Annotated in this window: 109 protein-coding genes, 1 tRNA gene, 1 pseudogene and 1 riboswitch (1 of these 112 cut by a window edge); of the genes and pseudogenes, 53 read left to right on the top strand and 58 right to left on the bottom strand. The window is 59.7% G+C overall.

Annotated features, from left to right (window positions below; genetic code table 11):
- Nucleotides 1-17 precede the first annotated feature (17 nt).
- The 3 genes from ACIOMO_RS17645 to dapA are packed head-to-tail and all read right to left on the bottom strand — an operon-like array spanning nucleotide 18 to nucleotide 2797.
- Nucleotides 18-779, bottom strand: a complete 762-nt coding sequence (locus ACIOMO_RS17645; protein ID WP_401242449.1) for an MBL fold metallo-hydrolase — start codon at nucleotides 777-779, stop codon at nucleotides 18-20.
- A 6-nt stretch (nucleotides 780-785) separates the two neighbouring features.
- A complete protein-coding gene (gene bamC, locus ACIOMO_RS17650) occupies nucleotides 786-1901 on the bottom strand; it encodes an outer membrane protein assembly factor BamC (RefSeq protein ID WP_053118076.1) in 1116 nt (371 codons plus the stop codon).
- A gap of 17 nt (nucleotides 1902-1918) precedes the next feature.
- Nucleotides 1919-2797, bottom strand: coding sequence for a 4-hydroxy-tetrahydrodipicolinate synthase (dapA, locus tag ACIOMO_RS17655; RefSeq protein WP_007911392.1), 879 nt, complete (start codon nucleotides 2795-2797; stop codon nucleotides 1919-1921).
- Nucleotides 2798-3125: 328 nt separating this feature from the next.
- Here dapA and ACIOMO_RS17660 point away from each other — a divergent pair, with 328 nt between their 5' ends.
- Together ACIOMO_RS17660 and ACIOMO_RS17665 are read left to right on the top strand one after the other, a co-directional pair.
- Complete coding sequence (locus tag ACIOMO_RS17660) at nucleotides 3126-3686, top strand: glycine cleavage system protein R (protein WP_053118073.1); 561 nt, start codon at nucleotides 3126-3128, stop codon at nucleotides 3684-3686.
- Nucleotides 3687-3696: 10 nt separating this feature from the next.
- Nucleotides 3697-4170 carry a peroxiredoxin gene (locus ACIOMO_RS17665; RefSeq protein WP_159814175.1) on the top strand — a complete coding sequence of 158 codons (474 nt, stop codon included), beginning with the start codon at nucleotides 3697-3699 and terminating at the stop codon, nucleotides 4168-4170.
- Nucleotides 4171-4278: 108 nt separating this feature from the next.
- Here ACIOMO_RS17665 and ACIOMO_RS17670 read toward each other — a convergent pair whose 3' ends face one another.
- Together ACIOMO_RS17670 and ACIOMO_RS17675 are read right to left on the bottom strand one after the other, a co-directional pair.
- On the bottom strand, nucleotides 4279-5349 hold the full coding sequence (locus ACIOMO_RS17670) for an AI-2E family transporter (protein ID WP_401242454.1): 1071 nt from the start codon (nucleotides 5347-5349) through the stop codon (nucleotides 4279-4281).
- A gap of 33 nt (nucleotides 5350-5382) precedes the next feature.
- Entirely contained in the window at nucleotides 5383-5622 is a 240-nt protein-coding gene (locus ACIOMO_RS17675) for a sulfurtransferase TusA family protein (RefSeq protein WP_134178123.1), read from the bottom strand.
- Between the two features lie 98 nt (nucleotides 5623-5720).
- On the opposite strand from ACIOMO_RS17675, the gene ACIOMO_RS17680 reads away from it, so the two are divergent.
- Nucleotides 5721-7154, top strand: coding sequence for a M48 family metalloprotease (locus ACIOMO_RS17680; protein WP_053118065.1), 1434 nt, complete (start codon nucleotides 5721-5723; stop codon nucleotides 7152-7154).
- A gap of 81 nt (nucleotides 7155-7235) precedes the next feature.
- Here ACIOMO_RS17680 and ACIOMO_RS17685 read toward each other — a convergent pair whose 3' ends face one another.
- The 4 genes from ACIOMO_RS17685 to rpoE form a co-directional block, all read right to left on the bottom strand.
- Nucleotides 7236-8669: a DegQ family serine endoprotease gene (locus ACIOMO_RS17685; RefSeq protein ID WP_212545212.1), complete on the bottom strand. Its 1434-nt coding sequence runs from the start codon at nucleotides 8667-8669 to the stop codon at nucleotides 7236-7238.
- Between the two features lie 209 nt (nucleotides 8670-8878).
- Nucleotides 8879-9841: a MucB/RseB C-terminal domain-containing protein gene (locus ACIOMO_RS17690; RefSeq protein WP_053118061.1), complete on the bottom strand. Its 963-nt coding sequence runs from the start codon at nucleotides 9839-9841 to the stop codon at nucleotides 8879-8881.
- Between the two features lie 8 nt (nucleotides 9842-9849).
- Nucleotides 9850-10437, bottom strand: coding sequence for a sigma-E factor negative regulatory protein (locus ACIOMO_RS17695; RefSeq protein ID WP_053118059.1), 588 nt, complete (start codon nucleotides 10435-10437; stop codon nucleotides 9850-9852).
- Between the two features lie 30 nt (nucleotides 10438-10467).
- Complete coding sequence (gene rpoE / locus ACIOMO_RS17700; RefSeq protein ID WP_003172477.1) at nucleotides 10468-11049, bottom strand: RNA polymerase sigma factor RpoE; 582 nt, start codon at nucleotides 11047-11049, stop codon at nucleotides 10468-10470.
- A gap of 558 nt (nucleotides 11050-11607) precedes the next feature.
- Here rpoE and nadB point away from each other — a divergent pair.
- Nucleotides 11608-13224 carry an L-aspartate oxidase gene (nadB, locus tag ACIOMO_RS17705; protein WP_053118057.1) on the top strand — a complete coding sequence of 539 codons (1617 nt, stop codon included), beginning with the start codon at nucleotides 11608-11610 and terminating at the stop codon, nucleotides 13222-13224.
- On the opposite strand, the gene ACIOMO_RS17710 is transcribed toward nadB, so the two are convergent.
- Both ACIOMO_RS17710 and ACIOMO_RS17715 read right to left on the bottom strand, forming a co-directional pair.
- Nucleotides 13193-13645, bottom strand: coding sequence for a protein YgfX (locus ACIOMO_RS17710; protein WP_401242461.1), 453 nt, complete (start codon nucleotides 13643-13645; stop codon nucleotides 13193-13195). The two genes, nadB and ACIOMO_RS17710, sit on opposite strands and share 32 nt — an antisense overlap.
- The gene (locus tag ACIOMO_RS17715) at nucleotides 13629-13883 is read right to left on the bottom strand and encodes a succinate dehydrogenase assembly factor 2 (protein ID WP_053118052.1); all 255 of its coding nucleotides are present in this window, start codon (nucleotides 13881-13883) and stop codon (nucleotides 13629-13631) included. Before ACIOMO_RS17715 ends, ACIOMO_RS17710 begins: the two co-directional genes overlap by 17 nt.
- 150 nt (nucleotides 13884-14033) lie before the next feature.
- Between ACIOMO_RS17715 and ACIOMO_RS17720 the strand changes: the two genes are divergently transcribed.
- On the top strand, nucleotides 14034-14975 hold the full coding sequence (locus ACIOMO_RS17720) for a YgfZ/GcvT domain-containing protein (RefSeq protein WP_401242464.1): 942 nt from the start codon (nucleotides 14034-14036) through the stop codon (nucleotides 14973-14975).
- Nucleotides 14976-15009: 34 nt separating this feature from the next.
- A complete protein-coding gene (locus ACIOMO_RS17725; RefSeq protein ID WP_053118049.1) occupies nucleotides 15010-15831 on the top strand; it encodes an HDOD domain-containing protein in 822 nt (273 codons plus the stop codon).
- Between the two features lie 106 nt (nucleotides 15832-15937).
- Here ACIOMO_RS17725 and ACIOMO_RS17730 read toward each other — a convergent pair whose 3' ends face one another.
- On the bottom strand, nucleotides 15938-17323 hold the full coding sequence (locus tag ACIOMO_RS17730; protein WP_282355984.1) for a sensor histidine kinase: 1386 nt from the start codon (nucleotides 17321-17323) through the stop codon (nucleotides 15938-15940).
- Complete coding sequence (locus tag ACIOMO_RS17735; RefSeq protein ID WP_053118046.1) at nucleotides 17316-17987, bottom strand: response regulator; 672 nt, start codon at nucleotides 17985-17987, stop codon at nucleotides 17316-17318. The genes ACIOMO_RS17730 and ACIOMO_RS17735 overlap by 8 nt, the downstream gene beginning before the upstream one ends.
- A 236-nt stretch (nucleotides 17988-18223) precedes the next feature.
- Between ACIOMO_RS17735 and ACIOMO_RS17740 the strand changes: the two genes are divergently transcribed.
- The 5 genes from ACIOMO_RS17740 to ACIOMO_RS17760 all read left to right on the top strand — a co-directional run bounded on the left by ACIOMO_RS17740 (nucleotide 18224) and on the right by ACIOMO_RS17760 (nucleotide 23656).
- Complete coding sequence (locus ACIOMO_RS17740) at nucleotides 18224-19516, top strand: OprD family porin (RefSeq protein ID WP_400750421.1); 1293 nt, start codon at nucleotides 18224-18226, stop codon at nucleotides 19514-19516.
- Between the two features lie 104 nt (nucleotides 19517-19620).
- Nucleotides 19621-20598, top strand: a complete 978-nt coding sequence (locus ACIOMO_RS17745) for a tripartite tricarboxylate transporter substrate binding protein (RefSeq protein ID WP_053118042.1) — start codon at nucleotides 19621-19623, stop codon at nucleotides 20596-20598.
- A 56-nt stretch (nucleotides 20599-20654) separates the two neighbouring features.
- Complete coding sequence (locus tag ACIOMO_RS17750; RefSeq protein ID WP_053118040.1) at nucleotides 20655-21113, top strand: tripartite tricarboxylate transporter TctB family protein; 459 nt, start codon at nucleotides 20655-20657, stop codon at nucleotides 21111-21113.
- Between the two features lies 1 nt (nucleotide 21114).
- Nucleotides 21115-22629, top strand: coding sequence for a tripartite tricarboxylate transporter permease (locus tag ACIOMO_RS17755; protein WP_053118038.1), 1515 nt, complete (start codon nucleotides 21115-21117; stop codon nucleotides 22627-22629).
- Nucleotides 22622-23656, top strand: a complete 1035-nt coding sequence (locus tag ACIOMO_RS17760; protein ID WP_401242471.1) for an AbrB family transcriptional regulator — start codon at nucleotides 22622-22624, stop codon at nucleotides 23654-23656. Before ACIOMO_RS17755 ends, ACIOMO_RS17760 begins: the two co-directional genes overlap by 8 nt.
- 145 nt (nucleotides 23657-23801) lie before the next feature.
- On the opposite strand, the gene ung is transcribed toward ACIOMO_RS17760, so the two are convergent.
- A complete protein-coding gene (ung, locus tag ACIOMO_RS17765) occupies nucleotides 23802-24497 on the bottom strand; it encodes a uracil-DNA glycosylase (RefSeq protein WP_401242474.1) in 696 nt (231 codons plus the stop codon).
- Between the two features lie 132 nt (nucleotides 24498-24629).
- On the opposite strand from ung, the gene ACIOMO_RS17770 reads away from it, so the two are divergent.
- A complete protein-coding gene (locus ACIOMO_RS17770) occupies nucleotides 24630-25742 on the top strand; it encodes an enoyl-CoA hydratase/isomerase family protein (protein WP_212545219.1) in 1113 nt (370 codons plus the stop codon).
- Nucleotides 25743-25796: 54 nt separating this feature from the next.
- Here ACIOMO_RS17770 and ACIOMO_RS17775 read toward each other — a convergent pair whose 3' ends face one another.
- Nucleotides 25797-26204 carry a hypothetical protein gene (locus ACIOMO_RS17775; protein ID WP_400646637.1) on the bottom strand — a complete coding sequence of 136 codons (408 nt, stop codon included), beginning with the start codon at nucleotides 26202-26204 and terminating at the stop codon, nucleotides 25797-25799.
- A gap of 180 nt (nucleotides 26205-26384) precedes the next feature.
- Nucleotides 26385-26657, bottom strand: a complete 273-nt coding sequence (locus ACIOMO_RS17780; RefSeq protein WP_053118030.1) for a hypothetical protein — start codon at nucleotides 26655-26657, stop codon at nucleotides 26385-26387.
- Nucleotides 26658-26942: 285 nt separating this feature from the next.
- A riboswitch (guanidine-I (ykkC/yxkD leader) is annotated at nucleotides 26943-27043 on the top strand.
- Between the two features lie 63 nt (nucleotides 27044-27106).
- Between ACIOMO_RS17780 and ACIOMO_RS17785 the strand changes: the two genes are divergently transcribed.
- The 17 genes and pseudogenes from ACIOMO_RS17785 (at nucleotide 27107) to ACIOMO_RS17865 (ending at nucleotide 43577) form a co-directional block, all read left to right on the top strand.
- Nucleotides 27107-28174, top strand: a complete 1068-nt coding sequence (locus tag ACIOMO_RS17785; RefSeq protein WP_401242478.1) for a putative urea ABC transporter substrate-binding protein — start codon at nucleotides 27107-27109, stop codon at nucleotides 28172-28174.
- A gap of 18 nt (nucleotides 28175-28192) precedes the next feature.
- Nucleotides 28193-29008, top strand: a complete 816-nt coding sequence (locus ACIOMO_RS17790; RefSeq protein WP_401242481.1) for an ABC transporter permease — start codon at nucleotides 28193-28195, stop codon at nucleotides 29006-29008.
- Nucleotides 29005-29793 (top strand): ABC transporter ATP-binding protein, encoded by a 789-nt coding sequence (locus ACIOMO_RS17795; protein ID WP_212545223.1) that lies wholly within the window; start codon nucleotides 29005-29007, stop codon nucleotides 29791-29793. Before ACIOMO_RS17790 ends, ACIOMO_RS17795 begins: the two co-directional genes overlap by 4 nt.
- 25 nt (nucleotides 29794-29818) lie before the next feature.
- A complete protein-coding gene (locus tag ACIOMO_RS17800) occupies nucleotides 29819-30544 on the top strand; it encodes an urea amidolyase associated protein UAAP1 (RefSeq protein WP_401242617.1) in 726 nt (241 codons plus the stop codon).
- Nucleotides 30545-30555: 11 nt separating this feature from the next.
- Nucleotides 30556-31197, top strand: a complete 642-nt coding sequence (locus ACIOMO_RS17805; RefSeq protein WP_053118023.1) for an urea amidolyase associated protein UAAP2 — start codon at nucleotides 30556-30558, stop codon at nucleotides 31195-31197.
- Nucleotides 31198-31450: 253 nt separating this feature from the next.
- Nucleotides 31451-35086 (top strand): urea carboxylase, encoded by a 3636-nt coding sequence (uca, locus tag ACIOMO_RS17810; RefSeq protein WP_401242484.1) that lies wholly within the window; start codon nucleotides 31451-31453, stop codon nucleotides 35084-35086.
- 24 nt (nucleotides 35087-35110) lie between these two features.
- Nucleotides 35111-36883, top strand: a complete 1773-nt coding sequence (gene atzF / locus ACIOMO_RS17815; RefSeq protein ID WP_401242488.1) for an allophanate hydrolase — start codon at nucleotides 35111-35113, stop codon at nucleotides 36881-36883.
- A gap of 214 nt (nucleotides 36884-37097) precedes the next feature.
- Nucleotides 37098-38585 (top strand): sensor domain-containing diguanylate cyclase, encoded by a 1488-nt coding sequence (locus ACIOMO_RS17820; protein WP_212545225.1) that lies wholly within the window; start codon nucleotides 37098-37100, stop codon nucleotides 38583-38585.
- Complete coding sequence (locus tag ACIOMO_RS17825) at nucleotides 38578-38808, top strand: cysteine-rich CWC family protein (protein ID WP_053118015.1); 231 nt, start codon at nucleotides 38578-38580, stop codon at nucleotides 38806-38808. Before ACIOMO_RS17820 ends, ACIOMO_RS17825 begins: the two co-directional genes overlap by 8 nt.
- A gap of 33 nt (nucleotides 38809-38841) precedes the next feature.
- Nucleotides 38842-39534: a pseudouridine synthase gene (locus ACIOMO_RS17830; RefSeq protein ID WP_400646660.1), complete on the top strand. Its 693-nt coding sequence runs from the start codon at nucleotides 38842-38844 to the stop codon at nucleotides 39532-39534.
- A gap of 318 nt (nucleotides 39535-39852) precedes the next feature.
- Nucleotides 39853-40737 carry an alpha/beta fold hydrolase gene (locus ACIOMO_RS17835; RefSeq protein ID WP_401242492.1) on the top strand — a complete coding sequence of 295 codons (885 nt, stop codon included), beginning with the start codon at nucleotides 39853-39855 and terminating at the stop codon, nucleotides 40735-40737.
- Between the two features lie 156 nt (nucleotides 40738-40893).
- Nucleotides 40894-40967 (top strand) — tRNA-Gly (locus tag ACIOMO_RS17840).
- A 287-nt stretch (nucleotides 40968-41254) separates the two neighbouring features.
- The gene (locus ACIOMO_RS17845; RefSeq protein WP_401242495.1) at nucleotides 41255-41557 is read left to right on the top strand and encodes a type II toxin-antitoxin system HigB family toxin; all 303 of its coding nucleotides are present in this window, start codon (nucleotides 41255-41257) and stop codon (nucleotides 41555-41557) included.
- The gene (locus ACIOMO_RS17850; RefSeq protein ID WP_212545229.1) at nucleotides 41557-41913 is read left to right on the top strand and encodes a type II toxin-antitoxin system HigA family antitoxin; all 357 of its coding nucleotides are present in this window, start codon (nucleotides 41557-41559) and stop codon (nucleotides 41911-41913) included. The genes ACIOMO_RS17845 and ACIOMO_RS17850 overlap by 1 nt, the downstream gene beginning before the upstream one ends.
- Nucleotides 41914-42150: 237 nt before the next feature.
- Nucleotides 42151-42331: pseudogene (locus tag ACIOMO_RS17855) on the top strand (type II toxin-antitoxin system HicA family toxin).
- Nucleotides 42332-42367: 36 nt separating this feature from the next.
- Nucleotides 42368-42775: a type II toxin-antitoxin system HicB family antitoxin gene (locus ACIOMO_RS17860; RefSeq protein WP_053118006.1), complete on the top strand. Its 408-nt coding sequence runs from the start codon at nucleotides 42368-42370 to the stop codon at nucleotides 42773-42775.
- 73 nt (nucleotides 42776-42848) lie between these two features.
- Entirely contained in the window at nucleotides 42849-43577 is a 729-nt protein-coding gene (locus ACIOMO_RS17865) for a bifunctional 2-polyprenyl-6-hydroxyphenol methylase/3-demethylubiquinol 3-O-methyltransferase UbiG (protein WP_053118004.1), read from the top strand.
- A gap of 222 nt (nucleotides 43578-43799) precedes the next feature.
- Here ACIOMO_RS17865 and tam read toward each other — a convergent pair whose 3' ends face one another.
- Both tam and ACIOMO_RS17875 read right to left on the bottom strand, forming a co-directional pair.
- Nucleotides 43800-44570 carry a trans-aconitate 2-methyltransferase gene (gene tam / locus ACIOMO_RS17870; RefSeq protein WP_401242500.1) on the bottom strand — a complete coding sequence of 257 codons (771 nt, stop codon included), beginning with the start codon at nucleotides 44568-44570 and terminating at the stop codon, nucleotides 43800-43802.
- 135 nt (nucleotides 44571-44705) lie between these two features.
- Nucleotides 44706-45791: a type I restriction endonuclease gene (locus ACIOMO_RS17875; protein WP_401242503.1), complete on the bottom strand. Its 1086-nt coding sequence runs from the start codon at nucleotides 45789-45791 to the stop codon at nucleotides 44706-44708.
- Nucleotides 45792-46004: 213 nt separating this feature from the next.
- Here ACIOMO_RS17875 and ACIOMO_RS17880 point away from each other — a divergent pair, with 213 nt between their 5' ends.
- Nucleotides 46005-46415 (top strand): low affinity iron permease family protein, encoded by a 411-nt coding sequence (locus ACIOMO_RS17880; RefSeq protein WP_053118000.1) that lies wholly within the window; start codon nucleotides 46005-46007, stop codon nucleotides 46413-46415.
- 180 nt (nucleotides 46416-46595) lie between these two features.
- Here the strand turns inward: ACIOMO_RS17880 and ACIOMO_RS17885 are convergent, their stop codons facing one another.
- From ACIOMO_RS17885 to ACIOMO_RS17905, 5 genes are all read right to left on the bottom strand, one after another.
- Nucleotides 46596-47099, bottom strand: coding sequence for a DUF4142 domain-containing protein (locus tag ACIOMO_RS17885; protein WP_401242506.1), 504 nt, complete (start codon nucleotides 47097-47099; stop codon nucleotides 46596-46598).
- A 74-nt stretch (nucleotides 47100-47173) separates the two neighbouring features.
- Nucleotides 47174-47332, bottom strand: coding sequence for a KGG domain-containing protein (locus tag ACIOMO_RS17890; RefSeq protein WP_082341401.1), 159 nt, complete (start codon nucleotides 47330-47332; stop codon nucleotides 47174-47176).
- A gap of 168 nt (nucleotides 47333-47500) precedes the next feature.
- Nucleotides 47501-48139: a LysE family translocator gene (locus tag ACIOMO_RS17895; protein ID WP_053117996.1), complete on the bottom strand. Its 639-nt coding sequence runs from the start codon at nucleotides 48137-48139 to the stop codon at nucleotides 47501-47503.
- 60 nt (nucleotides 48140-48199) lie between these two features.
- Nucleotides 48200-48616 carry a fosfomycin resistance glutathione transferase gene (gene fos, locus ACIOMO_RS17900; RefSeq protein WP_401242510.1) on the bottom strand — a complete coding sequence of 139 codons (417 nt, stop codon included), beginning with the start codon at nucleotides 48614-48616 and terminating at the stop codon, nucleotides 48200-48202.
- Nucleotides 48617-48690: 74 nt separating this feature from the next.
- Nucleotides 48691-49602 (bottom strand): LysR substrate-binding domain-containing protein, encoded by a 912-nt coding sequence (locus ACIOMO_RS17905; RefSeq protein ID WP_401242513.1) that lies wholly within the window; start codon nucleotides 49600-49602, stop codon nucleotides 48691-48693.
- Between the two features lie 77 nt (nucleotides 49603-49679).
- On the opposite strand from ACIOMO_RS17905, the gene ACIOMO_RS17910 reads away from it, so the two are divergent.
- Nucleotides 49680-50165 (top strand): DMT family transporter, encoded by a 486-nt coding sequence (locus ACIOMO_RS17910; protein WP_401242516.1) that lies wholly within the window; start codon nucleotides 49680-49682, stop codon nucleotides 50163-50165.
- 89 nt (nucleotides 50166-50254) lie between these two features.
- On the opposite strand, the gene ACIOMO_RS17915 is transcribed toward ACIOMO_RS17910, so the two are convergent.
- From ACIOMO_RS17915 to ACIOMO_RS17930, 4 genes are all read right to left on the bottom strand, one after another.
- A complete protein-coding gene (locus ACIOMO_RS17915) occupies nucleotides 50255-51586 on the bottom strand; it encodes an MFS transporter (RefSeq protein ID WP_401242519.1) in 1332 nt (443 codons plus the stop codon).
- Nucleotides 51587-51754: 168 nt separating this feature from the next.
- Entirely contained in the window at nucleotides 51755-52681 is a 927-nt protein-coding gene (locus tag ACIOMO_RS17920) for a hydroxymethylglutaryl-CoA lyase (protein ID WP_401242522.1), read from the bottom strand.
- The gene (locus ACIOMO_RS17925; protein ID WP_401242525.1) at nucleotides 52678-53871 is read right to left on the bottom strand and encodes a CaiB/BaiF CoA transferase family protein; all 1194 of its coding nucleotides are present in this window, start codon (nucleotides 53869-53871) and stop codon (nucleotides 52678-52680) included. Before ACIOMO_RS17925 ends, ACIOMO_RS17920 begins: the two co-directional genes overlap by 4 nt.
- Before the next feature lie 229 nt (nucleotides 53872-54100).
- Nucleotides 54101-55003, bottom strand: a complete 903-nt coding sequence (locus tag ACIOMO_RS17930; protein ID WP_053117982.1) for a LysR family transcriptional regulator — start codon at nucleotides 55001-55003, stop codon at nucleotides 54101-54103.
- Between the two features lie 223 nt (nucleotides 55004-55226).
- On the opposite strand from ACIOMO_RS17930, the gene ACIOMO_RS17935 reads away from it, so the two are divergent.
- Both ACIOMO_RS17935 and ACIOMO_RS17940 read left to right on the top strand, forming a co-directional pair.
- The gene (locus tag ACIOMO_RS17935) at nucleotides 55227-56471 is read left to right on the top strand and encodes an aminotransferase class I/II-fold pyridoxal phosphate-dependent enzyme (RefSeq protein ID WP_401242620.1); all 1245 of its coding nucleotides are present in this window, start codon (nucleotides 55227-55229) and stop codon (nucleotides 56469-56471) included.
- Nucleotides 56472-56486: 15 nt separating this feature from the next.
- Nucleotides 56487-57653, top strand: coding sequence for an MFS transporter (locus tag ACIOMO_RS17940; protein WP_401242528.1), 1167 nt, complete (start codon nucleotides 56487-56489; stop codon nucleotides 57651-57653).
- Here the strand turns inward: ACIOMO_RS17940 and yiaY are convergent.
- Nucleotides 57650-58798, bottom strand: a complete 1149-nt coding sequence (yiaY, locus tag ACIOMO_RS17945) for an L-threonine dehydrogenase (RefSeq protein ID WP_401242531.1) — start codon at nucleotides 58796-58798, stop codon at nucleotides 57650-57652. The two genes, ACIOMO_RS17940 and yiaY, sit on opposite strands and share 4 nt — an antisense overlap.
- A 156-nt stretch (nucleotides 58799-58954) precedes the next feature.
- On the opposite strand from yiaY, the gene ACIOMO_RS17950 reads away from it, so the two are divergent.
- Complete coding sequence (locus tag ACIOMO_RS17950) at nucleotides 58955-59974, top strand: DUF4917 family protein (protein ID WP_401242534.1); 1020 nt, start codon at nucleotides 58955-58957, stop codon at nucleotides 59972-59974.
- A 111-nt stretch (nucleotides 59975-60085) separates the two neighbouring features.
- Here ACIOMO_RS17950 and ACIOMO_RS17955 read toward each other — a convergent pair whose 3' ends face one another.
- Nucleotides 60086-60628, bottom strand: a complete 543-nt coding sequence (locus tag ACIOMO_RS17955; protein ID WP_008076856.1) for a helix-turn-helix domain-containing protein — start codon at nucleotides 60626-60628, stop codon at nucleotides 60086-60088.
- Between the two features lie 106 nt (nucleotides 60629-60734).
- On the opposite strand from ACIOMO_RS17955, the gene ACIOMO_RS17960 reads away from it, so the two are divergent.
- Nucleotides 60735-61517 (top strand): aldolase, encoded by a 783-nt coding sequence (locus tag ACIOMO_RS17960; protein WP_401242537.1) that lies wholly within the window; start codon nucleotides 60735-60737, stop codon nucleotides 61515-61517.
- Between the two features lie 23 nt (nucleotides 61518-61540).
- Entirely contained in the window at nucleotides 61541-62422 is an 882-nt protein-coding gene (locus ACIOMO_RS17965) for a dihydrodipicolinate synthase family protein (protein WP_401242540.1), read from the top strand.
- A gap of 296 nt (nucleotides 62423-62718) precedes the next feature.
- Here the strand turns inward: ACIOMO_RS17965 and ACIOMO_RS17970 are convergent, their stop codons facing one another.
- The 3 genes from ACIOMO_RS17970 to ACIOMO_RS17980 all read right to left on the bottom strand — a co-directional run bounded on the left by ACIOMO_RS17970 (nucleotide 62719) and on the right by ACIOMO_RS17980 (nucleotide 64136).
- Nucleotides 62719-63063, bottom strand: a complete 345-nt coding sequence (locus ACIOMO_RS17970) for a YegP family protein (protein WP_159815797.1) — start codon at nucleotides 63061-63063, stop codon at nucleotides 62719-62721.
- A 172-nt stretch (nucleotides 63064-63235) separates the two neighbouring features.
- On the bottom strand, nucleotides 63236-63541 hold the full coding sequence (locus tag ACIOMO_RS17975; protein ID WP_053117936.1) for a ribbon-helix-helix domain-containing protein: 306 nt from the start codon (nucleotides 63539-63541) through the stop codon (nucleotides 63236-63238).
- A gap of 13 nt (nucleotides 63542-63554) precedes the next feature.
- A complete protein-coding gene (locus ACIOMO_RS17980) occupies nucleotides 63555-64136 on the bottom strand; it encodes a DJ-1/PfpI family protein (protein WP_401242544.1) in 582 nt (193 codons plus the stop codon).
- 337 nt (nucleotides 64137-64473) lie between these two features.
- Between ACIOMO_RS17980 and ACIOMO_RS17985 the strand changes: the two genes are divergently transcribed.
- Nucleotides 64474-65364, top strand: coding sequence for a DMT family transporter (locus tag ACIOMO_RS17985; RefSeq protein ID WP_401242546.1), 891 nt, complete (start codon nucleotides 64474-64476; stop codon nucleotides 65362-65364).
- 131 nt (nucleotides 65365-65495) lie between these two features.
- Here ACIOMO_RS17985 and ACIOMO_RS17990 read toward each other — a convergent pair whose 3' ends face one another.
- The 4 genes from ACIOMO_RS17990 to ACIOMO_RS18005 form a co-directional block, all read right to left on the bottom strand.
- Complete coding sequence (locus ACIOMO_RS17990) at nucleotides 65496-66713, bottom strand: class I SAM-dependent methyltransferase (protein ID WP_401242549.1); 1218 nt, start codon at nucleotides 66711-66713, stop codon at nucleotides 65496-65498.
- Between the two features lie 168 nt (nucleotides 66714-66881).
- Nucleotides 66882-67499 (bottom strand): TPM domain-containing protein, encoded by a 618-nt coding sequence (locus tag ACIOMO_RS17995; protein ID WP_053117928.1) that lies wholly within the window; start codon nucleotides 67497-67499, stop codon nucleotides 66882-66884.
- Between the two features lie 33 nt (nucleotides 67500-67532).
- Nucleotides 67533-68285, bottom strand: coding sequence for a TPM domain-containing protein (locus ACIOMO_RS18000; protein WP_400646715.1), 753 nt, complete (start codon nucleotides 68283-68285; stop codon nucleotides 67533-67535).
- A 115-nt stretch (nucleotides 68286-68400) separates the two neighbouring features.
- The gene (locus ACIOMO_RS18005; RefSeq protein WP_053117924.1) at nucleotides 68401-69009 is read right to left on the bottom strand and encodes a LemA family protein; all 609 of its coding nucleotides are present in this window, start codon (nucleotides 69007-69009) and stop codon (nucleotides 68401-68403) included.
- 262 nt (nucleotides 69010-69271) lie between these two features.
- Here ACIOMO_RS18005 and bglX point away from each other — a divergent pair, with 262 nt between their 5' ends.
- Entirely contained in the window at nucleotides 69272-71563 is a 2292-nt protein-coding gene (bglX, locus tag ACIOMO_RS18010; RefSeq protein WP_401242554.1) for a beta-glucosidase BglX, read from the top strand.
- A gap of 171 nt (nucleotides 71564-71734) precedes the next feature.
- On the opposite strand, the gene ACIOMO_RS18015 is transcribed toward bglX, so the two are convergent.
- From ACIOMO_RS18015 to ACIOMO_RS18055, 9 genes are all read right to left on the bottom strand, one after another.
- Nucleotides 71735-72892 (bottom strand): phosphatidylserine/phosphatidylglycerophosphate/cardiolipin synthase family protein, encoded by a 1158-nt coding sequence (locus ACIOMO_RS18015; RefSeq protein ID WP_053117920.1) that lies wholly within the window; start codon nucleotides 72890-72892, stop codon nucleotides 71735-71737.
- A 1-nt stretch (nucleotide 72893) separates the two neighbouring features.
- Nucleotides 72894-73484 carry a YceI family protein gene (locus ACIOMO_RS18020; protein ID WP_212545252.1) on the bottom strand — a complete coding sequence of 197 codons (591 nt, stop codon included), beginning with the start codon at nucleotides 73482-73484 and terminating at the stop codon, nucleotides 72894-72896.
- A 156-nt stretch (nucleotides 73485-73640) separates the two neighbouring features.
- Nucleotides 73641-74411, bottom strand: a complete 771-nt coding sequence (locus ACIOMO_RS18025) for an IclR family transcriptional regulator (protein WP_401242557.1) — start codon at nucleotides 74409-74411, stop codon at nucleotides 73641-73643.
- Nucleotides 74412-74470: 59 nt separating this feature from the next.
- Nucleotides 74471-75928 (bottom strand): amidase, encoded by a 1458-nt coding sequence (locus ACIOMO_RS18030; protein WP_401242560.1) that lies wholly within the window; start codon nucleotides 75926-75928, stop codon nucleotides 74471-74473.
- Complete coding sequence (locus ACIOMO_RS18035) at nucleotides 75925-77235, bottom strand: citrate-proton symporter (RefSeq protein WP_053117911.1); 1311 nt, start codon at nucleotides 77233-77235, stop codon at nucleotides 75925-75927. Before ACIOMO_RS18035 ends, ACIOMO_RS18030 begins: the two co-directional genes overlap by 4 nt.
- A gap of 78 nt (nucleotides 77236-77313) precedes the next feature.
- Nucleotides 77314-78489, bottom strand: a complete 1176-nt coding sequence (locus tag ACIOMO_RS18040) for a M20 aminoacylase family protein (RefSeq protein ID WP_053117909.1) — start codon at nucleotides 78487-78489, stop codon at nucleotides 77314-77316.
- Nucleotides 78490-78762: 273 nt separating this feature from the next.
- Nucleotides 78763-79059 (bottom strand): amidase, encoded by a 297-nt coding sequence (locus ACIOMO_RS18045; protein ID WP_401242564.1) that lies wholly within the window; start codon nucleotides 79057-79059, stop codon nucleotides 78763-78765.
- A complete protein-coding gene (locus ACIOMO_RS18050; protein WP_401242566.1) occupies nucleotides 79056-80129 on the bottom strand; it encodes a serine hydrolase domain-containing protein in 1074 nt (357 codons plus the stop codon). Before ACIOMO_RS18050 ends, ACIOMO_RS18045 begins: the two co-directional genes overlap by 4 nt.
- 168 nt (nucleotides 80130-80297) lie before the next feature.
- Entirely contained in the window at nucleotides 80298-81176 is an 879-nt protein-coding gene (locus ACIOMO_RS18055; RefSeq protein WP_401242569.1) for an acyl-CoA dehydrogenase, read from the bottom strand.
- 153 nt (nucleotides 81177-81329) lie between these two features.
- On the opposite strand from ACIOMO_RS18055, the gene olsB reads away from it, so the two are divergent.
- Complete coding sequence (gene olsB / locus ACIOMO_RS18060) at nucleotides 81330-82085, top strand: L-ornithine N(alpha)-acyltransferase (protein ID WP_401242572.1); 756 nt, start codon at nucleotides 81330-81332, stop codon at nucleotides 82083-82085.
- On the top strand, nucleotides 82085-82879 hold the full coding sequence (locus tag ACIOMO_RS18065) for a lysophospholipid acyltransferase family protein (RefSeq protein ID WP_401242575.1): 795 nt from the start codon (nucleotides 82085-82087) through the stop codon (nucleotides 82877-82879). The genes olsB and ACIOMO_RS18065 overlap by 1 nt, the downstream gene beginning before the upstream one ends.
- A gap of 223 nt (nucleotides 82880-83102) precedes the next feature.
- Here ACIOMO_RS18065 and ACIOMO_RS18070 read toward each other — a convergent pair whose 3' ends face one another.
- Nucleotides 83103-83687 carry an ACP phosphodiesterase gene (locus tag ACIOMO_RS18070; protein WP_401242578.1) on the bottom strand — a complete coding sequence of 195 codons (585 nt, stop codon included), beginning with the start codon at nucleotides 83685-83687 and terminating at the stop codon, nucleotides 83103-83105.
- A gap of 169 nt (nucleotides 83688-83856) precedes the next feature.
- On the opposite strand from ACIOMO_RS18070, the gene ACIOMO_RS18075 reads away from it, so the two are divergent.
- The 4 genes from ACIOMO_RS18075 to ACIOMO_RS18090 all read left to right on the top strand — a co-directional run bounded on the left by ACIOMO_RS18075 (nucleotide 83857) and on the right by ACIOMO_RS18090 (nucleotide 87270).
- Nucleotides 83857-84159 carry a helix-turn-helix transcriptional regulator gene (locus ACIOMO_RS18075; protein WP_016771327.1) on the top strand — a complete coding sequence of 101 codons (303 nt, stop codon included), beginning with the start codon at nucleotides 83857-83859 and terminating at the stop codon, nucleotides 84157-84159.
- A 34-nt stretch (nucleotides 84160-84193) separates the two neighbouring features.
- Nucleotides 84194-85360 carry an MFS transporter gene (locus ACIOMO_RS18080; protein ID WP_400646739.1) on the top strand — a complete coding sequence of 389 codons (1167 nt, stop codon included), beginning with the start codon at nucleotides 84194-84196 and terminating at the stop codon, nucleotides 85358-85360.
- 30 nt (nucleotides 85361-85390) lie between these two features.
- Nucleotides 85391-86440: an alkene reductase gene (locus ACIOMO_RS18085; protein ID WP_401242582.1), complete on the top strand. Its 1050-nt coding sequence runs from the start codon at nucleotides 85391-85393 to the stop codon at nucleotides 86438-86440.
- Nucleotides 86441-86601: 161 nt separating this feature from the next.
- Nucleotides 86602-87270 carry a hypothetical protein gene (locus tag ACIOMO_RS18090; RefSeq protein WP_401242585.1) on the top strand — a complete coding sequence of 223 codons (669 nt, stop codon included), beginning with the start codon at nucleotides 86602-86604 and terminating at the stop codon, nucleotides 87268-87270.
- A gap of 254 nt (nucleotides 87271-87524) precedes the next feature.
- Here the strand turns inward: ACIOMO_RS18090 and emhR are convergent, their stop codons facing one another.
- Nucleotides 87525-88157 (bottom strand): efflux system transcriptional repressor EmhR, encoded by a 633-nt coding sequence (gene emhR, locus ACIOMO_RS18095; protein WP_401242588.1) that lies wholly within the window; start codon nucleotides 88155-88157, stop codon nucleotides 87525-87527.
- A gap of 266 nt (nucleotides 88158-88423) precedes the next feature.
- Here emhR and ACIOMO_RS18100 point away from each other — a divergent pair, with 266 nt between their 5' ends.
- From ACIOMO_RS18100 to ACIOMO_RS18130, 7 genes are all read left to right on the top strand, one after another.
- A complete protein-coding gene (locus tag ACIOMO_RS18100; protein WP_053117889.1) occupies nucleotides 88424-89581 on the top strand; it encodes an efflux RND transporter periplasmic adaptor subunit in 1158 nt (385 codons plus the stop codon).
- Between the two features lie 3 nt (nucleotides 89582-89584).
- On the top strand, nucleotides 89585-92737 hold the full coding sequence (gene emhB, locus ACIOMO_RS18105) for an efflux RND transporter permease subunit (RefSeq protein ID WP_212545262.1): 3153 nt from the start codon (nucleotides 89585-89587) through the stop codon (nucleotides 92735-92737).
- The gene (gene emhC, locus ACIOMO_RS18110; RefSeq protein WP_053117884.1) at nucleotides 92734-94194 is read left to right on the top strand and encodes an efflux RND transporter outer membrane subunit EmhC; all 1461 of its coding nucleotides are present in this window, start codon (nucleotides 92734-92736) and stop codon (nucleotides 94192-94194) included. The genes emhB and emhC overlap by 4 nt, the downstream gene beginning before the upstream one ends.
- A 373-nt stretch (nucleotides 94195-94567) precedes the next feature.
- A complete protein-coding gene (locus ACIOMO_RS18115; RefSeq protein ID WP_401242592.1) occupies nucleotides 94568-95827 on the top strand; it encodes an OprD family porin in 1260 nt (419 codons plus the stop codon).
- A gap of 188 nt (nucleotides 95828-96015) precedes the next feature.
- Nucleotides 96016-97206: an FAD/NAD(P)-binding oxidoreductase gene (locus ACIOMO_RS18120; protein ID WP_401242595.1), complete on the top strand. Its 1191-nt coding sequence runs from the start codon at nucleotides 96016-96018 to the stop codon at nucleotides 97204-97206.
- Between the two features lie 26 nt (nucleotides 97207-97232).
- Nucleotides 97233-97589, top strand: a complete 357-nt coding sequence (locus ACIOMO_RS18125) for a DUF1641 domain-containing protein (RefSeq protein ID WP_053117877.1) — start codon at nucleotides 97233-97235, stop codon at nucleotides 97587-97589.
- Between the two features lie 21 nt (nucleotides 97590-97610).
- Nucleotides 97611-98429 carry a methyltransferase domain-containing protein gene (locus ACIOMO_RS18130; RefSeq protein WP_401242598.1) on the top strand — a complete coding sequence of 273 codons (819 nt, stop codon included), beginning with the start codon at nucleotides 97611-97613 and terminating at the stop codon, nucleotides 98427-98429.
- Nucleotides 98430-98524: 95 nt separating this feature from the next.
- On the opposite strand, the gene pcaC is transcribed toward ACIOMO_RS18130, so the two are convergent.
- From pcaC to pcaR, 11 genes are all read right to left on the bottom strand, one after another.
- Nucleotides 98525-98917 (bottom strand): 4-carboxymuconolactone decarboxylase, encoded by a 393-nt coding sequence (pcaC, locus tag ACIOMO_RS18135; RefSeq protein ID WP_011332825.1) that lies wholly within the window; start codon nucleotides 98915-98917, stop codon nucleotides 98525-98527.
- Between the two features lie 13 nt (nucleotides 98918-98930).
- On the bottom strand, nucleotides 98931-99719 hold the full coding sequence (pcaD, locus tag ACIOMO_RS18140) for a 3-oxoadipate enol-lactonase (RefSeq protein ID WP_401242601.1): 789 nt from the start codon (nucleotides 99717-99719) through the stop codon (nucleotides 98931-98933).
- Between the two features lie 12 nt (nucleotides 99720-99731).
- Nucleotides 99732-101096 carry a 3-carboxy-cis,cis-muconate cycloisomerase gene (locus ACIOMO_RS18145; protein ID WP_401242604.1) on the bottom strand — a complete coding sequence of 455 codons (1365 nt, stop codon included), beginning with the start codon at nucleotides 101094-101096 and terminating at the stop codon, nucleotides 99732-99734.
- 45 nt (nucleotides 101097-101141) lie between these two features.
- Nucleotides 101142-102437, bottom strand: coding sequence for an MFS family transporter (locus ACIOMO_RS18150; RefSeq protein ID WP_053117871.1), 1296 nt, complete (start codon nucleotides 102435-102437; stop codon nucleotides 101142-101144).
- 266 nt (nucleotides 102438-102703) lie between these two features.
- The gene (pcaG, locus tag ACIOMO_RS18155; RefSeq protein ID WP_008080091.1) at nucleotides 102704-103270 is read right to left on the bottom strand and encodes a protocatechuate 3,4-dioxygenase subunit alpha; all 567 of its coding nucleotides are present in this window, start codon (nucleotides 103268-103270) and stop codon (nucleotides 102704-102706) included.
- Nucleotide 103271: 1 nt separating this feature from the next.
- Nucleotides 103272-103976, bottom strand: a complete 705-nt coding sequence (gene pcaH, locus ACIOMO_RS18160) for a protocatechuate 3,4-dioxygenase subunit beta (RefSeq protein WP_053117867.1) — start codon at nucleotides 103974-103976, stop codon at nucleotides 103272-103274.
- A gap of 36 nt (nucleotides 103977-104012) precedes the next feature.
- Nucleotides 104013-105218, bottom strand: coding sequence for a 3-oxoadipyl-CoA thiolase (gene pcaF, locus ACIOMO_RS18165; RefSeq protein WP_401242608.1), 1206 nt, complete (start codon nucleotides 105216-105218; stop codon nucleotides 104013-104015).
- A complete protein-coding gene (locus ACIOMO_RS18170) occupies nucleotides 105215-105973 on the bottom strand; it encodes a CoA-transferase subunit beta (protein WP_401242611.1) in 759 nt (252 codons plus the stop codon). The genes pcaF and ACIOMO_RS18170 overlap by 4 nt, the downstream gene beginning before the upstream one ends.
- Nucleotides 105967-106851 (bottom strand): CoA transferase subunit A, encoded by an 885-nt coding sequence (locus ACIOMO_RS18175; RefSeq protein WP_401242613.1) that lies wholly within the window; start codon nucleotides 106849-106851, stop codon nucleotides 105967-105969. The genes ACIOMO_RS18170 and ACIOMO_RS18175 overlap by 7 nt, the downstream gene beginning before the upstream one ends.
- A gap of 273 nt (nucleotides 106852-107124) precedes the next feature.
- Nucleotides 107125-108471 carry an MFS transporter gene (locus ACIOMO_RS18180; protein ID WP_053117860.1) on the bottom strand — a complete coding sequence of 449 codons (1347 nt, stop codon included), beginning with the start codon at nucleotides 108469-108471 and terminating at the stop codon, nucleotides 107125-107127.
- 293 nt (nucleotides 108472-108764) lie between these two features.
- Entirely contained in the window at nucleotides 108765-109607 is an 843-nt protein-coding gene (gene pcaR / locus ACIOMO_RS18185) for a pca regulon transcriptional regulator PcaR (protein WP_007917109.1), read from the bottom strand.
- Between the two features lie 646 nt (nucleotides 109608-110253).
- Here pcaR and ACIOMO_RS18190 point away from each other — a divergent pair.
- Nucleotides 110254-110454, top strand: coding sequence for a hypothetical protein (locus tag ACIOMO_RS18190; protein WP_053117858.1), 201 nt, complete (start codon nucleotides 110254-110256; stop codon nucleotides 110452-110454).
- A 373-nt stretch (nucleotides 110455-110827) separates the two neighbouring features.
- Nucleotides 110828-111580, top strand: partial view of an inorganic phosphate transporter gene (locus tag ACIOMO_RS18195; protein ID WP_212550611.1) — the 5' portion only. Its footprint extends 723 nt past the window's final position; 753 of the gene's 1476 nt are visible here — the first part of the coding sequence; its start codon is at nucleotides 110828-110830; the stop codon falls past the right edge of the window.

Raw genomic sequence — 111580 nt, forward strand, 5'->3', positions numbered from 1 at the left:
CTTGCTAAGTAGGTGGGCTAGGCGATGTTGCGCCAGTCGATCCATGAATCTAGATCGGCCAGTTGCAGCCAGTCCGGGTCGCACCCGAGGGTGTCGACAAAACATTGCCGGGCCAGCTGCGGCATGTTGTTCTTGCTGCTCAGATGAGCCAGGACAAGGTGTTGCAAGCCCTGCCAGCCCAACTCGGACACCAGGAAAGCCGCCTGATGGTTGTTCAAATGTCCCAGCTCGCCGCCCACCCGCTGCTTGAGAAAGTACGGGTAGTGCCCACGGGCCAGCATGTCACGACAATGGTTGGACTCGATCATCAACGCATCGAGATCCCGATAACCGTCCAGCACCCGCTCGCAGTAAGAACCCAGATCGGTCAGCAGGCCGAAGCGCCGCTGCTCTTGATCACTGAAGACATACTGGGTCGGTTCCTGCGCATCGTGGGCCACGGCAATGACCCCGATGTTCAGTGCGCCGATCTGCAGTTGCTCGCCGCCGGCCAGCAAGCCTGCGGGTTCAATCGGTTTGCGCATCCCGCGCAGTGTGCCGCGACTGAGGTAGACCGGCAGATTGTAGCGCCGAGACAGTAAACCCACGCCATGCACGTGGTCGGCATGTTCGTGGGTTACGAGTATCGCGCTCAGTTGCGCCGGGTTCACACCCAGGCGCAACAGGCGTTTTTCGGTTTCCCGCAGGGAAAAACCACAATCCACCAGCACATACGTATCAGCACTGGCGATCAGCGTGCCGTTCCCTTGGCTACCGCTGCCGAGAACGGCAAAACGCATGGTTGATCAGCCCAGGTTGTCCTGAATCACGCTCAGCACTTTACGCGCCACTTCAGCCGGCGCGACGGTGTTGATGTTTTTCTCGACGGTGACCTGAATGTTCTCGCCAACCTTGCTCAGGCGAACCTGATAACGCTCGGCACGGGATTCAACTTCTTCCTTGGTCGGCGCACTGCCGAACAGGCTGCTGAAGAAACCAGGCTTGTCGTCTTTCTTCTCGGCTTTTTCGGCCAGGTTGATGTAGTACAGACCGAGGCTGCGGTTGATGTCTTCAACGCGCCATTCGCCTTGTTCCAGTGCACGGCCAACGCTCGACCAGGCACGATCCAGATCAGTACCGACGTTCAACACCGGGTTGCCGCTGCCGTCTTCGCTGAGGCTGACGCGGCTCGGCGTATCGAAATCACGCGACGCCAGCATCGACACCGAACCGCCCTTCTCGGAGATTCGGCTCATGCTCGCGAGCATGTCGTCGACCAGCGCGGCGTCCAGGCCAGTGTTGACCGAGCGGTTGGTGAAATCGACATCGGCGGTGCTGCCGGCAGGACGCTCGGCGCTGACCACGTAGATTTCACTGGTGTTGCGCTGCACGCCTGGCTCGATGCGCACACGGACGCGGGTTTCGCTGTCGGTAGCGACGCCGGCCGCGCTCAGGCGCTTGGCCATCGACGCGGACAGCTCATCGGAATGCTGCCAGGTGGTGGTGAATTCGCCGGTTTGCGGACGCTGTTCATCCAGACGGAAACCGTTGTCCTGGAAGAATTGCACCGCCACTGGCCAGACTTCGGCCGGTGGATGCTGGGCCATGACCCAACGCGAATCGCCGCTCTTCTGCAGCGAGTAGTCGGTGGCATCGGCGATGGCCGACAGTGGCTGAGGACGTGGAACCACGTATTCGCCCTTGGCGGTGTCATCAGCGACGTTGCGCGGGATCGGCAGCAGCGGATCCAGACGCTTGGAGGTGCTGACATCCGGTGGCAGTTGCATCGGTGCAGTCTGTTGCGCTTCCAGGTAATCGCTACCACGGTCACGGAAATAACCTTCCGGGCCCCAGACCCATCCGCAGCCACTGGTGCTGGAGATAATCAAGGCAAGTGCGGAAAGTCCGGCCATTCGCTTCATGCGTTGTACTTCCTCAATTAAACCAGGACGCTGCACTGGCGCAGGGCCGAGCGCAGCGTTTCATGACAAGGTGTGCTCAGCCAGGTCAGCGGCAAGCGGATGCCTTCGTGCATCAGGCCCATTTCAACCAAAGCCCACTTCACCGGAATCGGGTTGGCTTCGATGAACAGGTCTTTGTGCAGCGGCATCAGTTTTTCGTTGATTGCCCGTGCGGTGTCGGCGTCGCCTTTCAGCGCGGCCTCACACAAATCGGCCATTTCGCGCGGCGCGACGTTGGCGGTCACGGAGATGTTGCCTTTGCCGCCCAGCAGGATCAGTTCAACGGCGGTTGGATCATCGCCGGACAGCACGATGAAATCTTTGCTCACACCATCGATGATCGCTTTGGCGCGTTTCAGATCGCCGGTGGCTTCCTTGATACCGATGATGTTCGGCACGGTGGACAGGCGAATCACGGTCTCGGCCTGCATGTCGCACGACGTGCGGCCCGGAACGTTGTAGAGAATCTGTGGAATGTCGACCGATTCAGCGATGTGCTTGAAGTGCTGGTACAAGCCTTCCTGAGTCGGCTTGTTGTAGTACGGAACGACCAGCAGGCAGGCATCGGCGCCGGCTTCTTTGGCGTTGCGGGTCAGCTCGACGGCTTCGCGGGTCGAGTTGGCGCCAGTGCCGGCGATGACCGGGATGCGCCCGGCAACCTGTTTGACCACGGCTTTGATGACGGCGATGTGTTCTTCTACATCAAGGGTTGCCGACTCGCCGGTAGTACCGACCGCGACAATGGCATGGGTGCCGTTCTTGAGATGGAAGTCCACGAGTTTGCTGAGGCTGTCCCAGTCAAGACGCCCTTGTGCATCCATGGGAGTGACCAGTGCCACCATACTGCCCGCAATCATGAAACCGCTCCTGCCGGAAAAAGAGAGCGGTAATGGTACTGGCGCCAAGATGCTTGCACAAGCGAAGTACTGCGCTGCCGCCATTCCCCTTGGCCGCGCTTTTCGCTACCCTTCAGACTTTGATCGGTACCGATCAGCTTGTACGCCGGGTTTCAGCCTCCCTTTTCGGCCTCCCAGACCCCGTTCCTGCGTCGCATCGACGCGCTCCCGCTATAGTGGAGCGAGCCGCGAGCGCTTGCCGGGTCTATTGCATGGACAGCCAGAACAGGCGCGCCCCGGCCACCAGCGTCCGTCACCTACCGACCGCTCATCGCTTTAGGAATGCTGCATGTCCACCCCCACAGTTCGCGAACAATTCCTTGTCATCAGTGCCCTCGGCGCCAACCCCATGGAGCTGACTAACGTCCTGTGCCGCGCCAGCCATGAAAATCGCTGCGCCGTGGTCACCTCCCGCCTGACTCGCCACGGCGAGTGCAGCGCGTTGATCCTCGAGATCACCGGCAGTTGGGACGCCCTCGCCCGCCTCGAAGGCAGTCTGCCGAGCCTGGCGAAGAAACACGCTTTCACCGCCAACGTGGTGCGCAGCGCGCCGCTGGAAAATCGTCCACAAGCCCTGCCGTACGTGGCTTATGTGAGTTCGGCGTATCGCCCGGACATCATCAATGAGCTGTGCCAGTTCTTCATGGATCACAACGTCGAGCTGGAAAACCTGACCTGCGACACGTATCAGGCGCCACAGACCGGCGGCACCATGCTCAACGCCACGTTCACCGTGACCCTGCCGGCAGGCACCCAGATCAGTTGGCTGCGCGACCAGTTCCTCGATTTCTCCGACGCGATGAACCTCGACGCACTGATCGAGCCTTGGCGCCCACAGAACCCAATGTAAGGAAGCTTTCATGGCCGTTGTCATCGACCAACCGGTTGCCGATTTCGAAGCACCTGCCACCAGCGGGCAGACCGTCAAGTTGTCTGCCCTCAAGGGCAAGCAAGTGGTGATCTACTTCTATCCGAAGGACAGCACCCCGGGCTGCACCACTCAAGGTCAGGGCTTTCGTGATCAACATGAAGCGTTCAAGGCTGCCAACACCGAAGTCTTCGGCATTTCGCGCGACAGCCTGAAGTCCCACGAGAACTTCAAGGGCAAGCAGGAATTTCCCTTCGAGTTGATCAGCGACAAGGACGAGGCGGTTTGCCAGTTGTTCGACGTGATCAAGTTGAAGAAGCTGTACGGCAAGGAATACCTGGGCGTTGATCGCAGCACCTTCCTGATTGATAAGGACGGTGTGCTGCGTCAGGAATGGCGCGGTGTGAAAGTGCCGGGGCATGTGGATGCTGTTCTGGCTGCTGCTCAGGAACTGAACAAGGCCTAAGATCAAAAGATCGCAGCCTGCGGCAGCTCCTACAGGAGTCGTGCCATCGCGAAATATGCGATCGGGAATCGAATCTGTAGGAGCTGCCGAAGGCTGCGATCTTTTGCTTTAAAGCAGCGGCGCCACCACCGGTTCCTTGCGCGGCCAGGCATCCAACACTGCCTTGAACAGCGTCGCCAGCGGAATCGCAAAAAACACCCCCCAGAATCCCCACAACCCGCCAAACAACAGCACCGCGCAAATAATCGCCACCGGGTGCAAGTTGACCGCCTCGGAAAACAGCAACGGCACCAGCACGTTGCCATCCAGTGTCTGAATGATCCCGTACACCGCCATCAAATAGATGAACTGATCGCTCCAGCCCCACTGGAACAACGCAATCAACAGCACCGGCACGGTGACCACCACCGCACCCACATACGGCACCACTACCGAAATCCCGACCAGCAACGCCAACAGCGCCGCGTAATTGAGCCCGAGCGCGACGAAAGCGATGTAGGTCACGCCACCACAGATCACGATCTCGATGACTTTGCCGCGAATGTAATTGGCGATCTGTCGGTTCATCTCCTGCGCGACCCGCGTAATCAACGCGCGCTCACGCGGCAGATAACCGCGCACCCACTGCCCGATCATCGCTCGGTCTTTAAGGAAGAAGAACACCAGAATCGGCACCAACACCAGATAGATCATGATGTTCACCAGCAGCGGCAGACTCGACAACGAGAACGTCAGCGCCCATTGCCCGAACTTGCCGATCTCGCCGCGCGCCGCTTCGATGGCTTGCAGCACTTGCTCGTCGGAGACCAGATGCGGATAGCGCTCCGGCAGCAACAGCAGCAGCGACTGCCATTTGGCGAGCATGCCCGGCAGTTCATTGAACAGCGTGATCAACTGATGCCAGAGCAGCGGCATGACCACGACAATAAACAGCATCAACACGCCCATAAACAGCGCAAACACCAAACCCACGGCCACGCCACCCGGCACGCGCAGGCGTTCGAGCGTGACCACCAGGCCCTGCATCAGATACGCCAGTACCATCCCCGCCAGCACCGGCGCGAGCATGCCGCCGAGGGTGAGCACGGCGGTGAAGGCAAGAATCAGCAACACTGCCAGCACCACGGCTTCTTCGTCGGAGAAGTAGCGCTGAATCCAGTCGCGTAACACTTTGAACATCAATAATCCTTAGGTTGTTTTACGCTGTCGGCTTCAGGCTTTTTTCAACCAGTAACGGTAAACGCCCGCGTCGTCTTCTTCGAGCAGCAGCGTATGACCGGCCAATTTGGCAAAGGTGCGGAAGTCGCGTTGCGAGCCGGCGTCGGTGGCGATCACCTTGAGCACCGCGCCGCTTTGCAGTTTATTCAATTCCATTTTCGCCTTGAGCAACGGCAACGGACAATTCAGGCCACTGGCGTCCAGTTCCACGTCATGGGCTACAGCGTCAGTCATTGCGTCACTCCGATCGAGATAGTCGAGCTGCCTAGAATATCTGGTCGCAGGCCCGGTGTCCGGCTACAGTAAGGTCTTTGTCTTCTAAGGCTTTGTGCATGACTTTTCTGCGCCCTACCCTGCTGACGCTCGCTTGCCTGCTCGCCTCACCAGGCTTTGCCGACGATCTGCCGTCACTCGGCGACGCCAGTTCTGCCATCGTCTCACCGCAACAGGAATACCAACTCGGCCGGGCCTGGCTGGCGATGTTGCGCAGCCAGGTCTCGCAGCTCAACGATCCGCAACTCAAGGACTACGTCGAGTCCAGCGTGTACAAACTGGTCGAGACCAGCCAGGTCACTGACCGACGCCTCGAATTCATTCTGATCAACAGCCCGCAGCTCAACGCCTTCGCGGCGCCGGGTGGCGTGGTCGGGGTCAACGGTGGTTTGTTCCTCAATGCCCAGACCGAGGGCGAATACGCTTCGGTACTGGCGCACGAATTGGCTCACTTGTCGCAACGCCACTTCGCTCGCGGCGTCGAAGCCTCGCAGCGCATGCAAGTGCCGATGATGGCCGCGCTGCTGGCCGGTATCGTCATTGCAGCGGCGGGCGGCGGTGATGCCGGAATCGCGGCCATCGCCGGCACCCAGGCAGCGGCGATTCAATCGCAACGCACGTTCTCGCGGCAGAACGAACAGGAAGCCGACCGCATCGGCATCCTCAATCTGGAAAAGGCCGGTTACGACCCACGCTCGATGCCGACCATGTTCGAACGCTTGATGCGTCAGTACCGTTTCGATGCAAAACCACCAGAATTTCTGCTGACTCACCCGGTGACAGAATCGCGTATCGCCGACACCCGCAACCGCGCCGAACAGGCGAAACCGGGCGGCATCGAAGACACCATGCGCTATCAACTGATTCGTGCACGCGTGCAGTTGATCTACGAAGAAACCCCGGGCCTTGGCGCCAAGCGTTTCCGCGCGCAGCTGGATGAGAACCCGAAAAACGATGTGGCGCGCTACGGTCTGGCCATCGCGCAGATCAAGGGTGGCCAACTCAATGAAGCGCGCGAGAACCTGAAACAACTGCTGGCCAAATCGCCGAACGAGATCATCTACAACCTCGCGCAGGTCGATCTGGACATCACCAACAATCGTCTGCCTGACGCACAGTCGCGTGTCGACCGCATGCTCACGCAGTATCCGGGCAACTATCCGCTGAATCAGGTGCGTGTCGATTTGCTGTTGAAGCAGAATCGCTCTGCCGATGCCGAGAAAGCACTGGAAGGTCTGTTGAAATCGCGGCCGAACGATCCGGACGTCTGGTACCAAGTTGCCGAGACCCGTGGTTTGTCGGGCAACATCATCGGTTTGCATCAGGCTCGCGCCGAATACTTCGCGCTGGTTGGCGATTACCGTCAGGCGATCCAGCAACTCGACTTTGCCAAGCGCAAGGCCGGCAACAACTTCCCGTTGTCGTCACGCATCGATGCCCGTCAGCGCGAGCTGATGGAGCAGGAACGCATGATCAAGGACATGATGGGCTGAGTTTTATCCAGCAACACAAAATCTTCTGACACAAAAAAACCGCCTCTTTCGAGGCGGTTTCTTTTTCACCTTGCCGCTGGTTTATTCAGCCAGTTTGAAGGTGATGAAGCTCGCACGACCCTGACGCAGAACGCGCATCGACACCGAGCGATTCTTCGGCAGCGCTTTGGCGATTTCGCCGAACTCCTTGGTGGAGCCGATGGCCTGGTTGTTCAGGTGCGTGATGACGTCACCCGGTTGCAGACCGATCAGGGCAGCTGGGCCGTCCTGCACTTCCTTGATCACCACACCACCTTTGAGGTCGTAGGTTTTCTTCTGCTCGGCGGTCAGCTCGCCCACGGCAACACCGAGACGGTTGCTGGTGGTTTCAGCGCCAGACTTCGGCAGTGCATCCAGTTCTTTGTCTTCGTCCGGGATGGCGCCAACAGTCAGTTCGACGTTCTTGCGCTTGCCTTCACGAATCACTTCCAGATTGGCTTTGGCGCCAGCCTTCAGTGCGCCAACCAGGTGCGGCAGGTCAGCGGACATAACGATCGGCTGACCGTTCATGCTCAGAATCACGTCGCCGACTTGCAGGCCGCCCTTGGCTGCCGGGCCGTCATCCTGAATCTGTGCAACCAGCGCACCGGCCGGTTTCTCCAGACCGAACGACTCGGCCAGATCCTTGTTCACTTCCTGGATGACCACACCCAACCAGCCACGGCTGACCTTGCCGCCGCTTTTCAGCTGATTGGAAACATCCATCGCCACATCGATCGGGATGGCGAACGACACGCCCATGAAGCCACCGGAACGGGTGTAGATCTGCGAGTTGATGCCGACCACTTCACCGTTCAGGTTGAACAGCGGGCCACCGGAGTTGCCCGGGTTGATCGGCACGTCGGTCTGGATAAATGGCACGTAGTTTTCGTTCGGCAGACTGCGGCCGACGGCGCTGACGATGCCTTGGGTCACGGTGTGGTCAAAGCCGAATGGCGAACCGATCGCGACAACCCACTGGCCGGCTTTCAGATCCTGGGATTTGCCGAGTTTGAGTACTGGCAGGTCTTTGCCTTCGATTTTCAGCAGGGCCACGTCGGAACGCGGGTCGGTGCCGATCAGCTTGGCTTTCATTTCGCTGCGATCAGCCAGACGCACGAGAATTTCGTCTGCATCAGCGATCACATGGTTGTTGGTCAGGATGTAGCCATCCGGGGAAATGATGAAGCCTGAACCCAGCGACTGCGCTTCACGCTGACGACCGCCACCGCCCGGCGAGCGCTGCTGAGGCGGCATGCCGCGCTCGAAGAACTCGCGCAGCATCGGCGGCAAGCCTTCCAGATCCGGCATCTGTTGGTTCACTTTGCGATCCGGCAGTTTCTGCGTGGTACTGATGTTCACCACGGCCGGCGACGCTTGTTCGACCAGTTGCGTGAAGTCCGGCAGGTCGGCTGCTTGTGCAGCAGGCACCGCCTGACCGAGCAATAGCACGGTGGCAAAAATGGACAGATAAGATTTCAAGCTAGGTATCGACATACAGCTCCCGTTACGACGAGCAGGTTTAAGCGATATGGAACAAGAATCACCGGCAACCACAGGCTGGCGCTTTTATTCCAGGAACAACTACAAGGCCAGAGCCGTGAGGCTCTGACCTATAAAAAATTTTCGGGTTATTTGCAAATGAAAATGCTCAGCAAACATTTCATCTCCGTCTCGACGAAGAAGTGGTAGTGACTGGAATCAGCTCACTGCTTGCTGGTGGCGGCACTGTCGTTTCGCATCGACAAGGCGATCCGTTCGGCGGTGCCGATTGGAATCTCGCCAACCACGGTCACCATCATTTCGCCTTCGGGTGTGGTCAGGCGACGGGAAACGGCAACGGTCGGGCCCAGTTGAGTCCGGGTGTCGGTGACGGTCGCGCCGTTCAACGGTTCAAGGAACACCGAAAAACGTGCCAGGCCATCGTCATACATCAGGCTGTTGACCTGTGTTTTGGTTTGCGGATCTTTGTGCGAGGTGCTGCTGGTCAGTTCGAAACCGGGCGGCAACCAGTCCGAACGCCAGACCTGGGCGGTCTTGACGGCGGAGGCCTTGTCGCTGTCCAGCGTCACAGCCTTGCAACCGGCATCGGCTTGCAAGTCTTTGTCGGACGGGACTTCGTCGGTATCGAGACTGGTGAACTGGAAACGTTCGAGCAACTGACCCTTGTCATTCAACAGCAATGACTTGAGCGGCAGGCCCGTCTGCTTATCCAGATGCAATTCAAAACCGTAACGGTGCTGGTCACGAGGCGTCAGTGAAACAATCACTGCATCGCGACCGGCCACGCGCGACTTGCCGATGACAGCAAGGTCATACCAGTTTTTCAGCTTTTTAGGATCCAGGGCACGAGCGGTCGAGTTGGGAGAATCCCCCAGCCCCGCGATTAGGGTGCCGCTGACGCATTGAGTGTGTCCATCAATGCGCACGACCTCCTGAGCCGAGCCGTCGAGCTGAAGCAAACGCTCGCGGACTTGACCGTTCTGGACGCGATGCCAGATGTTATGGGTAGAAAAACTACCGTTACGCTCGTAAACAAAAGTACCGTGAAAGCTTTGCTGCTGCTCGGCCTGGCCCAGACGGGTCAACCAGTCCTGGGCCTCATCGGCATGGGCTGGAACAATGAACCAGCCACTGAGCAGAAGCGAAAGTAGAGGTATGGCGCGCATGATCCTCCTTAACGGTTTTCCAGGCTTGCGGCACGTGCGTATGGCAGCGCGCTTTCAGTACCTTTCAATGCAGCCTGCTGAGCGTGCTGACGCAGGTAACCTGGCAGACGCTGATCGTGCCAGCCTGGCTGACCTTGCAGTACGCCGTTGGCCATAGGGCCAGTGGCTTCCGAGCTCTCGCTGTAGCCTGCCAGAACAGCCGGGCCTTTCACCTGAGGGGTGGCCAGGGTTGTCTGGTTGCTTTGCTGAGCCAGTTCCACACCAGCGATTTCGTCCTGGTTGTACAGGCGAACACCGGCCAGAACGGCAACAGTTACCGAGGCTGCAACAGCCAGACGGCCAAGGTTGCGCCATGGGCTGCGGGATACTTTGGCCGGAGCCGTTTCGTCTTCCAGCGCAGCAGACACTGCCGCAGCGATGTCCAGACGTGGCAGCAGCAGATCCTTGTGCATGGCTGCCCGAGCGATCTGGTAACGAGCCCAGGTCTCACGGGTTTCGACGTCATCAAGTGCATTAATCACTCGACGCAATTCCAGTTCGTCCGCTTCGTTATCCATCACTGCGGACAGCGATTCCTGCAGGGCTTCACGACTCATGGCGTTCCTCTCTTGGCTATCGCCGCTGTCTCAGTTTTCCTGCAACAACGGCTGCAGGGCTTTATCGATGGCCTCCCGAGCGCGGAAAATCCGGGAGCGCACGGTACCCACCGGACACTGCATGACGCTCGCAATGTCCTCGTAACTCAGACCATCGAATTCACGTAAAGTTAACGCCGTACGCAAATCCTCTGGCAGTTGCTGGATGGTTCGATGGACGGTGCCTTCGATCTCATCCCGCAGCAACGCACGTTCTGGTGATTCGAGATCCTTGAGGCCGTGATCGCCGTCGTAGAACTCCGCATCCTCTGAACTTACATCGCTATCCGGCGGCCGACGGCCGCGAGAAACCAGGTAGTTCTTTGCCGTGTTAATGGCAATACGGTACAGCCACGTATAAAACGCACTGTCGCCGCGAAAGTTTCCAAGTGCTCGATACGCCTTGATAAAGGCTTCCTGAGCCACGTCCTGGGCTTCATGGGTGTCGTGCACAAAACGCACGATCAACCCGAGAATCTTGTGCTGATATTTCAGCACCAACAGATCGAAAGCTCGCTTGTCGCCGCGTTGAACGCGCTCGACCAGCTGCTGATCCTCTTCCTGGGTTAGCATGAACACTCCTCGATAAGCCCGAAGGAGACTTGCATAACTAAACGACCAGACTTGCAAACATAGACTCGGGCTTTTCGCAAAAGTTCTCCCCCTCCAGGCAAGTTTCCTGCGGGCTCTGATTTGGCACGCACGAAAAACGCAGCACGGGATGAACCGGCTGCGCGAATAATCTTGTTATCGGTTTCGCCGGGCAGGAATCCAACCGCAGATTCCGCACTGAAGCCGACACGTCCCTTGTTTCTGGCACCGACTATTGATCTTGGGCCTTTGGCAAAAGTTCCAATTATTTATAGCCGTACCCACCCGACATTGGGCAACCCTGGGCGGAAAAAGGCTGTTTCAGCGCCGATACAGTCGTCTTTTCCCAAAACCGGCGAAAAAAACTTCCGACGAAGCACCCGGTTTTTCCCGTCACAGTAGTTTCACAATGCCATATAGGCCCGGCTATTGTGCCGCCCCACCCCTCTATATACTAGTGGGCTGTGTGGCTGACTTGACTCGCCGATCCAGGCGAATCGCGCCACCCCCGACCCGGGTCGCTTTGAGCGGAATCCTGTAATGAGCCAACAATTCCAACATGATGTTCTGGTCATTGGCAGCGGCGCTGCCGGTTTGAGTCTCGCGCTGACCCTGCCGGGTCATTTGCGCATTGCCGTATTGAGCAAAGGCGATCTAGCCAACGGTTCGACCTTCTGGGCCCAGGGTGGCGTTGCCGCCGTGCTGGACGATACCGATACTGTCGAATCCCACGTCGACGACACCCTGAATGCTGGCGGTGGTCTGTGCCACGAAGACGCCGTGCGTTTCACCGTCGAACACAGCCGTGAAGCCATTCAGTGGCTGATTGACCAAGGTGTGCCATTCACCCGCGACGAACAGTCCGGCACTGAAGACGGTGGATTTGAATTTCACCTGACCCGCGAAGGCGGCCACAGCCATCGACGCATCATTCATGCCGCCGATGCCACCGGCGCCGCCATCTTCAAAACCTTACTGGCCCAAGCCAAAGAGCGTTCGAACATCGAACTGCTCGAACAGCGCGTTGCCGTTGATCTGATTACCGAACGCCGCTTGGGCATGGAAGGCGATCGTTGCCTCGGCGCCTATGTGCTGAACCGCAAGACTGGCGAAGTCGACACCTACGGCGCACGATTCGTGATCCTCGCGTCGGGCGGCGCCGCCAAGGTCTACCTCTATACCAGCAACCCCGATGGCGCTTGCGGCGACGGCATCGCCATGGCCTGGCGTTCGGGCTGCCGCGTGGCGAATCTGGAATTCAACCAGTTTCACCCAACCTGCCTGTATCACCCGCAAGCGAAAAGCTTCCTTATTACCGAAGCCCTGCGTGGCGAAGGCGCCCATCTGAAGCTGCCCAACGGCGAACGCTTCATGTATCGCTTCGACAAGCGCGCCGAACTGGCCCCGCGCGACATCGTCGCCCGCGCCATCGACCATGAAATGAAGCGTCTGGGCGTCGACTGCGTTTATCTCGACATCAGCCACAAACCCGAAGAATTCATCAAAAGCCACTTCCCGACTGTTTATGAGCGCTGCCTCGGTTTCGGCATCGACATCACTAAACAGCCCATCCCGGTCGTCCCCGCCGCGCATTACACCTGTGGCGGCGTGATGGTCGATCAGCAAGGCCGCACCGATGTGCCGGGTTTGTATGCGATCGGCGAAACCAGTTTCACCGGCCTGCACGGCGCCAACCGCATGGCCAGCAACTCGCTGCTGGAGTGCTTCGTCTATGCCCGTTCGGCGGCGGCGGACATTCTTGCGCAACTCGACGATATCGATGCGCCAAGCGCCCTGCCCGTCTGGGACGCCAGCCAGGTCACCGACTCCGACGAAGACGTGATCATTGCGCACAACTGGGATGAGCTGCGCCGGTTCATGTGGGACTACGTCGGCATCGTGCGCACCAACAAGCGCTTGCAACGGGCGCAGCACCGCGTGCGTTTGCTGCTGGACGAGATCGACGAGTTCTACAGCAACTATAAAGTCAGCCGCGACCTGATCGAGCTGCGCAATCTGGCGCAAGTGGCGGAATTGATGATCAGCTCAGCCATGGAGCGCAAGGAAAGTCGCGGTCTGCATTACACCCTCGACTACCCGAACCTGCTGCCCGAAGCACTCGACACTATTCTGATACCGCCCACCTACGCCGGCTGAACTTGAGCCGCACTCGCAGGCGTCGATGCATATCGGCGACCTGCGAATCTCGCGGCACACAGATCGATCTGACCCGCCACTCGCCGCGTAAACGAAAGCGCAGCACCACGATCAATGGCAGCGCCAGACTGTCCGGGCGCAGTTGCACCGCTTGCCAGCCATCCGCACGATTCCACAATTGCCAGCCATCGGCATCACGGCGCAATCCGCAGAATGCTGTTGGATGGCTGAGCAAAATCTGCCGTGGCACCACCCAAACACCATGCAGCAGACAAGCAGAAGCCCCGAGCAGACTTGCCCAGAGTGGAATAGATAGAAGAAACAAAGCACCCAGTGCGAACGCCTGGGCCAACAGATACGCCGCCAGCAACTGCCGTGAGGCATGCCAGCGGCATTCGAACGTATTACTTGGGCTGGACACGATCCAGGATCATGCGAACCATGCGCTGCAGTTCCGGATCTTCAGACTCGCTGCGCTCCATGAACCAGCCGAACATGTCCTGATCCTCGCACGTCAGCAGACGCACATACAGATCGCGATCCACCTGATTCAACGTCGCGTAGACCTCCTTCACGAACGGCACCAGCAACACGTCAAGCTCAAGCATGCCGCGACGGCTGTGCCAAAAGAGGCGATTCAGTTCAACTTGTTCGACCATGGGGCCCTCCTCAAATTTGGCGGCAAGTATACAGCCCCCAAGCGGGTCGCACAGTCGGCTTTGGTCGGGCACCACCGATCCTTTATCAACTACCCATTTCAACAACGCACCCTTATGATGTGCCCCAGACTTTTTACCCTGCGAAGACCCATGGCCGATTCTGCTTTTTTCTGCACCCTGTCTCATGAAGGCGTTCTCGCGGTTCGCGGCGCGGATGCCGGAAAATTCCTGCAAGGCCAGCTGACCTGCAACCTCAATTACCTCAGTGACACCAAGGCCAGCCTTGGCGCGCGCTGCACGCAGAAAGGCCGGATGCAGTCGAGTTTCCGCATTCTGCTCGAAGGTGACGGCGTGGTGCTGGCGATGGCCAGTGAGTTGCTCGAGCCGCAATTGGCCGATCTGAAAAAATACGCGGTGTTCTCCAAATCGAAACTGAACGACGAAAGCGCCGCCTGGGTGCGTTTTGGTCTGGCGCACGCTGACGCTACCCTGAGCAGCCTTGGTCTGGACTTGCCGGCAGAAACCGACAGTGTCGTGCGCAACGAAGGGTTGATTGCGATTCGCGTCTCGCCGGATCGCGCCGAACTGTGGGTACCGGCCGATCAAGCCGATGCGATCAAATCCAGACTGTCCGCCGCACTGCCAGAAGCCGCGTTGAATCAATGGCTGCTGGGCCAGATCCGTGCCGGTATCGGTCAGGTCATGCCGAGCACGCGCGAGCTGTTCATTCCGCAGATGCTCAATCTGCAAGCCGTCGGTGGCGTAAGCTTCAAGAAAGGCTGCTACACCGGCCAGGAAATCGTCGCGCGCATGCAGTACCTCGGCAAACTCAAACGTCGCCTGTATCGCTTGAGCCTAGACGCGAGCGAACTGCCAGAGCCTGGCACACAGCTGTTCGCGCCGAGCCACAACAGCTCCATCGGTGAAGTGGTGCTGGCCGCCAACGCCGAGCAAAACATTGAACTCCTGGCGGTGCTGCAGGCCGAAGCTGCCGAAGCGGGCGATCTGCATCTGGGCAGCCTTGAAGGGCCTGCATTGCAAGTGCTCGATTTGCCCTACGAACTGGATCGCGACCGCGAAATCCAGCGTTGATCGCAGCCTGGTTGCAACACCCTAGAGAGTCCAAATGAGCGAACTGGCGGAAAAGGTCCAACGGGATTTGGTTGAGGCCATCGATAACGATGACCTGGTTCTGCCAACGTTGCCGGAAGTGGCCCTGCAAATTCGCAAGGCTGCCGAAGATCCGGAAATCAGTGTCAGCGACCTGAGCAAAGTCATCGGTCGCGACACCGCGCTGTCGGCGCGCCTGATCAAAGTGGTCAACAGCCCGCTACTGCGCGCCGCGCAGGAAGTCACCGACCTGCACACCGCGATCACGCGGCTGGGCATCAACTACAGCAGCAACCTGGCGATCGGTCTGGTGATGGAGCAGATTTTCCACGCCCGCTCCGAGGTGGTCGAACAGAAAATGCGTGAAGTCTGGCGTAGCAGTCTGGAGATCGCCGGGGTCAGCTACGCGCTGTGCCGCCGTTACACCCAGCTCAAGCCGGATCAAGCGGCGCTGGGCGGGCTGGTGCATCAGATTGGTGTGCTGCCAATTCTGACTTACGCCGAAGATCACTACGAGTTGCTGTCGGATCCGGTCAGCCTCAACCATGTGATCGACCGCATTCATCCGTTGCTCGGTGACAAATTGCTGCGGGTCTGGGAGTTTCCGGAACGGCTGGTGGAATTGCCGGGGCGTTATCAGGATTTCAAACGCGATTCGACGCAGATTGATTATGTCGATCTGGTGCAGGTGGCGAATCTGCATTGCCGTAAAAGCACCGATCATCCGTTTGCGCGGATTGATCTGACGACTGTGCCGGCGTTCAGGAAGTTGGGGATAGATCCGGAGAACAGAGCGCTGTGCGTGGATCTGGAAGAATCGCGGTCGATGTTTTACTGATCTGAAACCTTGGTGAAGCCATCGCGAGCAGGCTCACTCCTACAGGAGACCGCATTCCAATGTAGGAGTGAGCCTGCTCGCGAAGAGGCCATCAAAGGCGTCGCAATCACCCGGCAACAAAACTGACCCGCACCTTCAACCCCGCCTCCTCGCCATCATGCAGACTGATCTGCGCCAGATGCGCCCGGCAAATCTCGCCGACAATCGCCAGTCCCAACCCTGACCCGGCCACCTGCTGATTACGCCGGTAAAACCGTTCAAACACCCGATCACGCTCTTCCAGCGGAATCCCCGGTCCGTCGTCTTCAACCTCAAGCACTGCCGGCGCTGTCACGCGCAGAATCACATTGCCGCCCGGCGGTGTGTGCGCCAAGGCGTTATCCACCAGATTGCTCAGCAACTCGTTGAGCAACGTCGGCTCACCGCGCAACCACACCGGCTCGTCCGCTTCCAATGCCAACGCAACACCGCGTTTGTGCGCCAGCGGCGCCATGGCCATGCCCAACTCTCGCGCCAACTGGCTAAGGTCGAGTAACTGCGCGCCACCCTCGGCAATCGCCCGCGCGCCGTTTTCAACACGTGCCAGCGACAGCAACTGGTTGGCCAAATGAGTCAGGCGATCGGTGCTTTGCGCTGAAGATTCCAACGTCGTGCGCCACGTCTCGGGTTCGTTCGAGCGCAGCCCCAACTCAAGTCGCGCCTTTAATGCGGCCAACGGTGTGCGCAACTCATGCGCGGCATCGGCAATGAACTGCGCCTGACGCTCGAACTGCACGCGCAACCGCTCGGTGAAATGGTTGAGCCCGCGCACCAAAGGCCACAACTCATGCTGCACTTCCACCAGCGGCAATGGCCGCAAATCATCGGGCTGACGCTCTTCCACCGCCGTGCGCAAACGCTCCAGCGGGCGCAACGCCGCACTGACGGCGAACCAGACGAGCAGCAACGCGCCAATCGCCAACATGCCCAGACGCAGCAACGTATCGGCGGCAAGACTGCGCGCCATGCTCACGCGCGCCTCGTCGGTTTCGGCGACACGGATTTCCGCCATGCCGTTCATGTTCGGTTCGGTAACGGCTTTCAGCAGGCTGACCACGCGAACGTTTTGGCCCTTGTAAGTGGCGTTGTAAAAACGTGCCAGCGCCGGATAACTATCAGTTCGAGGCGTGCCCGGTGGCGGGCCGGGCAGATTTTCGTAACCGGAAATCAGCTTCTGATGGATGTCGTTGACCTGGTAATAGATACGCCCGGCGCTGTCGTAGGCGAAGGTATCGAGGGCCACGTAAGGCACATCGGCACTGAGGCTGCCATCGCGTTGCGACAACCCTGCGGCGATGGTGCGCGCCGAGGCCAGCAGCGTGCGGTCGTAGGCAGTGTCGGCGGCTTCGCGACCATTCCAGTACGCGCTCAATCCGCTGGCGAGCATCAAAACCACCAGCAACAGAGCGAGGTTCCACAGCAACCGCCAGCGCAGGCTGCTGGGCTTATGCATCACGGCTTTCCAGCAGGTAACCGAGGCCGCGGAAGGTGACGATCGCTACGGGTTGACCATCCAGTTTTTTGCGCAAGCGATGCACGTAGATTTCGATGGCGTCGGGGCTGGCTTCTTCGTCGAGACCGAACACCTGCGCGGCCAGTTGCTCCTTGCTCATCACGCGGCCCGGTCGGGCGATCAGCGCTTCCAGTACGGCTTGCTCGCGGGAGGTCAGCGTCAGCAATTCTTCGCCGAGGCTGAAGCGTCGTGTGTCGAGATCATAGGCCAGCACACCGCAGCGCTGCTGGCGTTCGCCGCCGAGCACACTGCGGCGCAACAAGGCTTTGACCCGCGCCTCCAGCTCTGTCAGTTCGAACGGTTTGGCGAGGTAATCGTCAGCGCCGAGATTGAGGCCGTGCACGCGATCTTTCACATCACTGCGCGCGGTCAGCATCAGCACCGGCAGGTTTTTGCCGCGTGCGCGCAACCGCGCCAGCACTTCAAAACCGTCCATGCGCGGCAGGCCGACATCGAGGATCGCCACGGCGTACTCCTCGCTGCTCAAGGCCAGATCAGCGGCCACGCCATCGTGCAACACGTCCACGGTCAGACCGGTGCTCTTGAGCGCCTGGGCAACACTTTCGGCCAGTTGCAGATGGTCTTCGACGAGCAGGACACGCATGGATTTTTACCTCGTTCAGGGATGGCCGACGCCACTCTTTGCCGCGGAGTTTACAGCCGCAACCGCCGCTGTGAAGCCCGAAAACCGTGAAAGTCAGCTGAAAGGTTAGTGAAAGGTTAGCCGGTTAGAGTCGGCCCACGGACAGTCCCGACTGCCGTCGCTGCTGCCACACAGCGATACGAAAAACGCCACGAAGCGTTTTCGACCAATAAGAACAATAAACGGAGTACACCCGCATGCCGTCCATGCAGCCTCAGGCGTCCACGCCTGTTCGCCCTTCCCGTTTCAGCCACACCGCCCTCGCCAGTGCCGCCGCCCTTGCCGGTTTTTCGCCGCTGAGTTTTGCCGACTTCATTGAAGACAGCAGCGCCACCTTCGAAACCCGCAACATGTATTTCAACCGCGACTTCCGCGATGGCACCAGCGCCCAGCAATCCAAGCGTGACGAATGGGCCCAGGGTTTCATGCTCAATCTGCAATCGGGATACACCGATGGCACCGTCGGTTTTGGTGTCGATGCGCTGGGCATGCTCGGCGTCAAACTCGATTCCAGCCCGGATCGCACCGGCACCGGCCTGCTGCCGACCCACGATGACGGACGCGCGGCGGACGAATACTCCAAGCTCGGCCTGACCGGCAAAGTGAAAATCTCCGCCACCGAACTGAAAATCGGCAGCCTGATTCCTGAGCTGCCGATTCTCAAACCGAACGACGGACGCATCCTGCCGCAGACGTTTGAAGGCGGTTTGCTGACCTCCAAAGAGATCAAAAACCTGACCTTCACCGGTGGCCGACTGGAGAAAGCCAAGGATCGCGACAGCACCGATTTCGAGGACATTGCCCTCAACAACAAGAACAGCCGTTTCGCCGGTACCGCTGCCGGCAAGCACTTCGACTTTGGCGGCGTCGATTACAAGTTCACCGACAAGATCACCGGCAGTTACCACTTCGCGCAACTCGACGAAGTCTACAACCAGCACTTCTTCGGCCTGGTCGCCTCGCGGCCGATGGGCCCGGGCACGTTCGCCACTGATCTGCGTTTCGCCGTCAGTGATGATCAGGGCGCGGCCCGTGGTGGCGAGATCGACAACCGCTCGCTCAACGGTCTGGTCAGCTATGCACTGAGCGGCCACAAGTTCAGCGCCGGTTATCAACACATGTCCGGCGATAGCGCGTTCCCGTATGTCGATGGCAGCGATCCATACCTGGTCAACTTCGTGCAGATCAACGACTTCGCCGGCGCGGAAGAACGCTCCTGGCAGGCACGTTACGACTTCGACTTCGCCAAACTCGGCATCCCCGGCCTGACCTTCATGAGCCGCTACTTGAGCGGTGACAACATCAAGCTCAAGACCGGCGAGGAAGGCAAAGAGTGGGAGCGCAACACCGAGATCAAATATGTAGTACAAAGCGGCGCTTTGAAGGATGTCGCCGTGCGTTTGAGGAATGCCACTTACCGTTCCAATTACTCGGCTCGCGATGCAGACGAAGTGCGTTTGTTGGTGAGCTATAGCGTTGCTCTTTGGTAATTGATTGAAATGCCTTGGCGCTGTGATCGGAAGATCAAAAGATCGCAGCCTTCGGCAGCTCCTACACAAAAAGCCCTTACAACAAGAAATCTGTGGAGAGACCAATGAATTTTTCACTGCGTAAAGTTGCTTTGGCGGCCGGCATGATGCTAGTGGCCGGGCAGTTGATGGCCGAACCGAAACGTCCGGAGTGTATCGCTCCGGCCTCGCCCGGCGGTGGTTTTGACCTGACCTGCAAACTGGTGCAGAGCGCACTGGTCAACCAGAAACTGCTGAGCAAACCGATGCGCGTGACCTACATGCCTGGTGGCGTCGGCGCGGTGGCGTACAACGCGGTGGTCGCTCAGCGTCCGGCCGATGCCGGCACGCTGGTGGCGTGGTCGAGCGGTTCGTTGCTGAACCTGGCCCAAGGCAAGTTCGGTCGTTTCGATGAAACCAACGTGCGTTGGCTGGCAGCCGTCGGCACCAGCTACGGCGCCATCGCAGTGAAAAACGATTCTCCCTACAAGACCCTCGACGATCTCGTTCAAGCGCTGAAGAAAGATCCAGGCTCGGTGGTGATCGGTTCCGGCGGCACCGTCGGCAGCCAGGACTGGATGCAAACCGCGCTGATCGCCAAGGCAGCCGGGATCAACCCGCGTGAGTTGCGTTACGTCGCCCTCGAAGGTGGTGGCGAAATCGCTACCGCCCTGCTCGGCGGCCACATCCAGGTCGGCAGTACCGACATCTCCGACTCCATGCCGCACATCCAGAGCGGCGACATGCGTTTGCTCGCAGTGTTCTCTGACAAACGCCTCGACGAGCCGGAAATGAAAGACATCCCGACCGCTCGCGAGCAAGGCTACGACATCGTCTGGCCGGTGGTGCGCGGGTTCTACCTGGGGCCAAAAGTCAGCGACGAAGACTACGCCTGGTGGAAAGACTCGTTCGACAAACTGCTGGCCTCCGACGAGTTCGCCAAGCTGCGCGATCAGCGTGAACTGTTCCCGTTCGCCATGACCGGCCCGGAGCTGGACACCTACGTGAAGAAGCAAGTTGCCGACTACAAAGTGCTGGCCAAAGAGTTCGGCCTGATCCAGTGATCGCCTCTGTCTAGCGGCTGCGTTCCCGATTGCGGGGACGCGGCACAGGAGCTCCCATGCTTATTCAACGCATTTTCGCCTCGGTGCTGTTGCTGGTCTGTGTCGGCCTGGCACTGATGGCATGGCCGTACCAAGCGGCTTTTTCCTACGAACCGGTCGGCCCGCGCGCCTTCCCGCTGCTGATGCTCGGCCTGATGGGCGCGGCACTGTTGTACATGGTGTTTCGCCCGGCACCGATCAAACACAGCGAGGACGAGCCGCCACTGGATCGCGAAACCCTGACCAAGATTGCTATCTGCGTCGCCCTGCTGCTGGTGTTCGCCGGTCTGTTCGAACCGCTGGGTTTCATCCTCAGCAGCATCCTCATCGGCATTCCGATGGCGCGCCTGTATGGCGGTCGCTGGATGCCGAGCATCGTAGTCACCACGCTGATGGCCATCGGTCTGTACCTGCTGTTCGACCGTGTGATGGACGTTCCGCTGCCCCTTGGCCTGCTCGACGTGCTGGAGAACTGATATGGATACCCTCGGTTATTTGGGCCAAGGCTTCGGCGTTGCGCTGAGCCCGTACAACCTGGTCACGGCCCTGACCGGCACGCTGATCGGCACCGTCGTTGGCTTGCTCCCGGGCCTCGGCCCGATCAACGGCGTGGCACTGCTGATCCCGATTGCCTTTGCTCTTGGTTTGCCGCCGGAATCGGCGCTGATTCTGTTGGCAGCGGTGTATCTGGGTTGCGAATACGGCGGCCGGATCAGCTCTATTTTGCTGAATATTCCGGGCGAAGCATCGACCGTGATGACCACCCTCGACGGTTACCCGATGGCCCGCAAAGGTCTGGCCGGTGTAGCGCTGTCGTTGTCGGCGTGGAGTTCGTTCATCGGTGCATTTATCGCCACTTGCGGCATGGTGCTGTTCGCCCCGCTGCTGGCGAAATGGGCGATAGCCTTCGGCCCGGCGGAATACTTCGTGTTGATGGTGTTTGCGATTGTCTGTCTCGGCGGCATGGCCGGTGATCGACCGTTGAAAACCTTCATTGCGGCGTTGATCGGACTGTTCCTGTCGAGCGTTGGCATCGACGCCAACAGCGGCGTTTACCGCTTTACCGGCGACAACATTCACCTGACTGACGGCATTCAATTCGTCGTGCTGGTGCTGGGCCTGTTCTCGGTCAGTGAAATTCTGTTGCTGCTGGAGAAAACCCATCGCGGCCAGGAAGCAGTGAAGGCGACCGGGCGCATGATGTTCAACTTCAAGGAAGCGTCTTCGGTGTTCGTGGTGAACATTCGCTGCGGCCTGCTTGGTTTCATCATGGGCGTGTTGCCGGGTGCTGGCGCGACGCTGGCCAGCGCCGTGGCGTACATGACCGAAAAACGCATCGCCGGTGCCAGCGGCAAATTCGGTCAGGGTGATGCCCGTGGCCTCGCTGCTCCGGAAACCGCTATCGGTGCGTCGGCTTGTGGTGCTTTGGTGCCGATGCTGACGTTGGGTGTGCCAGGTTCGGGCACCACGGCGGTGATGATCGGCGCCCTGTCGCTGTACAACATCACCCCGGGCCCGCTGCTGTTCCAGCAACAACCGGACATCGTCTGGGGCCTGATCGCCTCGTTGTTCATTGCCAACATCATGCTAGTGATCCTCAACATCCCGATGATCCGCATCTTCACCCGCATCCTTGCCGTGCCGAACTGGGCTCTGGTGCCGGTGATCGCGATCATCACCGGGATCGGCGTTTATGCGGTACACGCCACTACGTTCGACCTGTTCCTGATGGTCGGCATCGGCATCTTCGGTTACATCCTGCGCAAGCTCGACTTCCCGTTGTCGCCGGTACTGCTGGGCTTCATCCTCGGCGGTCTGATGGAGCAGAACCTGCGTCGTGCGTTGTCGATCTCTAATGGCGCACTGGAGATCCTCTGGTCTAGCCCGATCACCTTCGGTGTCTGGGTGCTGACCGCGCTGATGCTGGCCTTCCCGCTGATCCGCATCTGGCGCAAACGTTCGGTCGCGCGTCGCGCCATTGCCGATGTTTGATCGCGCCTCACTGAAATCCTGGTGGGGAACCCCGCTGGTCGGTCTGCTCGGCGGTTACCTCGCCAGCCAGATCGGCTGGCCACTGCCGTGGATGGTCGGCTCGTTGCTGGCGATCATCCTCGTGCGCTGCCTGACCCCGTGGCAACTCACCGAGATTCCTGGCGGCCGCAAGTGTGGTCAGTGGATCGTCGGGATTGGCATCGGGCTGCACTTCACCCCGGTGGTGATGGAGCAGGTGCTCAGTCATTTCGGCTTGATCTTCTTCGGTGCGCTGGTCACCAGTGTGTCGGCGGTGGTCGGCGTGTGGTTGATGCGCCGCACCGGTGAGGATCGCGCCACGGCGTTTTTCTCGAGCATGCCCGGCGGCTCCGGCGAGATGGTCAACCTCGGTGCGCGCAATGGCGCGATGCTTAGCCATGTGGCGGCGGGGCAAAGTTTGCGGGTGTTGGTGGTGGTGCTGTGCGTGCCGGCGGCGTTCAAGTATTTGCTCGGCGACGGCAACCCGATTTCTCACGCTGGCAGCGTCGATTGGCGCTGGCTGGCGATTCTGTTTCCGGCGGGCGGTTTGCTCGCTTGGCTTTGGCAGCGATTGCGCCAACCCAATCCGTGGCTGTTCGGGCCGTTGCTGGTGAGTGCGACGGTGAGCATTGGCTGGGATCTGCACATTGGTTTGCCGGATGGTGGCAGCCAGATTGGCCAGTGGTTGATTGGCAGCGGCTTGGGTTGTCACTTCAACCGGCAGTTCTTTCGGCGTGCGCCTTCATTCATGGGGCGGACGTTGATTGGCACGGCACTGACCATGTTGATCGCCACACTGGCGGCGTTAGGGTTGAGTGCGCTGACGCATCTGGATCTGCGTTCGCTGACGCTGGGCATGATGCCTGGCGGGATTGCCGAGATGAGTCTGACGGCGGAGACGCTGCAATTGTCAGTGCCGCTGGTGACGGCGATGCAGGTGATGCGGTTGTTGTTTGTGCTGTTTCTGGCGGAGCCGTTGTTCAAGTACTGGAATCGCAATCCCGAATAAAACCGAGTTGCCCTTTTCGCGAGCAGGCTCGCTCCCACATGATCGTTCCCACGCTCTGCGTGGGAATGCAGCCCGGGACGCTCCGCGTCCCAAGCGGACGCAGAGCGTCCATTGAGGCATTCCCACGCAGAGCGTGGGAACGAGATTACGCGACAGGCGGCAAGCGCCACTCGATCGGCGTCTCGCCATTCTGTTCAAGAAACTTGTTAGTCCGGCTAAAGTGCCCACACCCCAAAAACCCGCGATAAGCCGACAACGGCGACGGATGCACTGACGTCAGCACCAGGTGCTTGGTCGCGTCGATCAGCTTCTGCTTGCTCTGCGCATGCGCGCCCCAGAGCATGAACACCAGATGCGGTTGGCGCTCGCTGACCAGTTCAATGATCCGGTCAGTGAAAAACTGCCAACCCTTGTCCTTGTGCGCATTGGCGTTGGCGCGTTCGACGGTCATGGTGGTGTTGATCATCAACACGCCCTGATCGGCCCAGCTCTGCAAGTAGCCATGAGTGGGAATGTCGATGTTGAGGTCGCGTTTCAACTCTTTATAAATGTTGACCAGCGACGGCGGCGCCGGCACGCCCGGTTGCACCGAGAAGCACAGGCCATGGGCCTGACCCGGGCCGTGATACGGATCCTGGCCGAGGATCACCACCTTCACTTTATCCAGCGGCGTCGAGTTCAAGGCATTGAAAATCATCGGCCCCGGCGGGTAGATTTCCTTGCCGGCCGCCCGCTCCTGCTGCAGAAAATTGCGCAACTCTGTCATGTAGGGCTGGTCGAACTCAGCACGCAGTGCCTCCTTCCAGCTCGGTTCGAGTTTGATACGGTCGTCAGCAGTCATGGTCATACCCGGCAAAAACAATGGGGCGAACCCTAGGAAAGCCGACCACGCTTGTCAATTGATCTGACGCAGATCCGGCACTTTCCCCCACAACGATCATACTGATCGTTCAAATTCCCGATCGAGGTCACGATGAATCTGCACTTCGAAGAACTCACCGGCACCGACGGCGCCCGCATCGGTATCGCCAGCCTGGATGCTGAAAAGTCGCTGAACGCGCTGTCCCTGCCGATGATCAACGCCCTGAGCGACAAACTCGACGCCTGGGCCAAGGATCCACAAATCGTCTGCGTATTGCTGCGCGGCAACGGCGCCAAAGCCTTCTGCGCCGGCGGTGAAGTGCGCAGCCTGGTTGAAGCCTGCCGTGCCCACCCCGGAGAAGTGCCGCCGCTGGCCGCGCAGTTTTTCAGCGCGGAATATCGATTGGATTACAACCTGCATACTTATCCGAAACCGCTGATCTGCTGGGGCCACGGTTATGTGCTGGGCGGCGGTATGGGCCTGTTGCAAGGCGCGAGCACGCGGATCGTCACGCCGAGCAGCCGCTTGGCGATGCCGGAAATCACCATTGGTCTGTATCCGGATGTCGGCGCCAGTTGGTTTCTTGCGCGGCTGCCGGGCAAGCTCGGTTTGTTCCTCGGCCTGACCGGCGCGCACATGAATGGGCGCGATGCGATCGATCTGGATCTGGCCGACCGCTTCCTGCTCGACGAACAGCAACCGGAACTGATCGAAGGCCTGCTCCAGCTCAACTGGCAGGAACAGATCGATCGGCAGCTCAACAGTCTGCTCAAAGCGCTACAACAGGAAGCCGTGGCGCAAATGCCCGAAGCGCAGTGGCTGCCGCGTCGTCAGCAGATCGACGAATTGCTCGACGTCAGCGACGTGGCCTGCGCCTGGAAAGCCATCAGCCTGCAACGCGACAGCAGCGATCCGTTGATCGCCCGGGCCGCGAAGACCATGAGCGAAGGCTCGCCGCTGACCGCGCATCTGGTCTGGGAACAGATCATTCGTGCGCGGCACCTGTCGCTGGCCGAGGTTTTCCAGATGGAATACACCCTGAGCCTCAATTGCTGCCGGCATCCGGAGTTCAGCGAAGGCGTGCGCGCGCGGTTGATCGACAAGGATCAGAAACCGCACTGGCACTGGCCGGACATCAACAACGTGCCGGACGCGGTGGTTGAGGCGCACTTTCACAAGGTTTGGGAAGGTCGGCACCCGTTGGCGGATTTGACGCAGTATTAAAATTCGCGCACAAAAAAAGCGGCGCTTCATGCGCCGCTTTCTGTTTGCGGATGATTACCAGCGGTTGCCACGTCCGTTGTGATCGCCGCGACCGCTGTGTCGGTCGTAGTTGCCACGACCACGGCGATCATTGTCCCAACCGCCGCGACGGTGGCCGTCCCAGTTGCCGCGGTCATTGCCGTGCCAGCGACGGCTTTCGTAGTAGCGTGGGGCCGGTTGATAGTGGCGCGGCGCCGATTGGTAATAACGCGGTTGCTGGTAGTAGCGCGGTGCCGGTTGATAGTAACGCGGCTGGGCGTAATAGCGGCTGCCGCCGTTGTAATAAGTGCCGCCTGTGTTGTAGTAGGCCGGTGCCGGTGACGTGTAAACCTCGGAGCTGTAATACGAGTCCGCGTAGGAGTAAGGGGCGCAACCGGTAACCGAAAACATCAACGCAGCAAGCAGAAGAATTCGTCTATACATGGCGGCCTCCTGGACCGCGGGTTGGCCGTACCAGCGACGCTGGCAGGCGACAGCCATTTAATCGGTGACTGTCGAAAAATCAGACAGCGTTTTCCGAATCTGGTGCGACCCTGCAACAAGTTGAAACAAGTGATTTATGAAAGCTTGTTCATCCGCCAGACGCGGTCATTCAGCCGCTGATTAATGGTGGCCACCGTGATATCCGCCGCCGTGATAACCGCGTCCGTAACCGCCACGATAACCGTAGCCATACCCGCCGTAGTAATAACGCGGGCCGCCGTAAAAGTAGCGCGGGCCGTAATAACCACCGTAGTAATAGGGCGAGTAGTAACCGGGATAGTAGGAAGGTGCGTAATACACATCGGCGGGTGGCCCGTAGTAATAACAACCGGACAGCCCCAGACCGAGCACTGCGCACAGCAGCACCCGACGCAACGTTTTGTGAGTGAGCATGGCGGCCTCCTGAAAGACCTGCGAGCGCAGTCGGCGCAGGCCGGCTGACACCTGTTTTGACTGGCATTCGCAAACCAAGTGCCAGCCGCAAGATGACATCGGATCAGCGGCATTCACGCTGCATCGCGGTGCATCGGCGCACCAACACAAAGCGCCGCCCCGTCCTTGCCTCAAACCTCGTTCATCCCATAGCCCCGTGCCAGAGCGCTCTCCGTGACTTGGCACGCCTCTCGCTTTAGCAAACCCGTGCAGGAGTCATATCACAGGTTCGCGGCACCACAATTTGCAATGGCTGACTAGGGTTCCGGCTCGCAATCGCGAGTGGCTGGTCCGAGAGTTGGCGACCTCCAGTTGAGGTTACACGGCGGGACAAAAGCCCGGGAGACAAGCCACCGTTCGCGGTGCCGCGTTGCCTTCCTGTCCGCCCTTGATCAACTGGAGAATCCGCCATGACCCGATTACGTTTGCCCGCCCTGCTCGCCGCCGCGTTCGCTGCGCTCATCAGCAGCCAAGCCCCCGCCGCTCAGAAAGATCACTTCAGCGTCTGCTGGACGATTTATGCCGGCTGGATGCCATGGGAATACGCCGGCAGCCAGGGCATCGTCGATAAATGGGCGAAGAAATACGGGATCAAGATCGACGTCGTGCAGCTCAACGATTACGTCGAATCGATCAATCAATACACCGCTGGCCAGTTCGACGGCTGCACCATGACCAACATGGATGCGCTGACCATTCCGGCTGCCGGCGGCGTCGACAGCACGGCGCTGATTGTCAGCGACTTCTCCAACGGCAACGACGGCATCGTCCTCAAGGGCGACGGCAAAAAGGTCACCGACCTCAAGGGCATGGACGTCAATCTGGTCGAACTGTCGGTCTCGCACTACCTGCTGGCCCGCGCGCTGGATTCGGTTGACCTCACCGAGAAAGACCTGAAAGTGGTCAACACCTCCGACGCCGACATCTCCGCCGCATTCAACACCGAACAGGTCAACGCAGTGACGACCTGGAACCCGATGCTCTCGGACATCAAGGCCAAACCGGGCGTGACCGAAGTGTTCAATTCCAGCCAGATTCCCGGCGAGATCATGGACATGATGGTGGTCAACAGCGCCACCCTCAAAGACAACCCGGCACTGGGCAAAGCCCTGACCGGCGCGTGGTTCGAAGTGGTCGATCTGATGAACGCCAAGAACGCCGCGAGCAAGGCTGCGCTGGAGCACATGGCCAAAGCTTCGGGCACCGACCTCGCTGGATTCCAGGCGCAACTCGACACCACCAAACTGTTCGCCACGCCAAGCGAAGCGCTGAACTTCGCCACCAGCCAACAGCTGCCGGAAACCATGCGCAAAGTCGCCGAATTCTCCTTCCAGCACGGCTTGCTCGGTGAAGGCGCAAAAGACACCAGCGCGGTCGGCATGGCCTTCGCCAACGGCGTGACCAGCGGCGACACCGGCAACCTCAAGCTGCGTTTCGATCCGACTTACGTGCAGATGGCTGCCGACGCCAAGCTGTAAGCCACGGAGGATTTGGCCATGCGCCTGATCAATCGCCACCCGGATCGCCCCAGTCGCCTGTTGTTGGTGATCCTGCCGTTCGCTCTGCTGCTGTTCGCCTATTTCATGGGCTCGGCCGAGCGCCTGGCGGACAACCCTAACGACAAACTGCTGCCCAGCGCCGTGCAGATGACCGATGCGGTCAAACGTCTGGCCTTCAATGCCGACAGCCGCACCGGTGACTACCTGTTGTGGCAGGACACCGCGTCGAGTCTGCGGCGCTTGGCCATTGGGCTCGGCATCGCTGCACTCGCCGGGCTGTGCCTGGGCATCGCCGCCGGCACACTGCCGCTGTTCGGCGCGCCGTTGTCGCCATTATTGACGGTGTTGTCGATGGTGCCGCCGCTGGCGATCCTGCCGATTCTGTTCATCGTTTTCGGTCTGGGCGAGTTGTCGAAAATCATGCTGATCGTGATCGGCATCACCCCGGCGCTTGCTCGTGATCTGGAGCAGCGTGCCCGAGAAATCCCGGTCGAACTGCTGATCAAGGCGCAGACCCTCGGCGCCTCGACCTGGACGCTGATGCTGCGCGTGGTGCTGCCGCAACTGTTGCCGCGCTTGCTGATCTCGTTGCGGCTGATGCTCGGCTCGGCGTGGTTGTTCCTGATTGCCGCTGAAGCGATCGCCTCCACTGACGGCCTCGGCTACCGGATTTTTCTGGTGCGGCGTTATCTGGCGATGGACGTGATTCTGCCGTACGTGATGTGGATCACCCTCCTCGCCTGGTTGATGGATTGGGGCCTGAAATACCTGACGCGGCGGGCGTTCCCTTGGTATGAGGGGGCGGCCAAATGAGCTTCATCACCGTGAAAAATGTCTGGCAGCAATACGCCGATCAAGTGGTGCTCGAAGGCTTGAACCTGAATGTCAACGAAGGTGAATTTTGCACCTTGGTCGGCGCCTCCGGTTGCGGCAAATCGACCTTCCTGCGTCTGTTGCTCGGCCAGGAAACGGCGAGTCGCGGCGAGATTCTGCTCGACGGTCAAGCGCTGGCCAGTGAGCCGGATGCCAGCCGAGGCGTGGTGTTTCAGCGCTACTCGGTGTTCCCGCATTTGAACGTGCTCGACAACGTCGCCCTCGGCCTTGAACTGCCGCGTGCGCCGTTGCTGGGGCGGTTGTTCGGCAGCGGCAAACGTGACGCGCGCGAACAGGCTGCGGCGCTGCTGCACAAAGTCGGCCTCGGTCATGCGCTGGACAAGTACCCGGCGCAGTTGTCCGGCGGTATGCAGCAGCGGCTGGCGATTGCTCAGGCGCTGATCATGAAACCGCGCGTGCTGCTGCTCGACGAGCCGTTCGGCGCGCTCGATCCGGGCATCCGTAAAGACATGCACGCCTTGCTGCTGGAGCTGTGGCGCGAGACCAGACTGACCGTGTTCATGGTCACTCATGATCTGTCCGAAGGCTTCAGCCTCGGCACCCGTCTGCTGGTGTTCGACAAGGTGCGCCTCGACCCGCATGCCCCCGGCGCCTATGGCGCACGCATCACCTACGACATCCCTTTGAACAGCGACCGCCGCGCCCAACGCGCCGCCGTCGACGCCCTGCCGTTGCCACTGGCAGGCGCCCTTCGCACCGCTTGAGAGGACTGCTCTGATGAATAAGCCGATGACTGATTCGACTCAACTGTTTCCACCCTTCGCCGAAGAAATGCTCCCCGGTGGCGGCCACCGCTCCTTCGTGTTGAAGCGCGGCCAATTGCTGCGCCTGACCGACCTGCGCGGCGGCGCCAACGTCAGCCTGACCCTGCTCAACGCCAAAGAAAAAACCGAGAGGCTGAACCTGCCCGACAGCCTCAAATGCCAACACACCGCCAAGCTCACCAGCGGTCACTGCCTGTACTCGGACATGGGCCGCGTGCTGGCCGCAATCACTGCCGACACGTGCGGCTGGAGCGACAGCCTCGGCGGTGTGCTCTGCGCCGAAGAGGTCGCAGAAAAGTACGGTCAGGGCCGCTATCAGGAATTGCGCAACGGCTTCTTTCGCAACGGCACCGACAACCTGTTGGTGGAACTCGGCAAGTGGAGTTTGGGCCTGTCCGACCTGTTGATGACCCTCAATTTGTTCAGCCGCGTCAACGTCGATGAGGCCGGGCGTTTCCACTTCGTCGAGGGCAATTCCAAGGCCGGCGACTACATCGAACTGTACGCGCCGATGGACACGCTGGTGGTGCTCACCGCGCTGCAGCACCCGATGGATCCGGCGCCGGAATATGCACCAAAACCGCTGAAGCTGAGCTGCATGAACGCCGACGCCAGCGTCGCCGAACACTGCCGTACCTCGCGCCCGGAAAATGAGCGCGGCTTTGTCAACACCGACCGTTTGTTCGCCTGAGGATCGCTGCCATGTCAGTTGCTATCGCCACTTCGCAAAAACAACCCGACGCTGCGGTGTACCGCGCCACGATCCCGGCCGGTGAGCCGTGGCTGATGGAGGTCAAGGCCGGGCAGACCCTGCGCATCCTTGATCTGGAAGGTAATCAAGCGGTCGATACGTTGTTCTACAGCGTCGCCAATCCCAAGGAACGCTATGACGTGCAACGCACTTTGCGCCGGCAGAACAGCGTCTACCTGAGCACCGGCAGCGTGCTCTATTCCAACCTCGGCCACGCGATGCTGACCATCGTCGCCGACACCTGCGGACGCCACGACACCCTCGGCGGTGCGTGCGCGCAAGAGAGCAACACCGTGCGTTACGCCCTGGAAAAACGCTACATGCACAGCTGCCGCGACAACTACCTGCGCGCCTGTGTGCATGACGGACGCTTGGGCAAAAGCGACATCGGGCCGAACATCAATTTCTTCATGAATGTGCCGGTCACGGCGGACGGCGGGCTGACGTTTGAAGACGGAATTTCGGCGCCGGGCAAGTATGTGGATTTGCGCGCGGAGATGGACGTGATCGTGCTGATTTCCAATTGTCCGCAGTTGAATAATCCGTGCAATGCCTACAACCCGACACCTGCGGAGCTGCTGGTATGGAACTGACTATCCGCCGTTTACGCCGCGTGCTTTTCGCCCTGTGCCAGGCACGTTCCGGGCAGTGCATCAAATAACCGCTCCCCTGTAGGAGCTGCCGCAGGCTGCGATCTCTTGATTTTGCTTTTTGAAAATTCAAGATCAAAAGATCGCAGCCTGCGGCAGCTCCTACAGGTGCAGCGTGGATTTAAGTCATCCGGGACGGCCCGGATGTCTGTCGAAAAACGGCGGGACGGCCCGCTTCCCCTTCAGGGGTTATGCCATGTTCGAAAAAATCCTCATCGCCAACCGTGGCGCCATCGCCTGCCGCATCCTGCGCACCCTCGCCTCATTGCAGGTCAAAGGCGTGGCCGTGTACTCCGAAGCCGACGCCGCCAGCCTGCACATCCTGCAAGCCGATGAAGCGCACAGTCTCGGTGAAGGCGCCGCTGCCGGCACCTATCTGGCCGTCGACAAGATCCTCGCCATCGCCAAGCACAGCGGTGCCACGGCGATCCATCCCGGCTACGGATTTCTGTCCGAGAACGCCGCGTTCGCCGAAGCGTGCGAGGCGCAGAACATCGCCTTCATTGGCCCGACACCGGAGCAACTGCGCGTATTCGGCCTCAAGCACACCGCTCGCGCCTTGGCCAAACAACACGGCGTGCCGATGCTCGAAGGTACCGAACTGCTCGACAGCCTCGACGCCGCGCTGATCGCTGGCGAACAAGTCGGCTACCCGGTGATGCTGAAAAGCACCGCTGGCGGTGGCGGCATCGGCATGCGCGTGTGCCGCAGCGCCAGCGAATTGAGCGAATCGTTTGAGGCAGTCAAACGCCTCGGTCAGAACAACTTCAGCGACGCCGGCGTGTTCATCGAGAAGTACATCCAGCGCGCCCGCCATTTGGAGGTGCAGGTGTTCGGCGATGGTCGCGGTGAAGTCATCGCCCTCGGCGTGCGCGACTGCTCGGTGCAACGGCGCAATCAGAAAGTCCTCGAAGAAACCCCGGCACCAAACCTGCCCGACGGCATGGCCGAAGAGCTGTGCGCGGCGGCGATCAAACTGGCGAAAGCCGTTAACTACCGCAGCGCCGGCACCGTGGAATTCGTCTTCGACAGCGAGGCGCAGCGCTTCTATTTCCTCGAAGTGAACACGCGCTTGCAGGTCGAGCACGGTGTCACCGAACAGGTCTGGGGCGTGGATCTGGTGCGCTGGATGGTGGAGCTGGCCGCCGGTGATCTGCCGCCGCTGAGCGAGTTGTCTCGTCAGTTGAAACCCGAAGGCCATGCGATTCAGGCGCGGCTGTATGCGGAAGATCCGGGGCGTGATTTTCAGCCGAGCCCGGGCCTGCTGGCGGCGGTGCAGTTTCCGCCGGCCAACGGTATTCAACTGCGCATCGACACGTGGGTTGAGGCGGGTTGCGAGATCCCGCCGTATTTCGATCCGATGATCGCCAAGGTCATTACCTGGGCGCCCACCCGCGAGCAGGCACGGGCCGAATTGCATCAAGCGCTGGGCGACAGTCTGTTGTACGGCGTGGAAACCAACCGTGATTATCTGCGGCAGATTCTCCTCGACACGCCGTTCGCCAGCGGTGAGCCGTGGACGCGTTGTCTGGAAGGTCTGGACTATCGCGCCAACACTTTTGAAGTGCTCAGCGCAGGCACGCAAACCAGCGTGCAGGACTATCCCGGCCGCCTCGGTTACTGGGCGGTCGGTGTGCCGCCGTCGGGGCCGATGGACAGCCGCGCGCTGCGTCTGGGCAATCGCTTGCTCGGCAATGCTGAAGGCGCGGCGGCGCTGGAAATCACCATGAGCGGGCCGCTGCTGCGCTTCAATTGTGCAGCGGTGATCGCGGTGACCGGTGCGCCGATCGCGCTGACGCTTGAGGGTGACAGCGTGCCGATGAACACCGCCCTGCTGATCCCGGCGGGTGCGACGTTGCATCTGGGTAGCATCAGCGGTGCCGGGGCGCGCAGCTATCTGTGCCTGCGCGGTGGCTTGCAGGTGCCGGATTATCTGGGCAGCAAAAGCACTTTCACGTTGGGTCAGTTTGGTGGCCACGGTGGTCGCGCGTTGCGCGCGGGTGATGTGTTGCATGTGCCTGCTTTGAGTGATCGCAGCAGCGGTCAACAACTGGCTGAAGAACACGTCACCGCGTTACCTGCGGTGCGGCAGATTCGGGTGATTTACGGCCCGCACGCTGCGCCGGAATATTTCACCGAAAATTACATCGGCACGTTCTTTGAAACCCAATGGGAAGTACATTTCAACTCGAGCCGCACCGGTGTTCGGCTGATTGGGCCGAAGCCGGAATGGGTACGGGCGGACGGAGGTGAAGCCGGGTTGCATCCTTCGAATATTCACGACAATCCGTACGCCATTGGCGCGGTGGATTTCACCGGGGACATGCCGGTGATCCTCGGCCCGGATGGCCCGAGCCTTGGCGGATTTGTCTGCCCGGTGACGGTGATCGAGGCGGATCTGTGGCAACTGGGGCAGCTCAAGGCGGGCGATAAAATCCAGTTCATCCCGATCGACCTCAAAACCGCCCGCAACCTCGCCCTGAAATGGGATTCCCACTGTGGGAGCGAGCCTGCTCGCGAAGAGGCCAGATCAGACACCGCATCAACTTCATCGCGAGCAGGCTCACTCCTACAGGGGCTTTTGTCGCCAGTGGTGTTGTCGTTGGGTCAGGGGGATGTGCGGCTTGTTGCGCGTGCCTCTGGGGATACGCATCTATTGCTGGAAATCGGCGAGCCGGAGCTCAATCTCGTCCTGCGCTTCCGCGCCCACGCCCTCATGCAGGCGCTGGAACACAAAGCCCTGCACGGCGTGATCGACCTCACCCCCGGCATTCGCTCGCTGCAAATCCATTACCAGCCGGAGCAACTGCCGCTCGCCGATCTGCTCGGCATCATCGCCGGCGAATGGGACGCGGTGTGCGCCGCCAACGACCTGCAAGTGCCGTCGCGCATCGTCCATCTGCCGCTGTCCTGGGACGATCCGGCTTGCCAACTGGCGATCGAGAAATACATGACCACCGTGCGCAAGGACGCGCCGTGGTGCCCGAGCAATCTGGAGTTCATCCGCCGCATCAACGACCTGCCGAACCTCGACGAAGTGCAGCGCACCGTATTCGATGCGAGCTACCTGGTGATGGGCCTCGGCGATGTCTACCTCGGCGCGCCGGTGGCCACACCGCTCGATCCGCGCCACCGTTTGGTGACCACCAAATACAACCCGGCGCGCACCTGGACGGCCGAGAATTCGGTGGGCATCGGCGGCGCTTATATGTGCGTGTACGGCATGGAAGGCCCCGGCGGTTATCAGTTTGTCGGGCGTACCCTGCAGATGTGGAATCGCTACCGCGAAGTGGCGGCGTTTGACGGTAAACCGTGGCTGCTGCGCTTCTTCGATCAGATCCGTTTCTACCCGGTCAGCGCTGAAGAACTGCTGCGCATCCGCCGCGATTTTCCGCTGGGCCGCTTCGATCTGAACATCGAACACAGCCAACTCAACCTCGCCGATTATCAAGCGTTTCTCAGTCGCGAGGCCGAGGGCATCAGCGCCTTTCGCGCTCAGCAACAGGGTGCCTTCAATGCCGAACGCGAACGCTGGATCGCCAGTGGTCAGGCGCATTTCGACAGTGAAGAAGCGGTGGTCGAATCCAGCGAGGACGCGCTGCTGGCGGAGGGTGAACACAGCGTCGACAGCCACATCGCCGGCAATCTCTGGCAGGTGCAGGTCGAGGCTGGCAGCCGTGTTGCGGCCGGCGATGTGCTGGTGATTCTCGAGTCGATGAAGATGGAGATTCCGCTGCTCGCGCCGATGGCCGGGGTCGTGCGCGAGATCCGTGTGCAACCCGGTTCGGCGGTGCGTGCGGGACAACGGGTCGTGGTGCTGGAACTCGACTGAAGCCAATTGAATAAGGATCAACCCATGAATCTGCAACTCGATGTTCTGCGCCAGGCCTACCGCAATGGCGACACCACACCGCGTCAACTGCTGCCGACACTGCGCGACAAAGCAGCCGCGCTGAACCCGGATTATCACCTGTTCATCCACCTGCTCAGCGTCGCCGAACTGGAGCCCTATCTGGCGGCCCTCGATGGTCGTGATCTCGACAGTCTGCCGCTGTACGGCGTGCCGTTTGCGATCAAGGACAACATCGATCTGGCCGGCATTCCGACCACCGCCGCGTGCCCGGATTTTGTTTATGTGCCGGAGCGCTCGGCGACCATCGTCGAGCAACTGATCGCGTTGGGCGCGATTCCGCTGGGCAAGACCAACCTCGATCAATTTGCCACGGGGCTCAATGGCAGCCGCTCGCCTTATGGCGCCTGCCCGAACAGCGTATTGCCGGAATATCCATCGGGCGGTTCCAGCGCCGGTTCGTCGCTGGCGGTGGCCTTGGGCGTGGCGAGTTTTGCCTTGGGCACCGACACCGCAGGCTCCGGTCGGGTGCCGGCGGCGTTGAATAATCTGCTCGGATTGAAGGCCAGCAAAGGGCTGATTTCCACCGCCGGTGTGGTGCCCGCGTGCCGTACGCTGGATTGCGTCACCACGTTTACCGCAACGGCGCGCGAGGCCAGCCAGTTGCTGGCGCTGACGGCGAAAATCGATCCGCGCGATGAGTACAGTCGCCGCAATCCGTCGTGGAATGATGGCTCGGCGTTTGGTGCGCCACGGCCGTTTCGTTTCGGCGTGCCGCGTGCGCAGGATCTGCAGTTTTTCGGCTGTGTCGAAGGGCCGCTGTTGTTCGGCGATGCCATCGACCGACTCAAGGCCTTGGGTGGCGAAGCGGTTGAACTGGATCTGACGCCATTTCTTGAAGCCGCGCGTTTGCTTTACGAAGGGCCGTGGGTCGCCGAGCGTTACAGCGTTGCCGGCGAATTGATGGAACAGAATCCGCAAGCCGTTTTGCCGGTGATCCGCGCCGTGCTGGCCAAAGCCCCGGCGGTGAGCGGCGTGCAGACTTTCCGCGCGCAGTACCGGCTGCAAGCGTTGAAAGCGCTGTGCGATCAAGCGCTCGAAGGTCTCGACTGTGTACTGACGCCGACCATCGGCCGCCCGGTGACACTCGCCGAACTGCACGCCGAACCGGTGCTGCGCAATTCGGAACTGGGTTACTACACCAACTTCATGAACCTGCTCGACTACGCCGCCGTCGCCGTGCCGAGCGGATTTATGGCTAACGGGATGCCGTGGGGCGTGACGCTGTTTGGGCGGGTGTTTACCGATCAATATCTGTTGAGTGTGGCGGATGCGATGCAGCGTCAGCAGGACACTGCATTGCCGACGCCCGCGAACGTAGCGCGCAATGATCGTGCGCGAATAGTGGTGTGTGGCGCGCATCTGCAAGGGTTGGCGTTGAACTGGCAACTGACGCAGCGCGGTGGGCGGTTGCTGGAAACGACGCTGAGCTCGCCGGATTATCAACTGCATGCCTTGGCCGGCAGCCCGCCATTGCGTCCGGGGATGGTGCGGGTGAAAGACGGCGGCGTGGCGATTGCGGTGGAGGTGTGGGAGTTGCCGAGCAGCGAGTTGGGTTCGTTTCTGATGGGGATTCCGGCGCCGTTGGGATTGGGCAAGGTGCAATTGGCGGATGGGCGCTGGGAGAGTGGGTTTATCTGTGAGCCGTATGGTCTTGAAGGCGCCAAAGACATCAGCCACCTCGGCGGCTGGCAGGCCTACCTGAAAACCCTGGCCTGACCGCCATCTGTAGGAGTGAGCCTGCTCGCGATAGCGGTATGACATTCACCGAAGATGTGACTGATCTACCGCTATCGCGAGCAGGCTCACTCCTACAAGGACAGCGTAGCAACAGGGAAATACAGGAACGACCATTCGCGCCGCACATGGAGCAGTTATTTCCCCGCAGTCCCACTAGAATGCATGCCATCGGGCCACTGCCAACGGAACTGCCATGCCGCATCGATCTGCGCTGTACTCCCAACGCTCGCTGGTACTCACGCTGATCGCCCTGCTCGGCGCCGGTTTCCTTGCCACGTCCCTGCTGAGCTACTACGCCTCGCGCGCCTCGATCCGCGACAACATCGTCAACACCGAGCTGCCGCTGACCTCCGACACGGTCTACTCGGAAATCCAGAAAGACCTCGTCCGACCGATCCTGATTTCCTCGATGATGTCCCGCGACACCTTCATGCGCGACTGGGTGGTCAACGGCGAACAAAACCCCGAGCAAATGACCCGCTACCTCAACGAGGTCATGACCCATTACGGCGCCTACACCGCGTTTTTCGTCTCCAATAGCACCCTCACCTACTACCACGCCAAAGGCGTGCTCAAGCAGATCAAAGTCGAAGAACCGCGCGACGCCTGGTACTTCCGCGTGCGCGACATGAAGGATCCGTACGAGATCAACGTCGACCCCGATCTGGCCAACAAGGACAACCTGACCTTCTTCATCAACTACAAAGTCTACGACTACCACGAGCGTTTCATCGGCGCGGCCGGCGTCGGTTTGACCGTCGACGCAGTGATCAAGTTGATCGACAAATACCAGCAGCGCTATCAACGCAGCGTGTACTTTGTCGACACCTTCGGCCGACTGGTGTTGACCGGCGCCGAGGGCGGCCCGGAAGGCGCGCACATCGGCCAGAGTCTTGGCGAAATCGAGAGCATGAAAAGTCTGGTCAGTCAGTTGCCGAAACCGCACAGCGGCAGCTATGAGTATTCCGCTGAAGGCCAGGGACATTTTCTCAACGTGCGCTTCATTCCCGAGCTGAACTGGTACCTGTTCGTCGATAAACGCGAAGACGGTGCGTTGAGCGAAATCCGTCAGTCGCTCTATCTCAATCTGTTGATCTGCTTGCTGGTGACGCTGAGCGTGTTGGCGTTGCTCAATCGCGTGATCAAACGCTATCAGCGCAAGATCCAGGCGCAGGCAACCCTCGACAGCCTCACCGAACTGCCTAACCGTCGCGGCTTCGACCTGCTCGCCGCGCAAGCCCTGCACGAAGCACAACGCGAGACCAAACCGCTGACGGCGTTGCTGATCGACCTCGATCACTTCAAAGCGCTGAACGACACCTACGGGCACATGGCCGGTGACCAGGTGTTGATTGGCTTCGCCCGCGATCTGCAAAGTTGCCTGCGCCACGCCGACATCGTCTGCCGTTGGGGCGGTGAGGAATTTATCGTGCTGCTGAAGGACACCGACGGCGACACCGGTCAGAACATCGCCGAGAAAATTCGCCAGCATGTCGAACAACAGGAATATGCCTACAACGGTCACACCTTGAATCTGACGGTGAGCATCGGCGCCACCACCCTGCAACGCGATGACACCTTGCACAGTCTGCTGTCGCGGGCCGATCATGCGATGTACCGGGCCAAACAAACCGGCCGCAACCGCACCTGCGTGGAAATGCCTCACTCGACTTATGCCTGATTCCGACGTTAAACCCGACCATTGCCCGGCCTGCGGCGCCCGCAACGACTGCAGCCTGGCCGACCCGCGCACTGCCGACCGCGAATGCTGGTGCTATGGCGTCAGCATCGACCCGGCCGTGCTCGAAGCGCTGCCGCCAGCACTGCGCAACCAATCCTGCCTGTGCCCGCGTTGCGCGCAGGTCGAGGCGCAACTGCAAGCGGCCAAGCGGCCGATCCCGTAAGATGCGCGCCCCTTCATTGATCGAACACTGAACATGCGCGTCGACCGTTTCCTCAGCAATCTACCGCGCTTCAACCGTCAGCAGGTGCGCCTGTTGCTGGTGGAAAAGCGCGTGCGGATTGACGGAAAAGTCGTCAGCGATCCGCACAGCGAGGTGCTGGAGTTCAGTCGCGTAGAGGTTGATGACGAAGTGCTGCAAGTCGGCAAACCGGCGCGCTATTTCATGCTGCACAAACCGCCCGGCTGCGTCAGCGCCACCCGCGATCCGCAGCATCCGACTGTGCTCGACCTGATCGATGAACCGGACAAGGACGACCTGCATATCGCCGGGCGTCTGGACTTCAACACCACCGGGCTGATGCTGATCACCAACGACGGCGCGTGGTCGCGGCGCTTGACCCAGCCACAGACCAAACTGCCGAAGGTCTATTACGTCGAGACCGAGCAGGAGATTGGCGCGGAATATGCGATCACCTTTGCCGAGGGGATTTACTTCGCGTTCGAGGATCTGACCACGCAGCCGGCGCAACTGGAGCTGCTCGGCCCACGCTCGGCGCGGCTGAGCATCGTCGAGGGGCGTTACCATCAGGTGAAGCGCATGTTTGGTTTCTTCAACAACAAAGTCCTGCGCTTGCACCGTGAATCCATGGGGCTGTTGCAGCTTGATGACGCGCTAAAACCGGGCGAGTACCGCGCTTTGCGCACCGAAGAGATTCATTTGTTCTAAGCCCGCGACCGCTCAGCAGAAGTTGTCGAACAATTTACCAACGGCACTTGCGCGATCCTGCCTCCCCTGCTTGAATCAGGACGTCGGCCGAAATGTGACCGACGAGTCACAACATACCTCTAAGAAACTTTTTGTCGGTCGTCAGCCCCAAGGGCTGCGCCTCAGCCGACAAACTGCCCGCCAATAACAATACCCGTCGACCTGCCTTATCGGATCGACATGGGCCAAGCAAATTCCAGGCGTATGCCTACCTGTCACAAAGCTCGTGCAATCTCACCATTGCGCGCATACCCGCTTGCTTGCCAGGAGTCTTATGACATGAGGCCAGAAATCGCTGTGCTGGATATACAGGGTCAGTATCGGGTTTACACGGAGTTCTATCGCGCAGACGCCGCAGAAAAGACCATCATTCTGGTCAACGGCTCGATGGCCACGACTGCGTCGTTTGCACAAACCGTGAAGAACCTGCACCCGCAATTCAACGTGGTCTGCTACGACCAACCCTACGCGGGTCGGTCAAAAGCCCACAACCGCCACGAGAAACATCTGACAAAGGAAGTCGAAGGGCAAATCCTGCTGGAGCTGATTGACCACTTTGGCGCCGAGCACGTGCTGTCGTTTTCCTGGGGCGGTGCTGCGACTCTGGTCGCCCTCGCCCACCAGCCTCGGCGTATCGAACGGGCGGTGATCAGCTCGTTCTCGCCGGTGATCAACGCGCACATGCTCGACTACCTTGAACGTGGCGTCGACTACCTCGGCCAGCGCGACGGCGACAGCGTCGGCCATCTGGTCAACGACACCATCGGCAAACATTTGCCTTCGCTGTTCAAGCGCTTCAACTACCGCCATGTCAGCAGCCTGGCCGAGCACGAATACGGACAGATGCATTTCCACATCAGCGACGTGCTGCACAGCGACCGCCAGTGCTACTTGAACGCGGCGAAAAAGATCAACGTGCCAGTGCTGTTTTTAAACGGCGAATGGGACGAATACACCGCCGCCGACGATGCGCGCCTGTTCGGCAACCACGTCGCGCAGAGCACCTTCACCACCCTGCAAGCCACCGGGCATTTTCTCGATATGGAGCACAAAGCGGCGTGCCGCGATAGCCAGAACGCCTTGCTCGGCTTTCTGAAACCGGCGCAGCAAACCAGCCGAACGCGTTACTCGTTTGTTCAGGATCAACATGCATTGGCTATTTGAAAAAGTGTCGTCGCGCACGAGCCTGCAGGGTTGAGCTTTTGATTTGCGACCCGCAGCGCTCGTCCGCGATTGACCGTTTTCAACGATTCAAAGGCTTATTTTGCAAAAGAAACTTCAAATCCGTGGCCGAGTCTGGTACAAAGTCAGCCGCTCTGAGCGGGTATAGTTTAATGGTAGAACAGTAGCTTCCCAAGCTTCCGACGAGGGTTCGATTCCCTCTACCCGCTCCAATCAGATTTTGTCTCACGTCGTGATTTTTTGACGGGGGATGCAGGAATACAGAAAACCGGCCTATAGGGCCGGTTTTTTTGTGTCCGGGGTTTGTAGAGTTCGATATTCCGTAGGTTTTCTCTCCTCGCCTCGTCTTGTCACTCCTTGCAAAACAAACCTCGGTTTTCTAGTTCAGATGCCTTCTAACCTGAAGCTGGGGCTGCAACCTCGCCCTGTTCCTTTGACATCAGTGATTGCATCACTGGACATTGACGACTAACATCTCCCAAAACGGGAGGAGGCATGGATGCGGATAATGGCAAGATCAACTTTGCGGCAATTCTGGGAAAGCCATCCTGCTTTCGCTGACTCCGAGACACCGCTTGTTGAATGGTATCGCCACATGGAAAAGGCCGAATACCGTACGCCACAGGAGGTTAAAGCCGAGTTGAGAACCGCAAGCGTCCTTAAAGGCGCGAGAGTGGTGTTCAATGTCGGCGGTAACAAGTATCGAGTGATTTTGGCGATCGACTATCAACGGCAGCTCGGCTTCATCCGCTTCGTTGGCAGCCATGCCCAATATGACCAGATCAACGCGGAGACCGTGTAATGAACATCAAACCCATTCGGAGTCCGGAAGACCTCGCCGCCGCGTTTGTACGCATGGAGCAGCTGTGGGGCGCCGAACTCAATTCGCCTGAGGGCGACGAGCTGGAAATTCTCGCATTGCTGATCGAGAAGTACGAAGACCAGCATTTTCCAATGCCACCTTCCGACCCGATTGAAGCGATTAAATTTCGCATGGAACAGCAGGGGTTGACGCCACGTGATCTGGAACCGTTCATTGGCACCAGTGGACGCGTATCCGAGGTATTGAATCGAAAGCGCAAACTGAGCCTGTCGATGATCAAGCGCTTGCATGAAGGCTTGCGAATCCCCTACGAGAGCTTGCTTGCAGGGGCTTGAATGCTTCTGTCTGCAAGATAAACCGGTTTTAAAGGCCGGTTTTTTTGTGTTTGGGGTTTGGTAAAAAACTCGAGCGCAAATCCTTGAAACACACCCTCCTTACCCTCCCCTGAGCCTTACCTAGACTGCACTAAGCCGATGCGCCCATCAAAGGACGATGACCGCACAGGGATTAGCATGTTGATCACGATAATCCAGTAGGTATAGTAACCACCAAGCACACCACAAGGAGGTGTTGTGAATAGCCGTTTTTTAATCGGCCAACTCGTCGCAGACGGTTGGTATCTGGTGCGGATCAGAGGCAGTCACCATCACTTCAAGCATCCGAGCAAACCCGGATTGGTCACTGTGCCGCATCCGAAGAAGGATCTTGCTCAATAAAACGGCCATCCGTATTTTGCAGCAGGCGCTGCTTTGACTCACTCAGTCAGTTGCGCCATGGAGGACAACACACATGCTTTATCCGATTGCGATTTCAATAGGTGATGACGAACACGCCTGGGGCGTGGAAGTGCCGGACATTCCTGGCTGTTTTTCCGCAGGTGATGACCTCGACGATGCTGTCGCCATGGCTCGCGAAGCGATCGAAGGCCATTTCGAGATTCTGGCCGAGGACGGTGCGCCTATCCCGTCCGCCAGCAAACTGGGCGTGAATGTGGCCAATCCGAAATACGCCGGTTGCGCGTGGGCGGTGGTGGACATCGACGTGGTCAAATATTTGGGCAAAGCCCAGAAGCTCAACATCACCCTGCCGGGGCACCTGCTTAATCGTATTGATGAGTATGTGTTGCACCATCCGGAAGAAAAGAGCCGCTCGGGGTTTCTCGCGTCGGCGGCTTTGAAGGTGTTGCAGCAGGGTTGAATTCGTCTTTGTCTTAACGGGTATTGGAACTGAGCCATTCACTGCGACGACATTTTGAAAGAGTACTCATCCCATGACGCAAAACATCTACGACGATCCCGAGTTTTTCCAGGGCTACAGCCAGATGAACCGCTCCATCGGCGGGCTTGATGCCGCGCCGGAATGGCCGGCACTCAGAGCGTTGCTGCCGGCCATGCATGGTTTGAATGTGGTCGATCTGGGTTGTGGTTATGGCTGGTTCAGCCGTTGGGCCAGTGAGAGCGGCGCCGCCAATGTGCTGGGTCTGGATGTTTCGGAGAAGATGCTGGAGCGCGCGCGGCAGACAACGGTGGCGACGAATATCCGTTATGAACGTGCCGATCTTGAGCAGCTCGACCTGCCGGTTTGCAGTGTTGATCTGGCGTACAGTTCACTGGCGCTGCACTACATCAAGAACTTGTCGGGGCTGTTTGCTCATCTGTATGCGGCGTTGAAACCGGGCGCGCACTTTGTGTTTTCCATCGAGCATCCGATTTTTATGGCCCCGCGTAATCCGGGGTGGCTGGTTGATAGCGAGGGCAACAAGCGTTGGCCGCTGGACAGTTATCAGATGGAAGGTGAGCGGGTGACCCATTGGTTGGCCGAGGGCGTGATCAAGCAGCATCGTACGATCGGGACGCTGCTCAATTCGTTGATTGAGGCGGGGTTCACTATTCGTCATGTCAATGAATGGGGGCCGAGTGATGCCGAGGTGGCGGCGCAACCGGCGCTGGCGGAAGAGCGGGAGCGGCCGATGATGATGCTGGTCGCGGTGCAGCGTTGAATGGATTCAACCTTGGAATAGCCCCTCACCCTAGCCCTCTCCCAGAGGGAGAAGGAACTGACCGAAGAACCGTCCGAAGCTACGCCGACCTGCGATATCGAGCCGAACTCAGGATCTGAAAAGCCCCAAAATCAGCCCCCTTTCCCTTGGGAGAGGGCTGGGGTGAGGGGCTCGCCGGACGTAACGCCGCCGCTCTCCAGTCGAACAACGCATTCGTTCGTTTCAGCGAGTCGCGACGATAAACAACCGCGGAAACGGCAACAGCACCGACCCATCCGCCAACGCCGGATAAGCCTTCGCGACTTCCCTCAGGTATTGCTCCAGATATTCCGCCCGCTCCGCTTCAGTCAGCGGACTCAAAAACGGAATCAACCCGCTACCCTTGAACCACTCAACCACCCCTGCCGCGCCACCCGACAATTGATGGTGATACGTCGTGCGCCAGACATCGACCCGCGCACAATGCGGCCGCAGCATCGAGAAATAAACGCTGGCACTCGCCATGTCCGTCCGCTGCCCCGCCGCGCCGGCGAGCTTCGCGGCCCATGGGCCATTCGCGGCGACTTCACGCATCAAGCGGTGAGACGGTTCGTTGAGGTTATCCGGCATCTGAATCGCCAGACTGCCGCCCGCCGACAACTTGTTGGCCAACGCGGGCAACAACGCTGCGTGATCCGGCACCCACTGCAGCACGGCATTGGCGAAGATCACATCAAACGGCCCGGTGTCCGCCCATCGATCAATCTCTGCCACTTCGAACTGCAACTGCGGTAAACGCTTGCGTGCCGCGTCGATCATGTCCGGCGAGCTGTCCAGCCCGCAGACCTGCGCCTCAGGAAAACGCTGCAGCAGAAGCTCCGTCGAATTGCCCGGGCCACAACCGATATCAACTACCGATCGCGCTTCTGCCGTGGGAATCGCCGCCAGCAGATCGCGGGCCGGGCGGGTGCGTTCATCTTCGAAAGCGACGTATTGCTTGGCGGACCAACTCATTGCGTTCTCCTGTCGGGGACATTTGGGCGGTCCGCTCAAGATACAGGCACCCAACCGCCCTATGCCAGATCGACGCTTTAGAAGCGGTGTCTTTTCCCCGATCAAAAAAACCGGCCTCGATGGCCGGTTTTTTCGTTAGTCGTAGTAACCGACCGTTTTCTTCAAGTGATCCGAATATTCATAAATGTCGTCGACCGAGGTGATCGGATGACGAGTCTCATTTTTCTCTTCATCAAAGATGCCGATGTACTTTTGGGAACGATTGAAATGCAATCGACAAATCGGTTTGCGATTGTTGTCATCTAGAAGGATGCCAAAGTAACTCTGTGTATCACGCTGAACAATGCGTTTGGCATCGACCACCGACCTGACCAACGCTCGAACTATGTGATACCCCTCAAGTTCCTCCAAGGTCGTCAGCACCTTGTCATCTGACTCATCTCGAGGGTCTATAGGATCAGTGCCAGCAGCTGTCGACGGCAATGACGCCAGCGTTGGCTGAATAGCCCCACTCATTGCGGACTTGAGCCGATCATTTATCTGGTCATTTAGAAATTGCACAACGGCCTTTCTTGTCAGTTCATGAAACTGCTCACGCACCTTCTGCGTGATTACACCGTCGTAAACGCGAGAAGCAAAAACCTTTACGAAATCATCATCCGGTTTACTGACCTGTGCCGCGATGACTTTCTTGATTTGACTAACATATTTCAGTTCCCCTGCGGCGTTGATGATGGAGTCAACATCAAATGCGGACTTGGTCAGCTTGATAAGCTCAGGCACGGAGTACTCATCAATGTCGAGGAGATCCAGCTCTAGAAATGGCTTTTCATCCATTTTGTTTGGCGCGTCCAGGTCGGTGAAAAACTTGTAGACCTGGCCATTCGTCAAGATGGAGATCCGCGCACTGGTGACATGAAAGTAACGAAACAGCTGTGAAGCATGATTGATGTGCAGAGGCTCGCCGATCTTTTTACATTCAATGAGAATCTGTACTTCGCCGCCCTTCATGATGGCGTAATCAATTTTCTCGCCCTTCTTCGTACCAACATCGCAGACAAATTCGGGCATCACCTCAGTCGGGTCAAAAACGTCATAACCCAAAACCGTACTGATAAACGGCATGACGAAGGCATTTTTTGTAGCCTCCTCCGTTTGTATCGCGGCGCTCTGCAACCGTACCTTGGCGGCGAGGCTGGCTAACTTTTCGAAGAATTCCATGAGCTACCTCTTGCGTGATTTCTATCCGTGTAATGCCCTACTGGCAATTTGATCGCCACTTGATACTAGACACAAACCTGCACAATGAAAGTTTCACCCACAGGTAGTCCAAACACTGCTGAGCTTTTATCGAGAGCAACAGGGGTCAGTAGAATTTTCACAACGCCGTCAGTGTCTGAATTTCATGCACTCCCCCCAATAAGGAATACGGCTATGAAATTCGCGAAGATTTCCCAGAAGCTTGCTCTGTGGGCCGGTAGCCCGAAGACGTTTATGGGGGCGTTGATCCTGATTGGGCTGTGGGGGTTGAGCGGGCCGATCTTTAATTACAACGATACGTGGCAACTGATCATCAACACCTCGACCACGATCATCACGTTTCTGATGGTATTTCTGATCCAGAACACGCAGAACCGTGACACCGACATTCTGCATTTGAAGATTGATGAGTTGCTGCTGGTGACCAAGGAAGCGCAGAACGCGATGCTCGGGCTGGAAGCGCTGGATTTGAAGCAACTGGAGGCGTTGCGCAGGCATTACCGCTCGTTGGGCGAGGGCGAGGTGTTTAACCTTGAAGGGCTGGGTGGGAAGAGCAAGTCGAAGCAGGATTTGAATGAGTGCTAGGTTTATCGGGCGAATAAAAACACTTGTGGCGAGGGGATTTATCCCCGTTGGGCTGCGAAGCAGCCCCATTTCTTGCTGCCGAATTCAACCTGACACACTGCATTGAATGGTTTAACGACTGCTGCGCAGCCGAGCGGGGATAAATCCCCTCGCCACAGGGGATCTGTGTTGTCTGTGAGATTAGCGGCTGGCCTGTAAGGCTCTCGCCATTTCCAGGTGATTCTGCAGTTTCGGCAGGGTCTCGTCGGCGAAGGCTTTGATCTCCGGCACATCAGTGGTCTGCGCTTCCTGCTCGATTTGCTGAATGGCCTCTTCGGTGGCTTTGACCTGACTCGCGGCATAGGCCTGATCAAACGTCGCGCCGTCCTTCACCTCTGGAATCAGCTCTTTGGCCTTGTCGGCGATTTCTTCGCGCGGCGCGATCGGCAGGTCGAGCTTCTTGGCAATTTTCGCCAGGTGCTGATTGGCCGTGGTGCGGTCATTAATGACGACGATGGTGTAATCCTTGACCTCTTTGGATTCGGTTTTCCCGTGGGCCAAGCGGCTGGCTTCGATATCAGCCATGCCTTTGGCCGACGCATCGTTGATGAAATCGGCAGGCGACTGGGCATAAGCACTGGTGGCGCACAGGCTAAACAGCGAAACAACACTCAAATTGCGTAAACGGGTGGCCATCCGGCTCATGGTCGCGCCCTCCTTTTCTCAAAATTCAAGCGGGAGCTTACGCCCCCGCCTCTCAATCAAAACGACTTCACTGACTACTTCGATTTCTGACCGGGCTTGCGGCCCATTTCTGTTTTCGCAGGGTCTTTGTCGACAGTCGTTGTAGTGGTTTTCCCACCTTTGCGACCGGCTTCAGACGCCTTCGTTCGATCGTTAGCGAAGTTTCCCGAGTTCGAGTTTCTTGAATTAGGCATGATTCTCTACCTCTTGGTAATGATCGTGGCGAGCAGGTGCCCGCCTAGATTGAGAATTTTCTGGCCAGCAAAGGTTTAGAAAAGTTGTCGTTGCACTGACGAACGGTGAAGCGCAATCAGCTAATGCAGCGCCCGATGATTGCCGCGCTGCGCGATGTACAGTCACCTTCAAGCCTTGTTCGGCATCAGCCCCGGCAACGCATGCACCAACGCGTTGATGGCGAAACCGATGAACATCACCCCGCACAACCGGGTGATCAGCAACTCGTGGCGCTGATACAGCGTGCGCACCCGCTGCGCGCCGACAACACCGATGAGAATAGCGTAGGCGAGCAGCCCGCCAAGGAAGCTCAGGGCGATCAGCGCCGGCAGCATCGACCAGTTGAGCAGCTCGGCACGGCTCGACAGCAGCGCAGTAAACGTCGCCACCGCCACCGGGTACGCCTTGGGATTGGTCAGCCCGAACAGAATGCCGTGCCAGAATGGATTGCGCGCCGCGCCCTGCGGTTCGTCCGCATTGCGTCGCTGCGCCCGCACCGCGCGCCAGCCGAGCCAGAACAAGTACAGACCGCTGAGCACGCCGAGCACGTCGAATGCCGTGCTGCCGATTTCCCGAGCGCCAACAATCGCGATCAGCGCCGTGCTGCACCAGACCACATCGCCGAGCAGATGCCCGCAGAGAAACCCCGCCCCGGCCCGTCGCCCATGGGCCGCGCCAATACCGAACACCGCCAGCACACCCGGCCCCGGCGTGATGCCGTAAATGAAACCCGAGGCCAGAACGGCCATTAGCAACGATAGAGTCATGGAAAACCTGCAAGCGCCAGAACACGTGGCGGCCAGTCTATATCAGCCGATTGCGCCTGATCACTGCCCGTCGTAAAAACGCATGCCGGCGTACGGTTTCTGCCGACACGCTGCGAGTCGCGAGGCCAGATCGCCGACGTGAGCTTCGAGCTTGTGGCCATCCGGATCGAGAAAATAGAACGACGCACCTTCGCTGCGGTTATCGCGCCATTCCCGCACGTTTGCTGCTTTTAGCGTTTGTACGAATAGCGCAAAATCCGCAGCGTTGAGGCTGAAGGCGTAATGGGTGTAGTCGGCGCCCGGCTCGCTAGTGCGTAATGGATCGAACGAGAGGCACAGCCACAGTCCCGGAAGCGAAAGATAGGCACCGGCGTCCCACGTCGCCTCGACGCGCAACTGCAATACGTCACGATAAAACGCCAGACTGCGGTTCAGATCGCTGACGGCGAGGGTCAGGTGGTTGAGGCCGGTGAGCATCGGTTCAGTAACCTCTGAGGTATTCGGAAGTAAGGTTCAGACTTCACTGCCACGTCCCGTTCCTTGATGACTGTTCAGCCGCGCACTATCCCCTCCTCAATCTTCCGATTCAACCAATTCAACGCTTGATCCCCACCCCGTCGCTTGTGCCAGGCCAGCACAAACGTAAACGGCGGAATATCAAACGGTGGCGGCACAACAATCAAATCCCCATGCACCAAATCGCGCACGCTGCGCGATGACACGGTGAGAATCAAATCCGTGCCACTGATCAACTGCGGCGCGACGTTCCAGTGCGGCAGGCTGATCGCGACGCGACGGCGTTCGCGCAGGGAGGTCAGGGCTCGCTCGATTTCCGGTGTGCCGCTGCCGCGCATTTCCAGCAAGACATGCGGGCGCGACAGGTAGGTGGGCAGATCGAGCACGCCGTTGGCCGGCAAGGTCTGGCGGTCGAGCAGGCAGACGTAGCGTTCTTCGAACAGCAGCGTGCTGCGCAATTCATGGGGCATTTCCGGGAAGACGCCGGCGGCGAGGTCGATATCGCCATTGAGCACGCCTTCGAGCATGCCTTCGCGGCTGGCGTGGCTGATTTGCAGGTCGATGCCCGGCGCTTCGCGGCGCAGGATCCGGATCAGATCGGGGAGGATGATCGCCGCGCCGTAGTCCGACATCGCCACGCGAAAGGTACGTCGGGCGCTGGCGGGATCGAAGGTGTTTGGTGCCAGCAGCGATTGCACTTGAGCGAGGGCTTCAGCGAGCGGCGCGACCAGTTCCAGCGCTCGTGCGGTGGGCGCCAGGGTTGCGCCGGCGCGCACCAGCAGCGGGTCGCCGAGCAAATCGCGCAGACGCGCCAGCGCATGACTGACCGCCGGTTGGCTGAGGTGCAGGCGCTCGGCGGCGCGGGTGACGTGCTGCTCGCTGAGCAAGGCGTCGAGAATCACCAGCAGGTTGAGGTCGATGCGGCGCAGATCATTCATTTGATGCATGTTCTGGATGACGAAACGGAATTTAAATCTGCGCGACGAATACTCTAGAGTCCAGCAAAACCTGTTGGAGAATGATCATGAGTACGTTGCAGTGGGCCGGTCTGTTGGCGTTGGCCGCGTTTGCCGGGGCGGTGGTGCCGTTTCAGAGCGCGATCAACAGCAACCTGGCGCGCGGATTGGGCCATCCATTGTGGGCGACGTTGACGTCGTTGCTGGTGAGTGTGCTGGTGTTGTTGCCAGTGATTTTGGCGTTGCGGTTGCCGCTGCCGTCGCTGGCGTTTATCAGCAAGGCGCCGATGTGGATGTGGGCAGGTGGTGCGTTTGGGGTTTGTTTTGTGGCGCTGGCGGTGGTGTTGCTGCCTAAGCTCGGGGCTTCGGGGTTTGTGGCGTTGGCGCTGGCGGGTCAGGTGCTGGCGTCGATGCTGCTGGATCACTTTGGCTTGTTTGGGTTGGTGGAGAAACAGCTGACATTGCCTCGGCTGTTTGGCGCGGTGTTGTTGATTGCGGGGGTGGTGTTGATTCAGTTTGGCAATTCGCCGGGAAGAGTCTTGGCACCGCAATAAAGATCAAAAGATCGCAGCCTTCGGCAGCTCCTACAGGATTGGATTCGCACTCTGTAGGAGCTGCCGAAGGCTGCGATCATTTCAGCGGTTCAGTACTTATCGAGCGTGCGCAATTTCTGCGGCAACCCCCACAGCAACAACGCCGCTGCGATCAACGCCGCCACGCCAATGACATACAGCGCTGGCGTGGTGCTGCCGGTGAGATCCTTGATCCGCCCGACCATCACCGGGCTGACGATCCCGCCGAACTGCCCCAGCGTATTGATCACCGCGATCCCGCCCGCCGCACCTGCGCCGGCACCGGCCAGCAACTTCGGTGGCAGCGTCCAGAAGCTTGGAATAGCGGCGATGATGCCGGCGCCGAGCAAGCCGAGGGCGACGATCAGGAACGTGGTGTGATCAGCAAAAATCCCCGCACTGAAGAATCCGATCGCGCCAACCACCACCAACCCCGCGACAAACTTGCGGCGCTCGCCGGTTGCGTCCGACAACCGCCCGATCACGATCATGGTGATCGCACCGCAGATGTACGGAATGGCGGTCAGTAGACCGATCATCACCGGGCTCTCGGTACCGGCGCTGCGAATCAGTTGTGGCGCCCAGAAATTCAGTCCGTAAGACGCGACCTGAATCAGAAAGTAGATCAGCCCCAAGGTCAGAAAACCCGGAATCCGTAGCGCCGCCAGCAACGAACCGCCGCTCTTGTGCGGTTCGTGATGGGCGATGCGGCTGGACAGCAATTTTTTCTCGTCAGCGGTCAGCCAGTGAGCGTCCTCGATGCGATCCTTGAGCAGCGTCAGCACTAGAAACCCTAGGCCGATGCACGGCAGACCACCGAGCAGAAACAGCCAATGCCAGCCGCGCATTTGCAGAACGCCGTCGAGGTGTTCCAGCACCAGCCCGGAGAACGGTGCGCCGACCAGACCGGCAAACGCCGAGGCCAGAAACAGCATCGAAGTGATGCGTCCACGGAAGTGCTGCGGGAACCACAGCGTCAGGTAATACAACACGCCCGGGGCGAAGCCGGCTTCCATCGCGCCGATCAAAAAGCGCAGCGCATAGAACTGCCATTCACTGGTGACGAAGACCATCAGCGCCGTCGCCACGCCCCACGACATCATGATCCGCGCGATCCAGCGTCGGGCGCCGACCTTGTAGAGCATCATGTTGCTCGGCACTTCGAACAGCACGTAACCGACCACAAACAGCCCGGCGCCGAGGCCGTAAGCGGTGTCGCTCAGGCTCAGGTCGGCTTGCAGTTGGAACTTGGCGAAGCTGATGTTGATGCGGTCGAAAAAGGCGAACAGGTAGCAGACCATGATCAACGGCATCAGGCGCCAGGCGACTTTGCTGACCAGGGCTTTTTCGGCGTCGTGATCGACAGACGAGCTCGCGCCCGCCTCCATTACATTGAGGCTCATAGCTTTTCTCCAGGCGGACTGCCGGTGGGCGTCCGATTGTTTTTGTTGTCTGGTTATGACGCTGTTCCTGTAGGAGCCGAGCTTGCTCGCGAAGGCGTCAGGGCAGTCGCATCACTGCTGAATGACACACCGCGTTCGCGAGCAAGCTTTGCTCCTACAGAGGGGGATTCAGGTGGGGATCGGGTGCAGGTCGCAATTGCGTCCGGCCTTGGCCAGTTGGCCGGGGACTTCGTGTCCGAGGAGATCCGGCAATCCGCGCGAGAGCTTCAACAGCAGCGGCAAGTCGATGCCGGTATGAATGCCGATCTCATCGCACAAATTCACCAAGTCTTCAGTGCAAATATTGCCCGACGCCCCCGGTGCAAACGGACAGCCACCAAGACCGCCCAGCGCTGCATCGAAACGTCGGGCGCCAGCCTCGTAAGCCGCCAGCACATTGCACAACCCCAAACCTCGGGTGTTGTGGAAATGCAGGGTGAGATCCGCCGTCGAAACCCGCTGCAAAACCCGCCGTACCAAGCGATCCACCTGACGCGGATTGGCCATACCGGTGGTGTCGGCGAGGGTGATGCCTTGAATGCCCAGTTCCTGATAAGCGTCGACAATCTGCAACACACGATCCTCGTCAATCTTGCCTTCGAACGGACAACCGAACGTCGTCGCGATACTGCCGTTGAGCCGCACACCCGAACCATCGGCAAAAGCAACAATGTCGGCAAACGCCGCCAGCGAATCCTCGCAGCGCATGCGCATGTTGGCGAGGTTGTGCGTCTGACTGGCGGACATCACCAGATTCAGCTCATCTGCGCCCGCCTCCAATGCGCGCTGCGCGCCTTTGAGGTTGGGGATCAGCGCGACGTAAATCACCTGCGGTTGACGCTGAATGCCCTTGAATACCTGCTCGCCATCACGCAGCGCCGGAATGGCTTTCGGCGACACAAACGAGCCGGCTTCGATGCGGCTGAAACCCGCCAGCGACAGTTGATCGATGAGCGCGATTTTGTCGACGGTTTCCACCCACGTCGGCTCGATCTGCAAGCCGTCGCGAGGCGAGACTTCCTGGACGATCAAGGTTTGCGAATAGTCGGAAATCATTGCACTACTCCCTGGCTTTTCAGGCGTTCGATGTCGAGTTCAGTCAGGCCGAGACCGGCGAGAATACCGGCGGTGTGCTGGCCGAGGGTCGGCCCAGACCAGTTCACGCCGCCGGGGGTTTCCGAGAGTTTCGGCACGATACCGGGCATCTTCACGGTTGCGCCGCCGGGCAGTTCGGCGTCGAGCAGCATGCCGCGCGCCTGATAGTGCGGATCGGCGACGATGTCGGCCACCGAATAGATGCGCCCGGCCGGGACTTCGGCAGCTTCGAGGGCGGCGAGCACGTCGTTGATCGGCAGGCTGCTCGTCCAGTGAGTGATCGCGGCGTCGAGCATGCCACTCTTGGCCGCACGGCCGTCGTTGTGGGCGAATTCTTCGGCGTCAGCCAGATCATCGCGACCGATGGTTTGCATCAACCGCTTGTAGATCGGATCGCTGTTGCCGGCGATCACCACGTAAGCGCCGTCAGCCGTAAGGTACGTGTTGGACGGTGCAATGCCCGGCAACGCGCCGCCGCTGCGTTCGCGAACGTGGCCGAGCATGTCGTATTCCGGCACCAGACTTTCCATGACGTTGAACACGCTTTCGGCCAGCGACACATCGACGATCTGGCCACCGCCCTGCCCGGTTTTGACCCGCAGCAGCGACATCAACGCGCCGATCACCGCATGCAAGGATGCCAGCGAATCGCCGAGGCTGACGCCCACTCGCGCCGGCGGCGAACCGGGGGTGCCGGTGGTGTAGCGGATGCCGCCCATCGCCTCGCCGATCGCACCGAAACCGGGGCGATCGCGGTAGGGGCCGGTCTGGCCATAACCGGAGATGCGCACGAGGGTGAGGTTGGGATTGAGCGCGTGGAGCACGTCCCAGCCGAGGCCGAGTTTTTCCAGCGCGCCGGGGCGCAGGTTTTCGATGATCACGTCGGCGTCGGTCGCCAGTTGCTTGACCAGTTCGATGCCTTCCGGGGATTTGAGATTGAGCGCCAGCGACTGCTTGTTGCGCGATTGCAGGTACCACCACAGCGACGTGCCTTCGTGCAGCTTGCGCCATTTGCGCAGCGGGTCGCCCTGACCCATGGCTTCGATCTTGATCACCTCGGCGCCGAACTCGGCAAGCATGCGCGCGGCAAACGGCGCGGCGATCAGGGTGCCGATTTCGATCACTTTGATCGCACTCAGGGGGGCAGTCATCGCGGGGTACCTCTTGTTCTTGGAATATGCCGGCAAGACTAGAGGCGTGATGGTGGAGGAATCCAACCTTCGTTCGGCAAAGGGTGTTCGCGAAATGCGAACGCACCGCCCCTGTAGGAGCTGCCGAAGGCTGCGATCTTTTGATCTGTTGTTTCAAGGGCAAGATCAAAAGATCGCAGCCTTCGGCAGCTCCTACAGGGGCATTTCAGCCAGGCAGATGATGGGTATATCAGCCACGCAAATGCTCAAACAACAACCGGCTCACCGGCGACAACCCCGCCTCATCGCGCACCACCACAATCAACGCGCGATCCGACCAGTCATCGGTCAACGGCACCGCGTGCAGCCCCAGCGCCTGACCAAACAACTCATACGCCCGCTGCGGCAAAATCCCGATGCCCATGTTGGCCTGCACCATCCGGCACACCGCATCAAACCCCGGCACATGAATGCGAATGCGCAGCACCTTGCCCGCCTGCCGCGCCGCCGCGTGGGTGCGCATGTTGATCGAACTGGCCGCGTGCAACCCGACGTAATCACTGTCCAGCGTTTCGGCAAAAGCCACCGATTCACGCGCGGCCAACGGATGCTCCGGCAACATCACCACCACCAGTTTGTCCTCGCGGTACAGCACGCTGTGCAGGCCCTTGATGTCGCTGTCGTTGGAACAAATACCGAGATCCGCGACGCCATCGAGCACACCCTGAATCACCCCGGCACTGGGCCGTTCTTCAAGGTCAGTCTTGACCTGCGCATGCCGCGCGGAAAAGTCGCGCAAGTCTTCCGGCAGAAACTGAATGATCGCCGACAGGTTCGCCAGCATCCGCACATAGCCGCGCACACCGTGGCTGTGCTCGCCCAGTTCCAGGCCCATCTTCTCGACGTTAAACAACATCTGCCGCGCATGGTGCAGCAGCGTTTCCCCCGCCGGCGTCAGCGTCATGCCCTTGGCCTGGCGCACGAACAGGCTGATGCCCAGCGCCTCTTCCAATTCCATCAAGCGCTTGCTCGCCGCCGACACCGCAATGGCTTCGCGCGCGGCGGCGCGGGTCAGCGTGCCCTCTTCATGCACGGCGACAAACAGTTGCAGGGTGATCAGGTCGAGGCGGCGAATCAGGCTTTTTTGCAGCATGGAAGTCTCGCTGGCGGGGACATTCGAGTCGGCAGGATAGCCCGGTTTTCGTTGAAGTCAGACATGTGATTAATCCGCCGACGTTCGTGGCTTCGCCCTACAAACAAAACTCTGTTGCCTCTCAGGATTCGCGGAATCGGCCTATTTTTGTCCGACTTTTCGCTCTGTAAAGTCTGGCAACACACACAAATTGCAACACCCCATGGATCGCTACGCTCAAGGAATGTCGCCTGTGAATCTTCCGTTGCACACCCCGAATCTGTATTCCAATTTCCGCAAGATCATTGCCCTCGCCGACTACGATTGGGACATCGCCGAACAGGGCAAAGTCGCCGGTCTCAATGTCGAAGTTAAGAGCCCTAATCACTTGCTCGATCAGTACGGGCGTGAATTCCATCACTTCTGCACGACCTCTTATCTGGGGCTCGATCATCACCCCGCCCTGCTCGAAGGCGCCATCGCCGCCCTGCGTGAAACCGGCAGCTTGCGCGTCGCCAATTCGAAGAACCGCTGCAAACTGGCGATTCTCGAGCAGTACGAAAACGAGCTGTCACAACTCTTTGACACGGTGTGCCTGAGCACCTTGTCGTGCAGCGCCGCCAGCGCCGGAATCCTGCCCTTGCTGGCCAGCGGCATCTTCACCGAAGGTCAGCCGCCGGTGATGGTATTCGACCGCCACGCGCACTACTCGATGAATCATTTGAAAGCCGCGTGCGCCGATGAAACCCGCGTGGTCACCGCGCCGCACAACGACATGGATTTTCTCGAACGCACCTGCCAGCAACACGGTCGCGTGGCGTATGTCGCTGACGGCGCGTACAGCATGGGCGGCGTCGCCAACATGGAAGGTCTGTTGTATCTGAAGGATCGCTACGGGCTATTTCTGTATCTGGATGATTCCCACGCGTTGTCGGCGGTCGGTCAGCACGGCGCCGGGCTTGTGCGGCCACGGGTGGCGGCGCTGGAAGAGGATTGCCTGATCGTCGCGTCGCTGGCCAAGTCGTTTGGCGCCAGCGGCGGTTTGGTGATGCTGGGCAATGAGCGGCAGAAAACATTGATCCAGCGTTACGGCGGGCCGAGCAACTGGTCGCAGAGTCTCAACTGCGCGGCGATCGGTGCCGGCAGAGCGTCGATCCGCCTGCATCGCAGCGCCGAATTCGCCGCGCTGCAAAGCAATCTTCAGGCTAATATCCGCCTCTTCGACAGCCTGATCAGCACCGATCAATGCCACAGCAACATGGCCATCCGCTTGATCAAATGCGGGCAGGCGGCGGTGGCCAATCGAGTGGCCAGCGAACTGGCCGAACAGGGGTTTTTCACCAGTGCGGTGTTTTTTCCGGTGGTCGCACAAGGCAAGGCAGCCATCCGCATTACGCTGCGCGCGGACATGCCGCCAGCGCTGATTCGGCGCTTCTGTGAACTGATCACCGAGCTGTTACGCACCCACCGCTGTGATCTCGACGACTGAAAACAGGGACGAATCATGAACGCCAGCGTCACTCTCCTGATCACCTGTAGCACGGTTTTTCTCGCCCAGTTGGGCATGAGTATTTATTTGCCGGCGCTGCCGGAAATCGCCCGCTATCTGGCGGCGGATCCTGCGCAGGTGTCGTGGGGCTTGTCGCTGTACCTGATCGGCATGGCGCTGCCGATGTTGTTCTGGGGCAGTCTGGCCCAGCGCATCGGCCGCAAACCGGTGTTGCTGGCGGCGCTGGCGATTTACGGCCTGGCCAATCTGGCCTTGCCGCTGGGTTCGACGCTTGAGTGGTTTTTGCTGCTGCGACTGCTGCAAGGCGTCGGCGCCAGCGGTATTTCGGTGATGGCGCGGGTGCTGATCCGCGACAGCTTTCGCGGCGATCTGCTGGCCAAGGCGTTGTCGTGGATTTCGATCTCGTTCGTAGTGGCGCTGGGCATCGGCCAATACTTGGGCTCGATCATCGAGGTGACGCTGGGCTGGCAGGCGATTTTCTACCTGCTCGGCGTGGTCTGCCTGGTGATGGCGCTGATCGTCTCGCGGGTGGCTTTCCCTGCTGTCACTGACGAACCAGTCAGCGCTTCGCCATGGTCGGCTTATCGGCAGATTCTGTTGCATCGGGCATTTCTTTTGCCGGCGCTGGCCGGTGGTTTGGGCTACGGCGTGATCATCGCCTTCAACACCGCAGCGCCTCTGATTTTGCAGGGGCCGTTCGGGTGGTCGACAGTGGATTACGGCTTGCTCGGCTGGCCGATCAGCGCGGCGTATTTTCTGGGTGCGCTGGCGGTCAATCACTTCGTGTTGCGCACCGGTCAGACGTGGTTGATGACCGTTGGCGTCGGTCTGGTATTGGCCGGTAGCGGCGTGATGTTGCTGGGCAGTCTGGCGGCCAGTTCCATCGCGTTGCTGTTTTGGCTGCCGTATTGCGTGGCGGTGTTCGGGCAGTCGTTGAACTACCCGATCAGCCTGTCACGCGCCAACGATGGCGCGCCGATTGCCGGTGCTTATGCGATGGCACTGAGCGGTTTTATCCATCAATTGATGGCGGCGATCATCGGCGCGATGGCCAGTCTGATCGCCAGTCCACAGGCTTGGCCGTTGTCGCTGCTGTGCACGTTGCTGGCCGTCGGCGCGATGCTCTGCGTGAAGTTCGCGCCGGGGGATGGCAAGCGTTAGAAGGCGTTGCGGAAGATTTCCTCGATTTGCCGTTGATCCGCCGCGCGTGGGTTGGTAATGCCGCAGGCATCTTTCAGTGCATTGGTGGCGAGGATCGGGATGTCGCTGAGCTTGGCGCCAAGTTCACGCAGACCGCTCGGAATGTCGACGTCCTTGGCCAAGCTGCGGATCGCGGTGATCGCCGCTTGCGCGCCCTCCTCTGGGCTGAAGCCACGAATGTCGGCGCCCATTGCGTGGGCAACATCGGTCAGGCGATCGGCGCAGACCAGCGCGTTGAAGGTCTGCACATGCGGCAGCAACACGGCGTTGCACACGCCGTGGGGCAAGTCGTAGAAACCGCCCAACTGGTGCGCCATCGCATGCACAAAACCGAGCGAGGCGTTGTTGAAAGCCATGCCGGCGAGGAACTGCGCGTAGGCCATGTTCTCCCGCGCGGCGAGATCTGTGCCGTCGCGCACGGCCAGGCGCAGGTTGTTGCTGATCAGGGTAATTGCCTTCAACGCGCAGGCATCGGTGATCGGGTTGGCGGCGGTCGAGACGTAAGCTTCGATGGCGTGGGTCAATGCGTCCATGCCGGTGGCGGCGGTCAGGCCTTTGGGCATGGCGACCATCAGTTCCGGGTCGTTGACCGACAGCAGCGGCGTGACGTTGCGGTCGACGATGGCCATTTTCACGTGACGCGATTCGTCGGTGATGATGCAGAAACGGGTCATCTCGCTGGCGGTGCCGGCGGTGGTGTTGATCGCGATCAGCGGCAGTTGTGGCTTGCTCGATTGATCAACACCTTCGTAATCACCGATTTCCCCGCCGTTGGTCGCACACAAGGCAATGCCTTTGGCGCAGTCGTGGGGTGAACCACCGCCCAGCGACACGACGAAATCGCAGCGGGTTTCCTTGAGCAAACCCAGCCCGGATTCGACATTGGCGATGCTCGGGTTCGGTTTGGCGCCGTCGAAAATCACCGAATCGATGTCCTGCATGGCCAGCTTCTCGGCAACCATCGTCGCCACGCCGCCCTTGGCCAGACCCACGTCGGTGACGATCAGCGCTTTGCGAAAACCGTAGTTGCGGATCGCGACCATGGCTTCGTCGAGGCAGCCGTTGCCCATGATGTTTACCGCCGGAATGAAAAAGGTGCTGGTCATGCGCGCGTCTCCTGACAGGGGCCGAATCGACTGCTGCGATTCAGCGGATAAGCACAGCATCGACCGATCGGTCAGCGCCGATGTTGATCTGGCTCAATGCCCGCTCGTGATAAAGTCGCCGCCCATCAGCCCCTATGTTTTGAGACCGCCTACGCAATGACCGATTTTCTGGATGTCGACGCCAGCCTTGAAGACTGGAACACCCTGCGCGCCGCGACCGAGTTCAACGGCCTGCTGGTGGGCAATGGCGCCAGCCGCGCGGTGTGGGACGATTTCGGCTACGACTCGCTGTTCGAAAACGCCCGCACCGTGGAGGAGAAACCGCTGAGTGCGTCGGAACTGGCGGTGTTCGACGCCATGCAGACGCGCAGTTTCGAGCAGGTGCTCGGCGCGCTGAAAACCACCAGCCGGGTCAACAAGGCGCTGGCCGTCAGCTCCGCCGCCCCGCGCAATCGCTACTACGCCATCAAAGAAGCGCTGATCAACACGGTGCACGCCGTGCACATTCCGTGGCGCCTGGTGAAAGCCTCGACGCTGGCGACGCTGAATGAAGAACTGGCGCGCTATCGCACAGTGTTCACCACCAATTACGACTTGCTCAACTACTGGGCGCTGCAACACCAAAGCGATGCCATCGACGACCTGTTCAACGGCGCCAACGCGAGTTTCGATCTGGCCGAAAGCGCCACTGACAAACCGCGTCTGCTGTACCTGCACGGTGGCCTGCACCTGGTGCGAAATCAGGACGGCACCGCGCGCAAACTGACCTCGACCGAGGGCACGCTGCTCGGCAGCTTCGCGATCAACAATACGATCAAGACGCTGGATGACGTGCCGCTGTTCGTCACGGAAGGGCCGAGCGCGGACAAGCTCAAAACCATTCGCAGCTCGGATTATCTGTCGTTCTGTTATGAGCAATTGCTCGGGCATGGCGACAGTTTGTGCATCTTTGGCCACGCGTTGGCCGAGCAGGATGCGCACATTGTGCGGGCGCTGCGCTTGGCGAAACCGAAGACTGTGGCCATCTCGATCTATCCGCGCAGTGCGGCGTTTGTGCAGCATCAGAAGCGGCACTACGCGCAGGTGTTTGACGGGACGGGGGCTGAGTTGCGGTTTTTTGATGCGAAGACGCATGCGCTGGGCAGTCCGAAATTGTCGGTGCCGGTCGAGGTTTGAAGCAAGATCAAAAGATCGCAGCCTTCGGCAGCTCCTACAGCTGCAATGCGTTCCCCTGTAGGAGCTGCCGAAGGCTCGGGCCGCGTTCGGACGATCTTTTGATTTCAGGGTTCATTCCTCAGCGCTGTGCACCACCACCAGCAACTGCGCCTGCACCTCCCCTACCGACCGGATTCGGTGCGGTTTCTGTGCATTGAAGTGCAGCGCGTCACCGCGTTGCAGCAGCACTTTCTCGTTCATGAAATCCACTTCCACCTGCCCTTCGTGAACGAACAAAAACTCCTCGCCCAGATGCTCCTTGAAGGTCTTGTCGCTGAATTCGCTCGGCGGATAGATGATGAACGGCAGCAAATTGCGCTCGCTGACCTGATGCGCCAGCACCGCATAACCCGGGCTCTGATCATTCGCCGCCAGTGATTGCCGCTCGTGGCTGCGCACCAGGCTGTAGCTGTCGAGGCTGACGTTGTCTTCCGAGAACAATTCCTCGACCTTCACGTTCAGCGCTTTCGCCAGTTTCAACGCGGCGGCAATCGACGGGGTGTTCAGCCCGCGCTCGACTTTCGACAGATAACTCTTGGTCATGCCGGATTTTTCGGCCAGTGCTTCAAGGGTTACGCCAAGTTTTTTTCTCAATAATTTCAAACGGATAGACATGCGCAGCGGTTATTCCATCAAGGAAGCGACGATTTGTGCTTGCCAATGACACTTTGTGTCATATAGCCTCTTTCGTGTCATTTGCAATCACCCAAAGGACACAGACATGGCCAAGACATTAGCACTACCCAAAGACCAACTGGTCAAGCAAGCGCTGACCCAGATGCAAAAAAGCCTTGCGGATAATACGTGGACAGACCGGCAAAAGCTGGCTTTGACCTGCCGGATTCTTTTCGAGAATGGTCACGACTCCGGCCTTGCCGGGCAAATCACTGCCCGTGGCCCGCAGCCCGGCACCTATTACACTCAGCAACTGGGCCTGGGTTTCGACGAAATTACCGCGAGCAATCTGCTGCTGGTCAACGAGGATCTGGAGGTTCTCGAAGGTCACGGCATGGCTAACCCGGCCAATCGTTTCCACAGTTGGGTGTACCGCGCTCGCCCGGACGTGAACTGCATCATCCACACCCACCCGACGCACGTTGCCGCGTTGTCGATGCTCGAAGTGCCGCTGCAGATTTCCCACATGGATCTGTGCCCGCTGTACGACGACTGCGCGTTTCTCGAAGGCTGGCCGGGCGTGCCGGTGGGCAATGAAGAAGGCGAGTTGATCGCCGGTGCGCTGGGCGACAAACGCGCGATTGTGCTTTCGCACCACGGTCAGCTGTCGACCGGCACGACGATTGAAGAGGCGTGTGTCATCGCCCAATTGATCGAACGTGCGGCGAGGTTGCAGTTGCTGGCGATGGCGGCAGGCACGATCAAACCGATCATCCCCGCGCTGGGCCGCGAAGCCCATGACTGGATCGCCAAGCCAAAACGCCACGCCGCCGCCTTCAACTATTACGCTCGGCAGAACCTGCGCCAACACGCCGATTGCCTGAACTGAAACCTCATTACGGAGACGCTCCCATGTCCAACATTCACGGCATCATCGGCTACACCATCACCCCGTTCAGCGCCAATGGCGAAGGGCTCGATCTGCCAGCACTCGGCCAATCGATCGACCGCCTGATCGCCAGCGGCGTCCACGCCATCGCGCCATTGGGCAGCACCGGCGAAGGCGCTTACCTGAGCGATGCGGAGTGGGATCAAGTCGCCGAATTCAGTATCAAGCACGTGGCCAAACGTGTGCCGACCATCGTCAGCGTGTCCGACCTGACCACCGCCAAAGCCGTGCGCCGCGCTCGCTTCGCCGAAGTCCATGGCGCCGACGTGGTGATGGTGCTGCCGGCCTCGTACTGGAAACTCACCGAAGCGGAAATCCTCGCCCACTACCGCGCGATTGGCGAGAGCATCGGCGTGCCGATCATGCTCTACAACAACCCGGCCACCAGCGGCACCGACATGTCGGTCGAGCTGATTCTGCGCATCGTCAATGCCGTGGAAAACGTGACCATGGTCAAGGAGAGCACCGGCGACATTCAGCGCATGCACAAGCTGCAATTGCTCGGCGAAGGCCAGGTGCCGTTCTACAACGGCTGCAATCCGCTGGCACTGGAAGCATTCGCGGCCGGGGCGAAGGGCTGGTGCACGGCAGCGCCGAACCTGATTCCGCAGTTGAATCTGGATCTGTATGACGCAGCGATGGCGGGCGATCTGGATCGCGCGCGGGATCTGTTTTATCGCCAGTTGCCGCTGCTGGACTTCATTCTGAAGGGCGGCTTGCCGGCGACGATCAAGGCCGGGTTACGCCAGACCGGGCTGGAAGTGGGTGATCCACGCCTGCCGGTATTTGCATTGAGCGCTGCAGGCCAGACCCAACTACAAGCAATCCTGAAAACCCTGCGCTGATCCCCCGGCAATCAAAACCCCTGTAGGAGCTGCGGCACGCTGCGATCTTTTGATCTTGATTTTTACAAGTTCAAAATCAAAAGATCGCAGCGTGCCGCAGCTCCTACAGGGGATGTGTGCGGCGGGCCAGACCCAACTGCACGATCCTGAACTCCTGCGCTGATCTCCCGCAAAAACGCAAAACCCCGTAGGAGCAAGGCTTGCCCGCGAAGAGGCCCTATCCTTCAACATTGATGTTGAGAGATACACCGCCATCGCGGGCAAGCCTTGCTCCTACAAGTGCCAGGTATTGAGGGTTATAGGACAGGCAACGTTTTGTCCTTGATCGCCTTCGTCGGCCCGTTCGCCTTGACGCTGGCGATGCCTTTGTCGCACGCCGCATCCGATGAATACGCCTCGCTGCTGCCAATAATCTGATGGTTGGCCGCCTTGAGGTTGAAGTACGGATGGCCGTCCTTCGTCGATTTTTTTTCGTAACGGTCATCCAGCGCGCTGTTGGTTTGCACCGAGGCGATGCCGCCTTCGGCCGCCGCGCGGGTGGTGTATAGCTCGCTGGTCAGAATCGTTTCGGCGTTCGCCGCTTTCAGGACGAACCTGAACTGGCCGTTGCTGCTTTTACTCAACTCGTACCATCCGGACATGCTCGTTTCTCCTGGGCAATTAAGAGATTTCGCGCTTCAGAGTAAAGACCAGCCAAGCGTATCTGTCGCCTATACCGGCCCCATCGCGGGCAAGCCCGCTCCCACAGGGTTCGAGGCACACACGATACCTGTGGGTGCTGGCTTGCCAGCGATAGGGTCAACCCGGTCTGGACTATTTCACTTGCGCCCGCACCACCGACAACTCCGGCGCACTCACCCGCCGCTGACTCAAATACCGCGTACAACTCACCCGCAAGAACGACGCAAAATTCACCACCTCCCCGCGATAATCCATCACCTCTTCATACAGCTTGGCGATCAACTGGTTGGTGGTCATGCCGTCGACCTCGGCGATCTCGCTGAGGATGTCCCAGAACTGATTCTCCAGACGCAACGTCGTCACCACGCCGCAGATGCGCAGCGAGCGCGAGCGTGATTCGTAGAGAATCGGGTCGGCCTTGACGTAGAGCTCGCACATCGGCGAATCCTCGTTACAGGGTGATTTTAGTGCCGAGCAAGCCGAGGAAACCGGCCAGCCAGTTCGGGTGCGCCGGCCATGCCGGGGCTGTGGCCAGATTGCCTTGAACGTGGCCATCCGTCACGGCGATGTCGATGTACGTACCGCCCGCCAGTCGCACTTCCGGGGCGCAGGCCGGATAGGCGCTGCACTCGCGACCTTCGAGCACGCCGGCCGCTGCCAGCAACTGAGCACCGTGGCAGACGGCGGCGATCGGTTTGCCGGCCTTGTCGAAGGCGCGCACCAGGTCGAGGACTTTTTCGTTGAGACGCAGGTATTCCGGGGCCCGACCGCCGGGGATCAGCAGTGCGTCGTAATCGGCCTCGCTGACCTTGGCGAAATCGAAGTTGAGGGCAAACAGGTGACCGGGTTTTTCGCTGTAAGTCTGGTCGCCTTCGAAGTCATGGATCGCAGTGCGTACGGTTTTACCGGCTGCCTTGTCCGGGCACACGGCGTGGACGGTGTGCCCGACCATCTGCAGGGCCTGAAACGGCACCATCACTTCGTAATCTTCGACGTAATCGCCGACCAGCATCAGAATCTTTTTCGCGGCCATGGGGAGGACTCCTCTGGAGGGAATGCTTGGGAGTATTGAAGGTAGACCTTATCCGGAGAGGCAGGTAATAACTGACTACTACACGCAATCACTGATTGGGATTCGGATTCGGATTCGGATTCGGATTCGGATAACTGTAGGAGCTGCCGAAGGCTGCGATCTTTTGATCTTGCCGTTAGAAACAAAATCAAAAGATCGCAGCCTTCGGCAGCTCCTACGTTGCGGGGATTACCCGCAACTGTACGCCTAAGTCCGTGCCTAGCTGTAACAGCCACAAGCCCCCGGTTTATGGCTTGATGAGGTCATTCCCAATTCTCTACGATTCTGGTCTCCCCTCATGTCCTCGCGCGAAAACACCGGCATGGCCCTCGGTCTGCTCGGCGTGGTGATCTTCAGCCTCACCCTGCCCTTCACCCGCATCGTGGTGCAGGAACTGCATCCGCTGCTCAACGGCTTGGGTCGCGCGTTGTTCGCGGCGATTCCGGCGGCGATGCTTTTGTTGTGGCGCCGTGAGAAGTGGCCAACGTGGCAGCAAGTCAAAGGCCTGAGCCTGGTGATCGCCGGAGTGATCCTCGGTTTCCCGGTGTTGTCGGCGTGGGCCATGCAAACGCTGCCGGCGTCGCACGGGGCATTGGTCAACGGTTTGCAGCCGCTGTGCGTGGCGCTGTATGCCGCGTGGTTGTCTCATGAGCGTCCGTCAAAAGCCTTCTGGGCCTGCGCCGCGTTGGGCAGTGCGTTGGTGCTCGGTTACGCGTTGTACACCGGGGCTGGGAGTATTCAGGCGGGGGATTTGCTGATGCTCGGCGCAATTGCCGTGGGTGGTCTGGGTTATGCCGAGGGCGGCCGGTTGGCCAAGGAAATGGGCGGCTGGCAGGTGATCTGCTGGGCGCTGGTGCTGTCGACGCCGTTGTTGATCGGGCCGGTGGTTTACTTGGCGCTGCAACATCACGGCGCAGTGTCGGCCAAGGCTTGGTGGGCGTTTGGTTACGTCGCACTGTTTTCGCAGTTTCTTGGATTTTTTGCCTGGTACGCCGGACTGGCGATGGGCGGGATCGCTCGGGTCAGTCAGATCCAGTTGTTGCAGATCTTCTTCACCATCGCGTTTTCGGCGCTGTTCTTTGGCGAGCACGTCGAGCCGATTACCTGGGTGTTTGCTTGCGGGGTGATTGCGACCGTCATGCTCGGGAGCAAAACCACCGTGCAACCGGCCCGCATTGCCACCGTATGAACGGTTGAACGGTTGAACGGTTGATTATGTAGGAGCTGCCGAAGGCTGCGATCTTTTGATTTTGTTTTTAAGATCAAAAGATCGCAGCCTTCGGCAGCTCCTACAGGGTGTGTATTCCAGGGCAATAATCGTCAGGCCAGGTAACCGTCGGCGCGCAGCAGGGTTTCCAGGCAGTGTTCGCTGATGTGGTAGAACGCTTTCAACTCTTCGATCTTCACCAACAGCTGAGCCGGATCGACCGGCTCGGCGCGTTTCACCGCGAGAATCATCTTGTTCTTGTTGGTGTGATCGAGCGAGATGAACTCGAACACCTTGGTCTCGTAACCGCATGCTTCCAGGAACAACGCCCGCAAACTGTCAGTAACCATTTCCGCCTGCTGACCAAGGTGCAAACCGTATTGCAGCATCGGCTTGAGCAGCGCCGGGCTCTGGATTTGCAGGCGGATCTGTTTGTGGCAGCACGGCGAGCACATGATGATCGACGCCCCCGAACGAATGCCGGTGTGGATCGCGTAGTCAGTGGCGATGTCGCAGGCATGCAAAGCGATCATCACGTCCAGTTCGCTCGGCGCCACGCTGCGCACGTCACCGCACTTGAACACCAGCCCCGGATGATCAAGCTTCGCCGCGGCGGCGTTGCACAGGTTGACCATTTCTTCGCGCAACTCGACGCCGGTGACTTCGCCCTCGGCCTTCAAGGTGTTGCGCAGGTAATCGTGAATCGCGAAGGTCAGATAGCCCTTGCCCGAGCCGAAATCCGCCACGCGCACCGGTTTGTCCAGCGCCAGCGGCGAGGTGGTCAGCGCATGGCTGAACACTTCGATGAATTTGTTGATCTGCTTCCACTTACGCGACATCGCCGGGATCAGCTCTTGCTGCGCGTTGGTCACACCCAAGTCTTTGAGGAACGGTCGGCTCAGCTCAAGAAAGCGGTTTTTCTCACGGTTGTGCTCGGCGGACGGTGCTTCACGCAATTGCTGAGGTTTGCTCTTGAACAGCGAACTCTTGCCCTTTTTGCTGTATTCGAGCTGAGCTTCGTCAGTCACGGCGAGTAAATGCGCATTTTTGAACGAGGCCGGCAACAGCGCGGCAATCGTCGCCACGCCTTCGCTCAGCGGCAGATTTTTGGTGATGTCTCGGGTTTTGTAGCGATAGACAAAGGACAGGTTCGGCTGCGCTTTGACGGTGACCGCTTTGATGATGACCCGCTGCAGCTCCGCCTCTTCACCGACGTACTTGGCCAGCACCAGTTTGATGAAGCCGTTCTGCTCGAGGCTGGTTTGCAGCAGCTCGATGAACTGGGCGTGGTGATCGGGCGCGGGCTGGGTGGACGGGGCGGTAACGGACATGAAAAAGCGGCCTCGGACGGGCGAAATCGGGAATGGCGGGTATTTTAGGGGGGATGGGGGTTGGGGACACGCTCTTATTTACCGAACGGCACAAATCAAAAGATCGCAGCCTTCGGCAGCTCCTACAGAGGCCAATGTAGGAGCTGCCGAAGGCTGCGATCTTTTGATCTAGGCCAACACCACTAACCGATTCGGCAATTCGTTCCTCACCTGCGTCACCGGCACATGCACTTTGAGCAATTCCCCACACGCCTCAATGCACGTCACAAACCCTTCCAGCGTGCGCCCATGCCGCACCTGCTCGGTAAACGCCGCGACAATCACATCCCAACTTTTGTTATCCAGCCGCTTGGAAATCCCCTCATCCACCAGAATCTCCACATAGCGCTCCGCCTCGCAGACAAAAATCAGCATCCCGGTGCTGCCCACCGTGTGATGCAGGTTCTGTTCGAGAAACTGCCGTCGCGCCAGGTTCGACGCCCGCCAGTGGCGCACGCGACGCGGGATCAAATGCGTGGTGATTTTCGGCAAACGAAACAGCAGGCACAGCACGATAAACGCGCCCCACTGCACCAGCAGCAGGCTGTGCATGGTCAGCCAGCCGGTCAGGTAATGCACGACGCCCGGCACCACCAGCGCCAGCAAACTCGCCCACAGCAGCGGGATGTACGCGTAGTCGTCGGCGCGGGCGGCTAGCACTGTCACCAGTTCGGCGTCGGTGTCGCGCTCGACCCGGGCGATCGCTTCGGCGACTTTGCGTTGTTCGTGTTCGGTCAGTAATGCCATGTTGAAAAGTGCCTGCTCATTATTCTTTTAATGTCACCAGCCGCCGGACGATCCACCGCCGCCGAAACTGCCCCCGCCGCCGCTGAAGCCCCCGCCTCCACCGCCGCCGCCACCAAAACCTCCACCGCCAAAGCCGCCTCCGCCACCACCGCCCCGGCCGGCGGGCAGGATACCGAGCATCTGGAAGACAAACACGGTCAGGATGAACAACATCACCAAAAATACGAACAAACCGGGATGCCGCGAGATGAAATCATCGGACGGATCACCGCTCGATTCATACACCGTCGACGGCTCGTCCAGCGGATTGCCGCCGAGCACCACCAGCATCGCTGCAACGCCGTCGCTGATGCCTTTGCTGAAGTTACCGGTCTTGAACGCGGGCGTGATGACTTGATGGATGATCACTGACGACTGCGCATCGGTCAGCCGATCCTCCAGACCATAACCGACTTCGATGCGCAGTTTGCGCTCGTCACGGGCGACGATCAGCAGCGCGCCGTTGTTTTTGTCCTTCTGGCCGATGCCCCAGTGCCGGCCGAGCTGAACGCCGAAATCCTCGATGGTGGTGCCCTGCAGATCCGGCACGGTGACGACGACCAATTGCTCGCCGGTCGCCTGCTCGTGGGCCTGTAACTGCTGGCCCAGTTGCGCGCGCACCGACGGCTCGATCATCTGCGCTTCGTCCACCACCCGCCCACTCAGCGCCGGGAACGTCAACTCGGCCCGGGCGCTGAGGGCGAAAACCCACAACAGCAACACCAGCCCCATCTTCAACACACGCATCTATTACCCCCACCAATCCCTGTAGGAGCTGCCGCAGGCTGCGATCTTTTGATCTTGTTCTTACGGTCAAAATCAAAAGATCGCAGCCTTCGGCAGCTCCTACACAGGTGTGTTTTCAGAATTTGACCTGGGGTGCCTTATCGGCATCCGGCGTGGTGGCTTCGAAGGTTTCGCGGATCGGCAGGTCGCTGTACATCACGCTGTGCCAAAGGCGACCGGGGAAGGTGCGGATTTCGGTGTTGTATTTCTGCACCGCCAGAATGAAATCGCGGCGCGCCACGGCGATGCGGTTTTCCGTGCCCTCAAGTTGCGATTGCAGGGCGAGGAAGTTCTGGTTGGCCTTCAGATCCGGATAGCGCTCGGAGACCACCATCAAACGGCTCAACGCACCGGTCAGTTGATCCTGCGCCTGCTGGAACTGCTTGAGCTTCTCGGGATTGTCGAGGGTGCTGGCGTCGACCTGAATCGACGTGGCTTTCGCCCGCGCTTCGATCACGGCGGTCAGGGTTTCTTCTTCATGCTTGGCGTACCCCTTCACCGTTTCCACCAGATTGGGGATCAGGTCGGCACGCCGCTGGTACTGGTTCTGCACTTGCCCCCACGCGGCTTTGGCCTGTTCGTCGAGGGTCGGGATATTGTTGATGCCGCACGCGGTCAACAGCGTGGCCAGCATCAGCAGGGTGACGACCTGCAAACGCGAGCGATTGGTTGGGCTTACATTCATCGCAGTGATGCTCCTTGGCACATTTCATTATAAAAACCGAGCGCGAAACACTCTGCGCCGGCTCTTGGGGCATAATCGGCCGCGCCGCTGGATTACGACGCGCCAATGGGCTAAAAAGTGCCCTGCGCGATCACGCTGCCGCAGTGTCGGCTGTCGTTTTTGGCTCTGGTTTTTTGAGCCTGCACCCGAACAACAATAGTCGCTCCCTAAATTTTGGCTGGCCGGCGTTGCATCGCCGCTTGGGCCCTTGAGAAAAACATTCATGAAGAAGCTGTGTTTGCTGGGTCTGTTCGTCAGCCTGGCCAGTCATCAAGTATTGGCCGCCACGACCCCGGTACCCCTGGAAAACAAGGACGCGTTCATCAGCAACCTGATGAAGCAAATGACCCTCGACGAGAAGATCGGCCAGTTGCGCCTGATCAGCATCGGCCCGGAAATGCCTCGTGAGTTGATCCGCAAAGAGATCGCCGCCGGCAACATCGGCGGCACGTTCAACTCGATCACCCGCCCGGAAAACCGCCCGATGCAGGACGCCGCCATGCGCAGCCGTCTGAAGATCCCGATGTTTTTCGCCTACGACGTGATCCACGGTCACCGGACGATTTTCCCGATTCCGCTGGCCCTCGCCTCGAGCTGGGACATGGACGCGATCGGCAAATCCGGCCGCGTGGCTGCCAAAGAAGCCGCCGCCGACAGCCTCGACATCACCTTCGCGCCGATGGTCGACATCTCCCGCGACCCGCGCTGGGGCCGCAGCTCCGAAGGTTTCGGTGAAGACACCTACCTGACCTCGCGCATCGCCGGCGTCATGGTGCGTGCCTATCAGGGCGCCACCCCGAGCGCGGCCGACAGCATCATGGCCAGCGTCAAACACTTCGCCCTGTATGGCGCGGTTGAAGGCGGTCGCGACTACAACACCGTCGACATGAGTCCGGTGAAGATGTACCAGGATTACCTGCCGCCGTACCGCGCCGCGATTGATGCCGGCGCCGGTGGCGTGATGGTTGCGCTGAACTCGATCAACGGCATTCCGGCCACCGCCAACACCTGGCTGATGAACGATCTGCTGCGTCGCGACTGGGGCTTCAAAGGCCTGGCGGTCAGTGACCACGGCGCGATTTTCGAACTGATCAAACATGGCGTCGCCCGCGACGGTCGTGAAGCGGCGAAGCTGGCGATCAAGGCCGGCATCGACATGAGCATGAACGACACCCTCTACGGCAAAGAGCTGCCGGGGCTGCTCAAGTCCGGCGAGATCGAACAGAAAGACATCGACAACGCCGTGCGTGAAGTGCTCGCGGCCAAGTACGACATGGGCCTGTTCAAGGATCCGTACCTGCGCATCGGCAAGGCTGAAGACGATCCGGCCGACACCTACGCCGAAAGCCGTCTGCACCGCGCCGAGGCCCGCGACGTCGCGCGTCGCAGCCTGGTGCTGCTGAAGAACCAGAACGAAACCCTGCCACTGAAGAAAGACGCGAAAGTCGCGCTGGTCGGCCCGTTGGCCAAAGCGCCGATCGACATGATGGGCAGTTGGGCAGCGGCGGGTAAACCGACGCAATCGGTCACCCTGTTCGACGGCATGAACTCGCTGATCGGCAACAAGGCGAACCTGATCTACGCCCGTGGCGCCAACATAACCAGCGACAAGAAGGTGCTGGATTACCTGAACTTCCTCAACTTCGATGCCCCGGAAGTGGTCGATGACCCGCGTCCGGCCAACGTGCTGATCGACGAAGCGGTCAAAGCGGCCAAGGACGCTGACGTGATCGTTGCCGCTGTCGGCGAGTCCCGTGGCATGTCCCACGAATCGTCCAGCCGCACCGACCTGAACATCCCGGAAAACCAGCGCGAGCTGATCCGCGAGCTGAAAGCCACCGGCAAACCGCTGGTGCTGGTGTTGATGAACGGCCGCCCGCTGACCATTCTTGAAGAGAACCAATCGGCTGACGCGATTCTGGAAACCTGGTTCAGCGGCACCGAGGGCGGCAACGCCATCGCCGACGTGCTGTTCGGCGACTACAACCCGTCGGGCAAGCTACCGGTGACCTTCCCGCGTTCCGTGGGCCAGATCCCGACGTACTACAACCATCTGAGCATTGGCCGGCCGTTCACGCCGGGCAAACCGGGCAACTACACCTCGCAGTATTTCGATGACACCACCGGGCCGCTGTTCCCGTTCGGTTATGGCCTGAGCTACACCCATTTCGCCCTGAGCGACATGGCGCTGTCGTCGACCACGCTGAACGCCACCGGCAAGCTCGACGCCAGCGTCATGCTGAAAAACACCGGCAAGCGTGACGGCGAAACCGTGGTGCAGTTGTACATTCAGGACGTTACCGGCTCGATGATCCGTCCGGTCAAAGAACTGAAGAACTTCCAGAAAATCATGCTCAAGGCCGGCGAACAGAAAGTCGTGCACTTCACCATCACCGAGGATGACCTGAAGTTCTACAACGCCCAGCTCAAATACGCGGCCGAGCCCGGCAAGTTCAACGTACAGATCGGCCTGGATTCGCAGGACGTCACACAGCAGAGCTTTGAACTGCTGTAACCGGTTTTGCCCCGATGATCGTTCCCACGCTGCGCGTGGGAATGCCTCAAGGGACGCTCCGCGTCCAGTGACGCGGAGCGTCACGGGCTGCATTCCCACGCAGAGCGTGGGAACGATCAATGGTGTACACCCTGTAGGAGCTGCCGAAGCCTGCGATCTTTTGATCTCGCTCTACCCGCGGCGATCGAGGATGTTCACCACCACCCGATCCACCCACCCCCAGACCCGCTGCTTCACCCGCCGCCACAACGGCCGACGCTGCCACTCTTCCAGACTCACCAGCTGACTCAGCCCGAAGTCCTTCACAAAACTCGCCTCCACCGCTGCCGTCAACGACGGATCCAGCGCCTCCAGATTCGCCTCCAGATTGAAGCGCAGGTTCCAATGGTCGAAGTTGCACGAACCAATGCTCACCCAATCGTCCACCAGCACCATTTTCAAATGCAAAAAGCACGGCTGGTATTCGAAGATCTGCACCCCGGCCTTGAGCAGGCGCGGGTAGTAGCGATGCCCGGCGTAACGCACTGACGGGTGATCGGTGCGCGGCCCGGTCAGCAGCAAACGCACGTCGACACCACGCGCGGCAGCCTTGCGCAGGGAGCGGCGGATTTTCCACGTTGGCAGAAAATACGGCGTGGCCATCCAGATACGTTGCTGGCCGCTGTTCAACGCGCGGAACAACGACTGCAAAATATCGCGATGCTGGCGGGCATCGGCATACGCCACGCGGCCCATGCCCTCGCCCTTGTCCGGCACGCGCGGCAACCGTGGCAGACCGAAATGCGCAGCCGGACGCCAGGCGCGGCGGTAGCGGTTGGCAATCCATTGACGATCAAACAGCAATTGCCAGTCGATCACCAACGGCCCGCTGATCTCGACCATCACTTCGTGCCATTCGCTGGTGTCGTGCCCCGGCGTCCAGAATTCATCGGTGACACCGGTGCCGCCAACCACCGCCAGACGCTGATCGACCAGCAGCAATTTGCGGTGATCGCGATAGAAATTACCGACCCAGCGCCGCCAGTTCAGCCGATTGTAGAAACGCAGTTCAACCCCGGCATGGGTCAGGCGTTGGCGCAAATTGAAAGTGAAGGCGAGGCTGCCGTAATCATCGAACAGGCAACGCACGCGCACCCCACGCTCGGCGGCCAGCACCAGTGCCTGCACGATGGTTTCGGCACAGGCGCCGGCCTCGACCAGATACAGCTCAAGCTCGATCTGCTCCTGCGCGCCAGCGATCTGCTCGAGCATGCGCGGGAAGAATTGCGGGCCGTCGATCAACAGCTCGAACCGGTTGCCGTCACGCCATGGGAACACCGCGCCGCGCATGTCAGCGCGCCGTGAAAATCAGCACCGCACCCACCGGTACCGACAGACTGATGGCCGACAGGTCGGCGAGTTTGCGCAGGCTTTCCAGGCCCGGCGCCAGATCAAAATCTTCGGCGTTGATCACCAGCGGCTCGAGGGTGACCACTTGAAAGCGTCGATCATCGAGCCGCGTCGCCAGCAATTCGGCGGGGTATTCGTGTTGTTTGCCATGCAGGTTGACCGTCAGCGGCAAGCGCAATTCCAGCTGCGCGCCGGGCGCCAGATCGTTGATCGGGCGCAGGTCGATCTGCGTGGTGATGGTCGCTTCGGGGAATTGCTCGATCTGGAACAGCTCCTTGCGCATGCGTTCATCGCGCAGCGGGATGCCGCTGTTGATCGAGTCCAGCTCGACTTCGACTTCGGCGCGACCGTTGGGGTCGACCTTGCCGTGCAGCACCAGAAAGCGCTGCACTTCAGAAATGTTGGCGTTTTTCGTGCTGACGAACGACAGCCGCGACGACTCGCCGTCCAGATACCAATTGGCCTGCGCCGGCAACGCGACAGCGGCGAGCAGCAGGCTGGACAGGGATGCAATGAGGGAGCGGTTGAACATTGAGGACTCGTGGGGCCGATAAACCTGCACGAACCTTAACTGGCCATGGGGTTATTGCAAACATCAAGATCAAAAGATCGCAGCCTGCGGCAGCTCCTACAGGGGAATGCATTTCAAATATTGTAGGAGCTGCCGCAGGCTGCGATCTTTTGGCTGTCAGGCCAATACCTGCTGCACATCGCCAATCGTCGCCGCCAGACTGTTCAAATGCAGGCTCAACACCCGCTCCACCGGCGCCTGATCCATCGGCCAGTGCAGCGCCATGCTGCCCACCAATTTCCCTTCAGCACGAATCGGCAACGCCACCGCGCGAATCAGAAACGGCAGGCGCACCGGGTACTCCCAATAACCTTCCGTGCGCTGGCCAAAGCCCTGCTGCAACGCCTGCTCTGTCGCACTGAACAAACTTTCCGCGCTCAACTGCTCACGCGCGGCCAGCCGCTCGACCTCATCACTGCCCAACTCACCAAGGCACGCCCGGCCCATCGCCGAATGAAACAAACTCGCGTGATGCCCGACGATCTGGCAGTTGTTCGGATAACGCTTGCGCAACACCTGCGGAATCGCGCTTTCCATCACTTCAACGCGCTCGCCATCAAAGCACGACAGATCCGCCACCAGCCCGGTGCGCTCGCACAACTCCACCAGCATCGGCGCCGCGCTCTCCACCAGATGCCGTTTGAAACGTTGCTGACGATCACCAAACAGACGCTTGGCGCACAAGCGGTAACGCCGGTCGCTCAAGCCGCGATAGATCCAGCCCTGCTCCTGCAACGTCGCGAGCATGCGTGACACCGTGGCCTTCGGCAGACTCGTGAGGTAGTGCAATTCCTCCAGCCCCAGCGCCTGATGCTCGCCGAGCAATTCGACGATCGCCAGCGCTCGTTCGACCGAACGCACGCTGCCGGTATCTGTTTTGCTGCCCATGTGTTCGATCTCCCTGCGCACAGATGGATGAACACTTTTTGCAGCAAAATGCGGGCCGCTCAAGCCGATTGCAGGCATGTCGGCGGGCACCGCTCGACCCAGCGGGTCAGCTGTTCATGGGCATACGCCAGTTGCAGAACCGCGCGATCCGCCTGCGCCGGGCCAATGATTTGCAGGCCCATCGGCAGCCCCGCCGGGTTGAAACCGACCGGCACGCTGATGCTCGGCAACCCCGCCAACGTCGGGCCGATAACCACCTCCATCCAGCGGTGATAGGTATCCATGGTCTGCCCACCGACCACGCGCGGCCATGGCTGTTGTGCATCAAAAGGGAACACTTGTGCGGTAGGCAACAGCAGGAAATCGTAACGTTCGAACAATTCACTCAGCGCGCGATACCACTCACTGCGGTCGACCGAGGCCTTGTAGACATCGGCAGCGCTCAGACGCAGACCGCCCTCGACTTCCCACTGTGCTTCCGGTTTGAGCAACTCGCGTTTGTGCGGATCGGCATACGCGGCACCCAGACTGCCCTGCACCAGAAAGTGCCGATGGGTCAGCCAGGTTTGCCACAAACGCTCCATGGAAAAATTCGCCTGACAGGCTTCGACCTGACAGCCCAGCGCAGTGAAATCTGCCAGCGCCGACTCGCACAGACTCAACACGCCATCGTCCATCGGCAGATAGCCGTTGTAGTCGCCGAGCCAGCCAATGCGCACGTCGCTGAAGTCCCGTTGCAGGCCTTCGGCAAAGTTGCGCGGCTGATCTTTCAGCGACAGCGGTACGCGAGGGTCGTAACCAGCCTGCGTCGACAGCAATCGTGCGACGTCGGTGACGCTGCGGCCCATCGGCCCTTCAGTGGCCAGTTGCTGGACGAACACTTCCGGCGTCGGCCCATGCGGCACGCGGCCCTGGGATGGGCGAAAACCGAAGACGTTATTGAACGCCGCCGGGTTGCGCAGCGAGCCCATCATGTCGCTGCCATCGGCCACCGGCAGCAAACGCAGAGCCAACGCCACCGCCGCCCCGCCGCTGCTGCCGCCGGCATTCCGGCTGGCATCGTAGGCATTGGTGGTGGTGCCGAACACGTTGTTGTAGGTCTGCGAGCCGAGGCCGAATTCCGGCACGTTGCTCTTGCCGATGATGATCGCGCCGCACTCGCGCACCCGCGCCACGCTGATCGCATCGTGCTGCGGCACCTGCTCGGCGAACAACGGCGAACCCATGGTCGTGCGCAGTCCAGCGGTGGCGGCCAGATCCTTGATCGCCTGCGGCATGCCATGCATCCAGCCTCGGGATTCGCCGCGATCGAGTTGCCGATCGCATTCATCGGCTTCGCGCAAAACCTCCTCCGCCGGACGCAACGACACCAGCGCGTTGACCTGCGGATTGAAACGCTCGATGTGTTGCAGATACGCCTGCATCACTTCACGGCACGAGACTTTGCGGGCATGGATCGCGCGGGACAACGCATCGGCGTCCAGCGCGACAATCGGATCGATGGCTAACGGACTCAAGATTTCACTCCAAGGTTGAGCGCGCTGGGGGCTTTGGCGCGGGGCGCCTCTTGCATGCAATAAATCCCGAGCAAGGTCAGCAGGCAAGCGAACAACACATAAAACGAAGGCGCCACCGGGGTTTCCAGCACCTTGCTCAACCAGGTCACGATCAGCGGCGCGAAACCGCCGAACACCATTACCGAAATGTTGTAGGCAATCGACACGCCGGTGGAGCGCACTTCGATGGGAAATTGCTCGGCCAGCGCCGTCGGTGCCGGGCCGAAGAAGCCGCCAATCGCGCCGCACAGCAGCAGTTGCATTACCAGCAAGCGTTCGATTGAAGGCGCTGCCGCGACCCACACGTACAGCGGATAAATCATCACGAAAAACGCCAGGGTAAAGGCCATCAATACCGGTCGCCGGCCGACGCGATCCGACAGTGCGCCGGAGAACGGAATCACCACGGTCATCAGCGCCACCGCGAGCATCTGCACCAGCAACACCTGATCCAGCGGCAAGCCGAGGTTGGTGTGGGCGAAGGTCGGCATGTTCACCAGCACCACGTAAAACGCCACCGTCGCACCGCTGGCCAGGCCCATCGAAACCAGCAGGCTGCGGCGATGTTCGCGAACTACTTGCCAGAGGCCCGGCGCTGCGCCTTTGGCTTTTTTGCGCGCTTCGAGAAACTCTTCCGGCTCTTCCATGTGCTTGCGAATCCACAAGCCGACCGGGCCGATCAACAGGCCGAGCACGAACGGAATCCGCCAGCCCCAACTGTCCAGCGTCTCAGGGGTAAACAGGTGGGTGACCAACGCCACCATCGCCGCGCCGGCAAACACCGCCAGGCATTGCCCGACCAGTTGCCACGAACCGTACAAACCTTTGCGATGGGCCGGCGCGCTTTCCACCAGAAACGCCGTGGCGCTGGCGTATTCGCCGCCAGTGGCGAAGCCCTGGAGCATCCGCGCGACCACAATCAGCAACGGCGCGCCCATGCCGATGGCGGCGTAACTTGGCGCGAAAGCGATCATTGCAATGGACACGGTCATCAGACGAATGATCATCTGCATCGCCGCTTTGCGACCTTTGCGGTCGGAATACATGCCGAGCAGGATGCCGCCCACCGGGCGCATGAAGAAGCCGACGCCGAAGGTCGCCAGCGCCATCAGCAGCGAGGCGTAGCTGTCTTCGGAGGGGAAGAATTGCCGGGCGATGATGCTCGCCAGAAAGCCGTAAACAATGAAGTCATACCATTCCAGCGCGTTGCCGATCACGGCGGCGACCACTTGCCGGGTACGCGAAACACCTGTGCCTGAAGCCTGCATGGGAGATTCTCCAAAAGCTGTTGGGTGAGCCCGTGCGCCGGTGCGCTCGGGATTCAGCGGCAGCAGAACGTGAAGAAATCAGGCCGGCTTGAGCCAGCTCTCGGTGAGCGCGCCCCAGTAGGCGGCGCCAGTCAGCAGGATGTCGTCGTTAAAGTCATAGGCGGGGTTGTGCACCATCGGCCGCGACACGCCGTTGCCGATAAACAGATAGGCGCCGGGGCAACGCTGGAGCATCCAGGCGAAGTCTTCGCTGCCCATCAATTTTGGCGTGTTGCCATCGACGGCATCAGCACCGACCAATTCGACGCCAATGTTGCGGGCGAACTCGGTTTCGGCAGCGTGGTTGACCAGCACCGGATAGGCCGGGCGATGTTCGATTGTCGAAGTACAGCCGAAACTCTGCGCCTGGGTTTCGATGATGTTGCGCACGCGATTGAGGGTTTGTTCGCGCACATCGGCATTCAGTGCGCGCAGGCTCAGACGCAGAATCGCCTGCTGCGGAATGACGTTGGCCGCCTCCCCCGCTTGCAGTGCACCGACGGTGACCACCGCGGCTTGCTGCGCATCGATGTTGCGCGCGACCACGGTTTGCAGCGCCATCACCACACTCGACGCAGCGACCAGCGGATCGACGGTCAGGTGCGGCATCGAACCGTGGCCGCCGACGCCTTCGATGACCACGTTAAGCAGGTCTTGCGAAGCCATCATCGGCCCTTCGCGAAAGCCCAGATGCCCAGCGGGCAGGCCCGGCATGTTGTGCATGCCGAACAGCGCATCGCAGGGGAAACGCTCAAGCAGACCATCGGCGAGCATCGCTTCGGCGCCGCCCTGACCTTCTTCGGCGGGTTGGAAAATCAGCGTGAGGGTGCCGTCGAACTGACGCGTCGCCGCCAGATAACGTGCGGCGCCGAGCAACATGGTCGTGTGTCCGTCGTGACCGCAGGCGTGCATGCAGCCCTTGTGCTGGCTGCTGTAGGCGACGCCGGTATTTTCGATGATCGGCAAGGCGTCCATGTCGGCACGCAAGCCGAGTTTGCGCGAGCTGCTGCCGTTGCGCAGCACACCGACGACGCCGGTTTTGCCGATGCCGGTGTGGACTTCGTAGCCCCAGCTTTCGAGGGATTTGGCGACCAGCGCCGAGGTGCGGCTTTCTTCGAAACCGAGTTCGGGGTGGGCGTGGATGTCCTGGCGGGTGGCGTGCAGGTCGCTGGCAACGTCGCTGAGCCAGGCCAGAATGTGCTGATGTCGGGTCATGACGGTTCTCCTCGCGCGGGTTTTCCCGGTCTTGTTGTTCGCAATGAATTCACGACACGTTGGAAGGCAGGTCGTGCTCACCGCCAGATAACCGCGAGACGCGCGCGAGGACAATCGAATGTGGTTCCACAGAGTGGAACCCCGCTTCCGAGATCAACCCAACCCCTTGTAGGAGTGAGCCTGCTCGCGATGGCGGTGTATCAGAAACAATTATGTTGACTGACACACAGCCATCGCGAGCAGGCTCACTCCTACAGGGACGATTCGGTGTGATCAGGGATTCAGGCGGCAGCCCTGGCGTTCGTTTTGCCACTGGGCGCTGTTGCTGCGCCCCATGCCGCTGACGGTGATGGTTTTGCGGGCAGGGTCATCGCTGAACTGGCTGGTCGGCAGCCATTGTTTTACGTAGCCACGGCAATACTCGGCATCGTTGTTCATCACGTACCGGCACGAACAATATTCCTTGGCGGTGTAGGCGCTGATGATGTCCGGGAAGGCCCACAGATTTTCGCGCTCATAGACGATCCAGCCGAGCAACAAAACCAGCAGCAACAGCAAAAAGCGCTTCATGGCCGCACCGCCTGCATTACGCGTTTGAGCAGCTCGTTGTGCCGATAACTGCCGTCGCGATCATCGCCATAACGGACGATCAGCAGTTTCTCGCTGGGAATCACATACATCGCCTGGCCCCAATGACCAAGGGCGGCGAAAGTGTCGGGCGGTGCATCGGGCCACGGAGACGCCGCGCCATCCGCCGCACGGTTGAGCCACCACTGCCCGCCGGGCACGGCTTCGTCTTGATGCGCCTTGTACCCGGCGAACGGTTTGAGGTTGAACGCGAGCCAATCCTTGGGCAATAACTGCCGTTCATTCCAGCGCCCATCGCGCGCCATCAACAGACCCACTCGCGCCAGATCCCGCGCGGTGAGATAGGCGTAAGACGAAGCGACAAAGGTGCCAGTCGCATCGGTTTCCCACACGGCGTGGCGGATGCCCAAGGGTTCGAACAGCGCCGTCCATGGATAGTCCGCATAGCGCTGCGGGCCGACGATGTTTTTCAGTGCGGCGGCGAGCAGATTGCTGTCGCCACTGGAATAACGGAAAGCCTGACCCGGTGGCGCGTAGCTGTCGTGATCCGCTGTAAAAGCAGCCATGTCGCGCTGACCACGGGTGTAAAGCATCGCCACCACCGAGGATTTCAGCGGGGCGTATTCGTAGTCTTCTTGCCAGTCGAGGCCTGAGGCCCAGTGCAGCAGATCGGCGAGTTTGATGTCCGGGTGTTTAGCCAGCGGCGGGTAAAACTTTGCGGCGGGGTCTTCGAGTTTGAACAGGCCTTCGCCATACGCCACACCGAGGACGGCGGCCATCAGGCTTTTGCTGATTGACCAGGTCAGGTGCGGGGTTTGCGCGTTGGTCGGGCCGGCGTAGCGTTCGTAGATGATCTGCCCGTCGCGGATGATCAGCAGCGCATCGGTGCGGATGCCTTTGCGGCTGGTGTCGTCGCGGGGTGGGAAGGCGTAGTTTTCCAGCGCTTGAGTATTGGTGATTGTCGCGCCAGTCGGCCATTGCTCACCGGGCCATGGTTCGGCCTGAATGGTGGCGCTGATCAGCAGCAGAAGCAGGGTCAGGCCTTTGAACATGGTGAGGGGCTCTGGGGATGAACCTGCTGAGATTAGTCGGGGTTTATGACAGGGGTGTGGTGATTTTTCGGCCGCCTTCGCGAGCAAGCTCGCTCCCACAGTTTGATTGCATTCCAGCTGAGGGAACTCGATCAACTGTGGGAGCGAGCTTGCTCGCGAAGGCGCCAGTCAGGCCACCGCCAAAGCCTTGGCTAATCGCTTAGCCCGAGCCCCCGCCGCCAACTGCATCACCCCGTGATCCCGCCGCCACATCTGCGCCCACTCCGAGCCACCCACCGCCAGCGCGTGATCAACCTCAGGCTTGAGCGCATCAAACTGCGCAAACAACCCAGCCAACAACACATGCCCGGCCGGATTATTCGGCGGCTGCCGGCTCGCCTCGGCACACCCGGCCAACAGCGCCAGCAAACGCAATTGCAGCGTCTGTGGCCAATCGCTGTCCTGCCCGACGCCATACAGCCACGCGGTCATCGCACTCAGCACATAAACATCTTCCAGCGTGCGAAACGGCTTCACGTAAGCATCCCAACCATCCCCGGCCAACAACTCACACAGCGCACCATCGAGCAATAGCCGACCATGACTGATGTCCGGCATCAACGGCAGCGCCGGCAATTTCTCCACGCTCACGCCGGGCTCGCCGGGGTAGACCACGGCCAGACTCAGGCGCGGACTTTCGCCGGGCTCTTCACTGCGCGCCGCAATCAACAACCAATCCGCCGCATCACCGGCGGTGACGAAATCCTTGCGTCCACTCAGACGCAAATCCGTCAGCCGCGTCTGCATGTCTGCCGGGCGCAGACTGCGCTGTTCGGTCGCACACAAAGCGCCAAGGCTCAGCGGCGCACTTGGCCACAACATGCGCAACGCCGCCTGATAACCGACCAGAAACGCCAGCCCCGGCGTCGCCATCCGCCGCCCACCGGCGACCGCCAATTCGAACGGCGTGACGTTGCCCAACTGCTGCAACAACGTCGCGAAACCCTCGGCAAGGTCAGCAACGGCGGGCAATCGTTCACGGCTGTGCAGCAGATCTGGCCAGGGCATGAGAGGCTCCATGTGGGCTGTCATATAAGCATCACCGAACGTTCATGGCGATGACACCGGGGCTACATAGCCTGACTTTGCACAACACGGCTGCATAAAGAAAGTCGATCGGCTGCAACCCACGACGGGTTCAAGGCCCGTACGGAGATTCACATGACTCATATCGCCCGCATCAGCGACAACGGCAATGTACGCCGCCTGCAAGCCGAACGCCTGATCGGCGCCGAGGCCTTGCAGCAAGCCCAGGCCCTGCGATTCAACGTGTTCAGCGGCGAGTTCAACGCCAAGCTGAAAGGCGCGGAACTGGGTCTGGACATGGATGATTATGATGTTCACTGCAGCCACATCGGCGTGCGTGATTTGAACACCGGCCGTTTGGTGGCGACCACGCGTTTGCTCGATCACACCGCCGCCAGCAGCCTCGGCAAGTTCTACAGCGAAGAAGAATTCAGCCTGCACGGCCTCGCGCATCTGCAAGGCCCGATCCTCGAAATCGGCCGCACCTGCGTTGACCCGGCGTATCGCAACGGCGGCACTATCGCGGTGTTGTGGGGCGAGCTGGCCGAAGTGTTGAATCAGGGTGGCTACAGCTATTTGATGGGTTGCGCGAGCATCCCGATGCAGGACGGCGGCGTGCAGGCGCACGCGATCATGCAGCGTCTGCGCGAACGTTATCTGTGCACCGAACACCTGCGCGCCGAACCGAAGAAACCGCTGCCGACGCTGGATATTCCATCGAACGTAATCGCGGAAATGCCACCGCTGCTCAAGGCCTACATGCGTCTGGGCGCGAAGATCTGCGGCGAGCCGTGCTGGGACGAAGATTTTCAGGTCGCCGACGTATTCATCCTGCTCAAGCGCGACGAACTCTGCCCGCGCTACGCCAAGCACTTCAAGGCGGCCGTGTGATGAGCCGGTTGCGGGTGTACGCGCGGATTGCGCGAGTGCTGATCGTGGTGACACTGGGGCTGACCATGGCCGGTGTCTTCGGCGTTTTTGAACGGATGGGTCTGGCGCATTCGATGGAACGTCGCCAGCGCTGGTCGCGCTTTTTCATGGCGCGCTTGGGCAATGCCCTGCCCTTTCGCATGACCGTGCACGGCGAGCTGCCGAAGCAGCCGATGTTGTGGGTGAGCAATCATGTGTCGTGGACGGATATTCCGCTGCTCGGCATGCTCACGCCGCTGTCGTTTCTGTCCAAGGCTGAAGTGCGCACCTGGCCGGTCGCCGGTTGGCTCGCGGCGAAGGCTGGCAGTCTGTTTATCCGTCGCGGTTCGGGCGATAGCCAGTTGATCCGCAAGCAGATGACCCGTCACCTGCAAACCGCGCATCCGCTGCTGATGTTCCCGGAAGGCACCACCACGGATGGCCGCTCGTTGCGCACCTTTCATGGTCGTTTGTTGTCGGCGGCGATTGATTCCGAGGTGATGCTGCAACCGGTGGCGATTCGTTATCTGCGTGATGGCGAGATTGATGCGCTGGCGCCGTTTATTGGTGACGATGATTTGCTTTCGCACTTGATGCGTTTGTTCAGCAATGATTGCGGCGACGTTGAAGTGCACCTGCTCCAGCCGATTGCCTGTCAGGGGCGCGAGCGTGCGGCGCTGGCATTTGAAGCGCAGCAGGCGGTGCAGAAGGTGTTGTTTGGTGAGGTGGCGAAACCTGCCGAACCGCGTCGCACCGGCGACCTGATCGCCGCTTGAAAAGCAAAAGATCGCAGCCTTCGGCAGCTCCTACACCGATCCCTGTAGGAGCTGCCGCAGGCTGCGATCTTTTGATCTTGCTTAATCCCGCAACCCAGCAAAATCCTGGAGAACTGCCTGAAACACAAATCCCCTGTAGGAGTGAGCCTGCTCGCGATAGCGGTACATCAGGCAACATCAACGTGACTGACCCACCGCTATCGCGAGCAGGCTCACTCCTACATTAGATATTCGGTGTCTGGGGGTTTTGGGCGAAGTCCTGGAGATGTGGGTAGAACAATCTGAAATCTTCACTCAACGGCTCATACAACCGCCGCAATTCCTGCATCGCCCCCGCCAGTTCCTCGGGCCGGCTCAACCGCCGCGAGATCCCGCGCAACACCTGTTCCAGCACTTCAAATTCCTGATACGAACCCAACCAGTCATTGGCAACCATGTGCGGCGCAATCTTCGCCAGTCGCTCGGGCAGCTCCCGCTCGTGGGTCAGCACCCGATACACATCAGCCGTGAAAACCTCCAGCGGCTGATCGGCATACAACCGCCAATCCCGCGCCAGACAATGATCAAAAAACACATCAAGCACGATCCCGGCATAACGCCGCCGCGTTTCGGTAAACCGCCCCAACGCGACATCCACCAAGGGATGGCGATCGGTAAACACGTCAATCCGTCGATGCAGCTGAATCGCCGCTTCCACCTCCGGCGCAAACTGCCCTTGCAGCCGCCCTTTGACGAAGTCGCCATAGAGGCTGCCGAGTAATTGCCCAGGGCGCTGGCCACCGAGGTGCAAATGTGCGAGATAGTTCATGGGCGCAGCTTAGCACCGCGCCCTGCAATCGACACCTCACCATATCGTTATAACCCGATATACCGATTTGCGTGCTCATCAGACCGAAATCATATTGGTATATCGCGAAGTACCGATTTAAAGTTCGCCTCATCGCGATATAGCGTTGTACACAACCGAGCACCCTGCCATGAACCTTGACCTCGACGAAATAATAAAAGCCCTGGCGCACCCAGTACGGCGAGACATCCTCAACTGGCTGAAAGACCCGAAAGGCGAATTCCCGGAACAGTTGCACAACCACGAGTACGGCATCTGCGCCGGGCAGATCGATCAGCGCTGCGGCCTGTCGCAGTCGACGGTTTCTGCCCACCTCGCGACGTTGCAACGCGCCGGGTTGATCAGCAGCCAGAAGGCCGGGCAGTGGCACTTTTTCAAACGTAACGAGGACGTGATCCAGGCGTTCCTCAGCACCCTCAGTAAAGAGCTCTGACCCTTAACGTCAGCCAGCCGACAAGGAAACCCGCATGCCCCTCTCGCTACTCATCCTCGCCTTGAGCGCCTTTGCCATCGGCACCACCGAATTCGTCATCATGGGCCTGTTGCCCGATGTGGCGGCCGACCTTGGTGTGTCGATCCCCGGCGCCGGCTGGCTGGTGACTGGTTACGCCTTGGGCGTGGCCATCGGTGCGCCGTTCATGGCACTGGCCACCGCCAAACTGCCGCGCAAGGCGGCACTGGTCGCGTTGATGGGCATTTTTATTGTCGGCAACCTGCTCTGCGCCATCGCCAGTGACTACAACGTGTTGATGTTCGCCCGTGTAGTCACTGCCCTCTGCCACGGCGCTTTCTTTGGTATCGGTTCGGTCGTTGCCGCCAATCTGGTGCCGGCCAACAAACGTGCTTCGGCCGTAGCCTTGATGTTCACCGGTCTGACCCTGGCCAACGTGCTTGGCGTTCCACTGGGCACTGCGCTGGGTCAGCAATACGGCTGGCGCTCGACTTTCTGGGCGGTGACCGTGATTGGCGTGATCGCGCTGATCGGCCTGATCCGCTTCCTGCCGGCCAAGCGTGATGAAGAAAAACTCGACATGCGCGCCGAACTCGCCGCCCTCAAAGGTGCGGGGATTTGGTTGTCGCTGAGCATGACCGCGCTGTTCGCCGCTTCTGTCTTCACCGTGTTCACTTATGTGGCGCCGCTGCTTGGCGAAGTCACCGGCGTCTCGCCACGTGGCGTGACCTGGACGCTGATGTTGATCGGCCTCGGTCTGACTGTCGGCAACATCATCGGCGGCAAGCTCGCCGACAAAGGCATGGCCGCCACGTTGATCGGCGTGTTCATCGCCATGGCGGTGATCTCCACCGTGCTGACCTGGACCAGCGTCGCGCTGATTCCGTCTGAAATCACCCTGTTCCTTTGGGCTGTCGCCTGCTTCGCCGCCGTGCCGGCCCTGCAAGTCAACGTGGTGACCTTCGGCAAAGCCGCACCGAACCTGGTGTCGACCCTGAACATCGGCGCTTTCAACGTCGGCAACGCCCTCGGCGCCTGGGTCGGCGGCAGCGTCATCGCCCACGGTTACGGCCTGACCAGCGTGCCGCTCGCCGGCGGTGCCCTCGCGGTACTGGCGCTGTTGGTGACCCTGATTACTTTCCGTCAGAACGGCAATGCCGATCTGGCCCCCGCGACTCACTGATTAACTTTCACTTTTACGAGGGTTGTAGACATGGCAACTATTTTTGATCCCATCAAACTCGGCGACGTCGAACTGGCCAACCGCATCATCATGGCCCCGCTGACCCGCTGCCGCGCCGATGAAGGCCGCGTACCGAACGCGCTGATGGCTGAATATTATGTACAGCGCGCTTCCGCCGGCCTGATCCTCAGCGAAGCCACGTCGGTCACGCCAATGGGCGTTGGCTACCCGGACACCCCGGGCATCTGGTCCAACGACCAAGTGCGCGGCTGGTCCAATGTGACCAAAGCCATTCACGGCGCTGGCGGCAAGATCTTCCTGCAACTGTGGCACGTCGGCCGCGTCTCCCATCCGTCGTACCTCAACGGTGAAGCGCCGGTTGCACCGAGCGCCATCCAGCCAAAAGGTCACGTCAGCCTGGTTCGTCCAATGGCCGACTACCCAACACCACGCGCACTGGAAACCGCTGAAATCGCCGACATCGTCGACGCCTACCGCACCGGTGCCGAGAACGCCAAAGCCGCCGGTTTTGACGGCGTGGAAATCCACGGCGCCAACGGTTACCTGCTCGACCAGTTCCTGCAAAGCAGCACCAACCAGCGCACCGACCACTACGGCGGCTCCCTGGAAAACCGTGCGCGCCTGCTGCTGGAAGTGACTGACGCTGCGATCGAAGTCTGGGGCGCTGGCCGCGTTGGTGTGCACCTGGCACCACGCGCCGACTCCCATGACATGGGCGACGACAACCTGGCCGAAACCTTCACCTACGTCGCGCGTGAGCTGGGCAAGCGCGGTATCGCGTTCATCTGCTCCCGTGAGAAAGAAGGCGCCGACAGCCTCGGCCCGCAACTGAAAGAAGCTTTCGGTGGCCCGTACATCGCCAACGAACGCTTCACCAAGGACAGCGCCAACGCGTGGCTGGCGAGTGGCAAGGCTGACGCTGTGGCGTTTGGCGTGCCGTTTATTGCCAACCCGGATCTGCCGGCGCGTTTGCAGGCTGATGCGCCGTTGAATGAAGCGCGTCCGGAGTTGTTCTACGCTAAGGGGCCGGTCGGTTACATCGACTATCCGACGCTGTAAGTAATATCGTCAAAGCCCAAAAGCCCCGACTCGAAAGAGCCGGGGCTTTTTTATTGACTTAACGTCTTACATTACGAAATCAACCATTACACAGCTAACAGGAAAGTTTGAAAAATGCCTGATATTTTCCATCTCTCAAATCAATCAAAGGTGTTTGCATCATGGAAAACAACAGCCCGACAGAGACTTCGGAACAATCAACACTGGACAAAATAAACTCTTCTGAAGAATTAACCCAAAGCATCAACCACTTTTTCCAGTCTCTTTCCTCATCTTCAAGCTTTGAGGAATTATCCAACAACCTATCGGCCGTCTTCGAGACCGATCAAAAAGTAAAAAACCGTTTCAATGAGCTCGTTAAAGAAACCCAACAGCAGGAGCTGGAAGACTGGGATGCAGTGAGCCGAATCAAATCCCACACCAGTGTCATCGTGTACATCTATAACGGTGCCTACCGCACATTCAAGCTCACCGGCTCCAGCTGGGACACCAGCGAACATGATCTGGAAGATTACACAATCGAACCCTTCCAATACTCTTCGTTCATACTTCGCAGTGAAATACCTAAACGCATAGGCGGAAAATCGACGCGTTCGACAAAAGTAGATCATGATTTTACTTTTGCAAGCGAACATGAAACTTTTGAGTTCTCAACATCTTTAAAAATTAATAAGCCGTACGACCCCTTTAGTTTCAATCCACAGGAAGTACCTGATCGACGTCACAGCGCTGTGGTGCTAAATACCAGTCCAATCAAAGTAACATCCAGGATATCGCGACAGCAATCCGAAAAACCTTACAGCTACAGTGTGATCATCAGCATCAGTTAAAGCGGCCATAGTGTTTCAGTTCAATCCGGCCAAATGCCGCTTTCCAGAAATCCGGCCCGATAACCACCCGTCCAGGTAAAGCGCACCCGTGATTAACGTGATCGAAACAAATTCCCTACAAAATACGTAGCCCGCTGGCTGTCATCGGAAAGCCTATACGTATATAAAAGCAGCCTGTTTTGCACCGCGTGGGTGAAAAACGGCGTTTTCGCCCGCGCCAATTGACATAAGCTGTGCCAATTACGCATTTTGTTTCATTTGCGCAGGCTAGGGCTCAGGCGCAGCATATCCAACCCTGTATCGACCCAACGCTCGGCCTCGGCATGCAGTTCAAAGCTGTCCGGTGCCAGAAGCCATCCGTACAGGAGGCCATCAATATAGGCATGAATGCTGATGGCCGCGCGGGCAGTGTCGAGATCTTCCGGCAACTGGCCGCGATTCACCGCATTACGCAGGGTCAGCCCGATGCGATCATTGCATTCGAGGCTGGCCGTCCGGCGCTGCTGGCGCAAATCGCACATTTCATCGGTGAATTCGCACTTATGAAACAGAATTTCGTTGATACGCCGGGTTTTCGGGTCCAGTGCAATTTGATGAAACAAATGAATCAACAGCTTGCGCATGCAGCCCAGCGGATCGAGTTCGTCCTCGCTTTCACTGGCCTTGGCCAGTTCATCCAGCGTTTCGTGCAGGGTGTCGAGCATGGCCTGAAGCAGGTCGGCTTTGTTGCTGAAATGCCAATAAATAGCGCCACGCGTGACGCCGGCAAGGGTCGCGATGTCCGCCAGCGTCGTACGAGCGACGCCCCTTTCATAAAAGGCTTTCTCCGCCGCTTCCAGAATCTGGTTGCGGGTTTCCTGAGCTTCCTCTTTGGTACGACGGACCATGGCAGTAAAACCTCAAACAGGATGTTTCAGGGATGGCTGAATATCCGCTGAATAAAGAGGGGGTGATCTCTCGCGGATCGGCTCCCCGGCCTACAATTTCTTACCTTGCGACGACTTTTGTAACAGGGTGGGTACGACGCCAAGGTGTTTACAAACAACCATGAACGTAAGTATATTCCTTAGCAAGCTACTTATCCACCCGGTACCCTTTTTTTACCCTTCCACACTTCTTGTGCGCTTTTTGCGCGCCTGACCCGAGGATTTTCATGCAATTCAAGCCAGCTGTTACCGCTCTGGTCACTGCCGTCGCCCTGGCATCGCTGCTCAGCGGATGTAAAAAGGAAGAAGCGGCACCGGCCGCTCCGCCCCCTCAGGTCGGCGTCGTTACCCTGCAACCACAAGCCTTTACCCTCACTTCGGAACTGCCGGGCCGCACCAGCGCGTTCCGCGTTGCCGAAGTTCGACCACAGGTCAACGGCATCATTCTCAAGCGTCTGTTCAAGGAAGGCGGCGACGTCAAAGCCGGCCAGCAGCTGTATCAGATCGATCCAGCCGTGTACGAAGCGACCCTGAAAAGCGCCGAAGCCAACCTGCGTTCGACCAAGTCGATCTCCGATCGCTACAAGCAACTGGTCGATGAACAAGCCGTCAGCCGTCAGGAATACGACACCGCCGTGTCCAACCGCATGGAATCGGAAGCGTCGTTGCAGAGCGCGCAGATCAACGTGCGTTACACCAAGGTTTACGCGCCGATCTCCGGCCGTATCGGTCGCTCTTCGGTCACCGAAGGTGCGCTGGTCAACAATGGCCAGACCGATGCGATGGCAACGATCCAGCAGCTGGATCCGATTTACGTCGACGTGACCCAGTCTTCGGTTGAATTGCTGGAACTGCGCCGCGAGCTGGAAAGCGGTCGTCTGCAAAAATCCGGCGAGAACTCGGCAGCGGTCAAGCTGACCCTGGAAGACGGCAGCCAGTACAAGCTCGACGGTAAGCTGGAGTTCTCCGAAGTGTCGGTCGACCCGACTACCGGTTCCGTGACCCTGCGCGCCGTGTTCCCGAACCCGGATCACACCCTGCTGCCGGGCATGTTCGTCCGTGCTCAATTGCAGGCCGGTGTTAACGCTGCAGCGATTCTGGCACCGCAACAAGGCGTGACCCGCGACCTCAAAGGCACCCCGACCGCACTGGTCGTTGGCGCCGACAACAAGGTCGAGCTGCGTCAGCTCAAGGCCAGCCGCACCGTCGGCAGCCAGTGGCTGATCGAAGACGGCCTGAAAGCCGGCGATCGTCTAATCACCGAAGGCCTGCAATACGTTCGTCCGGGCGTGCAAGTGAACCCGACCGAAGCCACCAACGTAGCGAAAAAGAACCCGGCCCCCGCTCAGCCTGCTGACAAAGCCGCTGGCGGCAAAGGGGAGTAACTCATGTCAAAATTCTTCATCGACCGTCCGATTTTCGCCTGGGTAATTGCCCTGGTGATCATGCTGGTCGGGGCACTTTCGATCCTGAAATTGCCGATCAACCAGTACCCGAGCATTGCGCCACCGGCCATTGCGATCTCCGTGACCTACCCGGGCGCTTCGGCGCAAACCGTGCAGGACACCGTGGTCCAGGTCATCGAGCAGCAGCTCAACGGTATCGACAACCTGCGTTATGTGTCGTCGGAAAGTAACTCCGACGGCAGCATGACCATCACCGCGACCTTCGAGCAAGGCACCAACTCCGACACCGCGCAGGTTCAGGTTCAGAACAAGCTGAACCTGGCCACCCCGCTGTTGCCGCAGGAAGTGCAGCAACAAGGTATCCGTGTGACCAAGGCAGTGAAAAACTTCCTCTTGGTGATCGGCGTGGTATCGCGTGACGGCAGCATGACCAAGGACGACCTGTCCAACTACATCGTGTCGAACATGCAGGATCCGATCTCGCGGACCGCCGGTGTCGGTGACTTCCAGGTCTTCGGTGCCCAGTACGCGATGCGCATCTGGCTCGACCCGGCCAAGTTGAACAAATTCAACCTGACCCCGGCCGACGTCAGCTCCGCGATCTCGGCGCAGAACGTCCAGGTCTCCTCCGGTCAGCTCGGCGGTTTGCCGGCGCTGCCTGGCCAGCAACTGAACGCCACGATCATCGGCAAGACCCGTCTGCAGACTGCCGAGCAGTTCAAGGCGATTCTGCTGAAGGTCAATCAGGACGGTTCGCAAGTTCGCATTGGTGACGTCGCCGATGTCGGTCTGGGTGGCGAAAACTCGACCATTTCGGCTCAGTTCAACGGCAAGCCGTCGTCCGGTCTGGCGGTGAAACTGGCCAACGGCGCCAACGCCCTCGACACCGCCAAAGCCCTGCGCAAGACGATTGACGAGCTCAAGCCGTTCTTCCCGGAAGGCATGGAAGTGGTGTTCCCGTACGACACCACCCCGGTGGTGACCGAGTCGATCAAGGGTGTGGTTGAAACCCTGGTCGAGGCGATCGTGCTGGTGTTCCTGGTGATGTTCCTGTTCCTGCAAAACTTCCGCGCCACCGTCATCACCACGATGACTGTACCGGTGGTATTGCTCGGTACATTCGGCATCCTCGCGGCGTTCGGTTTCAGCATCAACACCCTGACCATGTTCGGTATGGTGTTGGCCATCGGCTTGCTGGTGGACGATGCCATCGTTGTGGTGGAAAACGTCGAGCGGGTGATGAGCGAAGAAGGCTTGTCACCGAAGGAAGCGACCAAAAAGTCCATGGGCCAGATCCAGGGCGCACTGGTCGGTATTGCGCTGGTGCTGTCGGCGGTATTGCTGCCGATGGCGTTCTTCAGCGGCTCCACCGGTGTGATCTACAAGCAGTTCTCGATCACCATCGTCTCGGCCATGGCCCTGTCGGTATTGGTTGCGCTGATCTTCACCCCGGCGCTCTGCGCCACCATGCTCAAGGCGATTCCGAAGGGCGAGCACGGCACACCGAAAAAAGGCTTCTTCGGCTGGTTCAACCGTAACTTCGACCGTGGCGTTCGCAGCTACGAGCGCGGCGTTGGCAACATGCTGTCGCGCAAAGCCCCGTACCTGCTGGCGTACCTGCTGATCGTGGTTGGCATGATCTGGCTGTTCACCCGCATTCCGACCGCGTTCCTGCCGGAAGAAGACCAGGGCGTACTGTTCGCCCAGGTGCAAACCCCGGCCGGTTCCAGTGCTGAACGTACCCAAGTCGTCATCGACGAAATGCGTTCCTACCTGCTGGAGAAAGAGTCCGGTGCGGTGGCCTCGGTGTTCACCGTGAACGGCTTCAACTTCGCCGGTCGTGGGCAGAGCTCGGGTCTGGCGTTCATCATGCTCAAACCGTGGGACGAGCGTGACGCCAGCAACAGCGTGTTTGCCCTCGCCCAGCGTGCGCAGCAGCACTTCTTCACCTTCCGCGACGCGATGGTGTTTGCTTTCGCCCCGCCAGCGGTACTGGAACTGGGTAACGCCACCGGTTTCGACGTGTTCCTGCAAGACCGTGCCGGTATCGGTCACGACAAGTTGATGGAAGCGCGTAACCAGTTCCTCGGTCTGGCCGCGCAGAGCAAGGTGCTCTACCAGGTACGTCCGAACGGCCTGAACGACGAGCCGCAATACCACCTGGAAATTGATGACGAGAAAGCGCGCGCCCTGGGTGTGAGCATTTCCGACATCAACAGCACCCTGTCCATCTCCTTCGGTAGTAGCTACGTCAACGACTTCATCGACCGTGGTCGTGTGAAGAAGGTATACGTGCAAGGTCAGGCCGGTGCTCGCATGAGCCCCGAAGACATGAAGAAATGGTACGTGCGCAACAGCGCCGGAACCATGGTGCCGTTCTCCGCATTCGCCAAGGGCGAGTGGATCTATGGTTCGCCGAAACTGGCGCGTTACAACGGTGTAGAAGCGATGGAGATCCTCGGTTCTCCGGCGCCGGGTTACTCCACCGGTGATGCGATGGCCGAAGTCGAAGCGATCGCCAAGAAGCTGCCGGCGGGTGTCGGTATCTCCTGGACCGGTCTGTCATATGAAGAACGTCTGTCGGGTTCGCAAGCGCCGGCGCTGTACGCCCTGTCGCTGCTGATGGTGTTCCTGTGTCTGGCGGCGCTGTACGAGAGCTGGTCGATTCCGATCGCCGTTATGCTCGTGGTGCCGCTGGGGATCATCGGTGCGCTGCTGGCCACCAGCCTGCGCGGTCTGTCCAACGACGTGTACTTCCAGGTGGGTCTGTTGACGACCATTGGTCTGGCGGCTAAAAACGCCATTCTGATCGTCGAGTTCGCCAAGGAACTGCATGAACAAGGGCGTAGCCTGCGTGATGCGGCGATCGAAGCCTGCCGCATGCGTCTGCGACCGATCATCATGACGTCGCTGGCCTTCGTCCTCGGTGTTGTACCGTTGGCGATCTCCACCGGTGCCGGTTCGGGCAGCCAACACGCGATCGGTACCGGCGTAATTGGCGGTATGCTCACAGCCACGATCCTGGCGGTCTTCTGGGTTCCACTGTTCTTCGTTACGGTTTCGTCCATCGGCCAGCGTAAAATCGCCGATCCAGATGACGAAGCTAAAGAAACTCCTAAAGAGGCTGGCCAATGAGCAAGTCGCTACTCTCCATCGCAGTCGCCGCCTTCGTGCTGAGCGGTTGCTCGCTGATACCTGATTATCAGCAGCCTGAGGCTCCGGTCGCAGGTCAGTACCCGCAAGGGCCGGCGTACTCGCCGGCCCAGGCACCGGCGCAAGCCGCTGCCGAGCAGGGCTGGAAGCAGTTTTTCCACGACCCTGCCCTGCAACAGCTGATCCAGGTGTCGCTGGAAAACAACCGCGACCTGCGTGTCGCGGCACTGAACATCGACGCTTACGCGGCTCAATACCGCATTCAGCGTGCTGACTTGTACCCGGCGATTTCGGCCAATGGTTCCGGCAGCCGTCAACGTCTTCCGGAACGCGCTTCGCAGACCGGCGAGTCGATGATCAGCAGCTCGTACTCGGCCACCGTTGGCATCAGCGCCTACGAACTCGACCTGTTCGGTCGCGTTCGCAGCCTGAGCGAGCAAGCGCTGCAACAATACTTCGCCACGGAAGAAGCGCGTCGCAGCACCCAGATCAGTCTGGTCGCCAGCGTCGCCAATGCTTATCTGACCTGGCAAGCGGACAAGGAACTGCTCAAGCTGACCCAAGACACCCTCGGTGCCTTTGAAGAAAGCTACAAGCTGACCAGCCGCAGCAACGAAGTCGGTGTCGCTTCGGCACTGGATCTGGCGCAGTCGCGTACCTCGGTGGAAAACGCCCGTGCACAACTGGCGCGCTACACCCGCCAAGTCGCTCAGGACGAAAACAGCCTGACCCTGCTGCTCGGCACCGGTATCCCGGCCAACCTGCAAGCGGCCAAACCGCTGTCGGATGATCTGCTCAGCGACGTACCGCCGGGTCTGCCATCGGATCTGCTGCAACGTCGTCCGGACATTCTGCAAGCCGAGCACAACCTGAAAGCGGCCAACGCCAACATCGGCGCGGCCCGTGCAGCGTTCTTCCCGAGCATCAGCCTGACCGCCAACGCGGGCACCCTGAGCCCGGATCTGTCCGGTCTGTTCAAGGGTGGTTCGGGCACATGGCTGTTCTCGCCGCAGATCAACCTGCCAATCTTCAACGCCGGCAGCCTGCGCGCCAGCCTCGACTACGCCAAGATCCAGAAGGACATTGGCGTGGCGAACTACGAGAAGTCGATTCAAACCGCCTTCCAGGAAGTCGCCGATGGCCTGGCCGCCCGCCAGACTTACACCGAGCAGCTGCAAGCGCAGCGTGACTTCGTTCAGGCCAACCAGGATTACTACCGCCTGGCCGAGCGTCGTTACCGCATCGGTGTCGACAGCAACCTGACCTTCCTCGATGCCCAGCGTCAGCTGTTCAGCGCGCAACAAGCGCTGATCACCGACCGCCTCGCGCAGCTGACCAGTGCGGTCAACCTGTACAAGGCCCTGGGTGGCGGCTGGAATTCGCAAACTGCGAAGAACGAGCCGGTGAAAGAAGAAGCGCCGAAGATGAGATTGTTCTGATCATCTGCTGAACACAAGGAGCCCACCGATTGGTGGGCTTTTTGTTGCCTGAAGATCAAAAGATCGCAGCCTTCGGCAGCTCCTACATTTGAAATGCGATCCCCTGTAGGAGCTGCCGAAGGCTGCGATCATTTGATCTTCAATGCTGTTCGATAATCGCCCAAAACCCGCTTTTACCAATTGAATCAAAACATCCGCCCCCCGCACCATTCGAGCCACAAAACCAATAACAACAGGTTCGCCACATGCTCCCACGCCCAGCTCCGTCCGGCTGATCGCCGCCGCTCCGCCCCCTGAATCCATCGCATTTCTGCGCCACAAAAACGGCCGCAGCGCATTCCGTTTGCCTCAAAAAAACAAGAGAGACCCAGCTATGACCACCTCCCCTGCGCCCTACGCATTTCCCGGCCTGATCGCGCTGGCCCTGGCGGGTGCCGCCCTCCCCGTCGCGGCTGAAGAAGCGGGGTTTATTGAAGGGGCCAAGGTCAACCTCAACCTGCGCAACTTCTACATCAACCGCAACTTCACCAACCCGACCAAGGCGCAGGGCAAGGCTGAAGAGTGGACGCAGAACTTCATCCTCGACGCCAAATCCGGCTTCACCCAAGGCACCGTCGGCTTCGGCATGGACGTGCTGGGTTTGTATTCGTTGAAACTCGATGGCGGCAAAGGCACGGGCGGCACGCAGTTGTTGCCACTGGATCACGACGGTCGCCCGGCGGATAACTTCGGCCGCACCAACGTTGCGTTCAAGGCGAAGTTTTCCCAGACCGAAGTGAAGGTCGGCGAATGGATGCCAGTGCTGCCGATCCTGCGTTCGGACGACGGTCGCTCGCTGCCGCAAACCTTTCGTGGCGGCCAGATCACCTCGAAAGAAATCGACGGACTGACCCTCTACGGCGGCCAGTTCCGCGCCAACAGCCCGCGCGACGACAGCAGCATGAGTGACATGTCGATGACCGGCAAAGCGGCGTTCACCTCGGATCGTTTCAACTTTCAGGGCGGCGAATATGTGTTCAACGAAAAACGCACACAGATCGGCTTGTGGAACGCTGAACTCAAGGACATCTACAGCCAGCAATACGTCAACCTGACGCACAGCCAACCGCTGGGCGAATGGACGCTGGGCGCCAACCTCGGTTTCTTCTACGGCAAGGACGACGGCAGCGCGCGCGCCGGCGATCTCGACAACAAGACCTGGTCGGGGATGTTCTCGGCCCGATACGGCGGCAACACCTTCTACGTCGGCCTGCAAAAACTCACCGGCGACAGCGCGTGGATGCGGGTCAACGGCACCAGCGGCGGCACACTGGCCAACGACAGTTACAACGCCAGTTATGACAACGCGCAGGAACGCTCGTGGCAGCTGCGCCACGACTACAACTTCGCCGCGTTGGGCGTGCCCGGCCTGACCCTGATGAACCGCTACATCAGCGGCGACAACGTACACACCGGCACCATCACTGACGGCAAGGAATGGGGCCGCGAATCGGAACTGGGCTACACCGTGCAGAGCGGCACGCTCAAGGATCTCAACGTCAGATGGCGCAACTCGACCATGCGCCGGGATTTCAGCAATAACGAATTCGACGAGAATCGTTTGATTGTCAGTTACCCGATCAGCCTTTTGTGATCAGCGAACGGTCACTTCAATAGCGTGGCTCGTTAAGGCACTCCGTCGGTCGTATCGACTGGCGGATTGTACGAACACAGATAAAGTCATTAAGTGGTTACTCTCTCCAGTCCGAAGTAGGAGCCCTTTTTCTCTTCCGTTATCTCCGGATGCTGTACGCGAAGCTGCCATGACCTCGGAGGTCAGGTATGAATAAGCGAATAGTTATCGTCGGTGGCGGTGTAGGCGGAACCATGCTGGCCAATCAACTGGCCGGCAAGCTGTATCCGGAAATCCTTCGCGGCGACGTCTCGATCACCCTGCTATCCAATTCCCCCGATCACTTCTACAAACCGGCGTTCATGTACGTAGCGTTTAATCAGTTCTTCAATGAAGAACTCAAACGCCCGGAACGTTCACTGTTACGCCCGGAAATCCACTTTAACGTTGAAGAAGTCACCCACTTCGATTTTCCTGGCCAGTACCTGAAAACCCGTAGCGCAAAACGCTATGACTATGATTTTCTGGTCATCGCCACTGGCTGCGAGCCTGCACCTGAACGCATTGAGGGATTGCAGGAGGCTGGCGATCACTTCTATCAATACCAACCCGCCCGTCAACTGGCACAAAGGCTGAGCACCATCGAAAAAGGCCGGATTTTCATTACGGTATCTTTTCCGCAAACACCCAATGTCCCTCACCAGTGCGGCATTGCTCCGGTAGAAACGACATTGATGCTTGATGATTTCCTGCGTCGCCGAGGTGTCCGTGACAAGGTAGAAATCATTTACACCTACCCTACCGTCGCCCAACTCTTGCGTAATTGCCTGTTTCTGCAACGGCCCACGGGCGAAATCCTGCCGGACATTTTTGAACAGAAAGGTATCCACTTTCAGCGCGGCTTCACTCTGAGCAAGGTCGACCCCGACGCAAAAGTCGCCTATTCAGCCGAAGGTGATGCACAACCATTCGACATCCTGATGGCTACCCCGCCGATCTGTGCAGTTAAAGCGGTTCGGGAGTCCGGCGCCTCACAAGCGCCGAATGATGAGGGCTGGCTGCCGACCCATCATGAAACGCTGCAGGTTTATGGCCTGCAAAATGTCTATGTGATCGGCGACACCGTAGATCTTCCAGTGAGCAAGGCGGGTGGTGCATGCCATAACCAGGCACCCGTCATCGCCAACAACATCACCGCCGAAATTCGCTTGGGAGCCCCCAACAGCGTTTATGACGGTCGGGTTCAGGCAGTGGCGCAAATGGGGCTGAATGCCGGGATGCCTCTTTGGTACGACTATTCCCACGATGTACAGCCGACACCGCCCACCAAACTTGGCGGTCTGCTCAGAAACGGTTTCAATCGCGGCCTGTACTGGGCTGTGGCCCGAGGCATGCTTTAACCCTGCACAGGGAGGAGTGATGACAGATGAATATGCCTGAAGAAATCTCGGCCACGCCTGGGTTCACCGCCCTCATGGCCAAACTGCAACCGTTGGTTGACGGTGGAAGACTGGAAAACCTCGTGGACTTGCTTTCATTGCTTTCCGATCTGATCGACGTGACGGATGCGGCGATGGTGGAAAAGCTCGCGCAGGCGTTCGAATCCGCCACGGCAACCACTTGGGCAGCCAGTAACACTTTGCGCCAGGCCAAAGCTGAAGCTGCGGCACTGCCCGAATCGCTGAGCGTCTTTGCCTTGCTCAAACTGTTGAACGATACGGATACGCGCAAAGGTGTGGCAGTTGTCCTGAAAACCCTCAACATCATCGGAAGACAACTGTAATTCGCCAGAGAGGATCACCTCATGAGCGTCAAACTTGAAACGGCAGGGGAAGCCACCACCCAATGGAACGCCAAGGCGTACCAGCAGTTTTCCCGCCTCAGGCAACGCCCGGTCAATGAATTGCTCGACCGTGTCGACCTGCACCATCCCAAACGTATGGTTGACCTCGGTTGCGGCACCGGCATCGCCACGCGGTTGTTGGCCGAGCGCTGGCCGCGGGCGCATTTGCTGGGCATCGACAGTTCAGCGCAAATGCTCGAGGAGGCACGCGCCCTGCCGATCAACGCCTCATGGCAACAGTGCGACCTGCTCGACTGGCAGCCTGAACAACCGGCGGATCTGCTATTCGCCGCCGCCGTGCTGCACTTTATTAATGGTCATGAAACGCTGCTGCCGCGCCTGCTCGGCCAGCTCAACGCCGCCGGCTGCCTGGCCGCGCATATGCCGGACTGGCGCGATGCGTTGTGGTATCGGCTGATGCTGGAAACCCTCGAAGACGGCGGTGTCGGCGGCACGCCATTGGGCACGCCGGAACTGCGCCAGCGTATGGCGGCGCGGCCGTTGTTGGCGCTGGAGGATTACTACCGTTTGCTGGCGCCGCTGACCACGTCGCTGGATATCTGGGAGACCGAGCAGTTGCAGGTGGTCGACGGCAAATCGCCGGTGTATGACTGGGTGAAAGTGTCGGCGCTGCGGCCGGTGATGCAGGCGCTGGATTCAGCGGAGCAGGCGCGGTTTATATATCACTATCTGATGCGGGTGCACGCGCAGTATCCGCAGGAGGCGGACGGGCATACGTTGTTTGCGTTCAAGCGGATATTTATTGTTGCCAAGGTTTGAAGAGCGAAAGATCGCAGCCTTCGGCAGCTCCTACAGGGGAACGCATTCCAAATGTAGGAGCTGCCGAAGGCTGCGATCTTTTTCGGTTTCAACCGTCACTCGCGGGATTCGGTACCCAACTCATCCCACACCGATTCCGCCAAATGAAACGTCGCATTCGCCGCCGGAATCCCGCAGTAAATCGCGCTCTGCATGATCACTTCCTTGATCTCGCCGCGGCTCACGCCATTATTAGCCGCCGCGCGCAAATGCAGTTTCAGTTCGCCTTCGCGGTTCATGCCGATCAGCATGGCGATCGTAATCAAACTGCGCGTGTGCCGAGGCAAGCCCGGACGCGTCCAGATATCGCCCCAGGCATGCCGGGTGATCATCTCCTGAAATTCCGAGTTGAACTCGGTCAGCGTGGTCAGGCTGCGATCGACATGCGCATCGCCCAACACCGCGCGGCGCACTTGCATGCCGTCGTCGTAACGTTGTTTCTCGTCCACGAAAATCCCCTTGTCAGGCGTTTAGAAACGCCAATACGCGATCACTGAAATCAGCACCGGCCTGCACGTTCGACAGGTGCGCCGCATAGAACTCGGCGTACTCGGCACCGCGCACGTGCTCCTGAATGAAGTGCCCACCGGCCGGCGGCGTCACCGCATCTTCGGTGCCGGCAATCACCAGCAACGGCACATTGATCGAAGCCAGTTGCTCGCGGAAATCGGCATCACGCACCGCCGCGCAGTTGGCCGCGTAACCCTCAGGCGAGGTGGCCGCGAGCATGTCGGTAATCTGCTTGGCTGCGGCCGGATGTGCAGCGGAAAAATCCGGGGTAAACCAGCGAGCAATCGATGCATCGCGCAGAGCAACCATCGCCGCCGCGCCGTCGCGCAGCACGGTTTCGATGCGCGGATTCCACACCGACGGATCACCGATTTTGGCTGCCGTGTTGCACACGATCAGCTTGTGCAGACGATGACCTGCATTGATCCCCAGCCACTGCCCGATCAGGCCGCCCATCGACAGCCCGCAGAAATGCGCGCGATCAATGTGCAACGCATCCAGCAAACCGAGTACGTCGTGACCGAGTTGCTCGATGCTGTACGGCCCCGGCGTAACCAGTGATTTGCCGTGACCACGGGTGTCGAAACGCAGCACGCGGAAATGCTCGGTGAACACCGGCATCTGCGCGTCCCACATGTGCAAATCAGTGCCCAGCGAGTTGGACAGCACCAGCACCGGTGCATCGACCGGGCCTTCTATTTGATAGTGCAGTTCGCCATCGGCGAGTTGAACGAAAGCCACAGCCCTCTCCTTTCAGACAGACAATGCGTTGTGTTCGGCCACCGCACGCTCAACCCAGGTTTTCGCCTGGCCGAGGTAATGGGCGGGGTTCAAAAGATGATCGAGTTCAGCGCTGCTCAACTCGGCGGTGACTTGCGGTTCGTCACCGAGCACTGCGCGTAAATGACGCTTCTCGGCCACCGCGCGTTTGCAGCATTGTTCGAGCAGATGATGCGCGGTGTCGCGGCCGACCCGTTGCGCGAGGACGATGCTCACCGCTTCGGCGAGCACCAGCCCTTGGGTCAATTCGAGATTGCGCGACATGCGTTCGGCGTCGACTTCCAGACCCTCAGCGAGCAATTTCGCCTGTTGCAGCGAACCGGAAACCAGGCAGCAGATTTCCGGCAAGGTTTCCCATTCGGCATGCCACAAACCGAGGCTGCGTTCGTGCTCCTGCGGCATCGCGCTGAACAGCGTCGAGACCAGACCCGGCACACGCGTCGCCGCACCGATCAGCACCGCTGCACCAACCGGATTGCGTTTGTGCGGCATGGTCGACGAACCGCCCTTGCCCGGCGCTGATGGCTCGAAAACCTCAGCGGCTTCGGTCTGCATCAACAGGCTGATGTCGCGGCCGAATTTGCCGAGGCTGCCGGCGATCAAACCGAGCACCGCGCCGAACTCCACCACGCGATCGCGTTGGGTGTGCCACGGTTGTTCGGGCAAGGTCAGTTGCAGTTCTTCGGCCAGCGCTTCGGCAATCGGCATCGCCTGCTCACCCAACGCCGCGAGCGTCCCCGAGGCGCCGCCAAATTGCAGCACCAGCAGACGCGGTTCGAGTTCGCGCAGACGCTGACGGCTGCGAGTCACGGCGCCCAGCCATCCGGCGATTTTCATGCCGAGGGTGACCGGCGTCGCATGTTGCAGCCAGGTACGTCCGGCCAGCGGCGTCGCTGCATGACGTTGCGCTTGGGTAGCGAGCGAATCGGCCAATTGCGCCAGATCGCTTTCAATCAGTTCCAGCGCCTGACGCAATTGCAGCACCAGCCCGGAATCCATCACGTCCTGACTGGTCGCGCCCAAATGCACATAACGCTCGGCTTCTGCATCGGTCGCGGCAATCTGTTTGCCCAACGCCTTGACCAGCGGAATCGCTGAATTGCCGGCCGTGGCAATCGCCTCGCCCAGCGCCGCGAAGTCATACAGACCAGCGTTGCAAGCCGCCGCAATCGGCGCCACCGCAGAGGCAGGAATCAACCCGACCCGCGCCTCGGCCCGGGCCAGCGCCGCTTCGAAGTCGAGCATCGCCTGCACGCGGCCCTGATCGCAGAACACCTCACGCATATCGCGGGCAGTGAAGTAGGCATCGAACAATTGATTGCCCGGTCGCTGAGTCATAAAAATCCTTGCCGGCGCGGGCCATCACGGCCCGCGCGCATCGGGTTAGAGATCGTGGTGCAAATACGCCGCTTGTTTCGGCAAGCGCAGACTGAACAGGAACGCGATCGCCATCATCGCCGTCACGTACCAGTAGAAGGAGTTTTCCATGCCGATGTTCTTCAGGCTCAGCGCGACGAATTCCGCCGAACCACCGAAGATCGCATTCGCCACCGCGTACGCCAGACCAACGCCGAGGGCGCGGACTTCCGGCGGGAACATTTCGGCTTTCACCAGGCCGCTGATCGAGGTGTAGAAACTGACGATCGCCAGTGCCACGGTGATCAGCACAAACGCAAGGAACGGGCTGCTGACGCTTTTCAGGCTCAACAGAATCGGCACGGTGAACAGCGTACCGAGCGCGCCGAACCAGAGCATCGAATTACGTCGACCGATCTTGTCGGCGAGCATGCCGAACAGCGGCTGCATGCACATATACAGAAACAGCGCGCCGGTCATGATGTAGCTGGCGGTCTTGGCGTGCATGCCGGCGGTGTTCACCAGGTATTTCTGCATGTACGTGGTGAAGGTGTAGAAAATCAGCGAGCCACCGGCGGTGTAACCGAGCACGGTGATGAACGCGGCTTTGTGATCGCGGAACAGCGCGCGGATGCTGCCGGCGTCTTTGTGTTCGCGGGTTTCCTTGTTGGTGGTTTCTTTCAGCGAGCGACGCAGGAACAGCGAAATCACCGCCGCAATTGCACCCACAACAAACGGAATCCGCCAGCCGTAAGCACGCAGATCTTCTTCGGTGAGGAACTGTTGCAGGATCACCACCAGCGACACCGCCAGCAGTTGCCCACCAATCAAGGTCACGTACTGGAACGAGGCGAAAAATCCGCGCTGGCCCTTGAGCGCAACTTCGCTCATGTAGGTCGCGGTGGCGCCGTATTCACCGCCGACCGACAGGCCTTGCAGCAGACGCGCGAACAGCAACAGGATCGGCGCCCAGACGCCAATGCTGTTGTAGGTCGGCAGGCAAGCGATCAGCAGCGAGCCAAAGCACATCATCAGAATCGAGATGAGCATGGATTTCTTGCGGCCGTGTTTGTCAGCGATCCGGCCGAAAATCCAGCCACCGATCGGACGCATCAGGAAGCCGGCAGCGAACACGCCAGCCGTGTTGACCAGTTGCACCGTCGGGTTATCGGAGGGGAAAAACGCCGGGGCGAAATAGATCGCGCAAAAGGCGTATACGTAGAAGTCGAACCATTCGACAAGGTTGCCGGACGAGGCGCCGACAATGGCAAAGATGCGCTTGCTGCGCTCTTCGCCGGTGTAATGGGAGGTGGTGGTTGTCATTGTTTTTCACTCGATAGGGACAGTGAGAGTCTAGACATACTTTGCAACAGTCCCGTTCCACAGTTCCATATGCAACACAGTTTTCACCTGTGGGAGCGGGCTTGCTCGCGAAAGCGGTGTGTCAGGTGATACATCTGTCGACTGACACTCCGCCTTCGCGAGCAAGCCCGCTCCCACAGGGGGGGGGGTGGTGATCTATTGATCGTTCCCACGCAGAGCGTGGGAACGATCATGTAGGAGCTGCCGCAGGCTGCGATCTTTTGATCTTAATAATCGAAGAACACCGTCTCGGCATCAGTGCCCTGCAAAATCACATTCCACTGGTAAACACCCGATTCATCCTTCTTCGCCAGCAAGGTCGTGCGGCGTTCAGCCGGCACACATTCGAGCAACGGATCATCAACGTTGGCCGGCTCGCCTTCAAAGTAGATCCGCGTCAGCAAATGCTTGACCAAGCCACGGGCAAACACCAACACCACCAGATGCGGCGCCTGGGTCGAACCCTTAAGCCCTTCAACCGTGCCCGGTTTGATCGTGGTAAAGCGAAAGCGCCCTTCAGCATCCACCGGCACGCGGCCAAAGCCTTCGAAGTTCGGGTCGAGCGCTTTGTCCTGCTCGTCTTCCGGGTGGTCGTACTTGCCGGCAGCATTCGCCTGCCAGACTTCGAGCATGGCGTCGTTGACGACATCGCCGTTGCCATCCACCACTTGCCCGGTGATCGCCACGCGCTCACCAAGGGTTTGTTCGACGGTGAGGTCTTCGCGGTTCAGCCAGGTCAGGCCGATGTGGTAATACGGCCCGACGGTGTGGGACGTGGTCGCAGTCAGCGTCATCTTATTTCTCCATCGGCGTGGCTTCACGCCCGCGCAGCACGATGTCCCAGCGATAACCGAGGGCGTAGGACGGAATGGTTTTTTCCAGATCGAAACTGGCGATCAGGCGTTCCTTGGCCGAAGTGTCCGGCACGCAGTTGTAGATCGGGTCGTAGGCCAGCAGCGGGTCACCCGGGAAATACATTTGCGTAACCAGGCGCGTAAGAATGCTCGGCCCGAACAGCGAGAAGTGAATGTGCGCCGGGCGCCAGGCGTTGTGGTGGTTGCCCCACGGATAGGCGCCAGGCTTGATGGTCTGGAACTGATACCAGCCGTCGGCGTCGGTCACGGTACGGCCGGTGCCGGTGAAGTTCGGATCCAGCGGCGCATCATGCACGTCGCGCTTGTGGTTATAGCGGCCAGCGGCGTTGGCCTGCCAGATTTCCACCAGAATCCCCGGCACCGGCAGACCGTTTTCGTCGAGCACGCGGCCGTGAATGATGATGCGCTCGCCCTGTGGCTCGCCTGCATGCTGGGCGGTCAGGTCGTTATCGGTGTCGCCTACACGTTCGGCGCCGATGGTCGGCCCGGTGATTTCCGACAGCGAGTGCGGCAGAAATACCAACGGTTTCGACGGCGAGCGCAGGTTGGTGGATTGATAGGTCGGGTGCAGGTACTCAGGCTGAGTGCCTTCCTGCGGACGACGGTAACCAGGCTTGTCAGACATGTCGCTTTCCTCTGTTCTTTTTCGTCACGGCTTGCGTCAGACGCGTTCGATGGCCAAAGCCAGACCTTGGCCGACACCGACGCACATGGTCGCCAGACCTTTCTTGCCACCGGTCTTTTCCAACTGATGCAGTGCGGTCAACACCAGACGCGCACCGCTCATGCCCAACGGGTGACCGAGAGCAATCGCACCGCCGTTCGGGTTGACCTGCGCGGCGTCATCCGCCAGACCCAATTCACGCAGCACCGCCAAGCCTTGGCTGGCGAATGCTTCATTGAGCTCGATCACGTCGAAATCGCTGACCGCTACGCCGAGGCGTTCGATCAATTTGCGCACCGCCGGCACCGGGCCGATGCCCATCACCCGAGGCGCCACGCCGGCGCTGGCCATGCCGAGCACTTTGGCGCGGGCGGTCAGGCCATGTTTTTTCACCGCTTCGGCAGAAGCCAGAATCAGCGCAGCGGCACCGTCGTTGACGCCGGAGGCATTGCCGGCGGTAACGGTTTTGTCCGGGCCGTTGACCGGTTTCAATTTTGTCAGCGCTTCAATCGTGGTGTCGGCGCGCGGATGTTCATCCTGGCTGACCACGGTTTCACCCTTCTTGTGGGCAATCCGCACTTCGACGATTTCTTCAGCGAAAAATCCTGCAGCCTGCGCGGCGGCGGTGCGTTGCTGACTGCGCAAGGCGAAAGCGTCCTGATCGGCGCGCGAGACTTTATAGTCGTCGGCGACGTTGTCAGCGGTCTGCGGCATCGCGTCGACGCCGTATTGCGCCTTCATCAGCGGGTTGATGAAACGCCAGCCGATGGTGGTGTCTTCCAGTTTCATGTTGCGCGAGAACGCCGCATCAGCCTTGCCCATCACGAACGGTGCGCGGGACATCGACTCGACGCCGCCGGCAATCGCCAGCTCCATCTCGCCGCTAGCGATGGCGCGGAATGCCGTGCCGATCGCGTCCATGCCCGAAGCGCACAGACGATTGAGGGTTACGCCCGGCACGCTTTCCGGCAGGCCGGCCAACAGCAGGGCCATGCGCGCAACGTTGCGGTTGTCTTCGCCAGCCTGGTTGGCGCAGCCGAGGAACACTTCGTCGATGGCGTTCCAGTCCACCGATGGATTGCGCTCCATCAGGGCCTTGATCGGCACGGCGGCCAGGTCATCAGCGCGAACGGCGGACAGTCCGCCGCCGAAACGGCCGATCGGCGTGCGAATCGCGTCGCAGATATAAACGTCACGCATCATGCTTCTCCCGGTGCCTGACCGTGGGCGGCGGCGGTGCGCGCTTCGAGATCGCGCAGCGCGGTCAGTTCGACGTCAGTCGGCTCCGCGGTGGTCTCAACGCTGTCGGCAAAACGAATCGCCCAACCGGTGGCCGCGACCACTTGCTCGCGGGTCACGCCCGGGTGCAGTGCGGTGACCACGAATTCGTGGGTGCCCTCTTCCGGCTCCATGATGCACAGGTCGGTGATGATCCCGACCGGGCCGGCGCCCGGCAGGCCCAGACGTTTGCGCGAATCGCCGCCCTCGCCGTGACCGACCGAGGTGATGAAGTCGAGCTTGTCGACAAACGAACGCGCCGACTGTTTAAGGATGATCAATACGCTTTTCGCCGAGCCGGCAATTTCCGGCGCGCCACCGGCACCCGGCAGGCGCACTTTCGGCGAGAAATAATCGCCGACCACGGTGGTGTTGATGTTGCCGAAACGGTCGACCTGCGCCGCACCGAGAAAACCGACGTCGATGCGCCCGCCCTGCAACCAATAGCGAAAAATCTCACCGGTCGGGACGACGGTGTCGGCGGTTTCCGCCAGTTCGCCGTCACCGATGGACAGCGGCAGCACGCTCGGCTTGGCGCCAATCGGGCCCGATTCGTAGATCAGCACCACGTCCGGCGACGAAGTCAGACGCGCGAGGTTGGCGGCTTTCGACGGCAGGCCGATACCGACGAAGCACACCGAGCCGTTCTTCAGGCGACGGGCCGCAGCGACGGTCAGCAAGACAAAGCTTCAGAAATTAAATAAGATGCCACCGAAGCAGCGGCCAACTTGGCCTGGAACTCGCTGAAGTCAGCGCAGCCATGGATGTATTCGTTGATCCACGCGGTAAACGTCTCACGGTCGCGGGCGATCGGATCCCACGCCTGATAGAAACGATTATCGCGCTCGTTGTAACCGTGGGCGTAGGACGGATGTGCACCGCCGGGTACATGGCAGACTGCGCTCAAGGCCCAGGTCGGCAACACGCAGGAGTTCATCGGTGCGTTGAGGTTGTCGACGATTTCTTCGACGGTAACGATGCAGCGCTTGGCGGCCAGCGCGGCTTCTTTCTGCACGCCGAGAATGCCCCACAGCAGCACGTTGCCTTGGCGGTCGGCTTTCTGAGCGTGGATCACGGTCACGTCCGGGCGCACCGACGGCACGGCCGCCAACACTTCACCGGTGAACGGGCAAGTCACGGTTTTGATCAGCGGATTGACCTTCGGCAGGTCGGAACCGGCGTAGGCACGCAGCACCGCGAACGGTAGGCCGGAAGCGCCGGCGACGTAGGCATTCGCCAGGTCGGCGTGGCTGTGCTCTTCGATCTCCAGCGGCTGCGGCCATTGCTTCTCGACCGCATCGCGCAGACGGTGCAGCGAACCCACGCCAGGGTTGCCGCCCCAAGAGAAAATCAGTTTGCGTGCGCAACCGGCGCCGATCAGTTGGTCGTAGATCAGGTCAGGCGTCATCCGCACCAGCGTCAGATCTTTCTTGCCCTGACGAATGATTTCATGACCTGCGGCCGTAGGGATCAAGTGAGTGAAGCCTTCGAGTGCGACGGTGTCGCCGTCGTTGACGAATTGCTTCACCGCGTCGTGCAGCGAAAGGATCTCAGCCATGGAGCGGGCTCCTGTTTTTGTAATGAATCGCCAGTGATAAAAAGGCGCGAGGTTCAGCGCCGGAGTCACTGCAGATTAAGCCTGGGAAAAGTGCCAAACAATCCGATAATCGACTGAGTGTTCGTTTATCGAACAGATTGTTGTTTGCCTAACAATCAAGAACAAAGGCTTCGCGAGCAAGCTCGCTCCCACATTTTGAAATGCATTCCAATGTGGGAGCGAGCTTGCTCGCGAAGGGGCCAGAACATTCAAAGGAGATTCTGACAGTAGTACTCAGGTGGCATCCGCATGACTCACCATGCCCTTGATCACCACCGCAGCCGTCGCCACCGCCGCCGGAATCACCAACGCCGTCAACACCTGCTCAAAATTCCAGCCCAAGCCCAACAACGTCGCGCCCATCCACGCCCCGAGAATCGCGCCAAAGCGGCCAATCCCCAGCATCCACGACACGCCGGTCGCCCGCCCCTGCGTCGGATAAAACCGCGCCGCCAGCGACGGCATTGCCGATTGCGCGCCGTTCACGCACATCCCCGCCACTAAAACCAAAGTCGCCAACAACGTAATGTTGCCCAGGCTCTGCCCCACCGCGTAGGCAAACACCCCGGCCAGCAGGTAGAAAATGCCGATAACCTTGTGCGGATTGAAGCGATCCATCGCCCATCCCACAGCGACCGCGCTCAATACCCCGCCGAATTGGAACAACGCACCGATGAACGCGGCTTGTTCCATGCTCGCGCCACTGTCGCGCATCAGCGTCGGTAGCCAACTGGTCAGCAGATAAACAATCACAAGGCCCATGAAGTAGGTCAGCCACAGCAGTAAGGTGCCGGTGCTGTAGGTGCCCGAGAAAATCACCGCGAACACATTGCGCGCCTTCACGGTTTTTTGTTCCGGCACGCTGAAACTGGAGGCTTGGGCGACGGTGACCGGATCGATCGGCGCCAGGGTTTTGCGCACTTTGTCGGTGCCACGGTTACGGACTACAAGGTAGCGCGCCGATTCCGGCAGCCAGAACAGCAGCACCACCGCGAGGATCAGCGGCAAAATCCCGCCGATCAGCAGCAGACTGTGCCAGCCGAACGCCGGAATCAGCTTGGCGGAAATAAACCCGCCACCGGCCATGCCGAGGTTGAAACCGCAAAACATGCTGGTCACCAGCAGCGACTTCTTGCGCTCCGGGGTGTACTCCGAGAGCAGCGTGGTGGCATTGGGCATCCCCGCGCCCAGACCGAGGCCGGTCAGGAAGCGCAGCACCAGCAGTTGTTCAACGTTAGTGCTGTAAGCCGACGCCAGGCTGAAGGCACCGAACAGAATCACGGCGCCGACGAGTACGACTTTTCGCCCGAAGCGGTCAGCCAAAGGGCCGGAACCCAGTGCGCCAAAGACCATGCCGATCAATGCGGCGCTCATCACCGGGCCGAGGCTGGCGCGGTCGATGCCCCAGTCCTGCGACAACGCCGGGGCAATGAAGCCCATCGCGGCGGTGTCGAGGCCATCGAGGAAGACAATCAGGAAACACAGGATCACCACCCGCCATTGATAGCGCGAGATCGGTTGGGCGTTGATGAAGGTCTGCACGTCGAGGCACTGACCCACAGCGGACTGAGGCTGGTTCATTATTTTTATCCACGCAAAAAACGCAGTCGAACGGTGGCCGGCCAGGGAGCGGCACAGCTACAAGAATAGAAGGTTGCAATCAGGCGTTGCGGTGAACCCGGCAACAGCGGTTGGAGCGGAGACAGTCGGGGAGCGTGCGCATGGTGAGTTGCCTCTTGTCATTATTATGGGAGTCGACAGTCCGGCGGGCTCATTCACAACAGCGCCGGATGACGCTGCCGCGACATTAATGATCCGGGGGTTTTAGCGTCAATTCGATAAACGCAACACTGTGCGTTTATCGAACAGCTTCATCAGGCAAACAACTGCGCGCTGAGGTCGCGGCTGGCGCTGAGCAGGCCCGGCAGAAAGCGCTGCTCAAGCTCGGTGCGACTGACGCGACCGGCGTGGGTGCTGACGTTGAGCGCCGCCACCACTTGGCCCGAAGCGTCGTAGACCGGTACGGCAATCGAGCGCAGGCCTTGTTCCAATTCCTGATCGACGATGCACCAACCTTGCTGCCGCACTTCCTGCAAACATTCGAGCAACGCGTCGGGGGTGTGGATCGTGCGGCTGGTTTTAGCCACCAGTTCAGCGTGGTCGAGGTATTCGCGCAAGGACGTGTCGTCCAGCGCTGCCAGCAGGATTCGGCCCATCGATGTGCAATACGCCGGCAGACGCCCGCCCACCGACAGGTCAACCGAGATCAGCCGCTGCGTGGTCGCCGAGCGGGCGATGTAAAGAATGTCGTCGCCCTCAAGCGTGGCCATGTTGCAGGCTTCGTGCAGTTGCTCGCTCATGCGGTCGAGGTATGGCTGCGCGGACACAGCCAGCGGCGTCGACGACAGATAAGCGTGGCCGAGGGTCAGCACTTTCGGCAGCAGAGAATAGGTGCGTCCGTCGGTGGTGGCGTAGCCGAGTTTGATCAACGTATGTAGGCAACGGCGCACCGCGGCGCGGGGAATTTCCGTGCGGTGGCTGATCTGCGCGATGGTCAGATGACGTTTGCGCTCCTGAAACGCCTGCACCACCGCCAGGCCACGGGCCAGCGACGTCATGAAATCCGGATCACCGGTCAACGCCTGAATGCGCTTGGCCGGCGAGGCGACGATCGGCGGCGCCACGGAAGTGAAGGAGTTGCGCATTTGATCGTTCATTTATTGTCCTTTTTACCCGACACGGATCAATGGCTATACAAACGGCTCGCGGGCAGATGCACAAGCGGCGGGCCATCAACATTGGGCGATTATCGAACCGTCGACCGATAATCGCAATCGCCCTCCTCTGCTGTGGCTTGCTATTTGAGACGCTTGTGCAACTTTGTCGGGGAACTCAATCAAGATTTAGTTGATCGACTAAATGGCGCCAAAAACAGATCGCGGCGAAGTAAACGTTTGCTTGCACTTCAACTACCCGAGAAAGTTGCGATTAACAAAACAATCACACATCCCGAACCGTTTTTAACTTGGCAACGATAGTCAATCCTGAATCGACCGCTATAATGCACCTCAGTGGCACCCGTTATTCATCGAGGTGGTCACCGGCTGAGGCGATGCCAATCGCTGCCAGCCCCGGCAAGCGCCTGACGCTCATGATTGATGTAACGCCAGCGCTCGCTGAAACAGGAACTGATGCTGCGTCCGTTTTAATCTGGTGTCGTAGCCGCCTGTAACATGGAAGTCTTGATCGCCCTGCCGATGACATCAATGCCTGTTCTGGCGTTGAGTTTTCGACGGGCCCGCTCAATCGACTCGTTGCAGTGCGATTCACCAGACACTTATCTCAACTCATACAGGTAGCACTGTGACGAAAGACGAACTGCGCGCGGAACTTGAGCGCCAGGAACAACGTTACAAGGATGTTTACGGCGGGGAAGTCACCACCTACGCCGCTCAACCAGAACCGGAACGCAAGGCATGGCGCAAACGCCCTACCGTTCAGGATCAGGTCTTCAAGCAAGAAATCGAAAAGATCGAAAAGGAACTCAAAGCCGAAGAGCCATGAGCCACGGTTTTTGAAGGCCTTGAGCATCCGTGTACGCACCGGTTACCCACGCGGCGCCGAGACGATGCCTTGCGCGCCCGCTACCCGCGGGCAGCGGCTGATTCTGCGTAGAGCCGGCTAAAGGACAGCTTCGGAAAGTTTCACAGATATTTCAGACAAGCGTTTGAGCCCTCCAAACGCGGGTAAAACGCTTGTTCCAAAAAGCCTTTTTATAGACAAATCAAAGGCTTGAAAAACCCTGCACGCCGCTTGGTTTTCATGTGCTGCAACAAATTAAATCGAAGAAGTGCGTTACCGATGAGCACTGAGGGCATCGATTTCCAGTCTTTTCTGGCATAATCGCGCCCCCTTACGACCGGGTCAGAAAACCTTCATGATCGATTTATTCAGCGGACTGGATGCTTGGGTGCTTGTGAGCCTCTTGCTCGCCCTGACGTTTGTCCTCGCCTTCGAGTTCATCAATGGATTTCATGACACCGCTAACGCGGTAGCCACTGTTATCTACACCAAAGCCATGCCGCCGCACCTGGCGGTGTTCTTTTCCGGTGTGTTCAATTTCCTCGGCGTGCTGCTGGGTGGCGTTGGCGTGGCGTATGCCATTGTCCACCTGCTGCCGGTTGAGCTGCTGATCAATGTGAACACCGGCCATGGCCTTGCGATGGTTTTCTCGTTGCTCGCAGCGGCAATCGCCTGGAACCTCGGCACCTGGTACTTCGGTATCCCGGCGTCCAGTTCCCACACCCTGATCGGCTCGATCCTCGGTGTTGGCCTGGCCAACGCGTTGATCAACGACATTCCGTTGGCCGACGGTGTTAACTGGCAGAAAGCGATCGACATCGGCGCTTCGCTGGTGTTCTCGCCGATGGCTGGCTTCCTGATTGCAGCGCTGATCCTGATCGGCCTGAAATGGTGGCGCCCGCTGTCGAAGATGCACAAGACGCCTGAACAGCGCCGCAAACTCGACGACAAAAAGCACCCGCCGTTCTGGAACCGTCTGGTCCTGGTGATCTCGGCCATGGCCGTGAGCTTCGTGCACGGTTCCAACGATGGCCAGAAAGGCATCGGCCTGATCATGCTGGTGTTGATCGGTATCGTGCCGGCGCAGTTCGTTCTCGACCTGAACAGC

This window comes from Pseudomonas sp. NPDC087804 (assembly GCF_044742965.1).
In the GTDB taxonomy this organism is placed as follows: domain Bacteria; phylum Pseudomonadota; class Gammaproteobacteria; order Pseudomonadales; family Pseudomonadaceae; genus Aquipseudomonas; species Aquipseudomonas rustica.

What these genes read in the sequence shown, in the direction of transcription:
- ACIOMO_RS17645 (WP_401242449.1), bottom strand. Translation starts at nt 779, where the DNA reads ATGCGTTTTGCCGTTCTCGGCAGCGGTAGCCAAGGGAACGGCACGCTG.
- bamC (WP_053118076.1), bottom strand. Translation starts at nt 1,901, where the DNA reads ATGAAGCGAATGGCCGGACTTTCCGCACTTGCCTTGATTATCTCCAGC.
- dapA (WP_007911392.1), bottom strand. Translation starts at nt 2,797, where the DNA reads ATGATTGCGGGCAGTATGGTGGCACTGGTCACTCCCATGGATGCACAA.
- ACIOMO_RS17660 (WP_053118073.1), top strand. Translation starts at nt 3,126, where the DNA reads ATGTCCACCCCCACAGTTCGCGAACAATTCCTTGTCATCAGTGCCCTC.
- ACIOMO_RS17665 (WP_159814175.1), top strand. Translation starts at nt 3,697, where the DNA reads ATGGCCGTTGTCATCGACCAACCGGTTGCCGATTTCGAAGCACCTGCC.
- ACIOMO_RS17670 (WP_401242454.1), bottom strand. Translation starts at nt 5,349, where the DNA reads ATGTTCAAAGTGTTACGCGACTGGATTCAGCGCTACTTCTCCGACGAA.
- ACIOMO_RS17675 (WP_134178123.1), bottom strand. Translation starts at nt 5,622, where the DNA reads ATGACTGACGCTGTAGCCCATGACGTGGAACTGGACGCCAGTGGCCTG.
- ACIOMO_RS17680 (WP_053118065.1), top strand. Translation starts at nt 5,721, where the DNA reads ATGACTTTTCTGCGCCCTACCCTGCTGACGCTCGCTTGCCTGCTCGCC.
- ACIOMO_RS17685 (WP_212545212.1), bottom strand. Translation starts at nt 8,669, where the DNA reads ATGTCGATACCTAGCTTGAAATCTTATCTGTCCATTTTTGCCACCGTG.
- ACIOMO_RS17690 (WP_053118061.1), bottom strand. Translation starts at nt 9,841, where the DNA reads ATGCGCGCCATACCTCTACTTTCGCTTCTGCTCAGTGGCTGGTTCATT.
- ACIOMO_RS17695 (WP_053118059.1), bottom strand. Translation starts at nt 10,437, where the DNA reads ATGAGTCGTGAAGCCCTGCAGGAATCGCTGTCCGCAGTGATGGATAAC.
- rpoE (WP_003172477.1), bottom strand. Translation starts at nt 11,049, where the DNA reads ATGCTAACCCAGGAAGAGGATCAGCAGCTGGTCGAGCGCGTTCAACGC.
- nadB (WP_053118057.1), top strand. Translation starts at nt 11,608, where the DNA reads ATGAGCCAACAATTCCAACATGATGTTCTGGTCATTGGCAGCGGCGCT.
- ACIOMO_RS17715 (WP_053118052.1), bottom strand. Translation starts at nt 13,883, where the DNA reads ATGGTCGAACAAGTTGAACTGAATCGCCTCTTTTGGCACAGCCGTCGC.
- ACIOMO_RS17720 (WP_401242464.1), top strand. Translation starts at nt 14,034, where the DNA reads ATGGCCGATTCTGCTTTTTTCTGCACCCTGTCTCATGAAGGCGTTCTC.
- ACIOMO_RS17725 (WP_053118049.1), top strand. Translation starts at nt 15,010, where the DNA reads ATGAGCGAACTGGCGGAAAAGGTCCAACGGGATTTGGTTGAGGCCATC.
- ACIOMO_RS17730 (WP_282355984.1), bottom strand. Translation starts at nt 17,323, where the DNA reads ATGCATAAGCCCAGCAGCCTGCGCTGGCGGTTGCTGTGGAACCTCGCT.
- ACIOMO_RS17735 (WP_053118046.1), bottom strand. Translation starts at nt 17,987, where the DNA reads ATGCGTGTCCTGCTCGTCGAAGACCATCTGCAACTGGCCGAAAGTGTT.
- ACIOMO_RS17740 (WP_400750421.1), top strand. Translation starts at nt 18,224, where the DNA reads ATGCCGTCCATGCAGCCTCAGGCGTCCACGCCTGTTCGCCCTTCCCGT.
- ACIOMO_RS17745 (WP_053118042.1), top strand. Translation starts at nt 19,621, where the DNA reads ATGAATTTTTCACTGCGTAAAGTTGCTTTGGCGGCCGGCATGATGCTA.
- ACIOMO_RS17750 (WP_053118040.1), top strand. Translation starts at nt 20,655, where the DNA reads ATGCTTATTCAACGCATTTTCGCCTCGGTGCTGTTGCTGGTCTGTGTC.
- ACIOMO_RS17755 (WP_053118038.1), top strand. Translation starts at nt 21,115, where the DNA reads ATGGATACCCTCGGTTATTTGGGCCAAGGCTTCGGCGTTGCGCTGAGC.
- ACIOMO_RS17760 (WP_401242471.1), top strand. Translation starts at nt 22,622, where the DNA reads ATGTTTGATCGCGCCTCACTGAAATCCTGGTGGGGAACCCCGCTGGTC.
- ung (WP_401242474.1), bottom strand. Translation starts at nt 24,497, where the DNA reads ATGACTGCTGACGACCGTATCAAACTCGAACCGAGCTGGAAGGAGGCA.
- ACIOMO_RS17770 (WP_212545219.1), top strand. Translation starts at nt 24,630, where the DNA reads ATGAATCTGCACTTCGAAGAACTCACCGGCACCGACGGCGCCCGCATC.
- ACIOMO_RS17775 (WP_400646637.1), bottom strand. Translation starts at nt 26,204, where the DNA reads ATGTATAGACGAATTCTTCTGCTTGCTGCGTTGATGTTTTCGGTTACC.
- ACIOMO_RS17780 (WP_053118030.1), bottom strand. Translation starts at nt 26,657, where the DNA reads ATGCTCACTCACAAAACGTTGCGTCGGGTGCTGCTGTGCGCAGTGCTC.
- ACIOMO_RS17785 (WP_401242478.1), top strand. Translation starts at nt 27,107, where the DNA reads ATGACCCGATTACGTTTGCCCGCCCTGCTCGCCGCCGCGTTCGCTGCG.
- ACIOMO_RS17790 (WP_401242481.1), top strand. Translation starts at nt 28,193, where the DNA reads ATGCGCCTGATCAATCGCCACCCGGATCGCCCCAGTCGCCTGTTGTTG.
- ACIOMO_RS17795 (WP_212545223.1), top strand. Translation starts at nt 29,005, where the DNA reads ATGAGCTTCATCACCGTGAAAAATGTCTGGCAGCAATACGCCGATCAA.
- ACIOMO_RS17800 (WP_401242617.1), top strand. Translation starts at nt 29,819, where the DNA reads ATGACTGATTCGACTCAACTGTTTCCACCCTTCGCCGAAGAAATGCTC.
- ACIOMO_RS17805 (WP_053118023.1), top strand. Translation starts at nt 30,556, where the DNA reads ATGTCAGTTGCTATCGCCACTTCGCAAAAACAACCCGACGCTGCGGTG.
- uca (WP_401242484.1), top strand. Translation starts at nt 31,451, where the DNA reads ATGTTCGAAAAAATCCTCATCGCCAACCGTGGCGCCATCGCCTGCCGC.
- atzF (WP_401242488.1), top strand. Translation starts at nt 35,111, where the DNA reads ATGAATCTGCAACTCGATGTTCTGCGCCAGGCCTACCGCAATGGCGAC.
- ACIOMO_RS17820 (WP_212545225.1), top strand. Translation starts at nt 37,098, where the DNA reads ATGCCGCATCGATCTGCGCTGTACTCCCAACGCTCGCTGGTACTCACG.
- ACIOMO_RS17825 (WP_053118015.1), top strand. Translation starts at nt 38,578, where the DNA reads ATGCCTGATTCCGACGTTAAACCCGACCATTGCCCGGCCTGCGGCGCC.
- ACIOMO_RS17830 (WP_400646660.1), top strand. Translation starts at nt 38,842, where the DNA reads ATGCGCGTCGACCGTTTCCTCAGCAATCTACCGCGCTTCAACCGTCAG.
- ACIOMO_RS17835 (WP_401242492.1), top strand. Translation starts at nt 39,853, where the DNA reads ATGAGGCCAGAAATCGCTGTGCTGGATATACAGGGTCAGTATCGGGTT.
- ACIOMO_RS17845 (WP_401242495.1), top strand. Translation starts at nt 41,255, where the DNA reads ATGCGGATAATGGCAAGATCAACTTTGCGGCAATTCTGGGAAAGCCAT.
- ACIOMO_RS17850 (WP_212545229.1), top strand. Translation starts at nt 41,557, where the DNA reads ATGAACATCAAACCCATTCGGAGTCCGGAAGACCTCGCCGCCGCGTTT.
- ACIOMO_RS17860 (WP_053118006.1), top strand. Translation starts at nt 42,368, where the DNA reads ATGCTTTATCCGATTGCGATTTCAATAGGTGATGACGAACACGCCTGG.
- ACIOMO_RS17865 (WP_053118004.1), top strand. Translation starts at nt 42,849, where the DNA reads ATGACGCAAAACATCTACGACGATCCCGAGTTTTTCCAGGGCTACAGC.
- tam (WP_401242500.1), bottom strand. Translation starts at nt 44,570, where the DNA reads ATGAGTTGGTCCGCCAAGCAATACGTCGCTTTCGAAGATGAACGCACC.
- ACIOMO_RS17875 (WP_401242503.1), bottom strand. Translation starts at nt 45,791, where the DNA reads ATGGAATTCTTCGAAAAGTTAGCCAGCCTCGCCGCCAAGGTACGGTTG.
- ACIOMO_RS17880 (WP_053118000.1), top strand. Translation starts at nt 46,005, where the DNA reads ATGAAATTCGCGAAGATTTCCCAGAAGCTTGCTCTGTGGGCCGGTAGC.
- ACIOMO_RS17885 (WP_401242506.1), bottom strand. Translation starts at nt 47,099, where the DNA reads ATGAGCCGGATGGCCACCCGTTTACGCAATTTGAGTGTTGTTTCGCTG.
- ACIOMO_RS17890 (WP_082341401.1), bottom strand. Translation starts at nt 47,332, where the DNA reads ATGCCTAATTCAAGAAACTCGAACTCGGGAAACTTCGCTAACGATCGA.
- ACIOMO_RS17895 (WP_053117996.1), bottom strand. Translation starts at nt 48,139, where the DNA reads ATGACTCTATCGTTGCTAATGGCCGTTCTGGCCTCGGGTTTCATTTAC.
- fos (WP_401242510.1), bottom strand. Translation starts at nt 48,616, where the DNA reads ATGCTCACCGGCCTCAACCACCTGACCCTCGCCGTCAGCGATCTGAAC.
- ACIOMO_RS17905 (WP_401242513.1), bottom strand. Translation starts at nt 49,602, where the DNA reads ATGCATCAAATGAATGATCTGCGCCGCATCGACCTCAACCTGCTGGTG.
- ACIOMO_RS17910 (WP_401242516.1), top strand. Translation starts at nt 49,680, where the DNA reads ATGAGTACGTTGCAGTGGGCCGGTCTGTTGGCGTTGGCCGCGTTTGCC.
- ACIOMO_RS17915 (WP_401242519.1), bottom strand. Translation starts at nt 51,586, where the DNA reads ATGAGCCTCAATGTAATGGAGGCGGGCGCGAGCTCGTCTGTCGATCAC.
- ACIOMO_RS17920 (WP_401242522.1), bottom strand. Translation starts at nt 52,681, where the DNA reads ATGATTTCCGACTATTCGCAAACCTTGATCGTCCAGGAAGTCTCGCCT.
- ACIOMO_RS17925 (WP_401242525.1), bottom strand. Translation starts at nt 53,871, where the DNA reads ATGACTGCCCCCCTGAGTGCGATCAAAGTGATCGAAATCGGCACCCTG.
- ACIOMO_RS17930 (WP_053117982.1), bottom strand. Translation starts at nt 55,003, where the DNA reads ATGCTGCAAAAAAGCCTGATTCGCCGCCTCGACCTGATCACCCTGCAA.
- ACIOMO_RS17935 (WP_401242620.1), top strand. Translation starts at nt 55,227, where the DNA reads ATGTCGCCTGTGAATCTTCCGTTGCACACCCCGAATCTGTATTCCAAT.
- ACIOMO_RS17940 (WP_401242528.1), top strand. Translation starts at nt 56,487, where the DNA reads ATGAACGCCAGCGTCACTCTCCTGATCACCTGTAGCACGGTTTTTCTC.
- yiaY (WP_401242531.1), bottom strand. Translation starts at nt 58,798, where the DNA reads ATGACCAGCACCTTTTTCATTCCGGCGGTAAACATCATGGGCAACGGC.
- ACIOMO_RS17950 (WP_401242534.1), top strand. Translation starts at nt 58,955, where the DNA reads ATGACCGATTTTCTGGATGTCGACGCCAGCCTTGAAGACTGGAACACC.
- ACIOMO_RS17955 (WP_008076856.1), bottom strand. Translation starts at nt 60,628, where the DNA reads ATGTCTATCCGTTTGAAATTATTGAGAAAAAAACTTGGCGTAACCCTT.
- ACIOMO_RS17960 (WP_401242537.1), top strand. Translation starts at nt 60,735, where the DNA reads ATGGCCAAGACATTAGCACTACCCAAAGACCAACTGGTCAAGCAAGCG.
- ACIOMO_RS17965 (WP_401242540.1), top strand. Translation starts at nt 61,541, where the DNA reads ATGTCCAACATTCACGGCATCATCGGCTACACCATCACCCCGTTCAGC.
- ACIOMO_RS17970 (WP_159815797.1), bottom strand. Translation starts at nt 63,063, where the DNA reads ATGTCCGGATGGTACGAGTTGAGTAAAAGCAGCAACGGCCAGTTCAGG.
- ACIOMO_RS17975 (WP_053117936.1), bottom strand. Translation starts at nt 63,541, where the DNA reads ATGTGCGAGCTCTACGTCAAGGCCGACCCGATTCTCTACGAATCACGC.
- ACIOMO_RS17980 (WP_401242544.1), bottom strand. Translation starts at nt 64,136, where the DNA reads ATGGCCGCGAAAAAGATTCTGATGCTGGTCGGCGATTACGTCGAAGAT.
- ACIOMO_RS17985 (WP_401242546.1), top strand. Translation starts at nt 64,474, where the DNA reads ATGTCCTCGCGCGAAAACACCGGCATGGCCCTCGGTCTGCTCGGCGTG.
- ACIOMO_RS17990 (WP_401242549.1), bottom strand. Translation starts at nt 66,713, where the DNA reads ATGTCCGTTACCGCCCCGTCCACCCAGCCCGCGCCCGATCACCACGCC.
- ACIOMO_RS17995 (WP_053117928.1), bottom strand. Translation starts at nt 67,499, where the DNA reads ATGGCATTACTGACCGAACACGAACAACGCAAAGTCGCCGAAGCGATC.
- ACIOMO_RS18000 (WP_400646715.1), bottom strand. Translation starts at nt 68,285, where the DNA reads ATGCGTGTGTTGAAGATGGGGCTGGTGTTGCTGTTGTGGGTTTTCGCC.
- ACIOMO_RS18005 (WP_053117924.1), bottom strand. Translation starts at nt 69,009, where the DNA reads ATGAATGTAAGCCCAACCAATCGCTCGCGTTTGCAGGTCGTCACCCTG.
- bglX (WP_401242554.1), top strand. Translation starts at nt 69,272, where the DNA reads ATGAAGAAGCTGTGTTTGCTGGGTCTGTTCGTCAGCCTGGCCAGTCAT.
- ACIOMO_RS18015 (WP_053117920.1), bottom strand. Translation starts at nt 72,892, where the DNA reads ATGCGCGGCGCGGTGTTCCCATGGCGTGACGGCAACCGGTTCGAGCTG.
- ACIOMO_RS18020 (WP_212545252.1), bottom strand. Translation starts at nt 73,484, where the DNA reads ATGTTCAACCGCTCCCTCATTGCATCCCTGTCCAGCCTGCTGCTCGCC.
- ACIOMO_RS18025 (WP_401242557.1), bottom strand. Translation starts at nt 74,411, where the DNA reads ATGGGCAGCAAAACAGATACCGGCAGCGTGCGTTCGGTCGAACGAGCG.
- ACIOMO_RS18035 (WP_053117911.1), bottom strand. Translation starts at nt 77,235, where the DNA reads ATGCAGGCTTCAGGCACAGGTGTTTCGCGTACCCGGCAAGTGGTCGCC.
- ACIOMO_RS18040 (WP_053117909.1), bottom strand. Translation starts at nt 78,489, where the DNA reads ATGACCCGACATCAGCACATTCTGGCCTGGCTCAGCGACGTTGCCAGC.
- ACIOMO_RS18045 (WP_401242564.1), bottom strand. Translation starts at nt 79,059, where the DNA reads ATGAAGCGCTTTTTGCTGTTGCTGCTGGTTTTGTTGCTCGGCTGGATC.
- ACIOMO_RS18050 (WP_401242566.1), bottom strand. Translation starts at nt 80,129, where the DNA reads ATGTTCAAAGGCCTGACCCTGCTTCTGCTGCTGATCAGCGCCACCATT.
- ACIOMO_RS18055 (WP_401242569.1), bottom strand. Translation starts at nt 81,176, where the DNA reads ATGCCCTGGCCAGATCTGCTGCACAGCCGTGAACGATTGCCCGCCGTT.
- olsB (WP_401242572.1), top strand. Translation starts at nt 81,330, where the DNA reads ATGACTCATATCGCCCGCATCAGCGACAACGGCAATGTACGCCGCCTG.
- ACIOMO_RS18065 (WP_401242575.1), top strand. Translation starts at nt 82,085, where the DNA reads ATGAGCCGGTTGCGGGTGTACGCGCGGATTGCGCGAGTGCTGATCGTG.
- ACIOMO_RS18070 (WP_401242578.1), bottom strand. Translation starts at nt 83,687, where the DNA reads ATGAACTATCTCGCACATTTGCACCTCGGTGGCCAGCGCCCTGGGCAA.
- ACIOMO_RS18075 (WP_016771327.1), top strand. Translation starts at nt 83,857, where the DNA reads ATGAACCTTGACCTCGACGAAATAATAAAAGCCCTGGCGCACCCAGTA.
- ACIOMO_RS18080 (WP_400646739.1), top strand. Translation starts at nt 84,194, where the DNA reads ATGCCCCTCTCGCTACTCATCCTCGCCTTGAGCGCCTTTGCCATCGGC.
- ACIOMO_RS18085 (WP_401242582.1), top strand. Translation starts at nt 85,391, where the DNA reads ATGGCAACTATTTTTGATCCCATCAAACTCGGCGACGTCGAACTGGCC.
- ACIOMO_RS18090 (WP_401242585.1), top strand. Translation starts at nt 86,602, where the DNA reads ATGGAAAACAACAGCCCGACAGAGACTTCGGAACAATCAACACTGGAC.
- emhR (WP_401242588.1), bottom strand. Translation starts at nt 88,157, where the DNA reads ATGGTCCGTCGTACCAAAGAGGAAGCTCAGGAAACCCGCAACCAGATT.
- ACIOMO_RS18100 (WP_053117889.1), top strand. Translation starts at nt 88,424, where the DNA reads ATGCAATTCAAGCCAGCTGTTACCGCTCTGGTCACTGCCGTCGCCCTG.
- emhB (WP_212545262.1), top strand. Translation starts at nt 89,585, where the DNA reads ATGTCAAAATTCTTCATCGACCGTCCGATTTTCGCCTGGGTAATTGCC.
- emhC (WP_053117884.1), top strand. Translation starts at nt 92,734, where the DNA reads ATGAGCAAGTCGCTACTCTCCATCGCAGTCGCCGCCTTCGTGCTGAGC.
- ACIOMO_RS18115 (WP_401242592.1), top strand. Translation starts at nt 94,568, where the DNA reads ATGACCACCTCCCCTGCGCCCTACGCATTTCCCGGCCTGATCGCGCTG.
- ACIOMO_RS18120 (WP_401242595.1), top strand. Translation starts at nt 96,016, where the DNA reads ATGAATAAGCGAATAGTTATCGTCGGTGGCGGTGTAGGCGGAACCATG.
- ACIOMO_RS18125 (WP_053117877.1), top strand. Translation starts at nt 97,233, where the DNA reads ATGAATATGCCTGAAGAAATCTCGGCCACGCCTGGGTTCACCGCCCTC.
- ACIOMO_RS18130 (WP_401242598.1), top strand. Translation starts at nt 97,611, where the DNA reads ATGAGCGTCAAACTTGAAACGGCAGGGGAAGCCACCACCCAATGGAAC.
- ACIOMO_RS18145 (WP_401242604.1), bottom strand. Translation starts at nt 101,096, where the DNA reads ATGACTCAGCGACCGGGCAATCAATTGTTCGATGCCTACTTCACTGCC.
- ACIOMO_RS18150 (WP_053117871.1), bottom strand. Translation starts at nt 102,437, where the DNA reads ATGACAACCACCACCTCCCATTACACCGGCGAAGAGCGCAGCAAGCGC.
- pcaG (WP_008080091.1), bottom strand. Translation starts at nt 103,270, where the DNA reads ATGACGCTGACTGCGACCACGTCCCACACCGTCGGGCCGTATTACCAC.
- pcaH (WP_053117867.1), bottom strand. Translation starts at nt 103,976, where the DNA reads ATGTCTGACAAGCCTGGTTACCGTCGTCCGCAGGAAGGCACTCAGCCT.
- pcaF (WP_401242608.1), bottom strand. Translation starts at nt 105,218, where the DNA reads ATGATGCGTGACGTTTATATCTGCGACGCGATTCGCACGCCGATCGGC.
- ACIOMO_RS18175 (WP_401242613.1), bottom strand. Translation starts at nt 106,851, where the DNA reads ATGGCTGAGATCCTTTCGCTGCACGACGCGGTGAAGCAATTCGTCAAC.
- ACIOMO_RS18180 (WP_053117860.1), bottom strand. Translation starts at nt 108,471, where the DNA reads ATGAACCAGCCTCAGTCCGCTGTGGGTCAGTGCCTCGACGTGCAGACC.
- pcaR (WP_007917109.1), bottom strand. Translation starts at nt 109,607, where the DNA reads ATGAACGATCAAATGCGCAACTCCTTCACTTCCGTGGCGCCGCCGATC.